Raw genomic sequence first — 110,204 nt, 5'->3', positions numbered from 1 at the left:
TCGCGTTAACAGCAGAAGGTAAATATTCGTATAGCGTGTTCGGTAATTATTGCGCGGGCGGCAAGCCGCCAAAGGTGACGATGCTTTCGCTACCATCGGCCGAAAGGGCTGAAACACCAAAGAAATGATCGTCGATGATGACGCCGGGCAACGTCCGTCCCGCAGCGGCGGCGTCCGCCGGGACGAGCTGGCTGTCGGTCCAGTCGTTGCGGTCGGCACGGCGCCAGTACAAACGATAGGCGACCGCATCCTTGACCGGTGTCCACGACACTTTGGTATCCGAACTCACCGCGCCGTCGATGCTGACGCTGGCGGGTGCGGGCGGCGCGGCAGCAAGCTCGCTGGCCAGCACGACGTTCAGCGCGGTGACGCGGGCCAGATAGGCAAAGTCCATCTCGTCGACGGTGTCGCCATATTTGCGGCCGTTTTCGGTGCGCAAATCCTGATGCTGATGGTCGTAGTCCTCGATCCCGACGCTGAACCGGATCGCCGGATAACCAAGCTCGAGCGACGGCAGATGGTCGCCGCCGCGGCGGAAACGGTCGGGACGCCGCACCGCGAGCACGTCGAGGCCGATCGTGGGACTTTGTTTTCCCGCTCGAATCGCCGCCTTGGCCAGCGCGCGCGACGGGCCGTCATCCTCGCCGCCGATGCCGCGCCGCGCCAGCTGTGCCGCCAGATCTTCCGACGCGCGAATGCCCTCGCTGAACACCCGCACGCGGTTGTCGACGATGGTACCGTCGGTCCCCTTGATGCCGCCGACGATGTCGTTGTTCAGCATCGCGGCGACCGGCCAGTTTTTTTCCTTGGCGTGCCGCGCAAGCAGGCGCCCGCCCCACAATCCCTGTTCCTCGCCCGACAGCAGCGCATAGACGATCGTCGCGCGATGCTTGTGCTTCGATAACAGCCGCGCTGCCTCGATCACCAGCGCGGTGCCCGATGCATCGTCGTTGGCTCCGGGGGCGTCGGCGGTGAAGTTCATCGGGTCGCTGACCCGGCTGTCGATATGCCCCGCGATGATGATGACATGGGCGGGATCGCCGCTGCCCTTCTGGATCGCCAACACATTTTCGACGATCACCCCGTCCGGGGCGCGCGGCCCGTCAAAGCGATCGGCGATCCGCTCGACGGTCAGGCAGCCGCCACAGGCCTTTGAAATACGGGCAAACTCGGCCGCACCCCAATTGCGCGCCGCGCCGATGCCGCGTTTCGGATCGGTCGCCGACGACAGCGTGTGGCGGGTGCCGAACGACACCAGCTTTTCGACATCGGCCTTCAGGCGCGCGGGATCGGCGGCGGGGGTCTGATCCTGTCCATGCGCAGCGGTCGGCGCAATGAGCAGGAGGGCGGCGAGCAGGCTCTGTTTGATCATGCCGCATCATGCGGTGGGTATGGGGGCGAAGCAAGCGCCATCGCCGCCTTCATACCGTTGCCCCGCGGAGGCGGGGCGACGACAAAAAGCCCCTCCCTGTGAGGGGAGGGGCTTTCCGGTTCTTAACGCAGGCCCGAGAAACGGATGTCCTGCACGCGGCCATAGCGGATGTCGCAGGTGAATTTGCCCTGGTCGTAATAGCCGCCACGGCCCCAGCGACCGCCATAACCGTCGCGGACGACGACGCGGCCCTTCACCTTATAGCCGTCGCGCTTGCGATCGATGCTCGTCACCTGAGTGACGTCGGTGTTGCCATAACGACGGCTGCCCCGTTCGACCGCGTTCACGCACTGGTTCACGGCGCTGCGGCTGTTGCCATAGCGGTTATAGTCATAGCCATAGCCGTAGCGCGGATCGTCGTAGCGACCGCGATAGCGGTTGTCGTAACGATCATAGCGGTCGTTGTTGCCGCTCGACAGGATCGCCGCAAGGCCGCCGAGCACGACGGCACCGGCGATCACTTCGCCCGCGCTGATACCGTCGCGATCGTAGCGATCGCGGGCGGCGGCGGGGGCGGCGCTCATCAGCATCGCGCCAGCGGTGGCCGCACCAATTGCGGCCTTGGTCAGGTTGGTCTTGATAGCCATGGTTCGGTCTCCTTCAGGCGCAGGCGGCAGCGTTGCAGCCTGTTGAGGATGTTCTACCGAGTCGGGGGTGACACGATGCTGAACCCGTCGCTTATCTGGCGTTCAGCCTTGGTTTCGCTGGGGTTCAGTTTCAAAGCGAAGGGCCGCGCCACCTTGGAGGTGACGCGGCCGCGCAAAGAAGTTCGTCTTGATTATAAGCGGCGTCCATCACCGTAGCCCTGAGCCTGTCGAAGGGCGCTTCTCGGATATGCGCCCTTCGACAGGCTCAGGGCTACGGTTCAACACATTGGGCTGGTTGCAGCTCAACCAAAACTGACGTCGACGACGCGGCCGTTGCGGTAACTGCAACCGAAACTGCGGACTTCGCCGCCCAGCCGCGATGCGGTGCCGGTGACGTACCAGCCGCCGTTGTTCGCCTCGGTGCCGTCGATCCGGTCGACGCGGGCGTCGTCGCCCATTTCGGCCTCGACCGCCCAGCTGCAAGCGTCGGCGGCGCGGCGCTGGACATCGCCATTGTCATAGGCGGCCGCCCCATCGTCGCCGCGGCGGTCGTCGACCGGCGGCACATAATCGCTGTCGCGCTGCTCGTAACGCTGATCGTCGCGATATGGCGGATCGTAACGATAGTCGGGTGCGCGTTCGCGCTTGTCCTTGCTCGCGGCGCTGGCGATCGCGGCGATGGTGCCGATGATCAGCAGGCCGCCGAGCACGTCACCCGCGCTGACGCGGTCGTGATGGCGATGGCCCCAGCCGCCATGGCGCGACCGCGCTTCGGCGGGGGCGGCGCTGAACCCGACCGAGGTGATGACGACGGCGGCCGCAGCGGCAAGACTGGTGAATTTACGCATCGCGGGAACCTCCCCAAGGGCGGGCAAAGGATGGTCCAGCCCGCAATGCCGCCTTGCTAAGCTCTTGATGCTTTCGCGCCGCTGAACCGTGGTGCTAGTACGACAGCCCGAGCGCCGGAATGGAAAAGGCCCGCCATCGCTTGGATGGCGGGCCTTCTGACCCCAGGTGACCAGACCTGTCGGGCAATCAGCAGACGCAGCGCGGCTTGGGCCGCGGCTTCCACTTTTTCTTGGCCACATAGCGTTTCCGCACGGGCGCCTTTTCATAATAGGTCTTGGTGGTCGTCTCGACCGTTTCGGTCACCACCGGCGCGCCGCCGGTGATGATCGTGGTGACCACCACACCAGGGGTGTAATAGCCGTAACCATAGCCATAGCCGCCATGATGATAGGTCGTGCTGCTGTGATGCGATCCGCGGCTCGCCCACCAGGCTTCGCATTTCTTCTTGTCCGCGGCATCGCCGATCGCGCCGCCCGCGACCGCGCCCAACGCGCCGCCGATGATCGTGCCTTCGGTGCGGTTGCCTCTGCCGGCGATGCGGTTGCCGACGACGCCCCCCACGACTCCGCCGACAACCGCGCCGCCCACCGTGCCCCCCCGGCCACAGCGGCGTTCCATTTCTGCGTCGTGGCGCGGGTCGTACGCGCCGCCATAATAGTGATGCGGCGGGGGCGGGTAACCCGCGCCATGCCCCTCGACCGTGCCTTCATAGCTGCCGTCGTAACGGCGTCCGTCGGGCGCCTCGTAGGTGCCGTTCCACGTCCCGGTCCAGCGCCCCTCGGCATCGTAACCCGACACGCGGCGATATTCGACTTCGCTCGGGATCCGGTCGGCGTGGCCGGTATAAACGCGCACGTCAGCGTCGGCGGGCGCGCCATAATCGAGCGCCGGGCGCGGATCATGATTATAGGACACGCCGCTCACCAGGTCGGTCGCAGCGGTCGCATCGATCGCCGGGGCTTCGGCATGGGCCCGGCCCGCCAGCAACAACGACCCCGCGGCCACCCCCAACAAGACGAACGTACGCATGACTAACTCCCTGTTCCCTCGGCCCGAACCGATTGGTTAACAGCTTGTTAGCAAAATCGGCGGCTTTTCGCGAATCCGTTAACCCTGACGATTGCGTCCCGATTTGGGTCAGCTGAACGCGGTTCGGCTGGACTGATCCTCCCTGTGGCGAAGCCATGGGGAGGGGGACCGTTCGCGAAGCGAATGGTGGAGGGGCGGCGACGGTCGTGCCATGACCCCTCCGTCAGCGCTCCGCGCTGCCACCTCCCCATCGCTGCGCGACAGGGAGGATCGCACAAGCCTGCTCTCACCAAAAACTGTATCGCTGACCTCTGCCTGCGCGGGGGCGACGTTGTTACGCCAGCGCCCCGGCAATCCGCGCCACCAGAGCTTCGGCCCCGGCCTGATCCGCCGCTGAAAACCGCCCCGGCAAAGGGCTGTCGAGGTCGAGCACCCCGACCAGCCGATCATTTGCAATCACCGGGACCACCAGCTCGCTGCGGCTATCGGCGTCGCACGCGATATGGCCCGGAAAGGCGTGGACATCGTCGACGCGCTGCGTCGCGCGGAGCCGTGCCGCGGCGCCGCACACGCCCTTGTCGAGCGGGATGCGGATGCACGCCGCCTTGCCCTGGAACGGGCCGAGGACCAGCTCCTCTCCGTCAAAGCGGTAGAAGCCGGCCCAGTTGAGGTCGGGGATCGCCTGCCAGATCAGCGCCGCGACATTCGCCATATTGGCAATGCCATCGGGTTCGCCCGCGACCAGCGCCGCAGCGGCGTCGCCCGCCTCCGCCCAGCGTTCGGCGGGGTCGATGGCGGAAAAGGCGAGCGCGTAGGACATTATTCGACGGCCAGCCCGGTCCACTTCGCCGCGAACGCATATTTGTCGGCGGCTTCGGCGATGATCTTGTCGGTCGGCTTGCCGCTGCCGTGCCCGGCGCGGGTTTCGACGCGGATCAGATGCGGCTTGTCGCCCGCCTTCGCATGCTGGAGCTGCGCGGTATATTTGAAACTATGCCCAGGTACGACGCGGTCGTCGGTGTCGGCGGTGGTCACAAGCACCGCGGGATAGGCGGCGCCCGCCTTGATATTATGATAGGGGGAATAGCTCAAAAGATTGCGGAAATCGGCCTCTTTCGAGGGATAGCCATAATCGTCGACCCAATAGCGCCCGGCGGTGAAGCGGTCGAAACGCAGCATGTCCATCACCCCGACCGCGGGCAGCGCCGCGGCGAACAGGTCGGGGCGCTGGTTGGTGACCGTGCCGACGAGCAGCCCGCCGTTCGACCCGCCTTCGATCGCGACCTGGCCCTTTCCGGCGATCCCTTCGGCGATCAGATATTCGCCCGCCGCAATGAAGTCGTCGAACACATTTTGCTTGTTGGCGAGCCGACCGGCGTCGTGCCACGCCTTGCCATATTCGCCGCCGCCGCGCAGGTTGGCGATTGCCAGCACCCCGCCCTTGTCGACCCAGGCGAGGCGCGTCGGCGAAAAGCCGGGGGTCATCGATACGTTGAAGCCGCCATAACCATAAAGCAGGGTCGGCGACCCCTTGCTGCGGTCGAGCCCCTTTTTCATCACGACGAATATCGGCACTTCGGTGCCGTCCTTCGACTTGTAGAAACGCTGTTCGACGGTGAAATCATCCGGTTTGAAGGTCAGCTTGGGCTCGGCGAAAATCTCGCTTTTGCCGGTCGCGGTGTCGAGCCGGTAGATGGTTGTCGGGCGTGCATAGCTGGAAAAGGAATAAAAGGTTTCGGGATCGCTCGACTTGCCGCCAAAGCCCGACGCCGATCCGATGTCGGCCAGCTTGATCGCCGCGATCCTTTTGCCGTCGAGTGCGATCATCTCGGCCTGCGATTTCGCATCGCCCAGATAGGAGAGGATGATGCGGTCGCCGACGCGCGACGCGCCGACCAGCGTATTCTCGCTTTCGGCGACCAGTTCGGTCAGTTTGCCGGGCCGCCGGATGTCCATCGACACCAACCGCTCGCGCGGCGCGCCCTTGTTGGTGACGAATGTGAACAGCGGCCCTTCGTTGGTCACATATTCCCAGTTGTTCGCGAAATCATCGACCAGCGTAATCGGCTTGCCCGCTCCGTTTGCGCCGACCGGATAAAGCGTCAGCCCCAGCCGTGCGTCGGTCCCTTCGGACCCGAACACCAGCAGATATTTGCCGTCATCGGTGACGATCGCACTGTTGTTGAGCTTGGGCTTGTCCGGGGTCGCGTGGATCAGCACGTCGGCGCTCTGCGGCGTACCGAGCTTGTGGAAATAGACAGCGTGGTTCTCGTTGAGCGACTGGAAGGCCTCCCCCGCTTCGGGTTCGGGGAAGCGCGAATAATAGAAACCGCTGCCGTCCTTCGCCCAGTCGAGCGCCGAAAATTTCACCCAGCGCACTTCGTCGGCCAGGTCCTGCCCGGTCGCGACATCCTTGACCCGCACGATCCGCCAGTCGGTGCCGCCGTCCTGCACCGAATAGAGCAGATATTTGCCGTCTTCCGAGGGGCTCCATTCGGCGAGCGCGGTGGCGCCGTCCTTCGCCCACAGATTGGGATCGATCAGCACCCGGCCTTCGCCCTTCAGCCCCTCACGGACATAGAGGACCGACTGCGGCTGAAGCCCGTCGTTGCGCGTGTAGAAATAGCGGCCTCCCGCCTTGGTCGGCAGGCCAAAGCGTTCGTAATTATAGAGCTCAGTCATCCGTTTCTTGAACGCGTCGCGGCCGGGCAACGTCGCGAGATAGGCGTCGGTGACCTTGTTCTGCGCCGCGACCCAGTCGGCGACCTTTGGGTTGACGCGGACATCATCCTCCAGCCAGCGATAGGGGTCGGCGACATCGACCCCGAACTGCGGATCGACGGTGTCGCCGCGGGCTGTGTCGGGATAGGTCAGCGCGGGCACGGTGGCCGATGCCGCGGCGGCTTCGGCCGCGTGAAGTGCTGCGGGGGTCATCGACAGGGCAACCAGCGCCAGCGGCGCGAATAGGCTTTTACGGGACATGGCAAGGCGATCCTCATGATCCGGGGGAAATTATCGTGCGCCGATATGTAAGGATGCGAAACCCGGGGGCAAGCGGATTCCGGACCTATTTTAGCCACCAGCCGTTGCCGCGGCGGCTTCAGAATTCGATCAGGATGCGGACCTTGTCGGGGGTGGTGCCGACGACGCGCGCGATATGGGCGCGGCTTTCGGCGAGCATGTCGGGCGAAAATTCGCCGCCGTCGGTGCCCAGCAGCTCCGCGGTCGACACATCGAGCAGCGCGCCCAGCGCCTCGATGCGGCCATGCCGCGGTCGGGTGCGGTCCTTTTCCCACGCCGATATGGCGGGAACGCTGACGCCGAGGTGGGCGGCGAGCTGCTGTTGGCTGAGACGGCGGGTGACGCGCAGGCGGCGCAGGCGGGTGCCAAAGCTTTCGCTGCCCGGCCGCCTATCCTGCTGAACGTCGGTTGCCGACCGAGCACCGGGCACCGGACGGACGTCATTTTCCCTGGCCATCTGGCGGACGTTACACCAACGACCAGCCGATGGGCCGCGCTAAAATGTGCGAGTACACCGGCCGCCTTGCCGACGGTAAGGCGCACGGCGCACACAAAAAGGGCGGCAAACCTTTCGGACGCCGCCCTTGATCTTGTATCGCTCGGATCGAGGCTCAGGCTTCCGCCATATCCTCGTCATACTGGTCGACCGGGCCCGAATCCTGGCCCTTGGCATCGAGGTCGCGATCGACGAGTTCGATGACGGCCATCGGGGCGGCGTCGCTGGCGCGGATACCAGCCTTGATGATGCGCGCGTAGCCGCCGTTGCGGTCCTTGTAACGCTCGGCCAGGACGTCGAACAGCTTGACCAGCTGGGTATCGTCCATCAGGCGGCTCATCGCGAGGCGACGATTGGCCAAACCGCCACGCTTCGCCAGCGTGATCAGCTTTTCGACATAGGGACGCAGTTCCTTCGCCTTGGCGACGGTCGTCGTGATCTGCTCATGCTTGATGAGCGAGGCCGACATGTTGCGGAACATTGCGGTACGATGCGCGCTGGTGCGCTGCAGCTTCCGGCCACCCGATTTATGACGCATAATCCATTCCTTCGTTTGTCAGAGGGGCCGTATAGCGGGTTCCCATCAAAGTATTACTTTGATGGGTTCTGCTGGTACCCCGAGCCAGGTCGATTGCGGGCCGACCCATTCCCGTTTGATCCTCCCCGGAACGGGGAGGGGGACCGCCGCGAAGCGGTGGTGGAGGGGGCTCTCGTTCGAGCGCGGCGCTATGCCGACACCCCCCTCCGTCAGCCCTGCGGGCTGCCACCTCCCCGCAAGCGGGGAGGATTTTAACCCAGCAGCTCCTGTTCGAGCTTCTTGGCCATTTCCTCGATATTTTCCGGCGGCCAGCCGGGGATGTCCATGCCCAGACGCAGACCCATCGACGACAGCACTTCCTTGATTTCGTTCAAGGACTTGCGGCCAAAGTTCGGGGTGCGAAGCATTTCGGCTTCGGTCTTCTGAACGAGGTCACCGATATAGATGATGTTGTCGTTCTTCAGGCAGTTGGCCGAACGGACCGACAGTTCGAGCTCATCGACCTTCTTCAGCAGGAAGCGGTTGAGCTGGTTGACGTCCGATTCATCGGCGGTGGTCGACGGCGCCGCCATGCCGATCATGCCGCTGTCGTTCATCGCTTCTTCGAAGTGGACGAAGACCTGCAGCTGGTCCTGAAGGATGCGCGCGGCATAGGCGACGGCATCTTCGGGGGTGACCGTGCCGTCGGTTTCGACGGTCAGGTTCAGCTTGTCATAGTCCAGTTCCTGACCGATGCGGGCATTGTCGACCTTGTAGGCGACCTGGCGCACGGGCGAGTAGAGCGAGTCGACCGGGATCAGGCCGATCGGCGCGTCGATCGGACGGTTGGCGGTCGCGGGAACATAGCCTTTGCCGGTGTCGGCAACCAGTTCCATGTTCAGCGTCGCGCCATCGTCGAGGTGGCAGATGACGTGGTTCGGGTTCATCACCTTGATGTCGCCTGACACCATGATGTCGCCGGCCTTGACGGTCGCGGGACCGGTCGCCGACAGCTGAAGCCGCTTCGGGCCTTCGCCTTCCATCTTCAGCGCGATCTGCTTGACGTTGAGGACGATGTCGGTGACGTCTTCGCGCACACCGGCCAGGCTCGAGAATTCGTGGAGCACATTCTCGATCTTGATCGACGTGATAGCCGCACCCTGAAGCGACGAGAGCAGCACGCGGCGCAGCGCGTTGCCGAGCGTCAGGCCGAAACCGCGCTCAAGCGGTTCGGCGACGAAGGTCGCCTTGCGCTTGCCGTCGCTGCCAGCCTTGATTTCCAGGTTGCTGGGCTTCTTCAATTCCTGCCAGTTCCGGATATTGACAGTCATGGTCTTCCCTTTGCTTTTGGCGGGACGAATTGGGGGTCGACCAATTTGTCCGGCGTTAGGAGTTTAGCGGATGCCGCCCCGGAATGGGGCGCATCCGAAGCAGGCATCAGACGCGGCGGCGCTTGGCCGGGCGGACGCCATTGTGCGGGATCGGGGTCACGTCGCGGATCGAGGTGATGTGGAAACCGACCGCCTGCAGCGCGCGCAGCGCCGATTCACGACCGGCGCCCGGACCCTTGACTTCGACTTCCAGCGTGCGGACGCCATGTTCAGCGGCCTTCTTGCCGGCGTCTTCGGCGCACACCTGCGCGGCGTACGGGGTCGACTTGCGGCTGCCCTTGAAACCCATCATGCCGGCGCTCGACCAGGCAATCGCATTGCCTTGGGCGTCGGTGATGGTGATCATCGTGTTGTTGAAGGTCGCGTTGACGTGGGCGACACCCGACGAGATGTTCTTGCGTTCGCGCCGACGAAGGCGCTGCGGTTCACGAGCCATGATATATTCCTAACCTAATCCTGAATGGCCGGTGGCGGGCGATGCGCCGCTGCCCCGGCAGGGGAAATAAGGAAGCGCGCCCGGTAGGACGCGCTCGAACCTTATTTCTTCTTACCGGCGATCGCCTTGGCCTTGCCCTTGCGGGTGCGCGCATTGGTGTGCGTGCGCTGGCCGCGGACCGGCAGGCCCTTGCGATGACGCAGGCCGCGATAGCAGGCGAGGTCCATCAGGCGCTTGATGTTCATCGCGGTGTTGCGGCGAAGATCACCCTCGACCGTGTGGTCGGCGTCGAGCGTTTCGCGGATCTGGAGCACTTCGGCGTCCGACAGATCCTGAACGCGGCGGCTGTGGTCGATGCCAAGCTTGTTGGCGATGTCGACGGCGGTCTTGCGGCCGATGCCGTGGATGTAGGTGAGCGCGATGATCACGCGCTTGTTGGTGGGCAGGTTGACGCCCGCGATACGTGCCATTGGTAACTTTCTCCTGCTCCACAGGGCCGCAGGCAAACGACCCCATCTCAAAGCGTCTGATTTCCAACGCAAAAAACGGACCACGAATGCGCGCTGCGCGCTTCGCCGTCCGGTCATGATGTCGGAATGGAGGCGCAAGTAAGGTGAGTCGGCCCGATTGTCAAGCTTGACGCCGGGGATTTCCCTGCGTCGCGGACTATGCCACAGCGGCCCGAACATGGCCAGCGACGACCGCCCTTCGCTTCTGATCGACCGCCTTGCCGACTATGTGCTGGCGCATGGCCTGACCGCGTCCAGCCTGCGGCCGCTGGCGCGCGCGGCGGGGACCAGCGACCGGATGCTGCTCTATTATTTTGCCGACAAGGATGCGGTGATGGCGGCGACGGTCGAGCGGATCGCGGCACGGATGACCGCGCTGCTGGTCGCGGCGGCGCCGCCGCAGCCCTTGCCCTATGCGCTGCTACGAACGGCGCTCGCGGCGCAGCTGCGCGACCCGGCGCTTTGGCCCTATATGCGGCTATGGCTCGACATGGCGGCGCGCGCCGCGCATGGCGATGCGCTTTATGCACGCATCGGCGAAAGCATCGGGCGCGGCTTTCTGGCCTGGGCGGGCGACCAGCTCGCCTGTGCGGCCGCCGACCGCGCCGGACTGGCGGCGCGGCTGCTGACCGAAATCGAGGGGATGGTGCTGCTCACCAGCCTCGGGCTGGACGATGCTGTCGATGCCGCGCTCGGCGTCAGCTTCGGGCCGGAATCCGGTTGAGCCCGCAGCCGAGCGCAATCGCCACCGCGCCGCCCCACAGGATGACCGCGCCCGATGCGGCGGTCTGTTCGATCCCGGCGCCGTAAAGATCGGGGATGACGACCAGCGCGATGCTGTCGCAAGCGATCGCCGCGGCGGTGACGATGGCGCTGCCCAGGGCCACCTGATCGGGCGCCAGCCGCGCGATGCGGCGCACCAGCAGGATCACCGGCAGCGTTCCGGGGACTAGCGCAGCATAGAGCAGCACCCGATTGGCCCCTTCGAACGCACCGATCGCGCCGACCCAGCGGCAGATCAGCGCACCGATGAACCAGAAAGTTACACCGGCGACGGTCAGCGTCGCCATCTGGCCGCTCGAAAAGGGCAGGCGGGTGGTGGCTGCGGACATCGATACTCTCCCTGTAGCAGTTGCTACAGGATGCCTATCAGGTTGTAGCGACTGCTACAAGGCGTGTCACGCTACGCGGCACCTTCGCCAACATCCACCGCTCAGCGTCCGTCGGTGCGCGGCGCGATCTCCGCCGCGCGCGCCGCCAACCGATCGACGACCGCCGCGTGGATACCCGGGGCGCAGGCGATGACGCCAAAGGCCTGCGCGCGCGGCGTGTTGAACTTCAGCGGCGCGCCAAAGGCGTCGGTCACCGCCGCGCCCGCCTCGGTCGCGATCAGCGCCGCTGCGGCGACGTCCCATTCGAATCCCCAGCGCAATGTCGCGACCAGGTCGGCGCGGTCGTCGGCGACCAGCGCCATGCGCAGCGCGATGCTGTTCGGCTTGGTCACGATCACCAGGTCGCTGTCGACCTTGGGCAGGGCGTCGGCGGGAACGCGCGACCCGGCGAATTCGCTGCGGCGACTGGCCCGCAATGTTTCGCCGTTGAGCTGAGCGCCTTGGCCCTTTTTCGCGACCCATAGTTCGTCGAGCGCGGGGGCATAGAGGATGCCGAATTCGGGCGTGCCGTCGATCACCAGCGCGACCGACACGCACCAGCCGGGACGGCCGCGGATGAAATCGCGGGTGCCGTCGATCGGATCGACGCACCACATCGCGCGGCGCGCCAACCGGTCGGCATTGTCGGCGGTTTCTTCGGACAGCCACCCCGCCTCGGGCACCATGGCGCCGAGCACGGCTTTCAGCCGCGCATCGACCGCCAGATCGACGTCGCTGACCGGATTGTCGTGCGATTTGTGCCAGACATTGACCGCTTTGCCTTCGCCGCGCCACCGCGCCATCGCCATGTCGCCGACCTCGCGCGTCGCGGCGATCGCGGCTTCAAGGTTGCGGCCCGGCATCGGCTGCGGAACCTCAGCTCGACGCGACGGTCATGCCGTCGATGCGCAGCGTCGGCGCGTTGATGCCATGGCGGAACTCGAGGTCGTTAGCGGGCACCAGCGCCGCGAACATATCGATCAGATTGCCCGCGATGGTGAATTCGGCGATCGGTCCGGCGATGACGCTGTCCTTGATCAGAAAGCCCGACGCGCCGCGGCTGTAGTCGCCGGTCACCGGGTTGACGCCATGCCCGATCAACTCGGTGATATAGACGCCGTCGGTAATCCCTTCCATCAACGCGGCGGGCGTCATGCTGCCGGCGGCGAGATGCAGGTTGCTCGCGCCCACGCCCGAAGCGCCGCCGCCGCGGCTGGCGTGGCCGGTCGGGGTCAGCCCGAGCTGCTTGGCCGATGCGGTGTCGAGCAACCAGCCGGTGATCTTGCCGTCCGCGACCAGGTCGCGCGCCGCGGTCGGCAGGCCTTCGCCGTCAAAGGCGCGGCTGCGCAGTCCGCGCAGGCGGTGCGGTTCGTCGCGGATGACGATGCTGCGATCGAACAGCTCGCGATCTTCCTTGCCGAGCAGGAAACTCGTGCCGCGTGCGATCGCGGGACCGGCGATCGCGCCGAGCAAATGGCCGACGATGCTGCCGCTGACGCGCGGATCGAGGATGACGGGCAGTTTGCCGGTGGGCGCCTTGCCGGGGTTCAACCGCGCGACAGCACGCGTCCCGGCGCGCGCGCCGATCTCGGCGGCGCTTTCAAGGTCGGACAGATGATGCGCGCTGTGCCAGCCATAATCGCGCTGCATCGCGGCGCCTTCGCCCGCGATGACGCTGGCCGACAGGCTGTGGCCGCTGGAGCCGTAACCCCCGGCAAAGCCGTGGCTGGTGGCGAGGGCAAAGCGGGTGCGGCTGTGGCTCGCGCTGCCGCCTTCGCTATTGGTCACCCCGGCGACGGCGCGCGCGGCTTCCTCGGCCGCGCGCGCGGCTTCGCGCAGCGCGGCGGGATCGGCTTCGCTGCTGTCGTCGAGGTCGAGGTCGGGAACCGGACCCTTGAACAATAATTCTTCGGGTGCGAGCCCTGCATAGGGATCTTCGGGCGCCTCGCGCGCCATCGCGACGCAGCGTTCGACCAATTTGGTCAGCTCGCCCGCATCCATGTCGGCGGTCGACACGCTGGCGCTGCGCTGGCCGACGAAGACGCGCAGCGAAATATCCTGCCCCTCCGACCGCTCGACATCCTCGAGCGCGCCCAGCCGCATCGAGACCGAGGTGGCGGCGTTGCAATAATAAAGTGCGTCGGCGGCATCGGCGCCCGCCTTGGCGGCGGCGTCGCAGAGCATCTGCGCGCGGTCGAGGGCTTCGGAAACGGTCAGCATTGCCGCGCCCTATACGGCGGGCGGCAGGGCGTCAAACCTGGCTGCCGGAGTTTACTTGATGATCGCGGCGATTGCGTCGGTGGCGGCCATCGCGCCGCTGACCCACAAAAAGGGCAGCGTCAGCGCCGCAACCCACAGACGGCGGACGTCGCGGCGAAAGCGCGCGTGCAGCCCCCAGCTTGCGAGCGCCTGGCGGCTGAGGTGATACCAGCGGCGTTCGGTCGAACGCGCGACGGGAACGGCAAGCGCCAGCAAAATGATCAGCGCCGCAAAAATCAGCATCGATGAGGCGCCCGCTGCGATCGCACTCGACACCAGCCAGATCTGCAATGCGGCGAATGCGACCAGCGCGGTCGCGGCGTGCCAAGTCATTCGGCGACCGAGACTTCGCGCTGCCGGCACACTATGTGTCGAGCGCCGCCACAGGCGCGGTCCGAATGCTGATGCCATTTTTCAGCCCCCTTAGGCTGGCGATTCCCAGAAACGCCACGATTTCAGCCCAATATTCCCGAGTCAAGACAGGTTGGCACCGATTCGTTAACAATTCCGCTCGCTTCACCCCGGATTCGCAACCAAATCGCGCCGGATCGCCCAAAATATTGCAATTTTGGTGCAATGGGCCGTGTCGGCACCGATGAGCCGACCGCGAAATACGACTGGCGGTGGTCGAAGGCGGCGGGCCGTTGGTCGAAGCCTTGCATCCGCCCGCGACGCTGATAGCGTCTAGTTCCAGTCGTTCTGCTTTACTGCAACACGGGGAAAATCATCATGCGTTATCTGGCCTTACTCGCCGCCCTGACCCTGCCGGTCGCGTCCGCTGCTGCGGCCGAGGGCGACAAGCCCGCGGTCGAACCCAAGCCTGCGGCGCTGATCGCCGACGGGGTACCCGAAGTCCCTGCCGAACTGGCGGCGGCGACGCGGCCGTACATGGAAAATCGCGGCGCGGGTTTTGTCGGCTGGAACCCCGTCGACAAATCGATGCTGATCGCCACCCGCTTTGGCAACACCGCGCAGCTTCACCGCGTCGCGATGCCGATGGGCGCGCGCAAACAGATTACTTTCGAGGCCGAGCCGGTCGGGTCGGGCAGCTGGGCGCCGCAAAAGGCCGATGTGATGCTGGTGCAAAAGGACATCGGCGGCAATGAATTCTATCAGATCTATGCGATGAAGGACGGGCGGCTCGAGCTGCTGACCGACGGCAAGAGCCGGAACGGGCTCAACGCATGGAGCAGGGACGGCGAGCTCGTCGCCTTCACCTCGACGCTGCGCAACGGCCGCGACAGCGACATTTATGTGATGGACCCGCGCGATCCCAAATCGCGGCGGATGGTGGCGCAGGTCGACGGCGGCGGCTGGCGGCTGGTCGATTTCGCCCCCGACAAAAGTTGGGCCTTGGTGGGCAAATATACCTCGGTCCAGAAATCGGACCTGTTCCGGCTCGACCTGGCCAGTGGCGCGATGAACCCGATCGGCGATCACAGCAAGACCGTGGCGCTTGGCGGCGCGAGTTTTGCGCCGGACGGCACGATATGGATGACCAGCGACGAGGGCAGCGATTTCCAGCGGCTCGGCACGCTCGACCCGGCAACGGGCAAGTTCACCCCGAAAGGCCCGGCGGAGAAATGGGATGTCGATACGTTCGACATCGCCGAAGACGGCAGCTTTATCGCCTATGTCGTGAACGAAGCCGGCACGTCGAAACTGCGGCTGCTCGATCCCGGGACCGGAGCGGTGCGCACCGTCGATGGCCTGCCCGCGGGGATCATCGGCGGCCTCAGGATTGCGCCGTGGGGCGAGATCGGCATCACCTTCACCTCGGCGCGCAGCGCGGCTGATGCGTTCAGCGTCGATCCCAAAACGCTGGCAGTAACGCGCTGGACCGAAAGCGAGACGGGCGGTCTCGACGTGACGAAGAATGTCGAGCCCGAATTGGTGAAGGTCAAAAGCTTCGACGGGCTCGAAGTATCGGGCTTCCTCTATCGCCCCGACGCGGCGAAGTTCCCCGGCAAGCGGCCGCTGATCATGAGCGTCCACGGCGGGCCGGAAGGGCAGTCGCGCCCGGGGTTCATGGGGCGCAGCAATTATCTGCTCAACGAAATGGGTATCGCGCTTTTCTATCCCAACGTCCGCGGCTCGACCGGCTATGGCAAGACCTTCGTCAGCCTCGACAACGGGCCGTTCAAGCGCGAGGACAGCGTCAAGGACATGGGCGCGTTCCTCGATGCGCTGGCGAAAGACAAGACGCTCGATGCGGCGCGCTTCGGCCTGACCGGCGGCAGCTATGGCGGCTATATGTGCTATGCCGCCGCAACCCAATATGCCGCCAAGCTACGCGCCAACCTGTGCGTCGTCGCGATTTCTAACTTCGTCACCTTCCTGGAAAACACCCAAGATTACCGCCGCGACCTCCGCCGCGTCGAATATGGCGACGAACGCGATCCGGTGCAGCGCAAGAAGCTGATGGAAATCTCCCCGCTGACGCGCGTTGCCGATATCAAGAAGCCGCTGTTCGTCGTTACCGGCGCCAACGACCCGCGCGTCCCGGCGTCAGAGGCCGACCAGATCGTCGCGGCGGTGCGCAAGAACGGCGGAACGGCTTGGCATCTCGTTGGGACCAACGAAGGCCATGGCTTCGCCAAGAAGGAAAATGCCGACTATAATTTCTGGACGTCGCTGCTGTTCTGGAAGCAATATTTGCTGAACTGAGTTGGTCCGTCGCCCCCGCGAAGGCGGGGGCCGCTGATGGTCCTGCGGTTGGTCGCGATGTAAACCGACTGCGGCCCCCTTCATCGCGGGGGCGACGTTTAATCAACCCTGCGGCGGAACCGGCAGCGGCTCGGCGTCGGCTTCATCGGGCGCCGTCGGCATCGGCGCCTGACCGCTGGCCTGCCGTTCCAGCTCCTCAGCGGCCTTCTGACGCTCGGCGAGCGCGCGTTCCTCGGCGACCACTGCGGCTTCGACGTCGGCGGCCGCCGAATCGATCCCCGCCAGACGCTTGGCGCGTTCGTCGGCGATCATCGCCTGCCAGTCGGTCTTGTCGGCGGCCTGACGCTCGGCCTTGGCACCCGCGACCAGCGCCTGGGTACAGCCGGTGAAGCCGCCCAGCCCGGTCGGCGAGCAGCTGTCGGTGCCGAAGCGACCGATGCGCTCGACCGCGACGACCTTGTTCGCCCACGCCTCGTTGCGCACGTCGAGCGGGTTGCCGCGCAGCATCTCGGGAACGCGGTAGCGCTCGCCTTCGGGCAATTTTGCGCAGACCAGGATTTCGTCGGGTGCGCCCTTGGGGCATTGATCGTCGCCATAGACAACAACCTGATTGACCTTTTCACCGTCGACCGTCTGCTGCGCCGCGACGGGCACCGACAGCGCGCTACCGGCGATGACCAGGGCGAAAAGGGGGAGGCGGCTCATCGGATTTTCCTTCGTCTGCTCTGGCGTGGCTTGGCACTGCGACCCTGCATCCGCCATGAACGAATGCCGAGCCGCCAATCTATCAGATACGCTTCGACAGCGCGATGGCTGCGCGGCATCCGGCGCGGATCGCGAGGCTCAGCACCGGATAACCCGCGGCGCTTTCGGCGCCCGCGGCCAGCGCGGCTTCCTTATGCTCCAGTTCCTCGGCCCGGAAATCGGCCACCGCAGCGCTGAGCTCGGGATCGCTGTCGCCCAGTTCATCCAGCTGGTCGCGGTAATGGCGATCGATTTCGGTCTCGACCGCGGCGGTGCAGGCCATCGCGGCGCGCGGACCCATCGCGGCGGTGACCGCGCCGAGCGCGAACCCCGCGACGTTCCAGAAGGGCTGGAGCGCGGTCGGGCGCACGCCGCGCCGCGCGATCATGGCATCGAAAAATTTGCGATGCCGCTCTTCCTGTTCGGCCATATGCGCGATTTCGCGCGCCATCGGGTGGCGGTCGCCCATCACCGCAAGCTGTCCGGCATAAATGCGCGTCGCGCCATATTCGCCGGCCTGATCGACGCGGATCATCGATGCATTTTTGTAGGCTTTCGTCATGCCGCCGATGTGGGCCGACGGCGCAGCAAGGTCAAGACGAGCGCCGCCGCGCCCAGCGAAAAGATTGCGTTGAAGCCCGCGAGCGAGATACCGAACAAGGTCCATTGTGCGGTATCGCAGCGGATCAGCGGCGCGTTCATGATCGCGTCGAGTGATACGGGTCCGCCGCTACCAGTGGCGCAGGTGGTGAGGCCTTCCCAAAAGCCATATTCGACCCCGGCGTGGTAGATGCCGATGGCGCCGCTGAGCGCGATCGCAAGCGCGGCGAGCAGCGTCAGGCTACGCATTGCCTTGTCATTGGCTCGCAGCAACAGCGCGAGCAGCGCCAGCACGATTGCCGCCTGATGCGGCCAGCGCTGCCAGTAGCACATTTCACAGGGGTGAAGACCAAAGCCAAATTGCGATACCAGCGCGCCGCCATAAAGCAGCAGCGGCGCGGCGAACGCAACGATCGGCGCAGTGAGGCGCGTTTTCAGCATGCCGACGAACCCTTAGTTGCGGCGGGCAGGTTTGGCGCCGGGTTTCGTCGCCTGTGCCGCCATGCGCGGCGCGGTCGGGCTGATCCGTCCGATCGTCTGCAAGGCATAGTGGAGCTGGAAATCCTCGATTCCCTTGGCCTTCAACTCGGCGGCGGTCGCGGTGAACCGCGGATCGGCCTTTTCGTCCTTTTCGATCAGCCCGTCGTCCACCTTTTTCTCGTTGATCAGGTGGCGGCGTAGATCGCTTTCGCGGAACTTCGGCCGCGACGCATAATCGGGGTCAGAAATCTGCGGCACCCGGATGTCGGGTTCGATGCCGCCCTCCTGCACGCTGCGCCCCGACGGGGTGTAATAGCGCGCGGTGGTCAGCCGCAGCGCGGTCGTGTCGCTCAGCGGCAGCACCGTCTGCACCGACCCCTTGCCAAAGCTGCGTTCGCCCATGACGATCGCGCGGTGCTGATCCTGCAGCGCCCCGGCAACGATTTCGGAGGCCGAGGCCGAGCCCGAGTCGATCAGCACAACAACCGGCGCGCCGCCTGCCAGGTCGCCGGGTTCGGCGAAGAAGCGTTCGATGTCGCCCTTGCGCCGGCCGCGCTGCGACACGATTTCGCCGCGTTCGAGGAACAGGTCGCTGATGCCGACCGCTTCGTCGAGCAATCCGCCGGGGTTCGAGCGCAGGTCGACGATCCAGCCGCGAGGTTTCTTGCCCAGCGATTTTTCGACCGCCATCATCGCCGCGCGCATGTCGGTGGTCGCGTCGGCGGAGAAGCTGGTGACGGTCAGCACGCCAACGTCGCCGCTGACTTCCCATTTGACGGGTTTCAGGTCGATGATCTCGCGCGTCAGCGACATTTCGATCGGCTTGTCCTGGCCCTCGCGGACGATCGTGACGTCGATCTTGGTTCCCGGACGTCCGCGCATCTGATCGACCGCCTCGTCGAGCGTCAGGCCAAAGATCAGTTCCTTGTTGATGTGGGTGATATAGTCGCCCGACTTGATCCCCGCCTTGTCGGCGGGGGTGTCGGCGGTCGGTGCAATGACCTTCACGACGCCGTCTTCCATCGTCACCGACAGGCCCAGCCCGCCATATTCGCCGTCGGTCTGGGTGCGCAGGTTCGAAAAGCCGCGTGCGTCGAGATAGCCCGAATGCGGATCGAGGCTCGCGAGCATGCCGTTGATCGCGCCCTCGATCAGTTTGGAATCGTCGACCGGTTCGACATAGTTGGATTTGACTTCCAGATAGACGTCCATGAAGCGCGAGATTTCTTCCTGCGTCTTGCTGTCGACGCTCGCCATCGCGCCGGTCGCGAGCGGTACCAGCGCCAGCGTCGAGAGCGCGGCGGCGCCCTGCCACAAGGCGAAGCGGCGCTTCGAGGATGCGGGCTTCTTCGTCGAGTCGGTCATGTGCGTCTTTCACTCAGGCGGGATCTTCCGCCATATATACCCCGGCTCGCCATCCTCCTACGCATTTGCGCAGGCGTCAAGCGGTGCATCCCGATAGGGGACAGCGCCGGAACGGGGGATTAACCGGCCCAAATCCGGGCAAGCGACGTCACCCGATCATCGCCACAATATCCACCGGGCGCCCGCCGCGGCGCAGTTCGACGGTGATGCGGCTGTCGTCCGACCCGGCACGACCGATCGGGGCGCCGCTATCCAGCGTGTCGCCGACCGCAACCGATAATCCGATCATGCCGGTCAGCAGCGAGACCCAGCCGCCGCCATGGTCGATGATCACGATCTTGCCATAGCCGCGATAATCGCCGGCAAAGCTGACCCGGCCGGGGGCGGGCGCAACGACTTGTCCGCCGGGCCGCGCCGCGATCGTCACGCCGCGCGAGCGGACCCCGCTGTCGTTGACCTCGCCCAGCCCGGCGACGATCCGACCGACGACGGGCAGCCGATAGGCGCCTTGCGTGAGCTCGGCTTCGGCCGGCGCGGGCGGCGCGGCGCTGGCCAGGCTGCTGGCGGGGTTACGCGGACGCGGCAGCGGACCGGCAAGCTGCGCCAGTTCGGCGCGCACCGCGCTGTCGGCCTCCAGCGAATCCATGAGTTCGACGATATCGCGCGCCTTTTCGCCCAGCCCGAGCGCGCGATCGGCCTCCAGTTGGGCACTGCTCATCAGCTCGCGCGAGCGCAGCCGCCCTTCATTCTCCAGCCTGGTCAAGGCGCTGCGCCGCTCGGACAGCTGGGCCTTGCTCGCCGCCAGCGCCCTCAATGCGACCGCCTGCTGACGGCGGGTGATCTGCAGCTGCGCCAGTTCCTGCCGTACCCCGGCGGTGCGTTGTTCGATCACCGGCATCGCGGCGTCGATCACGGCGCGCGCGTGGACCATGTCGGTGAGCGATCCCGGCTGTGCCAGCACGCTGACCGGCGGCTGGCGGGAGAGCTGCTGGAGCGATGCGGCGAGTTCGAGCAGCGGCTGTTGCTGCTCTGCCAGCGCCGCGCGCTGCGCTGCCAGGCGGCTACTGACCAGCGCGACGCGCGCTTCGCCGGCGCTGATGTCGGCCTCGGCCGACTGGATGCGCGCGGCCAGCGCGGCGCTGCGTTTCTTCAGCCGGTCGGCCTCGTTGCTGGCCGCCGCCGCCTGCGCCTCCAGCCGCGTGCTGCGCGCCATGGCCTCGGCGGACTGCTGCTTGGCACCCAGCAATTGTTCACGCTCGCGTGCGGCAATCGCGGCGGGATCGAAGATGTCGCTTTGCGCCAGCGCCAGCGCGCCGCGCGTCACGATGGCGAACAGCGCCAGCGCTGCGAACATGCGTCTCATTGGCGCCCCTCGCGGTGATAGGGATGGTTCGCGATGATGCTGGTCGCGCGCCACAATTGCTCGGCAAGCATCGCGCGCGCCATCAGGTGCGGCCAGGTCGCGCGGCCAAAGGCGATGACCTTGTCGGCACCTTCGCGCTCGTCGGGTGTAAACCCATCGGCGGCGCCAAGGCAGAAGCGCGCCTCGCGCACCCCGCCGTCGCGCCATTTTTCCAGCAGTTTCGCAAATTCGAGCGACGACATCTGGTCGCCGCCCTCGTCCAGCAGCACGGTGCGGCTGTTGTCTGCCGCGACAGGCATCCGCCCGCCGGTATCGGGAAGCTCGGAAATCTTCTGCGCCCAGGTCACGCGCTTCATATAGCGCTCGACCAGCTCGGCCTCGGGAGAGCGCCCGATGCGCCCGCGCGCGATGATGTGCAGCAGCATGGGTTTTTGTTCACCTTCGGTGAAAGCGGGCTGGTGCCGCCTCTGTCGGCCTTTAGGCCGAACAGATCAAAAACGTCAATTTGCCAGCGTGACCGGCGGCGCGTCGCCGAACGACCACATGCGCTCGAGATTGTAGAAGCTACGAACCTCGGGACGGAACAGGTGGACGATGACGTCGCCCGCATCGAGCAGCACCCAATCGGCATTGGGCAGTCCTTCGACACGAACGCTGCGGCCCGCTTCCTGCTTGATCCGCTGCGCCAGTTTTTCGGCGATCGCCGAGACATGGCGCGTCGACCGGCCGCTCGCGATCACCATATGATCGGCGATGCTGCTCTTGCCGGCAAGCGGGATGGAAATGGTTTCCTGGGCCTGGTCCTCGTCCAGCTGGTGGAGGATCAGCGCGTGGAGCGCTTCCACGCTGTCATTTGCGGGTGCGGCGCCGGTGGCGGCCCCCTGGGTGGCGGAGATCAAATGCGTCCTTTCTTGGTCGGTTCCACCAGCCATGAACGCGTGATCGGGTCGCGCAGCGCGCGGCCTTCATAGCGTTCGAACCAGCGGGGGTTGGCCTGCCGTATCGCAGTTGCGGATCGCACATCGGGCGAAAATCGCAGGAACACGAGGGCGGGCGGTCTCCAGTCTGTCCAATGCTTCTTCTGGTCTGCGGGCCGGACAAAGCGCCGCAGCCATCCCATCGCACGTCTTGCATGGGCGCGGTCGTTATAGCCCGGACGCGCGATTACCGCAATCGGCATCAAACGGGCTATTTCCCGCCAGTCGCGCCATTGGGGCAGCTGGACCAGATTGTCGGCGCCCATGATCCAGATGAACTGGCGATTGGGGTACAGGCGGACGAGCTTCTTGAGCGTGTCGATCGTGTAGCGCGTGCCGAGTTCGGCCTCGATCGCGGTCGCGCGGATCGGCGAGCGGCGCGCCATGCGCTGTGCCGATCCGAGCCGCGCGGGGAGCGACGCCATGCCCGCCTTGGGCTTGAGCGGATTGCCCGGCGACACCAGCCACCAGAGTTCGTCGAGACCCAGCGCCTCGATCGCATTGAGGCTGATCGCGCGATGCCCGCCGTGCGCGGGATTGAAGCTGCCACCGAGGAGGCCGGTGGGGATCACAGGAGCGACTGCCAGTCGCTGCGGTTGTGGACGAGGCGCAGGATCAGAAGGCGACTATCCGCCACTTCGTACAAGAGCACAAATGGCTGTCCTTTGATCAGAAGCTTGCGCATACCGGCATAAATGGGCGAGCCAACCGCAGGGAATCGGTCAAGATTAGCGACCTGATCGCGAATCGCCCGGATGGATTCGGCTGCCTCCCGCGGCTGCCGATATTCGGTAAGCCAATCGTTCAGCGCGACCAGATCGGCAACGGCCTTTTCCGACCAGATTATTCGGGTCATCGGGCCTCGTGAACGGCGATCATGTCATCCATCATCTTCAGGACGTCGGCATGGTCCACCACCCGACTGGCGGCGATGTCGTCGCGGCCTTCCTGGATGAAGGCGGCAAAGCGTGCTTCCTGTTCGGCGGCGTGCCGGACTGCTTGCGCTACAAACCATGCCCGGCTGCGCCCTTGCTCGGCGACGATTTTGTCCACCAGTTCGAGCGTTTCAGCATCGATACGCGCGGAAATGACAGAATGCTTGCTCATGAGCGCGTTGTATCATTTGTATACAAACGATTCAAGGCCGGACCTGTCCCGTGCCGCGCACCAGCCACTTATAGGTGGTGAGCCCTTCGAGTGCGACCGGGCCGCGCGCGTGCAGCCGCCCCGTCGCGATGCCGATTTCGGCGCCAAGGCCGAATTCGCCGCCGTCGGCGAACTGGGTCGAGGCGTTGTGCATGACGATGGCGCTGTCCACCCCGCTCAGGAAGCGTTCGGCGGTGGCAGCGTCTTCGGTGACGATCGCGTCGGTGTGGCGGCTCGAATGCGCGTCGATATGTGTGAGTGCTCCTGTCAGGCCGTCAACCATCGCGATCGAGACGATCGCGTCGAGATATTCGGTGTCCCAGTCGCCGGTCGATGCGGGCTCGACATGCGGGCTCAGCGCCGCGACGCCCTTGTCGCCGCGCACTTCGCAGCCCGCCTTGACCAGCGCATCGACGATGGCGAGCGGCGCTGCATAGGCGCGGTCGATCAGGATCGTCTCGGTCGCGCCGCAGACGCCGGTGCGGCGCATCTTGGCATTGACCGCGAGTTCGACGGCCTTTGCTGGATCGGCCGCGCCGTCGATATAGAGATGGTTGATCCCGTCGAGATGCGCGAGCACCGGCACCCGTGCTTCGTCCTGCACGCGGGCGACAAGGCCTTTGCCGCCGCGCGGGATGATGATGTCGATCAGCCCCTGCGCGCGCAGCATTGCACCGACCGCGGCGCGGTCCTGCGTCGGCACCAGTTGCACTGCGTCGGCGGGCAGGCCCGCTTCGACGAGGCCCGCGGCAAAAGCCGCATGGATCGCACGGTTCGAATGCACCGCCTCGCTGCCGCCGCGCAGGATCACGGCATTGCCCGACATCAGCCCGAGCGCCGCGGCGTCGGCGGTCACATTGGGGCGGCTTTCATAGATGATCCCGACGACGCCCAGCGGCACGCGCACGCGGCTGAGCACCAGGCCATTGGGGCGCGTCACGCGGTCGATCTCGGCGCCCGCAGGATCGGGCAGCGCCGCGACGGCGTCGATCGCGTCGGCGATCCCGGCGAGCCTTGCTTCGTCGAGGCGCAGTCGGTCGAGCATCGCGCTCGACAGGCCATTGGCCTGTCCCGCGGCCATATCTTCGGCGTTGGCGGCGAGGATCTCGCGCGAACGGGCGCGGATCGCCGCCGCTGCGGCGACCAGCGCCGCGGATTTTTCCGCGGTCGGGGTCAGCGCCAGCCGTTTCGCCGCGACGCGCGCGCGCGCGCCCATGTCGGCGATCAGGGCGGCGGCGTCGCTGGGCAGGGGCGGGGCAGAGAGAGCTTCGGCGTTCATCGCGCTGCCACTATCATGTTTTGCGTGGCGCCCGAAAGTCCCGTTGCGCCCAGCCTCGCCCGCCTTTAGGCAAGACGGCATGAGCGGGGATATCGAAGGTATCGGGGCGGCGGTGACCGCGGGGCTGGCGGGCCGCGCGGTCGAACCCCAGCATGGCGGTACGGGCGAATCGCCGGGCAGCGTGCGCTGCCTGAATTGCGGCACCAGCCTGACGGGTTCGCACTGCCATCATTGCGGCCAGCGCGCCGACGTCCACCGCAGCTTTGGCGCGATCGGGCATGATCTGGTCCATGCGATCTTCCATTTCGAGGGCAAGATCTGGAACACGCTGCCGCTCCTCGCCTGGCGTCCCGGCGACCTGACGCGCCGCTATATCCATGGCGAGCGCGCGCGCTTCATCTCGCCGCTCGCCTTGTTCCTGTTCGCGGTGTTCCTGACCTATGCGGTGCTCGCGATGGTCGGCAGCGGCGATTTCGGAAGGGGCTTGAACGACGGCATGGGCTTTGACGAGGCCGTCGCCGAACAGACGCGGACGACCGCGATCAAGGACAGCATTCAGCGCGAGGTCGACCGGATCGACACCGAGCTGGCGAAAAAGGACATTGCGACCGCCAGCCGTCAGGAGCTGGAGAGCGAACGCGAGATATTGCAGAAGAGCGCCGAATATCTTGGCGTCGCACGGGCGCGCAGCAAGAGCGAGCGGTCGGCCGATCGCGCCGCGGGCCCCCCGGTGCTCGACGATCCGGTCAAGCAGGTGGCAACGAGCGCCGATTTCATCTCGCGCAACAAGGTCGACACGGGCGTGCCCTTCATCGACCGCGGACTCGAAAAGGCGTTCGCGAACCCGGCGCTCGTGCTCTACAAGGTGCAGGCAAACGCGTATAAATTCGCCTGGGCGCTGATCCCGCTGTCGCTCCCTTTCATGTGGCTGCTCTATCCGTTCAGTCGGCGCTTCCACACCTACGACCATTTCGTCTTCGTCACCTATTCGATCTCGTCCATATTGCTGCTGTTCGTCGTGGTGCGGCTGCTCAACCTGACGATCTTCGGCGAACTCGCGACTTTCTTCGCGCTGCTTTACGTGCCGTTCCACATGTATCGTCAGCTGCGTGGCGCCTATCGTTCGTCGCGGTTCGGGGCGTTTGTCCGCACCAATTTGCTGCTGTTTTTCAGCCTGTTCTCGGTGATGATGTTCATGTTCCTGCTGCTCGCGCTCGGCGTGATGGGGTAACCCTAAAGCTGGCGGCGCCGAATCGTAACAAAGGCCGGGCAAAGAACCCGCCGATCGAGGAGGAGATTTGCGATGCATCACCAATGGGGCGAAATGGATCGGCGCCAGCTGATTGCGCTCGGCACCGCGGGGCTCGCGGCATTGTCGCTGCCCGGCGCGGCGGCGGCGATGATGGCGCAGGGCTTTACGCATGGCGTCGCGAGCGGCGAGCCGGGGCCGAATTCGGTGCTGCTATGGACGCGCTACGCCGCCGCCAGCGATACGATGCTGACCGCCGAATTGTCCGAAACGTCGGATTTCGCCAAGATTTCGGGTGGCGGCAGCGTCACCGCGATGGGCGACCGCGGCCATACCGCCAAGCTGGTCGTTACGGGTCTCGAACCCGGCCGCTGGTATTATTACCGCTTCGTCGCCCCCGACGGCACCAAATCGCTGACCGGCCGCACCCGCACCTTGCCCGCTGGGCCGACCAGCGCCTTCACTCTCGCGCTCTTTTCCTGTTCGAACCTGCCGTTCGGCTGGTTCAACGCCTATGCCCATGCTGCGGCGCGGCAGGACATCGATCTGGTCGTCCATGCGGGCGACTATCTCTATGAATATCCGGTCGGCGATTATCCTTCGCTCAAACAGGCGGTGCCGGGGCGAGAGATCCAGCCGGCGCACGAGATGGTGGCGCTCGCCGATTACCGCCTCCGCTACGCCGCCTATCGCAGCGATCCCGACCTCGCACGGTTGCACGCGCTGTTTCCGATGATCGCGCAATGGGACGATCATGAAATCACCAACGACAGCTGGAAGGGCGGGGCAGAAAATCACAATGCGGGCGAGGGCGGCTGGCCCGACCGCGTGGCTGCTGCCGAGCGCGCCTATCGCGAATGGATGCCGGTCGCCGATACGCGCTGGCGCGACTATCAAGTCGGCGACCTCGCGACGATCTTCCTGCCCGAAACGCGCGTGACGGGGCGCGACAAGCCGTTCGAGATCGACGAGATCGTGGCGGGCGGCGGCGACACGGCCGCCAGGCTGCGGCAGTTCGCCGAAACCGCCTATCGCGATCCGGCGCGCCAGATGATCGGCGCCGAGCAGGAAAAGTGGCTGTTCGACGGCTTCGCCGCTTCGACCAAAGCGGGCACGCGCTGGCAGGTCTGCGCGCAGCAGGTGGTGATGGGCAGCCTGTTCACGCCGCCCGAATCAAAGGATTGGTTCGGCGCCACCATGGCCGACGTTGTCCGCCGCCGCGTCGAAACGGCGCAGCTTGCAGCCAAAGCGGGGCTGCCGTTCAACTTCGACGCGTGGGACGGCTATCCGGCGGCGCGTTCGCGGTTGCTCGCCGCGGCCCAGCGCGCCGATGCCGACCTGGTCACCCTGACCGGCGATACGCACAACGCCTGGGCGTTCGACCTCAGTGAGGGCGGCCGTGCGGCCGGGATCGAGATCGCCGGGCAGAGCGTCACCTCGCCCGGCTACGAAGGCTATACGCGCGGCATTTCCGACGACGCGCGGGTGTCGGCGCTGCGCGCCGCGTCGCCGCAGCTCAAATGGGCGAACACCCAGGATCGCGGCTATGTGACGGTGCAACTGACGCGTGATCGCGTAACGGCAAACTGGCACAGCGTCGAAACGATCCGCACCCATAGCCCGGTGCTGAAAGGCACCCACAGCATGACCGTGGCGCGCGGACGGCGGAAATATGACGCGGCCTAGCTATAAGGTGGCGTATCCTCGAATTCGGCGAACCAGGGATAGTCGTTTGCGACACTGACGGTGAAGTTCGCGGGACGCTTTTCGAGGAAGCTCGACACGCCTTCGGCCGCGTCGGCACTGCGACCGCGGGCAAAGATCGCGCGGCTGTCCCAGCGGTGAGCGCTCATCGGGTGCGGCGCCCCGAGCATCCGCCACAGCATATGGCGCGTGAGCGCGACCGATACCGGCGCGCTGTGCTCGGTCAGCTCGCGCGCCTTCGCGATCGCCGCGTCGATCAGCTCGCCCGGCGCGTGGACCGACTGGACGAGGCCTTTTTCATGCGCTTCGGCGGCGTCGATCAGCCGTCCCGAATAGCACCAGTCGACGGCGTTCTGGATGCCGACCAGCCGCGGCAGGAACCAGCTCGACGCCGCTTCGGGTACGATACCGCGCCGCGCAAAGACAAAGCCATAGCGCGCGGTCTCGCTCGCGAGGCGCGCGTCCATCGACAGTGTCATCGTCGCGCCGATCCCGACCGCGGCGCCGTTGATCGCGCCGAGCACGGGTTTCTTGCAGTCGAAAATGCGCATCGACACGCGCCCGCCCGAATCGCGGATCAGCGGGTGCGACCAGTCGATCGTGCCATCCTCTGCCACCGGGCTCGCCGACATGCCGTCCGGCAGGATCGCCTGCTTGTCGGTGCGCTTGTCATAATCGAAGGTCGCGGCGCCTTGGCCGAGGTCGGCGCCGGCGCAATAGGCGCGGTCGCCCGATCCGGTGAAGATCACCGCGCGGACGCCGTCGTCGGCGTCGCATTCATCGAGTGCGGCAACGATCTCGAGCATCATTTCGGTGGTGAAGGCGTTCATCCGGTCGGGCCGATGCAGCGTAAGCAGCGCGATGCCCTCGTGGCGGTCGAGGCGAATCTGGTCGAAGCTCATCCATCTCTCTCCTTGGCTTTGCAGCATCGTCGCAAGCGCCGGGAACTAAGGCAAGCTCTAGTTGACGTAAACGTAAGGGGAAATCCTCCCTGTGCCGAAGCCATGGGGAGGGGGACCGCCGCGAAGCGGTGGTGGAGGGGCAAGCGCGGGTGGCGCCATCGCCCCTCCGTCAGCGCTTCGCGCTGCCACCTCCCCATCGCTCCGCGACAGGGAGGATCGAGCGCCACGCCGGGGATGACGCGCCCTTGCTTTGACGCTATAGGCCGCCCGACCGCCCCGGCGCCGCCTCTTCCTGAGTCGCTTGCCGGGGCCATTCATTTGGTTCCGACAGAAAGTTGACCGCCATGGCCCGTCGCCGCCAGATCTACGAAGGCAAAGCCAAGATCCTCTATGAAGGTCCCGAACCCGGTACGCTGATCCAGTATTTCAAGGATGATGCGACCGCGTTCAATGCGCAGAAACGCGGGACGATCAACGGCAAGGGCGTGCTCAACAACCGGATTTCGGAGCATGTCTTTACATTGCTCGGCAATATCGGCGTCCCGACGCACTTCATCCGCCGCCTCAACATGCGCGAACAATTGATCCGGCAGGTCGAGATCGTGCCGATCGAAGTGATCGTGCGCAACGTCGCCGCGGGGACGCTATCGAAACGCCTCGGGATCGAGGAGGGGACGCAGCTTCCGCGCACGCTCATCGAATATTGCTACAAGGACGACGCGCTCGGCGATCCGCTCGTCGCCGAGGAGCATATCGCCTGCTTCAACTGGTGCAGCCAGGACGAGCTTCACGATATTCAGGACATGGCGATCCGCATCAACGACTTCATGTCTGGCATGTTCGCCGCGGTCGGCATCCGGCTCGTCGACTTCAAGCTGGAGTTCGGGCGGCTTTACGAAGGCGACTTCAGCCGCATCATCCTGGCCGACGAAATCAGCCCTGACGGATGCCGTCTATGGGACATGACGACGAACGAAAAGCTCGACAAGGACCGCTTCCGCCGCGACCTCGGCGGCGAAGTCGAAGCCTATCAGGAAGTCGCGCGTCGTTTGGGGCTGATGCCCGAGGGCGGCGAGAATGCCGTGCTCGACCTTGAAAGCCACCGGAAGAAAAAGGGCAGCTGACCAGCGCGTCGCCCCCGCGAAGGCGGGGGCCGCTGGCGGCTTAGCGCAGCAGCGCCGCGTAGACCGACTGCGGCCCCCGCCTTCGCGGGGGCGACAGTTTGATCAAATATTGATGCTCGTCGGAATCAGGCTCGGCTGCAGATAAGGATAGGGCTGCATCCGCTCGGCATTGCGCGCGACGATCTCGGCCTCGACGCCTGTCAGCGCCGCCTGGAACCACGCCAGCGGCCCTTCGGCGCCCGTGACGCGCGGATCCTGAAACCATGTCGGGTAGGGAAAGGCGTTGCTGCGATAATCGCCAAGCGGGCGGTAATGCACCGATCCCAGCAGCTCGAGTACGTTCAATTGTTCGAGCGCCAGTGCCATCGGCGGCATCATCGCGAGCCAGCCCGGCTTGTCATGCCCGCGCTGGCCGCTCGGCGCCGCCTGCCAGCCCGCACCGGTGACTGCCGGCGCGAATGCCATGATGTCCTTTTGCGGGAAGTTGACCGCGGCGTGCTGCGCGCTCGCGGTGAACATCACCATCGTACAGATTTCGGCGAGCTGCTTGCGGCTGACGATCGGGCCGAAACCCTTGATCTTCGCTTCGCCTGCAAGGCACATCGCCCATCGCGCGAGCTCGGTGTCGCCGGTGACATCGGCGTCGCTCGCATAATAGAGGTCGACATATTGCCGTGCCCATTCGTGGATCGTGTTCCACACGAGCAGCGCGTCGTCGCGATACGGATAATCTGCGAGCGCTGAATCGACCCCAACGCCGCGTTCGGCGAGGTCCGCGGGTAGCATCTTGGCATAGAAATCGAACGCCAGCCGGGCATCGACCGCGGCGAGCTGGCTCGACGTGATGGTGCCCGCGAAAATATGGTCGATCGGCCCGCCCGCCGCGATCAGCGAGGTTGCGGCCTGATCGTTGATGAACAAGGTCCCCTCGAAATGCGGCACCAGCAGCGCCCAGATGGGGTGTACCTCGGCGAGGTGGCGGTGGGTGGCGACCGCGAACGCCTCGATCACCAGATGCGTGCGCGCGAGATGCGCGAACAGCTCGTGATAATTTCCGTCGGCAACATGCACGACGAACTTCGCCATTTCCCAGCCCCATAGCTTGTCGGCGGCGGGGGAGGGGGTGAAGATCGGCCAGTCGGCGGGGTCCTGCCCGCACTGGATCGCGACCGGTACCAGCGATGACCCACCCGGCGGCACCGCGAACAGCGCCATCGGCTGCCAGGCATATTTGGCGAGGCTGCCATAGGTGCCGGGATCGAGGATCTCGAGCGGCTTGTAGTCGAGGATGAACAATCGGCCGTCGGCGAGCGCTGCGGCCAGCGTGTCGCCATTGACGACCGCGGCATATTGCGCCGCGCTCAACCCGAAATTGGCGGGCAGGGCGTCGCCGACCGCGGCAATCAGCATGCAGTTCGGACCTTGCACGCGCAGGCGGGCGAATTCGCTGTCGTCCTGGAACATGTAACTGATCCCCGGCACGGGCAGCGTCGCGAACAGCGCGCGATACGCTTCGATGCTGCGCGGGGTCCGGCTGCCGAGCCCCATCGCCTCATCGATCTTCATCAGCGCCTCGATCCGCTCCTTATAGCCTGTCAGCAGCGCGATATGCGCGTCGCGTTCGGCGGCTGCGACGGCATTTTCGACATCGCCGACGATCCGTTCGAAGATATTGCCGCCGTTGTGGACGCCATGGTCGGCCGCGATCTTGGCGGTCGACGCCTCGATCGCGTCGCATTCGGCGAGCGCGGCTTCATATTCGGCGCGCGGGCTGTCGAGCTCCCCCTTGTCGACGCCGCCAAGCTTCACGGCCAGCGCGTTGCGGACGATGCCCAGCCCGACCCCGATCAGGATCACGAACCATGCGATTGTCGGCTCGTCATTCTTCGGCACCGCGGTGGCGAGCGGCACGCCGGGCAGGGTCGGGACGTCGGTCGTCCACTGATAGACCGCCTGCGTCGCGGTCAGCTGCGCCGCGCGCGCCGCTTGTTCGGCAGGGGTGTCCTGCTGCGGCAGCGTCGGGGTGGCGGGCGGCATCGGTGTCGTCGGCGTGGTAGTGGCGGGGGTCAGCGGCGGCATCGGATAGGACATGGTGTGGCTCCTGTCGGGCGCGTGAAATCGGTCGCCGCTTGTCGCCGGACATGGTTAATATTTCGCAAGCCATTGGCCCGCTGCGACCCCCTAGGCCTGTGATAAGACGTGGTTTCGATCCTTAACCGATGCTTTACCCCTGCTTGTTATCCGAAGGGGATGACGGGGGTCTTTAACAGATTGATCACGCGGATTTTTCCGCCGGTGCCGGACGCGATCCGCGACGATGTCGCGATTTTGCGCGCCAATCGCATCGAAACGCTGACCCCGATGCTGTTCCTGATGCTGGCGGCGACGACGCCGACCGCGATCTACGCCGGGGTGGCAACGGTCCACCCGATCATTCGCATCGGCTTTCCGGTGACCCTGGCGATCGTCGGTATTCTGGGTTTCCTGTTCCTCATGCACAATCGCGGCCGACGAATGAGTCCGCGCCGCGCCAGACGCATGATCCGCGAGGCGAGCTGGGTGTCGGGTACCACCGGCCTGATGTGCAGCGTCTGGACGGTGACCAACTGGCTCGCCGCGCCCGCCGCCACGCACAGCTATTATGCGATGATCATGGCGATGGGATCGCTTGCGACCGCCTATTGCCTGTCGTCGATCCGCTTTGCCACCATCGTCAATCTCGGCATCGGCCTCGCTCCGGTGGCGCTGTTGATGCTGACGTCGGGCAACCCGCCCGAAATCGCAGCGGGGACCAGCCTCGTCATCGCGACACTGTTCCTGCTCCGCATGGTGGTCCAGCAGCATGGGCAGGTCATCGACCTGCTCGAACTCCAGCGGCAGATGCGCGAGCTTGCGCACACCGATCCGCTCACCGGTCTTGCCAATCGCCGCGAATTCGACCTGCGGATCGAGGAAGAGATTGCCAAGGCCGACGAAAGCAGGCCGTTCGCGATCGCGCTGCTCGATCTCAACGGGTTCAAGCCGGTCAATGACCAGCACGGTCACGCGGTCGGCGATCTGTTGCTGTGCGAAATTGCCGAACGCCTGCGCCGCGCCTGCGGCGCCCACGCGATGGTGGCGCGCCAGGGCGGCGACGAATTTGCCATATTGGCGCCCGCCGGATCGCCGCTGCTTTCGACCTCGCTTGCCGACCATATCCTCGCGGCGTTGGCGGCGCCCTATCGCATCGACGGTCGCCCGATCCGCGTCGGCGCGAGTGTCGGTACGGCCCGCTGGCCCGACCATGGTCATACGGTGCGCCAATTGTGCGAAGTCGCCGACGGCGCGCTCTATGCTGCCAAGGCTGCCGGCCGCGGTCACGCGGCGACGGGCGAACCCGGCGGGCGCCGGTTCGGCACCAATCCGGGCGGCGACGTCCAGGCTTATTCCTAATCCGTCGGACGCGGGCGGTCCCTGCCGCAGGCTTGTCCGAACGCCCGATATTGATCGCGCCGCGATCGATGAAATCTTCGCCAGAATGTCCGCATTTCGGCGCGTTCTGACCCCGATCTTATCGGTTTGGTAACCATCTCTCCCTAACGCATCGTCAAATAGCGTGGGGATTTCAGCATGGACGTTTCAAAGGTTACTGCGGCGGACCAAACGCGGTCGATCAACTGGGATCTGCTGGAAAAAATTGTCGTCACCTTGCTGCTCGGTGCGCTCGCGACGCGGATGATCCCCGCGGCGGTCGAGAGCGGAGCCTGGCAGAACTGGATCATCCTGCTCGCCGAGGGCTGCGTGGCCTTTTTCGTGCTCATTCGGCGGCCCACGACGGTGATCACGCGGCGTCCGCGCGATTGGGTGCTGGGTTTCGGCGGAACCTTCGCCGCGATGCTCGCGGTGCCGTCGAGCGATGTACCGCTGGTTCCGCTCCAGATCTGTCTGTTCCTGATGCTGGCGGGGCTGTTTATCCAGCTCTATGCCAAATTCGTCCTGCGCCGCAGCTTCGGCGTCGTTGCTGCCAATCGCGGCGTCAAGATCGGCGGGCCGTATCGCTTTGTGCGGCACCCGATGTATGCCGGCTATGCGCTGACGCATATCGGCTTCCTGCTCAGCGGTCCCACGGTCTGGAACTTTGCCGTTTATGCGCTGGCGCTGGGGTTGAATATCGCGCGGCTGGTCGCCGAAGAGCGGGTGTTGATGGACGATCCGGCCTATCGCGAGATGGCGGCGCGGGTTCGGTATCGGCTGTTCCCCGGTATCTTCTGACCCGACAATGGATATGGACTGGCTGCTCGGCTTTATCGACGTCAAGGCGATCCTGATCGTCCTCCTGATCTTCGGGCCGCTGGAACGCATGTTGCCGGCCCGCCCGCAACAGCCAGCGCTGCGACGGGCATGGACCACCGATGCCGTTCATTGTGTGGTCAATCGTATCCCGATCGGAATCGGGCTCGGGCTGGTCGCGGCCTTGTCGATATGGCTGGGCGATGCCGCCGTACCGGCGTCCTTTCGCGCCAGCGTCGCCGCGCAGCCGCTCTGGCTCCAGACGATCATATTGATGCTGCTCGCCGATCTGATCTTCTACGCAATGCACCGGCTGTTTCATACCGTTCCGGCGCTCTGGCGCATTCACGCCATTCATCACAGCATCTCGGATCTCGACTGGCTCGCCGCCTATCGCATCCATCCGCTCGACCAGATATTGACCAAGGGTGCCTCGCTGATCCCCGCCTTTGCGCTGGGTTTTTCCGATGCGGCGTTGGCGATCTTCTTCGTCGTCTTCCAATGGCATACCTTGCTGCTGCACAGCAATGTGCGGATCGGTTTCGGACCGTTCAGCTGGCTCGTTGCTTCGCCTTGTTTCCATCATTGGCACCATGCCAATGACCCGGCGCACTGGAACCGCAACTTTGCGGCGCAGTTCCCGCTATGGGATATATTGTTCGGTACCGCGCAGATGCGGCGCGATGCGATGCCGGACCGTTATGGCATCGAGGATCCGGTGCCGCCGGGCTACGGACGCCAGATGGTCTATCCGTTTCAGCGGGAATCCAAGGACGCGGCTTGAACCATATTTGGCCATGATGCTGTCGTCGGTCGAAAACCACCGCCCGGGCGGATAAGCATCGCTTGACCGCTTGCGGAGCGGTGGCCACATCGGTGCGATGACCAAATCGCTTGTCCGGCGCGCCTCGACCGCGCTCTCGCCCCTCGTCCTGCTGATCGCGACCGCCGTACCGGCCCATGCCCGGGATGCCGCGCCGCCGACCGCGGCGGCGGCGATCAACCCGCAAACCGACGCAGCCAAGGCGTGGAACTTCGCCGCCAGCGATGTGCCGGTCGATCCCAACATCGTCTTCGGCGTCCTGCCCAACGGCATGAAATATGCGCTGCTGCAAAATAGCACGCCCAAGGACAGCGTCGTCCTGCGCATGCGTTTCGATGTCGGCAGCTTTGCCGAGGCCGACGACCAGCGCGGCCTCGCCCATTTCCTTGAGCATATGGCGTTCAACGGTTCGACGAACGTACCCGAGGGCGAGATGATCAAGCTGCTCGAGCGCAAGGGGCTGGCGTTCGGCGCCGACACCAACGCCTCGACCGGGTTTGACGAGACGGTGTACAAGCTCGACCTGCCTAATGCCTCCGACGATTTGATCGACACCGGGCTGATGCTGATGCGCGAAACCGCCAGCGAGCTCACGATCGACCCCGCCGCAGTCGACCGCGAACGCGGCATCATCCTGTCCGAACGGCGCGCGCGCGATACTTATCAGCTCCGCAATCTGATCGACCAGCTCGATTTCCAGATGCAGGGCATGAAGGTCGCAAGCCGCATTCCCGTCGGTACCGAGGAGGTGATCAAGACCGCCCCCGCCGCCCGCCTGCGTGACCTCTACGACCGCTATTACCGCCCCGAGCGCGCGACCTTGGTGATGGTCGGCGACTTCGATCCGGCAGCGGTGGAAGCCAAGATCAAGACGCGCTTTGGCGACTGGCGCGGACGCGGTCCGACCGGGCCCGATCCCGACATCGGTACTGTCGATTATCGCCGCGCCGCAGCGGCCGATGACTTCATCGACCCCGCGATCCAGGACATGGTGACGATCGCTGCGTTCAAACCCTGGGTCGAAGAAGCCGATACCAAGGCGAAGCGTGCCCGCACCTTGGCGGAAGATGTCGGCGAAGCGATCGTGAGCCGCCGACTGGCCAAGATCGCGTTGCGCGAAGATTCACCGATCCTCGCCGGCTATTTCGCTGAAGCCGGGGGCTGGAAAGTTTTCGATCAGGTCACCTTCGGCGCTGTCGCCAAGGAAGGCGCGTGGAAAGAGGCGCTGGAGCTGATCGAACAGGAACAGCGCCGTGCCATCCAGCATGGCTTTACACAGGCCGAAGTCGACGAGCAGCTCGCGAACCGCCGCACCGCGTTCAAGAACGCCGTCGCCGGGGTGACGACGCGGCGTAGCGACGCGCTCGCCGACACGCTGGTCGCCGCGGCCAAGGGCGATTTTGTGTTCGTGCGCCCCGAAACCTCGCAAGCCTTGTTCGAGGCGACCGCGCCATCGCTCAGCGCCGCCGCGGTGACCGCGGCGTTCCGCAACCGGATGGACGGCCTCAGCGCTCCGCTGGCGCGGGTTTCGGCGAAAAAGCCGATCGAGGGCGGCGCAGATGCCATCCTCGCCGCGCTCCGCGCCTCGGCGCAGGTTGCCGTTGCCGCCCCGACGCAGGCCGCGAACGCTGCCTTCGCCTATGACAATTTCGGCACCCCCGGCAAAATCGTCAGCGACAACCGCGTCGAGGATCTTGGTATCCGCCGCACCCGCTTTGCCAACAATGTGATGCTCAACATCAAGAAAACCGATTTTCAGAAGGAAACCGTCTATCTGTCGGTGCGCGTCGATGGCGGCAATCTGCTCGCGACCCGCGACGACCCGACCCGTGTCGCGCTGGCGGGGTCGATGGTGCTGGGCGGGCTGGAGGCGCACAGCGTCGACGATCTGCGATCGATCCTCGCGGGCCGCACGGTCAGCCCCAATTTTGGCAGCGGGGCCGACTTCTTCGGCGGCACCGCAACCAGCTCGCCGGGCGATTTTGCGCTCCAGGCCAAGTTGATGGCGGCGTTCCTGACCCATCCCGGCTACCGCGCCGACGGCCTGGCGCTAATCCGCCGCGTGCTGCCGCAGCAATATGCCGCGAACGATGCCACCCCGGCGGCGGTGATCGGCCGCGACGCGGGCGGCATCCTTGCGAATGACGATCCGCGCTCGCAAACCCCGCCGCTCGAAAAGTTGATGACGCTCGACTGGGCGCAGCTGAAACCGGTGGTGGCTGACAGCTTTGCCAAGGGTGCGATCGAGATCGGCGTCGTCGGCGACATCGACGAACAGGCGGCGATCGACGCCATCGCCGCGACCTTCGGCGCATTGCCCGAACGCCGCGCCGCGTTCGACCCGCGTGCCGACGCGCGCGTGCGCGAATATTCCCGCGACCGCAGCGAACGGACGCTGATCCACAAGGGGCCGGCTGAACAGGCGGAACTGCGCGTCTATTGGCCCGCGCGCGACGACAATGACCTTGCCGAAGCGATGCGGCTCAATCTGCTGGTGCGCGTCATGCAATTGAAGCTGACCGAAGAATTGCGCGAAAGGCTCGGCGAAAGCTACAGTCCCGGCGCCGCCGCCAGCCTGTCGGACGAGTTTCCGGGCTATGGCCACCTGTTCGCCGCCAGCAATGTCGATCACAAGGATCTGGCGACCACCCGCGCCGCGATCTTCGCGATCGCCAGGGAACTCCGCGACGCGCCCGTCGACCAAGACCTGCTCGACCGCGCCCGCAAACCATTGGTCGAGGCGATGACCAAGTCGCGCCGAGAAAACGCCTATTGGCTGAACTATGTCGCCGAAGCCACCAGCCAGGCCGACCGCCTCGACCGCAGCCGCAAGGGCATCGGTGAAGTCGAAGCCGCAACCCCCGCCGACCTACAGACGCTGGCGCGCCGCTATCTGGTCGATGACAAGGCGCTGGTGATCAAGGCGGTGAGCGACAAGGCGGGGAAGTAGCAAGCCCTTTTTGGCGGGGCGGAATGGCAGCTAGCGACCGATAGCGGACATGTCTTCTCCACTCCCTTTTAGGGAGAGGCTGGGGGTGGGTAGCCGCCGAAGGCGGCATTCCGCCTCGGCTCGCTTCGCTCGCACCCACCCCTAACCCCTCCCTGGAAGGGAGGGGAATGGCTTAAAACCACCCCAAAGCCGACGTTGCGTGCGTCGATCTCCGGCGCCGGAACCTAAACCCTCCCCGGCGCCCGCGCGCGGATGAAATTTTCCAGCGCGACAAAGATCATCTCGCGCGCGTCGCTGCCCAGCATTTCGGCGGTCAGCACGTCGAAGGCGACGCGGTCGCCATGCGCGGCGGCGGTGACCATGTCCGCCAGCAACGCTTCGTCGAAACTGGCGCGGGGGCAGCATGGCGGGGCAACCGCAAAGGGGTCGGGCCAGCTGTGACCGATCGCCTCGACCACCAGCTGGTAACGCCGGGCGGCGAGGACGTTGCCCCAGCGTCGTTCGAGCTCGGGCATCGGATCACGGCCGGCGCGGCGGCACACGATGCAATAGCGCAGCGCAAGCACCGCCTGCGCCGCCTCGACCGAAAGGTCGCGGATCAGCGGTTGCGTCGTCAGTTGCCGGATCAGGGTGCTGCTGTGCATGGCTCTATCGTCTCCCGGCGGTTGCCGTCCTCCGTCCCCGCTTTCGAAAAAGATGCCGGCCGCCGCGAGGCAGCGACCGGCAGGAGGGGACTGCCTAACCCTGCTATTGAGAATTAATCGCAAACACAAGCAAAAAAAGAGGCGCCTGAGAGCGCCCTCAAAATGACGGTTTATCGTCGCGCCCGCGCAGGGCGACCAGAGTCACGCGCCTCTGGTCGCCCTGCGCGGGCGCGACGTTTCCGTATTCAATCGTCGTGGGCGGGCTTCGACTGCAGCTGGATATAATTGGCGATGCCCATCCGCTCGATCATCTCGAACTGCTTTTCCAGCTCATCGACATGATGTTCCTCGCTTTCGAGGATGTCGGCGAACAGGTCGCGGCTCACATAGTCGCGGACGCTTTCGGCGTGCGCGATCGCATCTTTCAGCAACGGGATCGCTTCTTCCTCGAGCGCCAGGTCGGCCTTCAAAATCTCTTCGACCGTTTCGCCGACGCGCAGGCGGCCCAGCATCTGGAAATTGGGCAGCCCGCCCAGGAACAGGATACGGTCCGCCAACTTGTCGGCGTGCTTCATTTCGTCGATCGATTCCTCGCGTTCGAAATGCGCCAGCTTCGCGACGCCCCAATTGTCGAGCATCCGGTAATGCAGCCAATATTGGTTGATTGCGGTCAGCTCGTTCTTCAACGCCTCGTTGAGGAAATCGATGACCTTTTCGTCGCCCTTCATGCTGTCTGTCCTGTCATATGTTCCTGGAATGGGATGCGCGCATTATACGCGCCCCGGCCCCATCAGGCCAAGGTCAAAAACGGCAGAAAACCAAGAAAAATCAGGCGGTCGCGGCGACGTCGCTGATGATATTGCGAGCGAAAGGCAGGCATTGGCCGCATTTGGGTTTGCGACCCAATTGCGCATAAGCCGCCTTGGCACAGCGCAACTGGCCATCGCGCGCGACATCGCGCAGCTGGCTTTCCCTTATTGCGTTGCAGACACAGACGACCATGTGCGAATCCTTCTCAACAATGCCCATGTAGGGCTAGTGCGAGAGATTCGCAACAGGAAAGATGCGACTGGTTCGCAATCCGAACAGCCACTTTTTTCCCGGTTCCGGCCCTTGCCCGAAAAGTGATTCGCGGGCATAGGCGCGCCCATCTTCCCCGCACTCCTTCGCAAAGGCCTGCCCCATGAAAGTGAATGTCTATGTGACGCTGAAGCCGGGGGTCCTCGACCCGCAGGGCAAGGCGATCCATCATGCACTCGAAGGGCTGGGATTTGGCGGCGTCGCCGATGTGCGCGCGGGCCGCTTCATCGAACTCGACGTCGCTGACGGCACGAGCGATGCCGATCTCGACGCGATGTGCGCAAAACTGCTCGCCAACACGGTGATCGAAAACTACCGCATCGAACGTCCGTAACGGGAGCGAAGCCCATGAAGACCGCCGTCATCGTCTTTCCCGGCTCGAACTGCGATCGCGACATGGCGGTCGCGCTGGAGCAGGTGACAGGCCGTGCTCCCGCGATGGTGTGGCACCGCGACACCGACCTGCCCGACGGCACCGATTTCATCGCGCTGCCCGGCGGTTTCTCCTACGGCGACTACCTTCGCTCGGGCGCGATGGCGGCGCGGTCGCCGATCCTGCGTAGCGTCGCCGATGCCGCGGCGGGCGGCGTCCCGGTGCTCGGCGTGTGCAACGGGTTCCAGGTGCTGACCGAAGCGCAGCTGCTGCCCGGCGCCCTGATGCGCAATGCGGGCCTCAACTTCGTGTGCCGCACCGTGCCGCTCAAGGTCGAAAACAGCCAGTCGCTGTTCACCGCGAGCTACAATGCGGGCGAGGAAATCAATATTCCGGTCGCCCACCATGACGGCAATTATTTTGCCGATGCCGCAACGCTCGACCGGATCGAGGGCGAAGGGCGCGTTGCGTTCCGTTATGCCGACAGCGTCAACGGGTCGGCGCGCGACATCGCGGGCGTGCTCAATGATGCGGGCAATGTGCTCGGCATGATGCCGCACCCCGAACGCGCGATCGACCGCGCCCACGGCGGCACCGACGGGCTACGCCTGTTCGAGGCGGCGCTCGGTGTCCTCGCCTGACATTTCGCTCGCCATAACCGCCGCATCCTTTGTGCGCGGTTGTAACCAGCGTCCGACGAGCAGCAGCACCGTCGGCCAGAAGATCGTGTTCCAGATGTCGTGCCAATGCGCCGCGTCGGGCTGGATGGTCGCATCACCCATCTCGCGCGTCATGTCGAGCCATTCGCCCCCGATCGCCATCACCAGAACCGCCAGCCACGCAACCAGCCAGCCGCCGCGCCAGCGCCAGAACAGGCGAATGATCAGGAACAGCGACAGCCCGAAATAGATGTGCAGCGCGTCCTTGTCCAACCCGCTCAATTCGACCAGCGAGGCCTTCCGCTCGCCAAACAGCGAGGCAATTTCAATCAGCGTCATCGATCAGACCTTGGCCGCGAACGGGGTAAAATTGGTGCCTTCGTCGAATACGTCGACACCTTCGCGGCGTTTCAACGCCCCCACCACCACATAGGTTGCGGGGGTCAGCGCGGCTTCCCAGGCGACCTTCATCGCCCAGTTCGTCACCATCACCAGCAGCACCTGTTCGGTTTCCCAGATGCCGAGGAAGGCGATCGGGTAAAAGATCAGGCTGTCGATCCCCTGGCCGACGATCGTCGACCCGATCGTGCGCATCCACAAAAAGCGCCCGCCGGTCGCGATCTTCATCCGCGCCAGGACATAGGAATTCACAAACTCGCCCGCCCAAAAGGCCGCGATCGACGCCAGCACGATCCGCCACGCGCTGCCGAACACGCTTTCATACGTCGCCTGGCACACCGCGCCGCTGCCGCTCGCCTCGCCCGATTTCAAGGTCAGGCTTTCGGTGCCGCTGCACCACCAATCCTGCGCCGGGGGCATCGCCAGCACGACCCAGCTCATCACCGCCATAAAGATAAGCGCCCCGAAACCCGTCCAGATCACGCGCCGCGCGTGCGCATAGCCATAGACTTCGGTCAGCACGTCGCCGATGACATAACCAATCGGGAAAAACAGGATCCCGGCGCCAAAGGTCAGCCCGCCGAGCGTCGACAGCTTCGACGCGCCGATGATGTTGGACAGCAGCAGCACCGTGACGAACGCCGCCATGACCAGGTCATAATAGCGAAAGTGGCGAACGCTGGACGCGCTGACGGCTGCGGGTCGGTTGGGGAAAGCGGCGGGCTCGGTCATCGGGACGCTGCTTAACCTGCTTTGCAGCCCGCGCAAACCACGCTATTCGCGCGAACCAAGCGCCCGTAGCTCAGCTGGATAGAGCACCCGCCTTCTAAGCGGGTGGTCGCAGGTTCGAATCCTGCCGGGCGCACCACTTCGGAACAAAGCTGGGCACTGCGCCCGGCTTTGTTTCGGCGGCCCCCGCGATCAGCGCTTGCAGCAGATTGCTTTTCGAGCCGAGAATCCGAACCTCTCCAACATCGACTTCAACCCGCTGCGCAAGCGCGCGGACATGATCGCGGCGATAGCCGCCACCCTCAATTCTCATTCTTTGGCGCGCGGCGCTCGCGAACTTCGCCAGCATTTCGGGCTGGACCGCCTTTTGGCCCGCAGCACCGAGCGAGGCGGTCACGCGCTCCGCGTCGGCCTTAGCCTGATCGCGCGTCGCCTTGAGCGTTGCGATGCGCTCTTTGAGGTCAGAATCGTTCACATCGGCAATGCCGTTCTCGATTGCGTCGAAGAGCCGCTTTAGCCGCAGGTCGGCCTCTGTGGCTCGCTTGTTGAGATCGGCCACATGGGCGCGCTTGCGGGTCGCCTGTTCTTGCCGCCGATCCAGAACGGCTGACAGAATGACTTCCAGCCGGTCGGGTTGAAGAAGCCGGTCCTCCAAATGTTTTGCAACCAGATCGTCCAGCTTCGCCATTGGCACCGTCATGCCAGCGCAGGCGGTCGCTCCCTGCCGCGCCTTGGTCGAACAGGCGTAATAGCGATAGCGGCCACCTTTGCCGGTGCGTATGGTCATGGCCCCGCTACACTTCGCGCAATGAATGAGGCCGGTAAGGAGCGTGGGGCCGCTCACGACGCGAGGCGGCATCTTCTTGGGGTTGCGGGCCTGCAAGTGTGCCTGCACCGCCTCATAGATCTCCAGATCGATGATCGGGGGCACATCGACCACTACCGCCTCTGACTTCGGTTTAAGCTTCCTATCCTTGCCCCGGCGGTTGAACTCGTGGCGCCCGGTATAGGTCGAGCGGGTCAGTATCTGGTGGACGGCTCCGAGACCCCAGCGCCCGCCGTCGCGAGTGCGAATGGACCTCTCGTTGAGCCACGCGGCGATTGCCTTGACCCCCATCGGACCCGATACACCGTCGCCCGCTAGGGCAAGCCGAAATATCGAGCGCACGGTCTCGGCATGGAAGGGGTCTATCTCCAACCGCTTCTTGACCTTCGCGCCGCGCTGCTCGGCAGCAACGACGCGGTAGCCGATCGGCGGAAGCGATCCATTCCAGAAGCCTTGCCGCGCATTCTCGCGCATCGCGCGCAGGACGTGTTTAGCAGTCTCCTTCGACTGATACTCGTCGAACAGCGCCATAATCTGGCGCATCATAACGTGCATGGGATCGTCGCCCATTTCCTGCGTAATGGAGACGAGCTTCACCCCATTCTTGGCGAGTTTGCGGATATAGAACTCCAGCTCGAAATGATCGCGGAAGAAGCGGGAGAAGCTGTGGACCACCACAAGGTCGAACGGCGCCGGTTTTGATGTCCCGGCCTCAATTAGTCTTTGGAACTCCGGGCGGCGATCATTGGTCGCCGAGGCGCCGGACTCGATATAGGTGTCCACGACCTTGAGCCCGCGCGATGCGCACCAGCCTTCGCCCTGCCGCCGCTGATCGGGGATCGACACATCATGCTCGGCTTGCCGCGCGGTCGAGACGCGAAGATAGAGGGCAGCGCGCGCCCCCGTAATGGTCTGCGGCGCGGTCATGGCAGTCTCCAAAAGGTCGGCTCAAAAGGGCGGGGAAAACAGTTCGTCGAAAAGATCGCCGAACCAGCGCTCGAACACTTCGATTTCCGCCAAACTGACCGGAACGGGATCGGGCCAATCATCGGTGACGCGCCATGTCGAGAGGTCATGCTTGGGAGGGCGACCCGGAATGGGCCACGGCTTGCCGAGCAGCGCTTCAAGCTGCTCCGATGCGCTGGGCGCTCGCTTGGGGGAGGGGCGGGCCACGCTGCAACGGTCGCGCAGTAACTCGCGCAATGGAACAACAATCCGCACTTCCTCGGCGCGTATCCATTAATGGAGAAGAAAAAGAACCTACAGGAAAGATCGGATTCCGGCGCTGGTGCGCTTTTGCCGCGTCCGTCCCGCGTCGCACCGCGAATCGCCACCCTAGCGTCCGTTGTCAGCCAGCTACTTGGAAAGCTCGCGGGCATGTTCTTCCCTCGCCTTCCGAATGGCGCGCAGCACCCTAGCTATTTCCCGCTCGACCGCCCTTTCGCTGATGCCCAGCCGATGCGCGATGCGGTCGTAGGGAAGATCGTCGAAGCGGTGCATCAAAAACACATCGCGGGTTCGCTTTGGCAGGCGGGCAATGGCCCACTCAATCCGGCTAATCTCCGGGTCGACATTTTCATCGAAGCTGGGAACGACCGGCGGTGGGGCAAGGAGGTCTCGGATTGTGCGCGCGAAGCGGGCGGCGAGGTTGTCGTCAGCCATGAGCTTTCCTCCGCCGTGGACGCGTGTGTCCCGTCACCGCTCGCACATGATCGAGCAATTCCCGGAGCAGGGCTGGAATGTCCGGCAGCGACTTGGGGATGGGGGGCCGCGATCCATCGATGTCAGGGTTGCGCCAGACATTGTAGGGCGAAAGCACCGGGGCCACCTTCACCGGTCGTTAGCGTGTCAGGGAGACGAGATCGCTCGATCCACGCTCCTGCAATGGGCGGCGGGAAAGAAAGCGCCCTCCTCAGTTGCTAGCATGATTATCTTAGCCCGGATCGAACGGCGCTATCGCCTTCCATCGGGCTATTTCAGGGCCAAGCTGTTCAATAATGTGCGTGCGCCAACGGGGCATAAGGGTTTGAAGGGTGTTTCCCCATCTGAACGCAGGCGCTTGGCATGGCATTTGCCGGACGATTTTGATCGTCGGCCCGCCAAAGAGCGCGAGGAAATTCTCAATTGGGTTCGAACCGTCGTCATTTCAGGCTCGACCGAATATCGTCGCTATCAAGCAGAAGCCGTGAAACAGCGATTTGGCATCCGTTTTCCTGATCTGACCGATCGCAGGCCGATTGGGGAAATAGATTTGGAAGATGACGAGGATATTCAGTTTCTCGCCGACGTCGAAATGGACCTCACGGCTGCTGCCGTGGATGCGCCGCCCCGGCTGGCAGATGAAATGGCCGATTTGCTTCGGTTTAAAACCGCGACTCTTACCGAAATCGGTTTCCAACGAAACGGCGTTTGGAACTCCGTCACAGGTGCGCAAAAAATCGAGCACCTTGGCTTACTATTTGGAGCATTAGCCGCCTCGCCTCGGAGCGAGATCAAAGGGTTCGGGGTTCCCCACAGAAACTTGGCTTTCGGTATGCTTGTCTTCCCGGCCGTGTGGGATTGGTATGTCCAGTGGCGCGAACGCAGACGTGGCTTCTACACGAGCTGGGAAGTGAACATGATCCAACTCGGCCTATCCCTCACGCGCATCGAAACCGGCTGGCTGAGGCAAAATCCGCAACTGAGCGCACGCCTTCGAATAATCCCTGGGCTAATATCGTCTGCCGATATTGAGGCTGCGCGCGCCGATTGGGAGGGCACCTGCGAGCGCTTCTACAAGCATGGGCTCGCACGAGCAAAAGAGATACAGCGCGTGGCGCGCGTTCATCGCGATCCGTTCGAACCGATCTTGCCGGTGTTGGAAGCCGATAGCCCTGTCGCTGAGTATCGCCGGATCACAGAAGAGATATTGCGGCTCATGCCCGATGCCCGGCGATATCCGCGCCAAGCGGCTGAATCTGTCCGGTCGTTTTTAATGGTTCGGCTAGCTCTCCATCTTGGGCTTCGTCAGAAAAACTTGCGAGAACTTCTCTTCTGCCCGCGCGGTCGCCCCCCGACGGCGGAGCGGATTTTGGAATCACGCCGCCGAGGTGAGTTGCGATGGAGTGAGCGCGATCAAGGTTGGGAGGTGCTGATTCCCGCGTGCGCTTTCAAAAACTCCACTTCCTCCTTTTTCGGAAACAAGCCATTCCGGTTGGTGTTGCCGGATCTTGGCGGACTCTACCGTTACATCGAGTCCTACATCAACGGGCAGCGGGCATTGCTGATCAATGGTGCGCCGGATCCGGGCACATTCTTGGTGAAGACGGTGAAGGCCACCAGCCGCGATGCCGCCTACAACCAAAATACGTTCTACGAAGCATGGCGGCTGATTACCCAGCGTTACGGCATCCAAAACCCGTACACCGGCCGGGGAGCAATTAAAGGGCTGCTGCCGCACGGGCCGCACAACGTGCGCGACGTATTGGCGACGCATATTCTCAAGCAGACTGGTTCCTATGAACAGGCGAGCTATGCAATTCAGGATACGCCGGAGACCGTGGCGAAGCACTACGGCCGCTTTCTGCCGCAAGATAAGGCTGCGCTCGCGGCGCTGATTTTGAACCGAGTGTGGGAGGCGGCCTGATATGCTGGAAGGCGTCGCCGACAGGGTCCTCTCGTCCAAGCGATACGAACTAAGGCCGCCTTTCTTACGATCAGAATATTCTAGCGCACGATCTCCAAGACGTATTGCTCATCTTCGCCGAGCGTGGCGCGCCATTTCCTGCGCAGGCGATACCGGCGCGACAGGCGCGCCTCGGCGTGACATCCCTCGCTTTCATTCGGGGCGTCAAGCCGCCGTTTCAACCCGCGTCGGCCTCGGCATAGCTCACGACTTCATATTCGATGCCGTCGGGGTCGAGGAAATAGAAGCGGCGGCCGGGTGCGTAATCGCCGTGGTTGAAAGGGACCAGTCCGGCCGCCTTGACCCGCGCCTCGACCATGTCGAGGTCATCGACCTCGATGCCAAGATGATTGAGCGGTTCGCCCTTTGGATAGCGCGCGTCGGCGTGCTGACCGTCGGGGCCGGTGTAAAGCGCGACATAGGCGGCATCGCTGCCGAGGTGGATCGTCCGCCCGCCGTCGCGGGCCGGGCCGCGCCAGCGTTCGTGCCAGCCGAAGATGGCGGACAGCAGGGTAGCGGTGCGGTCGGGGTCGCTGACCGTCACATTGACATGCTCGATAAAGGAATGCGTCACGCGGTTGCTCCTGATTCGGGTTGACGCGGCGGGTATTGCAAGCTCAACTGAGGTTTAGGTCAAGCCCATTTGCCGGAGGAGCCACGATGCACCGCACCGACCTGATACCGATCGGCGACCTTGCCGCGCGCACCGGGGTCGCGGTGTCGGCGATCCGTTTCTACGAAGCGAGGGGGCTGCTCGCGGCGCTGCGCACGCGCGGCGGTCAGCGCCGCTTCCTGCGCGCCGACATTCGCCGTGTGTCGTTCATCCTGATCGCGCAGCAATTGGGATTGAGCCTCGAAGAGATCGCAGCCGAACTGGCGCGCCTGCCTGCGGGCCGCACGCCCAACGCCGCCGACTGGGCACGGATCAGCGCCGGCTTGCACGCGCGGATCGCCGAGCAGATTGCGGCGCTCGAACGCACGCAGGAGCTTTTGGGCAATTGCATCGGTTGCGGCTGCCTGAGCCTGAAGAAATGCGGGCTGTACAACCGCGCCGACAAGGCCGCGCAGCGCGGGGCGGGGCCGCGTTATGTGCTGGGGGATCGCGCGGGAGAGATTGCCGAGGTCGGGTGAGGTCGGGTGAGGTCGGGTGAGGTCGGGTGAGGTCGGGTGAGGTCGGCTTGGGGGGTGGGGAGCTGACGGTCAATTTTTATCGTCACCCCGGCGAAGGCCGCGGTCTCGCCCGATCAGACTACCGCAGCGGCGAGATCGTGTTTCAGAGTCACGCGCCTCTCAACGCCCTTCGCCGGGATGACGATGCTACAGATCCTCCCTGTGGCGAAGCCATGGGGGAGTCGCAGACGGCGCGCAGCGCCAACGGGATCGTTCGCGAAGCGAATGGTGGAGGGGCGGCGACGGTAGTGCCATGGCCCCTCCGTCAGCGCTCCGCGCTGCCACCTCCCCATCGCTACGCGACAGGGAGGATCGATGACCGCAATCGCTCGTATCCCGTCACGCCATCCGGCTCTTACGCAGCGCTCAGCTTTTCGATCTCCGGCGCCCCCGCCAAGCACGGCCCCAGCTTCGCGCCCAGGCTGCGGAAATGGTCCGACGCGCGGTGGGCTTCGACCGCCGCTTCGTCGTCATAACATTCCAGCACCTTGTACACGCCCGCCTCGCCCGTGCGGAACAATCGGTAGTAGCTGTTTCCGGGCTCGTTCGCGGCGACCGCGGGCGCCAGTTCGGCGAACACGCCCTCGAATTCTGCTTCCTTGCCGGGCTGCACGCGCAGCGTGGCGATGATGCCGATGGCCATGTTTCTCTCTCCTTGTTCTATTTGCGAAGATCGGGATCGACCTCCCAGCCGTCCTCGACCTGGATACCGAAGCTGTTCAGGATCATCGAAACCTGCGTGTACTGGCCGACGGTCATCACCAGGTCCATGCGCCCCTTGTCGCCGAGCGGCGCGAGCGCCGTCCAGGTCGCATCGGTGACGAAATGGTCGCTGGTCAGCTCGTCGGTTGCGCGCAGCATCGCTTGGTCGATCGCGCTCCAGCCATCCGCATCCGGCCCCGCTTTGATCCGCGCGATCTCGTCCGCGGTCAGCCCGCAGTCGAGTCCGATCCGCTTGTGCTGCGTCCATTCATAGCCCGAACGGCAATTATAGCCGGTGCGCAGGATCACGAGCTCGCGGTCGCGCGGGCTCAGTGCGTTGCGCTTCGACAGGATATAATTGCCCCAGCCGAGGAAGGCGGTGAGCGCCTTCGGCGCATGGGCGAGGGTACGGAAGATGTTGAGAATCTTGCCGCCCCCGACCTTGCCCCCGTCGGAGGCAAGGAAGGGTTCGAGCGCGGCGCGCTGGTCGGCATCGAGCCGGTCCAAGTTGACCGGCTCGATACGCGGAGCGTTCAGGCGCAAATCAGAAGACCTCGAACAGGCCCGCTGCGCCCTGGCCGCCGCCGATGCACATCGTGACGACGGCATATTTGACGCCGCGGCGCTTGCCTTCGAGTAGCGCGTGGCCGACGCAGCGCGCGCCGGTCATGCCGAACGGGTGGCCGATCGAGATCGAGCCGCCGTTGACGTTGAGCAGCTCGTTCGGAATGCCGAGCTTGTCGCGGCAATAGAGCACCTGCACCGCGAACGCTTCGTTGAGTTCCCAGAGGCCAATGTCGTCCATCTTGAGCTCGAAGCGTTCGAGCAGCTTGGGGATCGCGAAGACGGGGCCGATGCCCATTTCGTCGGGTTCGGTGCCCGCAACCGCCATGCCGACATAGCGCCCCAACGGCTGGAGCCCGCGCTTTTCGGCAACCTTGGCTTCCATGACGACGCACGCCGACGATCCGTCGGCGAGCTGGCTGGCGTTGCCCGCGGTGATCATGTGGCCTTCGCCCATCACCGGCTTCAGGCTCGACAGGCCTTCGAGCGTGGTATCGGCGCGGTTGCACTCGTCCTTGTCGGCGGTGACTTCTTTGAACGAGACTTCCTTGGTTTCCTTGTCCATCACCGCCATCGTCGCCTTGCAAGCGATGATTTCATCGGCATAGAGGCCCGCGGCCTGCGCCGCGGCGGTGCGCTGCTGCGACTGGAGCGAATATTCGTCCTGCGCTTCGCGGCTGATGTTGTAACGCTTGGCGACGACCTCGGCGGTGCCGATCATCGGCATATAGGTGTCCTTGTGCATCGCGATCAGCTCGGCGTCGGTTTCGATGAAGACCTTGCCGCTGCCGCTGACTTTCGAGATGCTTTCGATGCCGCCGGCGACGCAAATGTCTTGGCGATCGACGATGATCTGCTTCGCGGCCGTCGCGATCGTCATCAGGCCCGACGAGCACTGGCGGTCGATCGACATGCCGGGGACGGTGACGGGCAGGCCCGAACGCAGCGCGATCAGGCGCGCGACGTTCATCGTCTGCGACCCCTGCTGCATTGCGGCGCCGAACACGACATCGTCGATCTCGCCGCCTTCCAGGCCCGCGCGCTCGACCGCGGCCTTGACCGAGAAGGAGCCGAGCGTCGGCGCCAGCGTGTTGTTGAACGAACCGCGACCCGCTTTGGTCAGCGGGGTGCGGGCGGTGGAAACGATGACGGCGTCACGCATGATAATTTTCCTCTTCGAAGAGTTTGGCTGAATCTTTGCCGGGGAGGGCTATGCTCAAACGAAAAACTGGCTGATCCATTCGGCGATCAGGGCGGGTTTTTCCTCGCCTTCGATCTCGACGGTCACTTCATTGGTCTGTTGCCACTGGCCGGGGCGCTTTTCCTCCAGCTCGAGCAGCTTGATGTGGCTGCGCACGCGCTTGCCCGAGCGGACGGGCGACAGGAAGCGGACTTTGTTGCAGCCGTAATTGACGCCCATCTTGACGCCGCCAACCTTCGGGCCGTCGGTGCTCTGGCCGAGCATCGGCATCAGCGACAGGGTCAAAAAGCCGTGCGCGATGGTGCCGCCGAACGGCGTGAGCTTCGCCTTTTCCTCGTCAATATGGATGAACTGGTGGTCGCCGGTCGCGTCGGCGAACTTGTTGATCATCTCTTGATCGACCAGCACCCAATCCGACGTGCCCAGATGCTCACCGACCTTGGTCTGCAATTCCTGCGGCGTGATTGTGGCCATGGCTTATCCCCTCGATCATTGGTTCGGGGCGCGTTCTAGGCCTGTCGGGACGCGTTGCACAAGGGCCATGCGGTCATCCCAAGGCGCCGTAGCGTCAGCTTGGCTTGGCCGCCTTTGCCGCCGCCGCCTTGGGTTTCGGGGACTCGGCATAGGGCATGATCATCGTCCCGTCGGGCGCCGCGGTAAAGGTCGTCTGGGTCGGATAGGCGAATTCATACCCCGCCTTCGCCATTGCGTCGAACACCCGGATTCCGACCTCGGTTCGCGCCGCGGTCACGACGTCGAAATCCTCGCTGTACACGTCGAACAGCAGTTCGAAATCCAGGCTCGACGGCCCGAAGGTGACGAAGCTCGACCGGATGAACTCATGCCCCGCCGCGCGCACCTGTTCCTCCAGCAACGCGGGCAGCTCGCGCAGCATCGCGGGGCTGGTCTGGTAGATGACCCCGATCGCAAAGGTCACACGGCGGCGGTGCAGATGGGCAAAGTTGGTAATCTCTTTCGCCAGCAAATTGGTGTTCGAGACGACGAGCAGCTCACCGTTGATCGAGCGCAGCCGCGTGCTTTTCAGCCCGATGCGTTCGACCGTCGCGGTGCTCGTGTCATATTTGATCGTCTCGCCGACGCGGAAAGGGCGGTCGAAAATGATCGACAGCGACGCGAAGAGGTCGGAGAAGATACCCTGCGCGGCCAAGCCGATCGCGATGCCGCCGATGCCAAGCCCGGCGACCAGCCCAGTGACATTGACCCCCATATTGTCGAGGATGACGATCGCCGCGATCGCAAACAGCGCGACGCTGATCAACAGGCGGATGATTCCCATCGCATTCGCCAGTGTCTCGTTATGCCCGTCCGACGCGCGGCGCTGGATCAGCCCCAATATGACCTCGCGCGCCCAGATCGCGACCTGCAGCACGACGGCGACGGTGAACACCAGCTGGATGATCTGCATGATCACCGCGGGCGGCTGCGCATAACCGGCGACCAGCCGCACCGCGACGATTGCCAGCACGAACGACTTGGTCTTGTGGATCACCCGCCCGACGATGTGGGTCAGGGTGAACTCGCCCGGCGTCGCCTGCGCGCGCTTCAGCGCAAAGCCGCGCAGCATTGACAGCAGGAAATAGATGGCGAGCCCGGCGGCGATCGCGATGCCGATCTGCAGCCAGTGGCTGTTCACCCACGCGATGCTGCTGTCCCACCACAGGCGGATGTCCTCGATCGGGTTGGTCGCGGCGGCGGGGCGGGTCGATGCGGGCTTGGCGGCGGCGGTGGCGGCCGCAAGGATTGAAAAGGTCAAATCGGTCCTCTTGCGTGTGAATCAGGCGGAACGAAGCAGCGCCGCGGCATCGGGCGCCCGCTCCAGATAGGTCAAAAACCCGCGCTCGTAACGCGAAAGATATTTGGTCGCACGGGGCAGCGCGCCCGTCGCGCCAGCAAAATCGCCGCGCGCCTGCGCCGCCGCGATCATCGCGGGGTGGACATAGGATTTACGCGCGATCGCCGGGGTGTTGCCCAGCCGGTCGGCGACATGTTCGACCATCGCTTTCAGGGTCGGCGGCTCGGGCGCGTCGAACAGATAGGCGTAGGCCTCGACGCTCGCGGTCCAGGTGCGGAAATGCTTGGCGCTGAAGTCGCCGCCCATCGCCTCGCGGATATAGGCGTTGACGTCGTCCGACGCGACCGCGCAGACGCCGCTGTCGTCGCGATATTGGAACAGATGCTGCCCCGGCAGGTCCTGCAATCGCCGCACCAGCGTCGTGATATTGCGGTCGCTGATCGCCACCTCGCGCTGCGCACCGCCCTTGGCGCGGTAGCTCAGGCGCAGCGTCTGACCGGTCAGTTTGGCGTGGCGGCGGCGCAGTGTGGTTGCGCCGAAACTCTTGTTCGCCGCGACATATTGTTCGTTGCCGACGCGCAGCGCGGCGAGATCGAGCAAGCGGACGACCGCGCCGACGACGCGCTCCTGGCACAGCGTCCGCCGCGCCAGATCGCTTTCGAGCCGGGCGCGGAGCAGCGGCAGCGCATGGCCGAACGCGGCGCAGCGGTCATATTTGTCGGCTTCCTGCGCCAGCCGGAAATCGGGGTGATAGCGATATTGCTTGCGCCCGCGCGCGTCATAACCGGTCGCCAGGATATGACCGTTGGCGGCGGGGCAATACCAGGCGTCTTCATACGCCGGGGGCAGGGCGATCGCGTTCAGCCGGGCGATTTCCTCGCGATCGCGGATGATCTGGCCCTTCGCATCGCGGTACCGCCAACCCTCGCCAACGCGCTCGCGCGAGATACCGGGCAGGCCGTCGTCGACATGGATCAGGCGCGGGGAGGGCATGGCGCAATAGCGCGCCGCCTTGCCCTTTGGTTCCGCTTCAGCGCGCCCCGTTGGTCAGATGCCGCGCCGGCACTTCGGCCGGGCGGGCCATCAGTGGGCGCCATCCGGCCTCCTGCTCGCGGCGGCGGCAATAAGTCGACAGCCCGATTTCCAGCGCCAGCATCATGTAAATAAATGGCTGAAACGCGATGCCGACGAACAGCGACCCGACCATATAGATGATATGGCCGTGCTGGAGCGCGGTCGCCAGCGGCGCAATCCATTGCTCCTCGCCGCGCCGCGTCTTCAGATAGCGCCGCCTCAGCCGCTCCATCTGCGCGATCCCGACGATGTGCAGCAACAGCCACAGCGCCAGCCCCGGATAGCCTTGCTCACCCAGCATCTCGAAATAGCTCGAATGATAAGCGCGCCCCGCATCTTCGTGCACCATCGGACCGCCGGGTTGCGCGCGGTCGGGGTCATAATCCGATCCCGCCGTCTCGACGCGCAGGCGGTTCTGGATATAGGCGTTGAAGCCGCCGCCGAACGGGTTTTCCTTGGCGTAATCCCATGTCCACGCCCACACCGCGACGCGCGTCGATGCCGACTGGTCGGACTTGTAACCCTGGATCGTTTCCATCCGCTCGGTAAAGCTTTGCGGCAGGAAGGGCACCGCCGCGATCGCCAGCAACCCGGCGCCTGCCATATAGAGCAGGCGATGTTTGACCGCGCGCAGCGACAGCACCGCCAGCACGGCAAGACAGACGAGCCCGGTGCGGGCCTGCGTCCCCACCGGCAGCAGCATGCAGGCAAAGCATAGCGCGAAACAGAATAGCGAAACCCGCCAGTCGGGCGGGAAAATCGTGCCATGGCGGCGATACCACAGGATCAACGGGATGATCGCGATGCCGACGGTCGACATGATCGACCCTTCGTACAGCCCGAAATTCTCGTTGAGCAGCAATTGCAGCGATCCGTACCCACCACCGCCTGCCGCGGTCTTGAGCCCGCCCGCAATCGCGATCGACGCCGCCGAAAGCAGCATGATCAGCGCCAGCGATTCGATCCTGAGCTTGGTGCGCAGCGTCAGCGGCAGGAAAATCGCCCACACCAGCGCCTTCCACACCCAGCTCCATTTGTCGGCAGCCTCGACCGGGAAATCGGCCGACATCGTCGTCATCCCGCAATAGGCGAGCAACACGACCAGCAACGTCTGCCGCCCCGACCAGCGCGTGTCGCGCTTGTCGTCGATTGTCAGCCAGCCCACGATCGCCAGCCCGAACACGATCAGCGAGATCGGGATCGAATTGATCAGGAAATAGCTCAGCCGCTGCGGCGCGACGATGTCGATGTAGCAAAAGCACAGCACGAACAGGAACGGCTTGCGGAACCCGATCCCGATGAACGCGAACAGAAAGGCGACGAACGCAATGTCACGCATCGGCGCGGTCGTCCGTTTCGGCGTCGCGGCGCTGCTGCCACTGCAGGCGGGGGCTGACCTCGCGGTCGAGATCGTCGCGGTGCAGCAGGCGCCATAACGCGATCGCCATCAAGACGTGCGTCAACCCGATGGAAAAATTGTCGACCATGTCCGCTCCCGCTACGCGATCGGGGTTGACGCTGCGTTAAGGCTAGTATGTCAAAGCGCTAGCCCATGACCCGCATCCTTCACGTCCTCGATCATAGCCTGCCCACGCACAGCGGCTACACCTTTCGCACCCGCGCCTTGATGAAGGCGCAGGTTGCAAAGGGGTGGGAGGTTGCAGGGGTGACCGGGGTGCGGCACCCCGAACCCGGCCCGGATGGCGAGACCGTCGATGGTTTGACCTTTTACCGCACCGCGCCGATCGCGCCCGGAATGCCAGTCATCAACGAATGGCGCGAAATCGGCGCGCTGGCGCGGCGGGTCGAGGCGCTGGCGCAGACATGGAAACCTGACGTACTCCACGCGCATTCGCCGGTGCTGGACGGGCTCGCGGCACTGCGCGTCGGCAAACAGCTCGGCATCCCCGTCATCTATGAAATCCGCGCCTTTTGGGAGGATGCCTCGGTCGGCAATGGCACCGGGCGCGAAGGCAGCTTGCGCTATCGGCTGACCAAGATGCTCGAAACCTACGCGGTGAAGGCCGCGGACGCCGTTGCGGTGATCTGCGAAGGCTTGCGCGGCGACCTGGTCGCGCGCGGGATCGATCCTGCCAAGATCACCGTGTCCCCGAACGGCGTCGATTTGGACCTGTTCGGCGACCCGCCGCCGCGCGACGATGCGCTGGCGGACACGCTGGGGATCGCCGCGGACGATGCCGTCATCGGCTACATTGGCAGCTTTTACGACTATGAAGGGATCGACGATCTGATCGCCGCGATGCCCGCGCTGGTTGCGGTGCAGCCCCGCGCGCGCTTGCTGCTCGTCGGCGGCGGTCCGATGGAGGCGGCGCTGAAGGCACAGGCCGCGGCGTCGTCAGCGGCGGCGCAAATCCATTTCGTCGGCCGCGTCCCGCACGATGAGGTCGAGCGCTATTATTCGCTCATCGATATCCTCGCCTATCCGCGCAAGAAAATGCGGCTCACCGACCTCGTCACCCCGCTCAAGCCATTGGAAGCCATGGCGCAGGGCAAGCTGGTCGCCGCGTCCGATGTCGGCGGCCACCGCGAACTGATCGAGGATGGCGTCACCGGCACGCTGTTCGCGCCCGACGACCCCAAAGCGATCGCCGATGCGCTTGCGAAGCTGCTCGAAAATCAGGCCATTTGGGCGGAACGCCGACGGATTGCGCGTATTTTTGTCGAAACCCATCGTAACTGGTCATCAAACATTTTACGTTACGAGCCGGTTTACCAGCGATTGCTGCGCGGCGGCGCTTGAGCGCGTCGCCAGGCAAGACGAGATTTGGGCCCCAGCGGCCGCACGGAATTGGACGATATGGACGATAGCAGCGACAACCCCGTTCCGGGCAAATCAGATGCGCTCCTCCGCGCGCTGCGTCCCGCGCTTCCGGCGGCGATCGGCGCTGCCGCGCTGACCTTCCTGTTCGCTGCCGTGATGCCGATGTCGTGGGTCGCCGCAATCAGCTGGAACCTCTATCTTGATCGCCTGTCGGACTATTTTGTTCCGCCGGTCGGCAATGCTGCTCGGCTGATCCTGGCACTCGGCATGGCGGCGATCGCGTCGCTGATCGCCGGGCTGGTCGCGCTGCTGATCGCGCAGCCCGAAGCGGCGGGATTGACCTCGCTGCGCGGCCGCTTCCGCCGCGCGCCCGCGGCGGACGCCGACGAGGATGGCGACGCCTTTTGGACCCGCCGCCGCCGCGTCGATCTCCACCCCGACGATTCGCTGCGCCCGCCGATCCGCGCCGGCCGCGATCTGCCCGCGGGCGGGCTGGGACCGTTGACCGCCGACCGCGATGCCGCCGACCGCAGCGCCGAAGCCGACCTGTGGCTCGGCGAATTTGCCGAACAAAATGCCGACGAGCTGGTGCTCGCCGATCTCGCGCCGACCGAGGACGAGCCCACGGGCGACGAGCCCTGGCTGCAACCCGCCGATATGAAGGCGCCGCCGCTGCCGGCGCCCACCGACAATTCGCTCGGCGCCATGGTCGCGCGGCTCGAGGCGGGGCTGGCGCGCCGCCGCGAACCGACCGCGGCCGCCGCGGTCGATGCGCCCGATGAACCGGCACTTGCGGTCGAGCCCGAGGTCGATTTCGCCCTCGAAGCCGCGCTCAGCACCCTGCAACGAATGACCCGCCAGTCGGTGGGTTAGGGACATTGCTCCGCTCCGGTTGAACCGTAGCCCTGAGCCTGTCGAAGGGCGCTTCTCGGAATAGACGTCCCCTTTGACTGCCTTGCAGGCGCTCAGGACAGGCTTCGGCAAGGTCGGGGCAAATCTGGAGAAAATCCGGGCGCGCGCCGCTCCATCGCCCACCCCTCAATCCTCCACCGTCAAGATCTCGATCCGCAACGCGTCCGGCGCGGCCCCGCATTCGACCGCGACATCGGCGATGACATGGCCCGGCAGCGCCCATTCAGTCGCGCTCAACGCCCCCTGCAACGCGGCGCTGACCGCCGCGACTTCACCCGCCGCCAGGTCGCACGGAAACAGGTGACGCGCGCCGACGAAATTTGCGCTCGCCCATGGCCGGAACGTCGACGCACCGATCGTCAGCCCCGGCGGCAGGGCTTCGCCCAACAGGTGGCGCAACCGGCGGTGCGGACAGCCGGGACGGCGCGCCTGCACGGGAGACCAGCGCGTCATGCCTCGGCTCCCTTCGCCACCCGGCGATAGCCCCGCGTCCGCCGGTCGCCCTGCGGCGCGACACGTCCCGCATGGCGCTCGGCACGCCATATGTTCATGAAATGTTCCACGCGGCAGATCAGCTGGCGGCCGGGCTCGCGCCCCTCGCGCAAATCGCTGACCAGCCGCGGATCGCGCACCGCCGCGCGCCCGAACACGGTCGGCGGCATCGCCGATTCCTTCAGAAACGCGTCGATCCGTTGCAACAATGTGCGCTCCATAGCTTCCTCCCTGACCGCGTCGACAACCGGGCGACTCACCCGATAGGATAAATCCTATTTGAACGTCGTTTTCCTACTTGTCTAGGAAAAATCCGCTTGCTAGAGACGAAATAGGAAGGACTAGTCCATGAGCGACCATGTTGCCGATCCGCGCGCTGCGCTGGACCGCCTGTTGACCGACAAGGGCATCGATTACGCGCGCCTGTCGCAGGTGATCGGGCGCAACCCCGCCTATATCCAGCAATATATCAAACGCGGTTCGCCGCGGCGGCTCGCCGAACAGGACCGGGCCCGGATCGCGGCTTATCTGGGGGTATCCGAAGCGTTGCTCGGCGGTCCGGTGCAACGCGTCGCGACCCCGGCGCGGATGCGCGGTCCCGGCATGATCCTCGTCCCCAAATTGGCGATCGGCGCCTCCGCGGGCGCGGGCGCCAGCGTCGAGGGCGAAGCGATCGAGGGCGAGGTCGCGTTCGATCCCAAATGGCTGCGCGACCTCGGCGCCGACCCCCGCGCGCTCAGCATAATCCGGGTCGAGGGCGATTCGATGGCGCCGACGCTGAACGACGGCGACGACATATTGGTCGATGGCGGCGATGCGGCGGCGCGGCTGCGCGACGGCATCTATGTGCTGCGCATGGACGATGTGCTGATGGTCAAACGCGTCGCGCGCGCGCCGGGACCGGGCCGGATTTCGGTGATCAGCGACAATCCGCATTACCGCAGCTGGGACGACCTGCCGATGGCGTCGGTCCGGCTGGTCGGCCGCGTCGTGTGGACGGGGCGCCGGGTGCGGTAGGGGCGCGTTGGGGCGGACCCCCTATTCCCGTTCGTGTCGAGCGAAGTCGAGACACCCTTCGGGCCAGGCACGGCGTCGAAAGGTGTCTCGACTTCGCTCGACACGAACGGAATTTACGGAGTGGCTGAGAGCCACGGCTACCTTCAAATCAACGAGGCTCCGCCATCACCGCTTCGATTTCATGGTCTAGTACTTCAGCGCGCTCACACTGCTCGGCCTTGCCGTCGCGGCATTTCTCCGCCGCCTTGTCGCGCTCGCGCGCCAGCTTGCCCAGCTGCTCCTCGCGTTTGCGCATCTCGCGGCCGCGGTTGCGGTCGGCCTCGTCCTGGCTGGTCGTCGTCCAGTCGGCGACCTGCCCGACCGCTTTGACCGGCGCGGTCACCACGGTTTTTACGGCGCTGACACAGCCGGTGAGCAGCGGCAGCGCCGCAACGACGATGATGATGGCACGCATGATCTTCTCCTCGCCCCGCTACTCGGTCGCTCGCCGCCTCATCGCATAGCGGGCGTGATCTGAACAGGATATTGCGATGGATCGCCGCCATCGTGCGGCCCTGTGTCACACCATTGAAACAAATGGTTAAAGTCGTGTTTACCAACGCCCCTTAGGTCGAGCCGTGAAGCGATAGCCGCAGCGCGAAGAGAGACCACGCCCGTCATGGACACCATTTTGTCACCCTCATCGGGCCACGCCGCCGCGGTCGCCGTCGATGCCCATATGTCCGACGTGATCGACCTGTTTCGCGCCGATTCCGAACTGCGCGCCGTTGCGGTTCTCGACGCCAACGCGCGCCCGGTCGGGGTCATCCGCGAACAGCGGGTGCGCGAGCTGCTGTTTTGCCCCTTCTGGTTCTCGCTGATGCAGAACCCGACGATCGGCGGCTCGATCGCGTCGATGATCGATCCTTGCCCGGTCGCCGATATTGCGAAACCGACCACCGACCTGCTCCGCATCGCGGCATCGGGGCGCGGCAAGGGCGAGTTGATCCTCGTCGACCGCGGGCGCTTTGTCGAAACGCTCGACAGCGGCCAGCTCGCGCGGCTGGCGATGCTGCGCGATGTCGAACTGGCGCAGGAACGCGTCGAACGGGCGACGCGCGTCGACGAAGCCGGGCAGGCGTTTCAACAGGACATCGCGGCGCTGACTACGGCGCTGGCGGATATGGCGCGGACGGTCGAAACCGTCGCGGACGGCCTCTCCGATCGCGCGCGGCGTACCGGACACGACGCAGTGACCGTTGCGGGCGCGACGGCGCAGACCTTGGCGGGGCTCGATGAACTCGGCCATCGCGGCCATGCGCTGGCGGCGACGATGGCAAAGATCGTCGATGATGGTTCGCGCGCCCGCGCCATTCGCGGCGAGGCGCATCGCAAGGTCCAGCAGGCGGGCGAACGCGCCGCGGCGCTCAAGGCGGCCAGCCAGTCGATCGAACAGATGCTGGCGCTGATCATCGACATGGCGAGCCGCACCAACATGCTCGCGCTCAACGCCGGGATCGAGGCCGCGCACGCGGGAGAAGCCGGGCGCGGCTTTGCCGTGGTCGCCGCCGAAGTGAAAACGCTCGCCGGCCAGACCCGCTCGGCGGCGGGCGACATCGCCCAATATGTCGACCGGATCCGCGATATCGTCGGCCAGGTCGCCGCGGGCTTTGCCGAGGTGGAACGGGCGATCGACGCCAACAACGGCTTCTCCGACGCGATCGACCGCGCCGTCGACGGCCAGAGCGCGACGACGCTGATGATTGCGAGCTATGTCGAACAGGCGGTGTCGGCGGGCCGCGAGATCGACCATCGCGTCCAGCAAATCGGCCATGGCGCGAGTGCGGTCGGCGACGGCGCGCAGGCGTTGGGCCAATTGTCGGCCGGCCTCACCGCGGCGGCCCGATCGCTCGACCAACGCGCGCGCCATTTTGTCGAAACCGTCGCCGCCGCCTGAAATTCGGCGCCCCCGCAAAGACTTGCTCGCCCGCCCAGCCCTGATAGGATGGTGCGGCGCCGGGGGCGTCGATGGCCGCCGGTGGGGAGGAGGGTCACATGACGAATATGCAAAAGGGCTTGGCCGAGCTGATCGGCACATTCTGGCTTGTCTTCGGCGGCTGCGGCAGCGCGGTGCTGGCGGCGGCATTCCCCGATGTCGGCATCGGCCTGCTCGGCGTATCGCTGGCGTTCGGTCTGACGGTCGTCACCATGGCCTATGCGATCGGCCATATCTCGGGCTGCCATCTCAACCCTGCGGTCACCGTCGGCCTGTGGGCGGGCGGGCGCTTCGACGCGCGCGACATCCCGCTCTATGTCGGGGCGCAGGTGGTCGGCGCGGTCATCGCGGCGTTCCTGCTGTTCTACATCGCCAGCGGCAGTCCGGCCTATGACCTTGCGACCAACGGGCTCGCCGCCAATGGCTTCGACACGGGTTCGCCGGGCGGCTACGACATCTGGTCGGCGTTCCTGATCGAAATTGTGCTGACCGCCTTCTTCCTGTGGATCATCATGGGATCGACCGACGGCCGCGCGCCGGCAGGCTTCGCGCCGCTCGCGATCGGCCTCGCGCTGGTGCTCATCCACCTGATCTCGATCCCGGTCACCAACACCTCGGTCAATCCGGCGCGCAGCACCGGCCCGGCGCTCGTCGTCGGCGGGCTTGCGATCCAGCAACTCTGGCTGTTCTGGATCGCGCCCTTGATCGGCGGCGCCGTGGGCGGCCTGCTCTACAAGACGCTGGGCGCCGACACCTTCCCGAAACCGAATATCGAGGGCGAATAAGCATTGATCCGGCGGGGGCGGGGCGCCTCCGCCGGCCTTACTTCAACAGGTCAATCGCAAAGGCGCGCACTTCGTCGGCCATGTCGGGGCGTTCCAGCGCGACCGCCAGATTGGCCTGGATATAGCCCGCCTTCGACCCGCAGTCGTAACGCGCGCCATCGAAGGTGACGGCGTGGAACGGCTGGCTGCCGATCATCGATGCCATCGCGTCGGTCAACTGGATCTCGCCGCCCGCGCCCTTCTCCTGCCCCTCGAGCACCCGCATCACTTCGGGTTGGAGGATATAGCGGCCAGAGATGATCAGGTTCGACGGCGCATCCGCGACCTTGGGCTTTTCGACAAGACCTCTGACCTCGGTCAGCGCCCCGTCGCGCGCGCCGGGGGCGATCACGCCATAGGAGGAGACCTGCTCGCGCGGCACTTCGAGCACCGAGATCAGATTGCCGCCAACCATGTGATAGGCATCGACCATCTGTTTCATGCAGCCGGGCGAGCCGTGCATGAACTCGTCGGGCAGGAAGATGGCAAAGGGCTCGTCGCCGACGATGTCGCGCGCGCACCAGATGGCGTGGCCCAGCCCCATCGGCTCCTGCTGGCGGACATAGGCGCAGGCGCCGGGGCCCAGCCGCGTCGCCTCGAGCACCGACAAATCCTTGCCGCGTTCGGACATCGTCTTTTCCAGCTCGAACGCGATGTCGAAATGATCCTCGATCGCGCTCTTGCCGCGCCCGGTGACAAAGATCATCTGCTCGATCCCCGCCTCGCGCGCCTCGTCCACCGCATATTGGATCAGCGGCCGATCGACGACCGGTAGCATCTCCTTCGGGATCGCCTTGGTCGCGGGCAGAAAGCGCGTGCCGAGACCGGCGACGGGAAAAACAGCTTTGCGGATCGGTTTCATGGGCGGGGGCTTAGCGGCGATAGCGGAACAAGAAAAGGCGGGTCGGTCATGGTCCGCCCGATTATTGCGGCGTCACGATCACCACCACCCGGCGATTGTCCTGGCGACCCTCGTCGGTATCGTTGCTCGACATCGGCACGGCTTCGCCGCGTCCGATGATCTGGTCAGGCGAAAGCTGCATGCCCGCCGTCTGCATCGGTGCCGCGACCGCGGCCGCGCGTGCCTGCGACAGCGTCAGATTATAGGCTGCGGTTCCCACCGAATCGGTATGTCCCTCGACGCGTGCCGTCGTAATACCCACCCCGACGAGACGCGAGGCGATGCGGGCGATCTGCGCCTGCTGCTCGGCCGAGATCGCGCTCTCGTTGGTCTCGAACAAGAGCCGTTCGGGCATGCTGAGCGACCAGTCGAAACCCTGGTCGACAAAGCCTTCGGCCTTCAGCACGGCGACCTGCTCGGGCGTGAAGCCGGTCGGCGACGGTACGCTCTGGCATGCGGCCAGCAGCGCGGCGCAGACGATGAGAAGCACGCTTCGGATCGATTGGGGGATAGTCTGGGTCACGGCGATACTCCGATGGTCATACACGGGAACGGTTGCGCAATTTGTCGGCATACATTGCGGCATCGGCGGTGGTGAGCAGCGCGGTCGCGTCCCGCCCGCCGTCGGGGTAAACCGCCACACCGACGCTGACCGACACATGGTAGCTCTCGCCGCCGGGCAGCTTGACGGGCTGGGCAACGCAGGCCCGAATGCTGTTGGCGAGGTCGGCGGGGACGGTGTCGGCGTCGAGCGGGTCGACGATGACGATGAACTCGTCGCCGCCGATGCGCGCCGCGAAATCGCCCTTGCGCAGCGTGTCCTTGATACAGGCCGACAGCGCGACCAGCACCGCGTCGCCCGCGGCATGGCCAAAGCTGTCATTCGCCGCCTTGAAATTGTCGGCGTCGATGAACAGCAACGCAAAGCGGTCGCCGCGCGCATCGGCCGATGCGATGCGCTGCGCCAGTTGCTCGTCGAACGCGTGGCGGTTCGGCATGGCGGTCAGCGTGTCGTGCGAGGCGCGGTGGGCGAGCATGGCGCGCTCGCTTTCCATATGCCCCTGCCAGCCCTGAAGTTCGTCGAGCAAATTGTTGATATCGCCGCCCAGCCGGTCGAGCTCGGCAATGCCCAGCGGTTTGACGCGCTTGTCGAACCGGCGATGCAGGCGCACGTCATGCGTGACCGTCGCAATCTCGTTGAGCGGCTTGACCAGTTCATATTCGAACCGCCGCGCCAGGAAGATCGTGCCGAACGCGGTAATCAGCAAACAGCCGAGACCGGCGAGCAGGCCGATGCGGACATAATCGATCAAGGTGGAGCTATCGCCCCAGACCTCGATCGTTCCGATCGCCGATCCGTTGCGCTCGATCGGCACCGCAAAGGGTCGCGGGAAAAACATCCGGGTCAACAGCGGCGCCGGGTCGGCCATCGGCGACGACCATTGGGTGAGCGGCTGGCCGCGATCGTTCAGTACGCGCAGCCGGGCGATCCCGGGAATGCGGGTCAGCGGCTCCAGCCCTTCGCGCGCCGCCTGCGGGTCATTGAATACCAGCGCTGGTTCAACACCATAGGCACCAAGCTGCGCCGCCAGTTCCATGTTGCGATCGGCATAGCCGCGCAGCGCCGACACCCCGGCAAGCAGGATGGTCAGCCCCGACAGCGCGACCGCGAACAGGGTGATGCCGAAATGGAAGCGCGACAACAGCTTTTGCAGCGTCGTGCGGGCGCCGATCCGTTCGGGGGTCTGGCCCGTCATGGCGGGCCTCCGGCGCTGCGTCCGATGCTCAGCACCCGCGGGTCGATGCGCAGCGGCCCGCGCCCGATCGCGTCAAGATTGACCGAAAAGCTGAGGCTCGCCGTGCGATTGCTCAGGCAGAACATCGCGCCATAAATGCACGCGGCATCGTCGTCGGTGATGGTCAGGATCGGGCGGCCCCGGACCCAGGCGATCAGTTGTCGTCGATCGGCGATCGCCATGCGGCCCAGGAACAGGATGTCGCAATCCGACCGGCCCGCCACGGTCCCGGCGCTCAACCGGCGTACCGTGACCGACCCGGTGCCAGGCACGTCGGGCGCCATGCGATTGGTCAGCCGCGGGGTTCCGATCACGCACATCACGCGCGGAGTGTCCGCCGTTCCGTCGGGCCAGCGCGCATAGCTGACGATGCCGCCGACCATGCGGTTGACCGCCCGGCTCATGCCGCCGTCGCTGTCCTCGACAATCGTCTGGCTTGCGGCCTGAACCGACATCTGTGGCGTCGTCAGCGACGCGCCAATCAGAAACAGCGATGCCAACACCTTGCAGCGACCCCCAACTGCGCTCGACCCCAGTCTGCCCCAGCGCGGGGGCGTCCGCTAGTCAAAAGGATTGGAAAGTCAATGAAAAGTGACGTCATGCGGCCATTTGGCAACAGTGCGCCGGACCCGAATGGCGAGCGATCATGCCCATATCTCGTCATCCCGGCGAAGGCCGGGATCTCGCCGGTGCAACATGATGCCACGTTGAGATCGCGGCCTTCGCCGGGATGACGACCTGATAACTTAGGCGCGCAGCCGGTCGGCAAACCCCTTGCGCAATTTCGCGAGCTTGGGAGGAATGACCGCCATGCAATAGGGATTGCGCTGGCCTTCGCCGTCCCAATAGGACTGATGATAATCCTCGGCCGGATACCAGTCGGCGGCAGGCTCGATGGTGGTAACGATTGGTGAGGGCCAATCGGCTGCGGCGCGTTCGATGCCCGCGCGCGCCGCGTCGCCCTGCGCGGCGTCGAGCGGGAACAATGCGCTGCGATACTGCGTGCCGACATCATTGCCCTGGCGGTTCAGCGTCGTCGGATCATGCGTCGCGAAATGGACGTCGAGCAGATCGTCATAGCTAATGACCGCGGGGTCAAAGGTGATGCGGATCGCCTCGGCATGGCCCGTATCGCCGCCGCACACCTGCTTGTAGGTCGGGTTCGCGACATGCCCGCCGATATAGCCGCTTTCGACCGTCTCGACCCCGGCGAGCGACTGGAACACGGCTTCAGTACACCAAAAGCAGCCTCCGGCAAAAATGGCGGTCTCATGCGTCATCGGATCGGTCCTTGGTCGGGGGAGGGAGAGTTGCCCAGATAGGGAGCGGCGGCGGCTATTCCAAGGGCGGCGGTGCGTCGATCAACGGCGGGCGCAGCGGCCGGCCTGCCGCCCGCGCCGCGGCGATCAGCGCGGCCTCGGCCTCAAGCGACGCGACGCGGTCGCGCCAAGGCGGATGCGTTCCCGCCTGGATCAGCGGGCGCCCCTTGCGCTGGCCGAAGCGCGTCCAGAACCGCGCTGCCGCCGCCGGATCATATCCGGCCCCGGCGAGCAGCCACACCGACAGCCGGTCGGCCTCGATCTCGGTCTGCTTGAACAGCCGGGCGCTGCGGCCAAACTGCTTGCCGAGCCCGCGATCGACCCCGGCGGCGTCGAGCCGGGCGCGGTGGCGGAGGATGTTATGCGCCAGCTCGTGCGCGATCGCCGCGGCGAGCTCGTCATCATCGGCGGCAAATTGCGCCAGCCCCTGGTTGACCAGCACCATCCGGCCGTCGGCGACGGCGCCCGCCTTTTCGCTCGCCTCAACGCGGAAATCGCTGACACATCCCGCAACGGGGGTCAGCGTCAGCGGCCCCGCATTTCCCGCGTCGAGTGCGAGCGGTGCGGTGGGCGGCAGCGCCGCGAGCCATGTTTCGATCGCGGTGATCCGCGCAAAGGGATGCGCGTCGGCGCCATCGGGGACCGCGCTGCCCTGTATCCCGGTGATCGCCGCGCCGACGCGCAGGCCCACGGCGGTCGCAGGCGACGAGGGCGCGATCGCCGCAACAAAGGGCGCGTCGCGTTCGGCTGCATCATAGACCGCAAGCGCCTCGGCCCGCCGATCCGCATCATAGAGCCGCGGATCGCCCCAGATCCAACCGAACTGCGGCTGCTGCACCGGGCACCAGGCGGCATTGGCAGTGGTCAGCCGAAAACCGATCGCCGCGACGCGCGCCTCGATCGCGGCCAGCGCCGCATAGGGCGACGGATCGGCGGGCGCTGCGGCACCCGCGGGCACGGCGGCGAGCAGCGACAGGGCGACGACAAGGGCGGAGGCACGATGCGGCATCGGCCCCGCTTATCAACGCGCGCCTGTCGCGGCCATGAATTTCCCCGTCCACGCCGCTGCCCACCTCTTGCCTATCGCCCGACAAGCGCCGATAGGGCGGGGCGATGACGAACGCCGCCTCCCTGTCTTCGCCCGCCGCTCGCCAACCCCGCCCCGCCGCGCTCGCGCGCTGGCTGTGGGCGGTCGCGTTGCTGGTGGTTATCGTGGTCGGTGTCGGCGGAATTACGCGCCTCACCGAATCGGGGCTGTCGATCACCGAATGGCGGCCGGTATCGGGCGTGCTGCCGCCGCTGAACGAGGCCGATTGGGTCAAGGAATTCGAGAAATATAAGCAGATCCCGGAATATAAGGAAATCAACCGCGGCATGTCGCTGGCCGGGTTCAAGGCGATCTTTTTCTGGGAATGGCTGCACCGCATTCTGGGCCGCGTCGTCGGCATGGCGATGATCCTGCCGCTGGCCTGGTACGCATGGCGCCGCGCGATCCCGGCGGGTTATGCCGGGCGCCTGCTTGCGCTGACATCGCTCGTCGGGCTGCAGGGCGCGCTCGGCTGGTGGATGGTCGCATCGGGGCTCGAATATCGTACCGACGTCAGCCATTTCCGGCTCGCCGCGCATTTGCTGACCGCATTGTTGTTGCTCGCAGGCCTCGTCTGGACGGCGCGCGATCTCGATGCGTTGGCACGCGATCCGTCGGCACGGCCCGCGCGGCTGACCGGCGGCGGCATCGCGGTGATCGCGATCCTGTTCGTCCAGCTGCTGCTCGGCGCATGGGTCGCCGGACTGAACGCCGGCTTCGTCGCCAACACCTGGCCGCTGATGAACGACCATCTCGTGCCGGAGGGGATCGATTGGGCGGGCGGAGCTTGGCTCGCGCTCACCAATGATCCGTTTCTGATCCATTTCCTGCATCGCTGGTGGTCATGGATCGCGGCGCTGGCCCTGCTGCTGCTTGCACGCAATCTGGCGCAGCGCGGCGCGGGGCGCGAGGCGCGGCTGCTGGTCGCGGTCGTCGCGGTGCAGATGCTGCTCGGCATCTGGACCGTCATATCGGGGGTGTCGATGTGGGTTGCGGTCGCGCATCAGGTGGTCGGGGCGATCCTCGTCGCCATCGCCGCCGCCGCCTTGCACCGGCAGGGCCGCGCGGCGGCATGAGCTTGCTCGCCGGCCTGGGCAGCGCGCTGCTGCTGGTCGCTCAGCCCGTGCCCCCGCCGGCCGGTGTGTCGGTCGCGGCCGCCCCGGCGTTCCAATTTGCCCCGCCCGTCGATCGCCCGATGACCTATCGCGTGACCACGCGTCGCATCGGGCGCGACGGCTCGTTGATCAGTTTTTCGCTGGTCTATGCTTTGCAATGGCAACGAATGGGGCGCGGCTATCAGTTGCGATCGGTGCTGCAACGCATCGATTCCGATGCGCCGCCCGCGGTCACGCGCGCGCTGACCTTGATGCTTCAGCCGCTGGTCGGTGAAGAACTGGCCTATCTGGTAGCGCCTGACGGCAGCCGCGTCGAACTGGTCGATCCCGACGGCCTGTGGGACCGCGCGACCGCGCGGGTCGAGGCTGCGGCAGCCGAGGGTGACCGCGCCGAGGCCAGGCGGCTGGCGCAGTTGATCGCGGCACTTCCCGCGGCCGAACGCGACCGGCTGGCGACCGCCGACGCGCGCGCTCTTGTTGCGGCGGCCAATGATGCGATCACCACCGCCGCAACGACCGAGGGTGCAAGCATCTCGACGCGGCATGGCGGAACGCTGCGGACGATCGCGACCGCCGACACCGCCGTCGTCGGCGGCACGGGTGGGGCGCCGTTGCACATCGACCAGTTGTGGACCGTCGATACCGCCACGGGATTGGTGATGGAGGAACGTCGCCAGAGCTGGATCGTCGAACCGGACGGCGCGGCACGGACGCTGGTCGAGGAACGGGTGAGGGCGGTCGAGCCTGCCTCGTGAATCGCAAGGTATCATGATACCTGTCAGCAAAGCCGCTCCCTGCTTGACTTTTTAGCTGCATACAGCCATTGGCCCGCTCCGAAGCGCCGCTGCGTCCGCCCTGGACACGCGGCGCAACTGTTTCGGGGCGCTGTTGCTCCGGTCCATATCTGTCAAGGAGCGTGCCATGAAGGCGCTGACCAAGACGACCGTTTCGGCGAATGCCGCCACGGTCGAAAAGAAATGGGTGCTGATCGACGCCGAAGGTCTCGTCGTGGGCCGCGTTGCCTCGATCATCGCCAACATCCTGCGCGGCAAGCACAAGCCGTCGTTCACCCCGCACGTCGATTGCGGTGACAATGTCATCGTCATCAACGCCGAAAAGGTGGCGTTCACCGGCAACAAGCTGCAGGACAAGCGGTACTACAAGCACACCGGCTATGCCGGCGGCATCAAGGAAACCAGCCCCGCGAAGATCCTCGAAGGCCGTTTCCCCGAGCGCGTGCTCGAAAAGGCCGTCGAACGTATGATCCCGCGCGGCCCGCTCGGCCGCCAGCAGATGCGCAACCTGCGTATCTTCGCCGGCAGCGAACATCCGCATGACGGGCAGAACCCCGAAGTGATCGACGTTGCGTCGATGAACCGCAAGAACAAGGTGGGTGCATAATGGCTGACGAACAGACCATGACCGATCTCAAGGATCTCGCCGGCGCCGTCGAAGGCACCGCGACCCCGGCCGCTCCGGCCGCTCCGCTTCGTGAAAAGATCGTCGACAAGCAGGGCCGCGCTTATGCGACCGGCCGCCGCAAGGACGCCGTCGCCCGCGTGTGGCTGAAGCCCGGCACGGGCAAGATCACGATCAACGGCCGCGACCAGGAAGTTTATTTCGCACGTCCGACGCTGCGCCTCGTCATCAACCAGCCGTTCGGCCTGACCGATCGCGTTGGCAGCTATGACATTGTCGCGACCGTCAAGGGCGGCGGCCTTTCGGGCCAGGCGGGCGCCGTGCTGCACGGCATCGCGCAGGCGCTGACCCGTTTCGAACCGGCGCTGCGCAGCCCGGTCAAGGCGGCCGGCTTCCTGACCCGCGACAGCCGCGCGGTCGAGCGTAAGAAGTATGGCAAGGCGAAGGCCCGCCGCAGCTTCCAGTTCTCGAAGCGCTAAGTTTCCTCCGCCGACGGGTGGAGAAAGGAAGGGCGGTCCGGCAACGGGCCGCCCTTTCTCGTTCGGGCGGCAACGCGATGAACAGAGTTAAGCGACGGTAAATAGGCCATTGTCTATTGGCCGCGCGCAGCTAAGCTACCCCTATGCGCCGACTCTCTGACCCGGAGGAGGTGTACACTTATACTTTGGGGGTAGTTTATGAATTTTTGTTTTGATTCGCGGCGCATGCGCCGCGGAGCGTTGCTCACGTCGGTCTGCGTCGCGGGCCTGCTGCAGGCGGCACCCGCGCTCGCCGAGGCTGATGCGGGCATCGCGCCGACTGGCGGCGAAGGCCATATCACGGTCACGATACCCGAACCGCAGGCCAATCTGGTCCCGGTAACCCCTGGGCCGACGATCCAGCAGATCACCCCCGAACCCGAAATCCTGATCGCCAATCCCGGGACCCCGACGACGGCGCGTGACCCGGTGAACATCACCGGCGTCGGCCAGATGATCATCGACAATGGCGGCGGCTTTGTCGGCCTGTGCACCGGCACGCTGATCAATCCGCGCACCGTGCTGCTGGCGGCGCATTGCGTGAACACCCGCGCCGCGACGGCTTATGGCGCCAATTCGGGCGGAACCGCGATCGGCTTCGGTTTTGAAACCAACACCCGCGCGAACGCGGCGGGGCAGACCGACGAACTGGTGCGCTGGCTGCTCGGCGGCGCCGGTGGTGCCGGCAAATATCAGACCAACACCGCGCAGGCGTTCTACAATTCGAACTGGCTGGCCTATAACCCGCTGTCGCTCGAACCCGCGGCGCGCAGCTTCCTTTACGGTGACGTCGCGGTCGCTTCGCTGGATACCCCGGCGGCGAATATCCCGACATGGGCGCTGCTGTTCTCGCCGCTCACCAACACCGGCACCATCGGTGCTTCGGGGACCGGCTATGACGTCGGCATCGTCGGTTATGGCAACAATGGCACCGGCACCAGCGGCGCCTCGGGCAGCGACTTCCGCCGCCGCGCGGCCGAAAATATCCTCGGCGCACTGACCGACTTGCAGACCTTCGAAGGCTTTCTGTTCGGCGGCGCGCCCAACGGTCTGACCCAGAATCTCTATTTCCTCGACTTCGATGATCCGCGGCGCGGGATGACCGGCGCGAGCCCCTTCGATTTCAACGCGTTCCGCGACAACGCGCGCACCAATCCGAACGGTGCCTCGCTGGAGGGTATCACGTCGCAGGGCGATTCGGGTGGACCGCTGATCCTGCAGAACGCCTTTGCACGCCAGGTCGTCATCGGGGTGCTTTCGGGCGGCTATACCCGCTTCTTCACCGGACAGCCGGCCAATGGTTATGGCACGGTGTCCTTTTACCAGCCGCTCTATCTCTATTGGGACTGGATCGCAGCGAACAATCCCTATCATTATGTGTCGGCGAAGGCGGGCAACGGGTCGTGGACCGACCCCAATCATTGGGTGTCGACGATCGACCCGTCGTACATGATCGAATCGGGCGGGCAGCTCGTCAACGGCATCCCGGCGCTGACCGGCGAACAGAAGACCGGCACCAGCGGCGATTTCGGCCAAATCTGTTTCCAGAGCGGCGGGGTCAGCGATTGCCTCGACACCCGCACCGGGGTTGAGGTCGTCGAAAACCGGCCGATCGGTACCTCGGGCGACAACGCCGGTTCGGCCTCGATCGCCGACATTACGGGCGGCGCGACCGCCTCGCGCGATGCGTTGATGCCCGGTGCGCAGCCGGAGGCACAGGCAGCGGCGACCCCGTTGCCCGCCGCGACGCTCGCCAATGGTCTGCCCGGCGCCACCAACTTTGTTCCGAACAATGTCGAACCGGTCCGCACCACGGGGACGCCGCCGCGCTATTTCGACGTGACGCTCAGCGCGACCGGGCTCACGACGCTGTCGGGCGCGAATATCACGATCGACCGGCTGACGATCGGCACCGCCGGCGCGGCGCTGCAGATCGACTCGGGCGCATCGCTGTCGTCGCTGATCAACGTCAACCAGCTCGCGGGGATGGTGACGGTCAACGGCACGCTGAGCTCGGTCGGTGACTATAGCCTGTTCGGTGGCGGCCTGATGGGGTCGGGCCGGATCAACGCGCCCTTCCTGACCAGCGTCCTCGGCCAGATCGCACCGGGCACCCCGACGACGATCGGCACGTTGACCGTGGGCGGCAATCTGGTGCTGTCCTCGGGCAGCAACCTATTCATCAACTTTGGCCCCAACGGCACGTCGGACGTGCTCGCGGTCGTCGCGAACGGCACGTCGGCCGGATCGGCGACGCTGGGCGGCGCGGTGAGCTTCTCGCCGGTGGCGGGGACGCAGGTCACGGCAGGCAATCGCTACACCTTCCTGACCGCCGCGGGCGGGGTGACGGGCACCTTCAGTTCGGCCAATGCGCTGTCGGCGATCCTGACCCCGCGTCTGACCTATGGTCCGAACAGCGTGTCGGTCGAAATCCAGGCCGGTCTCTACCGCGACGTCGTCGCCGCCACCGCTGTGCAGGGCGCCTATGCTCAGCTGCTCGACCAGTCGCGCGGCACCGCCGGGCTTGCCAGCGTCTATGGTCCGCTCGACCTCCAGAACGCCGCGACGATCCGCGCGACACTCGAAAGCTGGGCACCGCGCACCGAAACGCTGCGCGGTTCGCTCGCGACGGTGGCGGTCGACAATATGTCGCGCTTCACTCGCGATCGCCTGCTCCAGCTCGACGACGGCGACATGGGCGGTACCCTGTCGATGATCGGCCGTCCGGTGCAACTCGCGCAGCTCAACATGACCGCAGTCGGCGCCGACACGATGGCGGTGCGGTCGGACAGCGATGCGGTGACGGTGCAGCAGGGCCGCTTGCCCGACGACACCAGCGCCTTCCTGGCTGGCGGCTATCTCGACGGCGACAGCCGCCCGATGGCGAGCGCGCTGCCGGGCGGGGGCCGCGACCAGTTCGACGGCTTCTACCTGGCGGGCGGCATCGAAAAGGCGCTTGATGAAGGTAGCGTGATCGGCTTCGCACTCAGCTACACCGACGTCGACGGCACCACCCCGATTGCGGGCCAAAAGGCCAGCGGTAGCCTGTACCAGGGTACGCTTTACGGCAAGGCGATGCTGGGCGGCGGGCTCGAACTCGCGACGCAGGTTAGCGCCGGTGCGTTCGATTCGCGTACGACGCGGGTCGCCGATCTGGTTGGCACGCCCTATACGCTGACTGGCGAAGACAGCGCGCTGGTCTTCACCGGCGAAGTCAGCCTGGCCAAGAATTTTGACCTGGGTTCGGTCGAATTCGGGCCGCGGGCTGCGCTGCGGGCGAGCCATATCGGCTTTTCCGACATCAAGGAAAATGGCGGCGGGCCCGCGCTACAGCTCGACCGGTCGAGCTTCAACAGCCTGCAGGCACGCCTCGGCCTCGCGCTGTCGGGCAAGCGCGGCAGCAGCTTCCAGCCGCACCTCAGCGCCGACTATGTCCATGAATTCGAAGACGCCCCGGCATCGTTCGGTGCGACATTCGTCGGTGGCCCCGGACCCAATGCGATCTTCGGCCTCGCCGGGACCGACAAGGACTGGTTCGAAGTCGGCGGCGGCGTCACGTTCAAGACGGGCAATGTCGACCTGTCGATCGGCGCCGACACGACGATCGGACGCAAGGATGTGTCGAACCAGAGCTATCGCGGTTCGGTGACCTTCCACTTCTGATCGAACCCTGACCAAAAAGGGGGAAGGGCGGTCCGGAAACGGGCCGCCCTTTTTCGTCAGGGCGCCGGGTCACGGCGTTGACATCGCGCGACGGACATGGCGATGTGCAGCCTCCTCCTATCGAAAGCCCCTCATGACCCATGCAACGCTGATCCGGTGGCATATGCTGACCGCGGCATTTCTGTTTCCCGCCATTCTGCTCTTTCTGGCGACGGGTGCGCTGTACACCTGGGGGATCAAGGGCGACTACGCGTCGGCCGAATATGATGTGGTGCTCGCCGCGCCCCTGACCAAAGACAAGGATGCGTTGCAGGCCGTCGCCGCCGCCGAACTGAAGCGCCGCCAGATCGACCTGCCGTCCGGCGCCGCATCGGTGAAGTCGATGGGCGATGCCTTTCAGCTGGAGTGGACGGGTACGCGCCGCGACGTGCTGCTCGACCCCACCGACGAAGCCCTGACCGCGAAGCTGACCGTGAAGGATACCGGCTGGCACCGCTGGCTGGTCCAGATGCACAAGGCGAAGGGCGGCATCGCGTTCAAAATCTATGCGGTGGTGCTGGCGCTGGGGTTGCTGTTTCTGGTGGTGTCGGGCCTGTTGATGGCGTGGCGCGTCCGCGCCATGAAGCGCCCCGCAATTCTGGCCTCCGCAGCCGGATTGGCGGCCTTTATCGGCATCGCGCTGATTTCCTGAAGTCGCCGGCTACAGCAGCTCCAGGCTCCCCAGCGCCAATGCCTGACGCGCCGGGCGTTCGGCCATCACCGCGAACATTTCGTCGCCGCGATCGGTGCGCTCGACGTTCATCGAGGCAAAGACGGCCATGAAATATCCGCTAAGCGCCCCGACCCGGTAATCGTCCCACAGGGGCGTCGGGTCGGGATCGACCCCGTGTCGGCGCAGCGCCGCGATCCAGTGGTCGAACGCCGGGCGATCAGCGGCGGCGCGCTCGAAGGGGTCGGCGATGCTGGTACCGACCAGATAGGCAAGGTCGGCGGCACCGCTCCCGCCCCCCAGCGTCTGCCAGTCGACCAGCCAGCACGCATCTCCGTCGGGCGCGAACAGGATATTGTCGATGCGCAGGTCGCCATGGACCAGCGTCCGCGCCGCGGGTTCGCGCGCCAGATAAACGTCGAGCTTGGCGACGATCCCCGCGCCGATGTCGAGGATTTCGGGGGCTAGGCGCGCGGCGTAGCGCTCGCGAAATCCCAGATAGAGCTGAGGGAACAGCGCGCGGACCAGTTCGCCATTGTCGCGCGCGAGCCAGGGCATTTGCGCCAGCTGCGGATCGTCCCACAGATGGGCATGAAGGCTGGCCGCCGCCGCGATGCACGGCACCAGCCCCGCAAGGCCGAGCCCGGCAAGCTGGTCGCCCTGCCGCGCCGGGGCAAGGTCGGACAGGATGAGGATGAAATCGACCTCGTCATCGGCGATGGCGTGATGGTGGCAATGCGGTGCGGGAACGCCGCTCGCGGCGGCAAGTTCGCGGTACCAGCTGACTTCCTTGACATAGGTGCCGGTGAGCTTGGCGATGTTACGGCTCGCCGCGTCGTGGCTGGGGCATTTGGCGATGACGGTTGGGGGCGCGTCGGTGTCGCCCTGCCAGTCGAGCGTCAGGCGATAGCTGTCGCACATCTGCCCGGTGCCGACCTTGGCCGCGGCAAATGCCTTGAGTTTACCCGGCTGCCCCAGCACGGCGCCGAGCCATTCGGCAGTCATCGCCTCGGGCGAGGTCGGAAAGCTCATGCAGCGGGGTCCATCAACCCGGTCAGGCCGGTGGGCGCGTGCGGGCCGACGAACAATTGTTCGAGCACGCCGACGCCATGATGCACCGCGTCGCCATCGACGAGTTCGGCGCGAACCAGCGCCTGCACATGCATCGCCAGTGGATTGCCCCACGCCCGCTCGGCTGCGGACAGGCTGTCGTGCGCGACCTCCAGATCGCCATGGTCGAAGCCATGACCCCAAATAGGATGGGTGTACCCAAGCCCGCTCATCGCGAACAAAGGGCCGTCGGGGGTGAGCGTTAGGCGCGTGCTGCGGTCGAAATCGGCGGTCAACTTGGTCAGTCGCCGCGTACCCTGCTGCCATTCGGCGGCGAAGGCCGGATCGGCGAAATGGCGCTCACCGCCGTTTCCGCCCACCAGCACTGCGCGGCGGTTCCATGGTGCACCTTCGCCATCGTCGTTGCTGTGGAAAAACAGCGAGCGATCGGCGAAATTGCACGGCGTCCACAGCCAGAAGAATTGGTGAAAATTGCCTTGCGGCGGCGGTTGCGGTTCGGCGGCGCCGACCGGGCGAATGCCCCAGCTGCGGTCCCGCGTCCCGGCCCAGTCAGCGCCGATCTCGACCCGCGCCCCATCGACCGCCAGCCATCCTGACCAGTGGCCGTTCTGGGTCATGCGGGTATAATCCATGAACAGGCGGGTGCCGTTGCGGCGGGTAAAGCGCGGCTCTTCGATCGGAAAATGGCGCGCCGTGAAATGCAGCTCTCCCGCCAGCGGCCCGTCGTTGGCGGCAATCGTCAGCGTCAGCCGCTCCAGCGGCTCGTCGATGCGGATAGCGATCGGCCCGACCGCCAGATCGAGCCGCTCGCCCGCCGAGCGGCGGCTGGCGCGCAGATTATGCTGCACCCCGCCGACCAGCACACAGAACGCCGCATCGACGATGCCGAGCTGCGGATAAAATCCCATCGCGGCGGCAAAGAAGACCGAGCCGTCGGGGGCGTAGCCGTTGAAGAAATAGCGGTCGTAAAAATTGCGGTCGGTACCCGCGAACGCGATCGGCTCGGCGCTCTGGTGCAGCGGGAAATCGTCGCCCTTGGTCAGCATCGCTTTTCCTCATCCCGTTTTTTCTTGCAACCTAACGCGATGCGGCGCGGCGTCAATGCACCGGTGGATCGACCGGAGGGACGGCGTGGATCGGTGCCACCGGCTCGCCCGGTGCGCGCGGGGGCAGGGCGTCGGGCGGGATCGCGTCGATGAGCATGTCGGGGGTCGGCACCGCGGCGCTGTTGCGGACCCGAACCGCGACTTCGCCATCCCGGATGCGGAGCTCGTTGAAGCTGGGCGGGGTCGACCGGATACGTTGCGACAGGGTCCCCGCGCCGATCATGCGGATTGGTCCCGCGGCGGTCGGGGTAACCAGATCGAATGCGTCATGGACATGGCCGGTCAGCACCGCCGCGACGCCGCGCGCTGCGAGTGCTTCGAGCGCGCGCGCGCCGCCGCGGGTGAGCGCGCGGCCTTTCGTCCCGGCTTCGACGAGGGGATGATGCGCGGTGACCAGCGCGGTGGTGCCGCCCGGCAGTGCGTCGATCGCCGCCAGCGTCTTGGCGAGCGCATCGCGCGTCACCCAGCCTTTCGACCAGTCGAGCCGCCACTGCGCGCGCGCGGTGGTTTTGAGCGGCACGACGGCGACCCTAGCGAGGTTCAGCTCGCGCTCGACCAGTCGCTCGATCCGCCGGATCCGGCGATAGGGCCAGAAGAAGCGCGCGAGCGGATTGAAATAGGGCAGGTCATGGTTGCCGACCTCAACCGTCACCGGCACATCAAGCGCCTCGATCCAGTCGCATGCGGCGGCAAATTCATGGCTCCGCGCGCGCATCGTGAGGTCGCCGGTAATCAGCACCGCATCGGGCTGTTCGCGGCGCACACAATCGCGGAACCAGTCGAGCGCGGTGCGATCCTCCAGCCCGAAATGCAGGTCGCTGATATGGAACAGTCGCGTCATGCCGTGGCGATGAAATCGACCGCGCTGGTGCCAAGGCGGAAGATTGCTGGGGATGCTACCTCATTCAGCTCGCCGTCAAACTCCAGACTGATCGGCTTGTCGCTTTCCAGCACGATCGTATCGCAGGTTGCGATCGGTTCGCTCGGCCCCTCGCGAAAGTCGCCGCCCAGCCATGCGAGGCCGTGGCGCAGCACGTCGCCGGTGCCATCGGTCAATATGCCATCGGCGCGGATCCCCGCGGTGGTCGGGGTCAGGATGACGGCGGGATAGGTTTTGCCATCGGCGCCGATCCGCACGCCCGGCGCATTCATCATCTCGTCGAGCGCGTCGGGAGCAGCGCGGCTTGCTTCGATCAAGCCATCCTGCCGCATCGTCTCGCGCACCTCGGCCCAGCGCGTCGCGGGTCCGGCGATGATAGTGATGAAAGCAGTCCGGGCGTCCGACACCACCGTCGGGATCGCGCTGCGCCGGACCTCGCCTTTCAAAGCGTCGGCCAGAATGTCGGCTACCGGGCGATCACCGTGCAATTCCTTGGACAGCAGGTTGAGTGTCCCGCCGGGTAGCACCAGGACCGCGCCGTCCCATCCGGTTGCCTTGGTCGCCGCGGCGTTGATCGTGCCGTCGCCGGTCCACACCAGCAGCAGGTCGATGCCTTGCGCCTTCAGCGCGGCGGCATCGGGAATGTCGCCGTCGGGCAACGCAAAGGTCGCCACCAGCGGCGCGCCATGCGTGCGGCACAGTTCGGCGATCTGGTCGCGGACAGCCTCGTCATGGCTGCCGCTTTGGGTGTTGCAGATCAGGGCGGGGCGAGTGAAGGGACTGGTCATCGCGCTGTCCTACGCATGAGGACGAAAAAGGTGGCCACTGAATTTCGTCCTCCCGGCGCCTCCCTGATCACAGATGCGCGGTTCGTCCGCCGCTTGTTCCCCGCTTCGCCGCGCGATAGGGCGTGACGATGGCAGCACCGATTTCCAAAGGACGGCGATTGATCAAATATCTGTTGGTGGCCGTGCTGGTGGTGCTGTTGTTCGGCGGCGCGGCGCGGGTGATCGTCGCGGGCGGGGCAAAGTCGCTCAACCTCGGCGACCGGCTGCTGGGCGACGGTGACGGCGCGACGTTGCAGGTGGCGGGGCAGCCCTATGGCGCAGGCGCGCGCAACAAGCTCAATATCTGGGTGCCGACGGGAACCAAAAAGACCGACAGGCTGCCGGTCCTCATCTTCCTCTATGGCGGCGGCTGGTACAGCGGCGCGCGCGATGACTATGGTTTTGCCGGTCGCGCCTTTGCCAAACGGGGCTTTGTCGTTGTCATCCCCGATTACCGCATCGTCCCCGAGGGGCATTGGCCCGACTTCCTGCACGACAGCGCCGCCGCGGTGGCGTGGACCGACGCGCATATCGGCAATTATGGCGGCGATCCCGATCGCATCGCACTGGCGGGCCATTCGGCGGGCGCCTATAATGCCGTGATGCTGGCGCTCGACCCGCAATGGCTGCGCGCGGCGGGCAGCGATACGTCGGTGATCCGCGGCGTCGCGGCGCTCGCCGGCCCCTATGATTTTGCGCCTTTCGAAAAGGGTGGCCGGGCCGATGTGGCGATGGGCGACATTCGCCCCATCGAACGGACGCAGCCGATCCGTTTCGTGCGCGGCGACGCGCCGCCGCTGTGGCTGGGGCACGGCACCGCCGACACGATGGTGCGGGTGCGCAACAGCCAGCGACTGGCTGCCGCGATGCACAAGGTCGGCGGTTCGGCGAAGCTGCGCGAATATGACGGGCTCAGTCACAACGACCTCGTCATGGCGCTGACCAAACCGCTGGCGTACAAGGGGCCGGTCCTGCCCGATATGACCGATTTCCTGCGCGGTGCGACGGCGCGTCGCATCGCTCCGGCGCCGCTCGCGCAATGATCCCCGCGATCATCCTCGCGGGCAGCCGTCCCGGTCCCGACCCGCTGCTGACCGGGAGCGGCGTATCGACCAAGGCATTGTTGCCGATCACGGGCGACGCGATGCTGGTCCATGTCGTGCGCGCGCTGCGCGCGTCTCCGCTGGTCGGGCCGATCACGATCCTGGCGCAGAACAGCGCCGAACTGGCGGCCGAGCCAGAATTGACAGGCTTCGCCGACCTGCATTTTGCGGACTCGGGGCAGGGGATCAGCAGCTCGCTCGCCGCGGCGCTCCCCGCCGGTGAAGAACCGCTGCTGGTGACGACCGCCGACAATGTGTTGCTGACGCCGACGATGATCGCCGAATTCCTGCGCGGCGCCGAGGATAGCGATGTTGCAGTGGCGATGGTCGAACGCGCGGTGCTGCTCGCGCGCTACCCGGAATCGAAACGCACCTGGCTGAAGTTTCGTGGCGGCTGGTGGTCAGGCGCGAACCTATTCTACCTGCGCGGGCGGCGGGTGCTGCCGCTGCTCGATTTCTGGGGACGGATCGAACGCGACCGCAAAAAGGGACTGAAGATCATCGCGGCGTTCGGCCCGTGGCTGCTGATCGGCGCGTTGCTGCGGCTGTTCACCATCCAGCAGGGGGTCGCGCGCGCCGGACGGCGCTTCGGGCTCAAGGCCAGGATCGTGCCGATGTCCGAGGCTGAGGCGTGCATCGATGCAGACAAGCCTGCCGATATTGTGCTGATCGAGCGAATCTTTGCCGCGCGGCGGCAAGCCGCTATAGGGCAGCCGCTATGACCATCGAAAAAGCCATCATCCTGTCGGCCGGGCAGGGTTCGCGCCTGTTGCCGCTGACCCGCGACATTCCCAAATGCCTGATCGACCTCAACGGTCGCACGCTGATCGGGTGGCAGGTCGCGGCGCTGGCCGCGAACGGGATCAAGGACATCGTCGTCGTCACGGGCTTTCGTACCGAGCGTGTCGAGGATCATGCATTGCAGCTGTACCGCGACACCGGGGTACGCATCCGCACCCTGTTCAACCCCTTCTTTCAGGTTGCCGACAATCTTGGCACCTGCTGGATCGCGCGCGAGGAGATGGACCGCGATTTCATCATCCTCAACGGCGACACCATCGTTTCGGAAGAGATCGTCGCCAAACTTATCGCGGGCGCGCACGAGCCGATCACCGTCACCGTCGACGTCAAGGCCGACTATGACGACGACGATATGAAGGTGAACCGCGACGCCGACGGCCGCCTACACCATATCGGCAAGCGGCTGCTGCCCCCCGATACCAATGCCGAATCGATCGGCATGCTGGCATTCGTCGGCGACGGGCCGTCAATTTTCCGCAGCCAGATCGACCAGATGATGCGCACCCCCGAAGGCGTCGAGCGCTGGTATCTGCGCGCGATCGACGTGATCGCCAAGGGCAACCGCGTCGGCACCGTGTCGATCGAGGGGCTGGACTGGCAGGAAGTCGACTTCCCGCAGGACGTCGAAGCCGCCGATGCGCTTACCGCGAAATGGGCCGCGGAAGGCCGTTACGCGAAATAGGGTTTGAGCCAGCCGGTGAGCGCGGCGATCTGTGCATCGCCCAGCTTGACCGCCTGCGCCAGATCGGGCGGCCCCGGCCAACCGGTATCGGTGACCGCAAGGCCCGCGCCCATCCGTTCGCCGTCATAGCGCGGCAGGACGTGGAAATGGACGTGCGGATCGACCATCATCAGCATCAGATAATTGATCCGGGTATAGCCGACCGCCTGACTCAGCGCGGCCTCGATCGCCGACGTCGCGACCTTGAGTTCTGCGTGCGCCGCCGCGGGCAAATCGCCGAACGCCGTCGCATCCGACTTCGCGGCGAGCACCAGCGCGCCGAGGGTCGGTTGGGCGGGGCGCAGTAATACGACCCAATGGTCATATTCAGCGATCAGCGTCGCGGGGTGGCCGAATTTCGCGATGGTGTCGTTCATGCTTCCTCCATCCAGCTGACAATCGGGCGCCCCGCGCGCCGCTGGGCATAGGCCTGCGCCAGTTGCACAGCATGAACGATCAGCGAGATGACCGTCCACCAGGCGACGGCGATCAGCCCGATGTCGGGGCGCCCGGCAAGCGTGGCGAAGAACAGGATCGCGATATTCGGGTTGCGCCGCGCGGTGATCAGGCGGAACTGGCTGTCGAACCGGCGCCAGACATGGACGTCCATCCCAAAGTCCTTGATGAACATCCCCTCGATCACGCGTTGCAGCACATAGCCCGCGACGAGTGCGATCATCACCAGCAGGAAGGTCTGGTCGGACAGCGCGAGCCCCCAGGCGCCAAGCCCGACGCCCCAGAAATACCACCAGAAGGGCGGGTGGATCAGATCGACGCCATGATCGGCAACATTGCCCCATTTCGACGAGGTGATCGTGCAGCGCGCCAGCTTGCCATCGACGGTGTCGAGTACCATGAAGATGAAAGCGGCGAGCATCCCGGTCCAATATTGGCCATGGGCAAACAAATAGGTCGCATAAACGCACAGCGCCGCACCGATCGCGGTGACCATATTCGGCGTCATGCCGATGCTGGCGGCGATCCGCGTCAGCCACAGCGCGAGTTCGGGCCAGAGATATTTGGTCAGCGCGTCGGTGACGCCCTTATAGGCTCCGAAATAGCTTTTGCGCTCGATTTCGCGCCGCGTTTCGGGGGTCAGCCGCTGGATGAACGGCGTATCGAGCTTGCGCAGCTGGCGGTTGTAGATTTGCGGATTGTCGCGGTAATCGATGATCGTGAGCGCATCCCGATGCGCCGCGATGTCATCGGGACCGAGGCCGCCGGTAAGGTGCGCCATCACCAGCGCGTCGCCGTCCATCACGACGGTGCCGGGCAGCGTCACGATATGCCGCAGCCACACCGGGTCGAACACATAGTCGAGGTTGACGAACAGCCGCGCCCCCGACGCAGGCGGCGTGTCGAGCAATCCTTCGGCACGCGCCATCCGGCGCAGCCGCTCGGCGTTGGTCATTCCCCACAGCAGGGTCGAATTGTCGCCGATCAGTGCCAGCGCGGGCAGGGTCGTTGGTTCGCTCATCCGCCGCTCTTATCCTGTGCAGCATCCTTTGCAAGGAAGCGCGCAATGGCTTCGGCCCCACGCCGCGCCGCGCCCGCCGGATCGCCGCCGATCGATTCGGCCAGCCGCTCGCGCTGCGCGTCGATATAGCGCGAATGACGCGCGCCCGCCTGATCGAGCGCATTGGGAAGGTCTGCCACATCGTCGATGACGTCGCCCAGCGTCCAGAACAGATAGTCGGGATCACCGACCCATTGGGCGTCATGGGCGTTGAGAAACAGGCAAGGGCGCGGGGTTGCCAGAAATTCGTAAACCTGGCTGCTGACATCGCCCAGATAGAGGTCGGAGCCGCTGGTGTAGCTCATGTCGAACAGCCGGTCGGAATCCAGATCGATCAGAATCTTGCCCGGAATAGCCAGCGTCTTGATCGCCGCGCGATCGCCATCGCTGGCCTCGGCAAACAGGCGGATGTGCGGCGCAACGACCAGGTTATACCGGTTCTGCGCCGCGAACCAGTCGATGATGTCGCGCCCGAAGCGATCCCACGACGACAGCCCGCGATGGAAATGCGGCGCATAGAGAACGGTCGGGCGATCATTGTCGAACAGCCGCGCGCGCGTCTTGTCCAGACGCGTCATCAGGTCGAGCTTCACATAACCGTTGAGTGCGTAATGGCCCGGTCGGATCGTTCCGGCATCGAGCAGGCGCTGTTCGCTCTTTTCGCCCGCGACCAGCACAAAATCGAAATGGCGGTCGCGCGGGTCGAGCATGATCGCGCGGTCGCCCGCGCCGTGCGGGGTAAAGATCAGCCGGGTGCGGCGGGGCAAAAAATGGCGGATCGCGGTCGTCGTCCGTTCGGGTACGACGATCGCGTCGAACTGGCGCAAAAAGCGCAGCGCGCCGAACAGGATCGGCAGGCGCGGATGGCGAATGATCGCGCGCGCGCGCAGCCAGTGGCTGATCCCGCGCTGCCCGAGCAGCCTGATCCGGGGCGAAAAGCCGGGATAGGCCGCCATCACCTGTTCGACCACCGGCAGATGTCCGGCGCTGGCGACCGCGACCTCGACATCGCTGCCCGCCGCCGCCATTTCGGCGGCGATCGGCAGCGCGTGGAAAATCTGGTGCGGTTCGCCGATGAACAGGAACAGGGTGCGCATTACCGCACCTTGGCAGCGGCGCCCGCCGCCTCGTCTTCAAAGTCGGCTACCTGCCAGCCGTGCCGCGCCGCCCGCCGGACAAATTTTTCGCCGCGCCCGACCAGCCACGCTTCGTTCGCGAGGGCAAAGGTCGGCGCGTCGCTGACATGGTCGGAATAGGCGCGAATATGCGTTGCGCCAGCCGCATGGGCTTCGATCCATTCGGCGACCCGCCGCGCCTTTTCGGCGCCGTAGCAATTGGGGCCGTCGAGTGCGGGCAGCCAGTTGCCGTCGGCGTCGCGCTGGTGGCGCGAGGCGACGATCGCGTCGAAGTTCAGCGCGTCGGCAATCGCGCCCGCGTAAAATTCGGGCGCCGCGGTCGCCATCAGCAGTTGGTAGCCCTCGGCCCGATCGCGCGCGATGCAGGCTCGGGCACCCGGCGGCACATCGCGCGGAACGCGCCAGGTGGCAAAACGGGTAGCAAGCCGCGCTGCGCGCGCGGGTGTCAAATGCGATCCGAGCATCAGGTGGATGGCGGCGGGCTTGAACCGGTCGCGACCGTAAAGGCGCAGCGCGTAACCGATCATCAGCGCGGCGAGCAGCGGGAGCAGCAACAGGCGCCACGGCGCCTCGCGCGCCGCCGCCCACAAGAGGAACAGGGTGAAGGTCGGCTTGCGCAGCACGGTGCGGTCAAGATCGTAAATGGCGATGCGCGCGGGGGAGCCGGTCATGGGGTCTCATCCTCGATCAGCCGCAATTTCCGTCCCGCTTTGCCGAGCGAGGCGCGGTCGGCATAGGGCAGCGCGAAACGGATCGCGGCCCATATCGATCCCAGCGCGATGATCACGATCAGCGGCAGCGCAACCGGATCGGGCAATCGGTCGGCGAGCAGCGCCGCGGCGCCCGCGACCAAGGTCAGCGCCATGCCGCGCATCGCAACGACCGGGAACTGATGGTCGAACGGGTGCAGCTTTTCGTTCATGGCCAGTTGCAGGGTCGGAATACCCGCCATCACCACCAAACCGATCGACGTGGCGAGCGTGACCCCGGTCAGCGCATCCATATGATCGACGATCAGCCACCCGGCGCCGATCGCGACGCCGACGCCAAAGATGCTCGCGGTCAGTTGGTGGCGAAAGGCCGAGACCACCTGCAACACCGGCGACGAAATGCCGAGCACCGCTTCGGCGGCGCGTGCGAACAGCAGGATGACCAGTGCGGCCTGTGCCGACTGGGCTTGCGCGCCGAACAGGCTGAGCAGCGACGCGCTGCCCGCTGCGAGGACGGCGGCGAGCGGCAGCGCGATCGCCGAGATCAGCCGGGTCGCATAGGCGTAAATATCAGCGACTTGCGCCCGATCCCGGCGCTCGGCGCTGGCCGCGAGCGGCGCCATCACATAGACGAAGGCGATGCGAACGAGCTGGACGACGCTCGACAGCTTGCGCGCGATGGTGAACAGCCCCGCCGCCGCGGCGCCCGCCGCGCCCGGCAGCAACAGGTTCAGGATCAGTGCAGGGGCGTCCCCGAACAGGCGCGCGATGATGTTCGACGGCAGGATCGACAGCCCGGCCCAAAAGGTATTGCGCGCGGTTTCGGTGCCGCGGGGGCCGCGCCAGAACCCCTTCAGGTCGTAATGTCGGGAAAGCAGCCGCACGCACAGGATCGCTGTGATCGCCAGCGAGCAGAGGTGCGCGATGAACAAACCTTTCAGCCCGAGCCCGCCCGCAAAAAACATCCCGGCAAACACCAGTCGCAGCACCTGTTCCCAAACGATCCGCAGCCGGATTTCGGCGCCGAACACCATCCGCGCGCGCAGCGCCGACGTCGCAATCTCGACAAAGGCCCAGAGCGGCAGCGCCCAGACGAAAATCTGGATCGCCGGGGTGACGAGTTCGCGGTCCTTTGCGGCAACATTGAGCAACGGTCCAAGGTCGGCGGCGAAGACCGCAATCAGCGCCGCGACCACAATGCATGGCCCTACGCCAAAGATCATCGCAGTGCGCAGCGCTGCGGCCGCTTCGGCGTCGCTCGCCGATTGTGGCACCGTGCGCTGCATCGCGCTGGTCATCCCTAGGTCGAAGATGTTTTCGAGCAGGTTGATCGCCGCCCAGAGCACCGCATACAGGCCATAGCCCGCGAGCCCGAACATCAGCACATACAGCGGCTGTGCGACGATCTCGACGACTGCGCCTAGCCGCGCGAGCACCGTGGTACCCAGCCCGCGCGCGACGCTGCGGCTGGTGACGGCGGGTTGGGCGGCGCTTTCGCTCATCGCTGCGCACGTAGCGTTTGTTGGCTGACGAATAAAGCAATCTTCCCTCCCCCTTGATGGGGGGGCAGCGAGACTTGCCAGCTTGCTGGCTTAGTCGCAGCGGACGGGGTGCGTTTTCGGCCTGGAATGGCAGTGCATGGACGCACCGTCACCCCCATCCAACTTCGCCTAGCCGCTTTGCGGCAAGGCTGCGTATCCTTCGCCCATCAAGGGGGAAGGCAATTTCAGGGCGATTTCACCCTATCCAACCCCTTGTCGTCCCTGCCAATCGGGTCTAGTCAGCCCGCAATTGCACAGGGAGCCCGCGACATGGCCGAATTCCGTCTGCCCAAGAACAGCCGCCCGCAAAAGACGGGCAAGGTCCACAAGGCCGAAGGCGCGGCCGCGGTCAAAAAATTCAAGGTGTATCGCTACGACCCCGACAGCGGCCAGAATCCCCGGTTCGATACGTTCGAGATCGATACCCAGAAATGCGGCCCGATGGTGCTTGATGCGCTGATCAAGATGAAAAGCGAGCAGGACAGTTCGCTGACCTTCCGCCGCTCCTGCCGCGAGGGGATTTGCGGCAGCTGTTCGATGAACATGAACGGCAAGAACGGCCTCGCCTGCACCACCGCAATCGAGGATCTGAAGGGCGACATCACGATCACGCCGCTGCCCGCGATGGATGTGATCAAGGACCTCGTTCCCGACTTCACCCATTTCTATGCGCAATATGCGTCGATCGAACCTTGGCTAAAGACCAAGACGACAACGCCGAGCGGCAAGGAACGGCTGCAATCGCCCGCCGAACGCGAAAAGCTCGACGGGCTTTATGAGTGCATCCTGTGCGCCTGTTGCTCGACCAGCTGTCCCAGCTATTGGTGGAACAGCGACAAATTCCTGGGCCCCGCGATCCTGCTTCAGGCGTATCGCTGGCTCGCAGACAGCCGCGACGAAATGACCGGCGAGCGGCTCGACGAACTCGAGGATCCGTTCCGCCTCTATCGCTGCCATACGATCATGAACTGCTCAAACGCCTGCCCCAAGGGACTGAGCCCCGCGCGCGCGATCGCCGAGATCAAGAAAATGGAAGCCGAGCGGCAGGTGTGAACGACGGCATCGAGGAACCGAAGCGGCGTGACCATTTCAGCGCCGAGGCACTCGACGACGGCTGGCTGAGCTGGGACCTCAAGGACGCAAGCCGTTTCAACAGCTTTATCGAGCCGCTGACGGTGCGGGTCGAACCACCGACGTCCGACGGTCGCCCTTGCGCGCGGGTGCGCATGATCCCGGAGCGTAAGCACAGCAATCTGGGCGATAATGTCCATGGCGCAGTCACGCTGGCGCTGGTCGACATCGCGCTGTTTGCGGCGGCGCATCAGTTCGGAGCGCTCAACGCAGGCCATTCGGTGACGCTCGACCTGTCGACCCAGTTCGTCGGCGCGGGTCGGCTCGGCGAGCCATTGGACGCGGTCGTCGAGCTGGTCCGCGAGACCGGTCGCCTGATCTTCCTGCGCGGACTGGTGGTGCAGGGCGACAGCGACAGTCATATCGTGCTCAGCTTTTCGGGCACCATTCGCAAGGCGAGCAAGGATCGCGGTTGATGTCGGTGCTCGCGGCCTATGACGCGCTCGTCGCCGGCGGCGAACTCCGCCCCGATCCCGAACAGCGCGCCGCCGCTGAGCGGCTGAACCTGTTGCAGTCGGAACTCGAGGCGGTGCCGCCGCGTGGCAGCCTGCTCTGGAGGCTGACCGGGCGCAAGCCCGAAAGCCCGCGCGGCGTCTATCTGTGGGGCGCGGTCGGGCGCGGCAAATCGATGCTGATGGACCTGTTTTACGACCAGCTGCACATCCAGCGCAAACACCGCGTCCATTTCCACGCCTTCATGCTGGACGTCCATGCGCGGATGCGCGAGGTGCGGAAAAGCGAGGCGGGCGACCCGATCCCGCTCGTGGCTGACGCGCTGGTCGAAAATGTCCGCTGCCTGGCGTTCGATGAGATGGTGGTGAACAACAGCGCCGATGCGATGATCCTGTCGCGGCTGTTCACCGCGCTGATCGATCGCGGGGTGACGGTGGTCGCGACTTCGAACCGCCCGCCGTCGGACCTGTACAAGGACGGGCTGAACCGCGAGCATTTCCTGCCCTTCATCGCGCTGATCGAGGCGAAACTCGACGTGATGGGATTGAACGGGCCGACCGATTACCGCCGCGACCGGCTGGGCGATGGTGCGCGCTGGTTCGTCCCCGCCGACGAGGCGGCGAGCGCCGCGCTGTCGGCGGCCTTCTTTCGCCTCACCGACTATCCGCCGGAGGATCGCGCGCATGTCCCGACGCTCGATCTCGACCTTGGCGGTGGGCGGACGCTGCACGTGCCAAAGGCGCTGAAGGGCGTCGCGGTCTTCTCGTTCAAGCGGCTGTGCGCCGAGGCGCGCGGCGCATCGGACTATCTGGCGGTCGCGCGGCATTTTCATACCGTCATCATCGTCGGCATTCCGCGCATGGGGCCGGAAAATCGCAACGAGGCGGCGCGCTTCGTGACGCTGGTCGATGCGATGTACGAATATAAGGTCAAGTTGCTGGCGAGCGCCGCGGCGATGCCCGATGATCTGTATGTCGCGGGCGACGGCGCGTTCGAATTCGAACGCACCGCGAGCCGCCTGTCCGAAATGCAGTCGGACGACTACCTCGCGCTAGGCCATGGCGAGCAGGACGCCACCGTTTAGCATATTGCTCCGGCCAATCTGAGCCGTAGCCCTGAGCCTGTCGAAGGGCGCTTCTCGGACAAGCGCCCTTCGACAGGCTCAGGGCTACGGTTAGAGTCGGCCCGCCCGAAGTAGGCTCAAGCCATGGCGAGCAGGACGCCGGTGGCAATTTTGCCCCAGCGTGACGAATTGATCGTCACCGCGATGACGTCGCGGACATAGCGCACTTCATGCGCGAGGTGGCCCACCCCTTGCTGAACGACCCGGCGCAGCGTGCGAAACGGGCGCGGCGCGGGAACGTGGATACGGCGGGGACGCGCGGGCGGTGCGGGCAGGGTGGTCAGCCCGCCGCTGGTCACGCGGGCATCGTCGGCAACGGCGCGGCACAGCGCCTCCATCCGCGAAATCGCCAGCCGGTTGGCGACCTTGCGGTCGCGGCTCAGCAATTCGAAGCTATGGCTGAACGCGGAAAACTGGATCGCGCCGCTGGCGGCGTTGTGATCGAGCGCGTCGTGCATTTCCTCTTCGGACATCGCGCACAGCTGCGCCGGGCGAAAACGGTTGGCGCGGTCCATCAGCCCGCTGACCGGTACCTCGATCACGCCATGATGCTCGCGCATGCCCTGGTTTCCCGCATCAAGCGAGATGGCGCAGCCATGCCCCAGATAGGCGGCGTTGAAACTGCTGTCGAAACGAAAGCCCAGCGCGGCGAGCGCGCGCAGCGTATCGTCGTTGGCGCCGAAATTTCCGGCCCGAAACGCGGTCGGTCGGGGCGCCCCCGCGCCGACCAAAATGTCGCGCGCGAGCGCGATGAGCTTTTTCTGTGCCGCCAGCGGAAAGTCGCCGATGTTCCGTCCGGTCAATCGCCCAACCGGGTTGAAACGGGCGAAGGCGAGCCATTCGGTGTGGATATGGACCTGCACCTCGTGCCCACGGTCCAGCACCGGGCGGACGATCGCATCGATGACTTCGGGGCCGTAAACCAGCGCCGGCATCGGGTCGATAAAGAACACCCCGGTCAGGCCGTGGCGTTCGAGCATGTCCATCTGGAAATGGATGCCGAAATCGCCTTCGCGGCAGCGCCCCAGGATCGAGCTTTCGAAATTGGCGCGCGCATCGACGCCGCGCTGGTATAGCCCGGCGGACAGCTCGGTATCGAAACTGATGATTGCCCGCGTCATCCGCTCGCGCCTATCACCCCAGCGATAAAGGAGGGTTAACTTCGCCGGGTGGCCGTTCCCCGACGTCAATCAGCCTGTCACGCTATCGCACTATTGTCCATGCAATCCCGCGCAACATCGGTTGCATCGCCGCTTGTTGTTATTGCGAACTATTTGCATAAAAAGGCGGAATTTCGCGCTTTTCGCGGTTGTTTCGTTAACGGAATCGGCGTAGGGGCGACCCAAGTCTTGGGATCGGCACGGCACTTTGGCCCGTGTGCCGCCGGTCTGTGAAGCATTGCCGGGCTTGCCAGGAAGGGAGTGCCGCGCGCCATGGGACGCAAGAAGATCGCATTGATCGGAGCCGGGAATATCGGTGGAACGCTGGCGCTGCTCGCCGCGCAGAAGGAACTGGGCGACGTCGTCCTGTTCGACGTCGTCGAAGGCGTGCCGCAGGGCAAGGCGCTCGACCTGTCGCAGGTCGGCCCGATCGCGGGCTTCGATGCAAAGATCACCGGCTCGAACGACTATAAGGATATCGCCGGCGCCGACGTCATCATCGTCACCGCCGGTGTCGCCCGCAAGCCGGGCATGAGCCGCGACGATCTGCTCGGCATCAATCTGAAAGTGATGAAGGCCGTCGGCGAAGGCATCAAGGCGAATGCCCCCGACGCGTTCGTCATCTGCATCACCAACCCCTTGGATGCCATGGTCTGGGCGCTGCGCGAATTCTCGGGCCTCCCGCACAACAAGGTCGTCGGCATGGCCGGCGTGCTCGACTCGGCGCGCTTCAGCCACTTCATCGCCGACGAATTCGACGTGTCGGTGAAGGATGTGAACACCTTCGTCCTCGGCGGCCACGGCGACACGATGGTCCCCGTCGTCCGCTATTCGACGGTCAACGGCATCCCCGTTCCCGACCTCGTCAAGATGGGCTTGTCGTCGCAGGACAAGATCGACGCGATCGTCAAGCGCACCCGCGGCGGCGGCGGCGAGATCGTCGCGCTGCTCGGCACCGGATCGGCTTTCTACGCGCCCGCTGCTTCGGGCATCGCGATGGCCGAAGCCTATCTGGGTGACCAGAAGCGCATCCTGCCCTGCGCCGCCTATGTCGACGGCCAGTACGGCCTCGACGGCCTTTATGTGGGCGTTCCGGTGCTGATCGGCGCCGGCGGCGTCGAGAAGATCGTCGAGATCGAACTCGACGATGCCGACAAGGCCGGCCTGCAGGTCTCGGTCGACGCGGTCAAGGAACTGCTCGACGCGTGCAAGGCGCTGGATCCGTCGCTGGCTTAAGCCGGATATGGTCGCCATCCTCTTCCTGCTTTCTTCCCCTGCCGTTTTTGCTGCTGGGGTATTTCGGGAAATGGAAGGTGACGGCGGCTATCGTCGGGTTGCTGGGCTTGTGGCTGGTATACATCTTATACCTCCATTGGACTGGCGACCCGAACGATCCATCGTTGAATGAATATGGCGCCCAGATTTTCCCTTATTTCTTGGGCGTGCTGATCGCAGGAATGTCTTTGGCCCACTGTATCGGTTGGAGCGTTCGCTATTTGAAGACTCGGTTCGATGACAATCGCGCTAGGTCAAAACTCGGAGAGACTTTCGAATGAGCATCCTCATCGACAAGAACACCAAGGTCATCACGCAAGGGATGACCGGTGCCACCGGCACCTTCCACACCGAACAGGCGCTCGCCTATGGCACGCAGATGGTCGGCGGCGTGACGCCGGGCAAGGGCGGCACGACCCACATCGGCCTGCCGATGTTCGACACCGTCGCCGAAGCCAAGGATGTGACCGGCGCGACCGCGAGCTGCATCTATGTGCCGCCGCCGTTCGCCGCGGACTCGATCCTCGAGGCGATCGACGCCGAAATCCCGCTGATCGTCTGCATCACCGAGGGCATTCCGGTGCTCGACATGGTCAAGGTGAAGCGCGCCCTCAGCGGCTCGAAATCGCGCCTGATCGGCCCGAACTGCCCCGGCGTGCTGACCCCGGGCGAATGCAAGATCGGCATCATGCCCGGCAGCATCTTTTCGAAGGGCAGCGTCGGCGTCGTCTCGCGTTCGGGCACGCTGACCTATGAAGCCGTGTTCCAGACGAGCAATGCGGGCCTCGGTCAGACGACCGCGGTCGGCATCGGCGGCGATCCGGTCAACGGCACCAATTTCATCGACGTGCTCGAGCTGTTCCTCGCCGACGAAGCGACCAAGTCGATCATCATGATCGGCGAAATCGGCGGCGACGCCGAGGAACAGGCCGCGCAATTCCTGATCGACGAAGCCAAGCGCGGCCGCAAAAAGCCGATGGCCGGCTTCATCGCGGGCCGCACCGCCCCTCCGGGCCGCCGCATGGGCCACGCCGGCGCGATCGTGTCGGGCGGCAAGGGTGACGCCGAAAGCAAGATCGCGGCGATGGAAGCCGCAGGCATCACCATGTCGGCGAGCCCGTCCGAACTCGGCACCACGCTGGTCGAAGTGCTGAAAGAACGCGTTTGATTTAAGCGCCCGCTGTCAACAGCCGTTGTCAGCGGGCGTCGCTCCCATATCCTCCCCGGAGCCATTTCTCTTTCGAGAATGGAAAAGACAATGAACCTCGAACGACAAAGCTTTGACATCGATGAGCCGCAGGCCGGTCCCAGCTGGGCGCCGAAGAATTGGCCCCAGATCGACAGCGACGACCTGACCGCCGCGCTCGATCCGCAGCAGATGCAGGTCGCGGTCAAGGCCGCCGCAGCCAAGGCGGGTGCGCCGCTGTCGAATGCCGAAGTCGAGCGCGCCGCGAATGATTCGATCCGCGCGATGATGCTGATCCGCACCTATCGCGTGCGCGGGCATCTGGCCGCCAATCTCGATCCGCTGGGGCTCAGCACGCGCGAGCTGCCAGCCGACCTGACCCCCGAATATCATGGTTTCGTCGGCGCCGATCAGGACCGCCCCGTCTATATCGGCGGGACGCTGGGTCTTGAAAAAGCGACGATCCGCGAGATCGTGGCGATCCTGCGCGCCAATTATTGCGGCAATGTCGGCCTTGAATATATGCACATCGCCGACCTCAAGGAACGCCAGTTCCTGCAGGAGCGGATGGAAGGCGCCGACAAGATCATCGAATTTTCGGTCGAGGGCAAACGCGCCATCCTGAACAAGGTGATCGAGGCCGAGGAATGGGAGAAATTCCTCGCCAAGAAATATGTCGGGACCAAGCGTTTCGGCCTCGACGGCGGCGAGAGCATGATCCCCGCGATGGAAGCCATCATCAAATATGGCGGCCAGTACGGCGTGAAGGAAATCGTCTATGGCATGGCGCATCGCGGGCGCCTCAACATGCTCGCCAACGTCATGGCGAAGCCGTACAAGATCATCTTCCACGAATTTGCCGGCGGATCGGCGAACCCCGACGACATCGGCGGTTCGGGTGACGTCAAATATCACCTCGGCACCTCGACCGACCGCGAGTTCGGCGGCGCGTCGGTGCATATGTCGCTGGTTCCCAACCCTTCGCACCTCGAAGCGGTCGACCCGGTCGTGCTCGGCAAGGTGCGCGCGCAGCAGGTGGTGCGCGACGACCTCGCCAAGCATGAGCAGGTGCTGCCGGTGCTGATCCATGGCGACGCGGCGTTCGCGGGACAGGGGATCGTGTGGGAATGCCTCGGCTTCTCGGGCATCCGCGGCTACAACACCGGCGGCTGCATCCACTTCATCGTCAACAACCAGATCGGTTTTACAACCAGCCCGCAATATGCGCGCTCGTCGCCCTATCCGTCGGACGTGGCGAAGGGCGTGATGGCGCCGATCCTGCACGTCAACGGCGACGATCCCGAAGCCGTGACCTTTGCGTGCAAGCTTGCGATCGATTTTCGCCAGCAGTTCAAACGCGACGTGGTCATCGACATGTGGTGCTATCGCCGCTTCGGTCATAACGAGGGCGACGAACCTTCGTTCACCCAGCCTTTGATGTACGAGCGCATCCGCAAGCACCCGCCGGTGTCGCAGCTCTGCGCCGCCAAGCTGGAAAGCGAAGGCGTGATCGACGCCGGTTGGGCCGACGCCCGCCGCGCCGAGTTCATCGCGCGGCTCGAAGACGATTTCGAGGGCGCCAAAAGCTACAAGCCGAACAAGGCCGACTGGTTTGCCGGGCGCTGGTCGGGGCTGCACGCTCCCGCCGATCCCGAAAACGCGCGCCGCAATATCTCGACCGGGGTCAGCGACAAATTGTTCGATTCGATCGGGCGCGTCCTGACGACCGTCCCCGCCGACGTCGAAGTGCACAAGACGCTGCGCCGCGTCATCGACGCACGCGGCGCAATGTTTGCCGACAAGAGCGACAAGGAAGTGTTCGACTGGGCGACCGCCGAAAGCCTCGCCTTCGGCACCTTGCTCAGCGAAGGCTATCAGGTCCGCCTGTCAGGGCAGGATTCGGGCCGCGGTACCTTCAGCCAGCGTCACGCCGTCTGGGTCGATCAAAAGACCGAGGCGAAATATGTGCCGCTGACGACCGTGCCGCACGGCCGGTTCGAGGTGCTCGACAGCCCGCTCTCCGAATATGGCGTGCTCGGCTTTGAATATGGCTATGCGATGGCCGATCCGAAATCGCTGGTATTGTGGGAAGCGCAGTTCGGCGATTTCGCCAACGGCGCGCAGATCATGATCGACCAGTTCATCGCGTCGGGCGAAGCCAAATGGCTGCGCGCCAACGGGCTCGTGATGCTGCTCCCGCACGGTTATGAAGGACAGGGGCCGGAGCATAGCTCGGCGCGTCTCGAACGCTTCCTGCAGCTGTGCGCGGGTGACAATATCCAGGTGTGCAATATTTCGACCCCGTCGAACTATTTCCACGTCCTGCGCCGCCAGATGCTGCGCCCGTTCCGCAAGCCGCTGATCATCATGACGCCGAAATCGCTGCTCCGGCACAAGCTGGCGGTGTCGCAGCGCAGCGATTTCATCGGCGACGCGCATTTCCGCCGCATCATGTCCGACCGCACCCCGCCCGCCGACGCTGACATCAAGCGCGTCGTACTGTGTTCGGGCAAGGTCGGTTACGACCTGATGGAAGCGCGCGATGCCGCGGGGCTGACCGACACGACGGTGATCCGGATCGAACAGCTCTATCCGTTCCCGGGCGATCCGCTCGCCGTCCGTCTGAAGCGGATGCCGAAGCTAGAGGAGGTCGTCTGGGCGCAGGAAGAACCGCGCAACAACGGCAGCTGGTTCTTCGTCGAGCCTTTCATCGAAGAGGCGCTGAACGAAGCCGGCCACAAGGGCATGCGCCCGCGCTACGCGGGCCGCGCCGCCGCGGCTTCGCCCGCGACGGGGCTGATGAGCCGCCACCAGACCGAGCAGTCGGCGCTGGTCGCCGACGCACTGGGCCTCAGCGTCCGTGCCGAAATTCGCCGCAGCAAGAATAAAGCCTGAGCCAGGCACAAGACCCCCAAGGAACTGCACCTATGAGCACCGAAGTCAAAGTCCCCACGCTGGGCGAAAGCGTCACCGAAGCGACGATCGGCGAGTGGCTGAAACAGCCGGGCGAAGCCGTTGCACTCGACGAGCCCATCGCGAGCCTTGAAACCGACAAGGTCGCGGTCGAAGTGCCTTCGCCGGTCGCGGGCGTGATGGGCCAGCAGGTTGTCGCGGTTGGCGATACCGTCAATGTCGGCGCGGTGATCGCGACGATCGAAGCCGGTAGCGCCGCTGCTGCTGCGCCCGCCACGGCGCCAAAGGCTGAAGCCGCCGCGCCGCCCCCCGCCGCGACCGCTCCGGCGGGCGAAGGCGTTGACACGGTCACGACCATGTCGCCCGCGGTGCGCCGCCTCGTGCTCGAACATGGCCTCGATCCGACGAAGATCCAAGGCAGCGGCAAGGACGGCCGTCTGACCAAGGAAGACGTACTCGCCGCCGCGAGCGCTGCGCCCGCAGCCGCCCCGGCTCCGGCTGCCGCGCCCGCCCCCGCTTCCGCCGCCAGCGGTGCATCGGGCCGCCGCGAAGAACGCGTCAAGATGACGCGGATGCGCCAGACGATCGCCAAGCGGCTCAAGTCGGCCCAGGACACTGCGGCGATGCTGACGACGTTCAACGACGTCGACATGTCGGCGGTGATTGCGACGCGCGACAAATATCGCGAGAGCTTTGAAAAGAAGCATGGCGTGCGCCTCGGCTTCATGAGCTTCTTCACCAAGGCGGTGGCGCTCGCCGCGCACGACATCCCGGCGGTCAACGCGCGCATCGACGGCGACGAGATCGTTTATCACGACTATCTCGACGTCTCGGTCGCGGTCAGCGCGCCGAACGGCCTGGTCGTCCCCGTCGTTCGCAACGCCGACAGCCTGTCGTTCGCCGACATCGAAAAGGCGATCGCCGACCTTGGCAAGCGCGCCAAGGACGGCACGCTGACAATGGACGACATGACCGGCGGCACCTTCACGATTTCGAACGGCGGTGTGTTCGGCGGCCTGATGTCGACCCCGATCATCAACCCGCCGCAGTCGGCGGTGCTCGGCCTCCATCGCATCGAGGATCGCCCGGTCGTGCGGGGCGGCGAGATCGTCATCCGTCCGATGATGTATCTGGCGCTCAGCTATGACCACCGTCTGATCGACGGCCGCGAAGCGGTGACGTTCCTCAAGACGATCAAGGAAGCGATCGAGGATCCGACGCGGTTGTTGATCGATTTGTAAGAGTTTGTGCTCCTGCGAACGCAGGAGGTATTTAGCTGTTCTCCTGCGAACGCAGGAGTCCAGGGTGGAATGAAATGATGGTGCAATCTCACCCTGGTTTCTGCATTCGCAGGAAAACGGAAGATAGAATGGCCCGACCCGGCTATCTCTATCTGATGGCAAGCGGGCGAAACGGCACATTGTATCTTGGCGTCACCAGCGATCTGCTGGCACGAGTGTGGCAGCATCGCAATGAGGTGGTGGAAAGTTTCACCAAGAAATATGGGTGCCACAGGCTGGTCTGGTACGAAGCGTTTGATGACATTCAGCAGGCTCGGCATCGCGAGCTGCAAATGAAGAAATGGAAACGGGCGTGGAAGGTTGAACTGATCGAACGGGAGAATCCACAATGGCTGGATTTGTTCGACAGGCTTTCGCCTTGACGCCTTGGGTTCCTGCGTTCGCAGGAACACAAACGGAGTGAGTTATGGCTGATTACGACTACGACGTCCTTGTCATCGGTGCCGGCCCCGGCGGTTATGTCGCGGCGATCCGCGCGGCGCAGTTGGGGCTGAAGACCGCCTGCGCCGACGGGCGCGAGACGCTGGGCGGGACCTGCCTCAACGTCGGTTGTATTCCGTCGAAGGCGATGCTGCATGCGTCGGAATATTTTGACGCAGCCGCCAACGGCGCGATGGCCAAGATGGGGATCGATGTGTCCCCCAAGCTGAACCTGCCCGCGATGCACGCGCAGCGCGTCGATGCGGTGAAGGGGCTGACCGCAGGGATCGAATTCCTGTTCAAGAAGAACAAGGTCGACTGGCTGAAGGGCTATGCCGCCTTCACCGGCAAGGACAGCGTCGAGGTTGCGGGCAAGACCTATCGCGCGAAGAATATCATCATCGCCACCGGATCGTCGGTCACTCCGCTGCCCGGCGTCGATGTCGACAATGACAAGCAGGTCATCGTCGATTCGACCGGCGCGCTCGAACTCGCCAAGGTGCCGGGCCATATGGTCGTCATCGGCGGCGGCGTGATCGGGCTTGAGCTGGGCAGCGTATGGCGCCGCCTGGGCGCCAAGGTCACCTGCGTCGAGTTTCTCGACCAGATCCTGCCCGGCATGGACGCCGACATTCGCAAGGATGCGAACCGCATCTTCAAGAAACAGGGCATCGAGTTCAAGCTGAAGACCAAGGTTACCGGCGCGGTGGTAAAGGGCAAGAAGGCCGTCCTGACACTCGAACCCGCGGCAGGTGGCGAAGCGGAGACGCTGGAAGCCGATGTGGTGCTGGTGTCGATCGGGCGGCGCCCGAATACCGACGGGCTGGCGCTCGACAAGGCGGGCCTTGCCGTCAATGCGCGCGGCCAGATCGAAACCGACCATGATTTTTCGACGCAGGTTCCCGGCATCTGGGCGATCGGCGACGTCATCCCCGGTCCGATGCTGGCGCACAAGGCCGAGGACGAGGGCATCGCCTGTGCCGAGAATATCGCGGGCCAGACGGGCATCGTGAACCATGATGTCATCCCGTCGGTCGTGTACACTTGGCCCGAAATCGCCGGGGTCGGCCTGACCGAAGAACAGGCGAAGGAAAAGGGCGAGGTCAAGGTCGGCAAATTCCCGATGGCGGGCAACAGCCGCGCCAAGACCAACCACGAACCCGACGGTTTCGTGAAGATCATCGCCGACGCCAAGACCGACCGTGTGCTCGGCGTGTGGTGCATCGCCAGCGTCGCGGGCACGATGATCGCGCAGGCGGCGCAGGCGATGGAGTTCGGCGCGACGTCGGAAGACATCGCCTACACCTGCCACGCACATCCGACGCACAGCGAAGCGGTGAAGGAAGCCGCGATGGCTGTGACGGGCAAACCGATCCACGTCTGACACGAATATCGAGGGGGAGAGAATTATGGCGAAGCATTGGCTCGGGGTAGCGGCTTCGCTGTCTCTCTCCCTCACCGCAACGAGCGCGCAGGCGGCCCCCGACCTCAATGCCGCCAATGCCCGGCTGACTGCGCTGCTCGATAAAAATTACCCGGCGCTCGATGCGCTGTATCGCGATCTGCACCAGAACCCCGAACTCGGGATGCAGGAGGTCCGCACCGCGGGCATCCTCGCGCAGCATCTGCGCAAGGCGGGCTTCGCCGTCACCGAAAAGGTCGGTGGCACCGGCGTCGTCGGCGTGCTGAAGAATGGTGACGGTCCGACCATCCTGATCCGCGCCGACATGGACGCGCTGCCGATGGAGGAAAAGACCGGGCTCGCCTGGGCGAGCAAGGCGCGCGCGACATACGAAGGCAAGGATGTGCCCGTGATGCACGCCTGCGGCCACGACACCCACGTCGCCTATCTGGTCGGGGTTGCGCAGGCGCTCGCCGCGATGCGCGACAGCTGGTCGGGTACGGTCGTCCTGATCGGCCAGCCCGCCGAGGAGATATTGAAGGGCGCAAAAGCGATGCTCGACGACGGGCTGCTGACGCGCTTTCCCAAGCCCGACTATGGTTTCGCGGCGCATGTGCTGAACGGCCCGACGGGGACGGTGGGGATCAAGGCGGGGACCGCTTTCTCGGCCTCCGACAGCTATTCGATTACCTTCCACGGCCGCGGCGGCCATGGCTCGATGCCGTCGGCGACGCTCGACCCGATCCCGATCGCGGCGCGCTTTGTGACCGATGTCCAGACGGTGATCAGCCGCGAAAAGGATCCCTACGCGTTCGGCGTGCTGACGATCGGCGCGATCAACGCGGGGAGCGCGCCCAACATCATCCCCGACAGCGCCGAGGTAAAGGTCAACATCCGCTCGCTCACCCCCGAGGTGCGCCAACTGCTGCGCTCGGGCGCCGAGCGTTCGGCGAAGGCGGCGGCGATGATGGGCAACGCGCCCGAACCGACGATCACCTATCTGACCGGCACCGCGAGTCTGGTGAACAATGAGTCGATGGCCGCCAACGGCTTTGAAATCCTGAAACCGGTGTTCGGCGACAAATTGCTGTTCGCCCCCGCCAGCGCGGCGCCGGTATCGGCGAGCGAGGATTATTCGGAATTTGTCGATGCCGGAATTCCGTCGCTCTATTTTGCGATCGGCGGTTACGATCCCGCGGTCCTCGCCGACCTGAAGGCCAAGGGCCAGCCGATCCCGACCAATCACTCGCCCTTCTTTGCGCCTAAGGCCGAGCCGGTGATCCGCGGCGCGGTCTCGGCGATCGTCCTGTCGGTCATCGGCGGGGTGCGGCCGGGCGCGAAATAGGCGCCGATGTTCGATTTCGACAATGCGCTGATCGTTCGGCTGCTCGACCTGGCGGGGATTGGCGTGTTTGCTTTATCGGGCGCGCTGATGGCGGTGCGGCTGCGCCAGACGTTGGTGACCGCCGCCTTCTTTGCGCTGGTCACCGGGGTTGGTGGCGGCAGCGTGCGCGACCTGCTGATCGGCGCGCCGGTGTTCTGGGTGCAGGATGGCGCGATTTCGGCGGTGTGCATCGCCATTGCGTTGATCGTGTGGATCACCCCCGAACGCTGGTGGCAGGGGCAATTGCTCGAATGGGCCGATGCCGTCGGGCTCGCCGCCTACGCGGTGTTCGGTACCGCCAAGGCGCTGGCGTGGGGCGTGCCGCCCGCTCCGGCGCTGCTGATGGGCGTCATCACCGGCTGCGTCGGCGGCACGATCCGTGACATCTTGGCGGGGGTGCCGTCGATCATCGTGCGCCCTGAAATCTACGTTACCGCGGCGGCGCTTGCGTCGGGACTGTTCCTGCTCTTGCTGTGGCTCGGCGCCGGGACGCCGGTTGCCGCCGTGATTGGCGCGGTGGCCGGGTTCATCCTGCGCGGCGCAGCGATCCGCTGGTCGCTTGCTTTGCCAGCGTATCGCGATCCCAAAACCGGGGCGTAGGGCGCTGACCACCTCCCCGCTCGACACGAACGGACGAGAGGCGGCGCGTAGGTTCTGGATGCCCGACTTGACGTTCGCGTCAACTGCGCCATGCTAAGGAAAACCGGCCGAAGGATTTCCGCAGCATGACCACCGCGCAGACGACCGCCAATGGCATAACGATTACCTATGAAGACAAGGGGCCGAAGGACGCACCCGCGATCCTGCTCGTCATGGGGTTGGGCGGCCAGCTGACCTTGTGGCCCGACGAGTTCGTCGATGCGCTGAACGGCCACGGATTCCGCACCATCCGTTACGACAATCGCGACGTCGGCCTGTCGACGCGCTTCGATGCGGCGGGGGTGCCGAACGTCAAGTGGATGGTCGTGAAATCGATGTTGGGGCTTCCGGTCCGTTCGGCCTACACGCTCGCCGATATGGCCGCCGACGGCGTCGCGCTGCTCGATCATCTGGCGATCGAGCGCGCGCATATCGTCGGTGCGTCGATGGGCGGAATGATTTCGCAGCATATCGCCGCGCGCTACCCCGATCGCACCCTGTCGTTGACCTCGATCATGTCGAGCAGCGGCAACCGCCGCCTGCCGCGGGCGCGCAAGGAAGCGATGCAGGCGCTGGCGAACCGGCCGATGAGCGGCGATGCCGAGGATCTGATCGCCTATTCGGTGCGCACCGCGCGGGTGATCGGCAGCCCGGCCTATCCGGCCGCGGAGGAGAGGCTGCAGCGCCGCGTTCGCGCCGATTTCGAACGCGGCTGGTATCCGCAGGGGGTCGCGCGCCAGATGGCGGCGATCGTCGCCGACGGCGACCGGCGCCCCTTGCTGAAGACGATCACCGCGCCGACGCTGGTTGTGCATGGCGAGGATGACCCGCTAGTGCCGCTGGCTGCGGGGCGCGACACCGCCGACAATATCGCGGGCGCGCGACTGCTGACGATCCCCGGAATGGGGCATGACCTGCCGCTGGCCTTGGTCGATACGCTGGCGGGTGCCATTGCCGACCATGCCAAGGGGGTCGCCGTGGCGGCGTAAATCCTTCTCCCCTCCCGCTTGCGGGAGGGGTCGGGGGTGGGCCAGCAGCGGATCAGTTGCCCACCCCGCTGCGACTAGCGAACAAGTTCGCAAGTCTCGCTGCCCCTCCCGCGAGCGGGAGGGGGATTATTTGAGCAGCAGCGCCATCGTCGCCAAGAACCCCTTCGCCTCCGCACCGCCCGACCGCGGCACGGCGGGCAGATAGCCGCGGCAGTCGAGGCACGCCGCCTGTACCGATCCCGTCTGCGTCAGCAGCGCCATATCCTGCATCAGCCGGCGTTCGGTCAGCTGGCGGTTCATCGCCGCGATGCCGAACCAGCCGCGCGGCGCGGCGGCGACTTCCTCTTCGCTCTTGCCCCAATTGGCCAGCATCTTGGCGAATTCGCTCGGTTCGTCCTCATAATATTGCGCGTGAAAATCGCCCTCGACCTTGGCGAGTTTCGCCGCCGCGGCCAGCGCGTCGGGCAGACCGCCGAACTGGTCGACCAGCCCCAGCTGCCGCGCGGTGCCCCCGGCCCAGACGCGCCCTTCGGCAATCGCCTGCACCTTTTCGAGTGGCTGCTTGCGACTTTTCGCGACGAGCCCAGTAAAGCGCGCATAGACGTCCTCGACGCTCGCCTGCGCCAGCGCGTTGAACTCGTCGTTGACGCCGCCGACCACGTCGGGCTGACCCGACAACGGCGTCGTCGCGATGCCGTCGGCGGTGACCCCGATCTTGGCGAGCGCCTGCTCGAAGCTCGGCAGGATGCCGAACACCCCGATCGATCCGGTGATCGTTTCGGGTTCGGCAAAGATGCGGTCGGCGGGGGTCGAAATCCAGTATCCGCCCGATGCCGCGACATTCGCCATCGATACGACGATCGGCAGCTTTTTCGCCTTGGCGACGAGCAAAGCCTGACGGATCTCTTCGGACGCCAGCACCGATCCGCCGGGCGAATCGACGCGAAGCACGATCGCCTTCGTGCTGTCGTCGGCCGCGGCGTCGAGGATATGCTGCGCGACGGTGGTGCCGCCTGCGACCCCGGTCGGCGCCTCGCCATCGACGATCTCGCCGACGACGGGAACGACCGCGATGGCGCTGCCCTTCGTTGCGGGCGGGTTGGCCGCGACCCAGTTTTCGAGCGGGATCGCATTATATTCCCACGGCTTGCTGTCGTCATAGGCGCCGCTGATTTCGGCAACGCGGGTGTTGAACGCCATGCGGCTGCCGAGCTTGTCGACCAGCCCCGCGTCGAGCGATGCCTTGGACAGATCGTTGCCCGCGGCGCGCACCGCGCCCGCGGTGTCGGCGATATAGGCGTCGATCTTGGCCGCCGGACGCGCCTTTTTGACGTCGGCCAGCCAATTGTCCCACAGCACGCTGGCATAGGCGAGATTGGCCTCTTTCGCTTCGGGCGACTGGTCGCTGCGCAGGAAGGGTTCGACCGCGCTCTTGAACGTGCCGACGCGGTAGATGTTCGCGGTGATGCCAAGGCGGTCCATCAACCCCTTGTAATAAAGGCGCGACCCGCCCGGCCCCGCGATGGCGACGCCGCCAACGCTGTCGGCCCAGATTTCACTGGCGTGCGAGGCGATCTGATAGCTGTCGGTGGTGTAGGCGGTGGCAAAGGCCAGTACGGGCTTTTTCTTGGCGCGCACCTTGTCGACCGCAGCGCCGATTTCGGCGAGCGACACCTGGCCGCCGCCCAGAAAACGGTCGAGGTCCAGCACGACCGAGGTCACGCGCTTGTCGTCGGCGGCGGTTTCCAGCGCATGGACGACGTCGCGGACGCGGATTTCCTGCAGCTGGTCGCCGCCCGACAGCGCGGTGACGGTGTCGACCTCGGCGGGCTGTTCGCTAACTACCCCATCGAGTTCGATCAGCAGCGCGCCCTCGCTGACCGGCAGGCCGGCGTTGGGGCGGCCCGCGAGCAGGCCGAAAATCGCGACGAAGAACAGCAGCAGGAAAATCAGCGCGAGCCCGTCCTTGATGGCGACGAGCAGCCGCCAAACTTTGCGCGGAAAGCTGGTTCCCGATTTCGGCTTGTCGTCGCCGGGTAGCGGGCGGCGTACCGGAATGGCCCAGGGGCCGGCGGGATCGTTCGGGGTGTTGGCGGTGGTGTCGGTCATGGCTGCAAACCTAGGGATGCGGCTGGCCGTTGGCAATGCACGCTTCGACGGGTGGGGAACCCAGTCCTATGGACGACTACGTCCCCAAGTCCCCGTTCGCATCGAGCGAAGTCGAGATGCCTATCGGCTGTGCGCGTCTTTGCGGTGTCTCGACTTCGCTCGACACGAACGGAACCAGGGTTAGAGCCAGCCGGCACGCAGGTACCAGCGCACCGTTTCGGCGAGCGCGTCGTCGGTCGCCCATTCGGGTTGCCACAGCGCGGCGGGGGGCTGGGCGCCGTGTGCCGCGACCCAGTCGGGATGCGCAATATAGCGCGCGCGGTCGGGGGTCAGCTTGGCGCCGCCGCGGCGCACCAGCTTGTCGATCCGACCTCCGGCCTTCAGCACCGCGCCAGGAACCGCCAGCGTTGCGATCCGGCGGCGCCCCACCGCGCGTCCGATCGCGTGGGCAAAGCCCCGGTGCGACCATCCGCCCGCCTGGCCGTCGTCGGGTTCGTAGATCGCGCCGATGCTCGCGCTGCGATCGGCGGCGAGCGCGACGAGCAGCCGCGCCAGATCATCGACATAGATCGCCGACATGCGTCCCTTGGGCGGCAGCAGCGCGATGCCGCGACGCGCCATGCGGAACAGGTCGAGCATTTCGGTATCGCCGGGGCCGAACACTGCGGGTGGGCGGACGATCGTCCAGTCGAGCCCGCTTGCGGTCACGGCGGCCTCGGCGCGTTCTTTCGACCAGCCATAATCTGACAGGCCGGGCTCGCGCGCCGAGAGCGACGAGACATGGACGAAGCGCGTCACCCCGGCGCCGCGCGCCGCCGCGACGACGTTGGCGGTCGCTGTGGCATTGCCTGCCTCGAACGCCGCGCGCGTCGGGACATTGACCACCCCGGCGATGTGCATGACGACGTCGCTACCCGCGGCTATTTCGTTGAGGCTGTCCGTGTCGTCGAGCGCGCCCGCGATCCAGGTCACGCCCTCGCGGTCGGGTTGCGGGCGGCGGGTGAGGGCGCGGACATGCCACCCTGCGTCGATCGCCTGCCGCATCGTGGCGCCGCCGACAAAGCCGGTCGCGCCGGTCATCGCCAGCACGCGCCGCGTCACAGCAGCACCATATGGTCGCGGTGAACCATCGCGCTGCGCGGTGAATAGCCGAGCGCAGCCTCCTGCGCGTCGCGGCCAAGGCCGACGATCGCCGCGGCGTCGGCGCCGGGATATTCGGACAGGCCGCGCGCCATCACCGTGCCATCGGGGCCGACAATGTCGAGCACGTCGCCGCGGGCAAAGCTGCCCGTGACGCCGCTGACTCCCGCTGCGAGCAGGCTCGCGCCGCTTCGCAGCGCCTTTGCTGCTCCGGCGTCGATGGTCAGCCGTCCTTTGGCGGTCAGCCCGCCCGCCAGCCATGCCTTGCGAGCGCTGGCGCCCTTTTCGGCGACGAACAGGCTGTGCCGCGCCGCGGTCGACAGCGGCCGGTCGATCCTTCCCGAGGCGATGGCGAGGTGCGCGCCCGCGGCATTGGCGATGCGCGCCGCGGCGATTTTCGACACCATGCCGCCCGATCCCATGCCCGATGCCGACCCGGTATCGGCCATCGCCTCGACGCCCGCGTCGATGCGCTCGATGCGCGCGATATGGGTGGCGCCGGGCAGCGCCGGATTACGGTCGTACAGCCCGTCGATGTCGGACAGCAATATGACCCCGCCCGCGCCCGCCGCCTGTGCGACGCGCGCGGCGAGGCGGTCGTTGTCGCCAAAGCGGATTTCCTCGGTCGCGACGCTGTCATTCTCGTTGATGATCGGAACCACGCCCAGCGTGAGCAAGCGGTCGAGCGTCGCGGCGGCGTTCAGATAGCGCCGCCGGTCTTCCAGATCGTCGAGCGTCACGAGCATCTGCGCCGCGGTCAGCCCTTCGGCGGCCAGCACCTCGGCCCATACTTGGCTCAATGCGATTTGTCCGGTGGCCGCGGCGGCCTGCGCATCCTCCAGCGTCCCGCGCCCACCCTTCGCCAGCCCGAGCCGCCGCGCCCCGAGCGCGATCGCGCCCGACGAGACGACCGCGACCTGCTGCCCCGCGCGCGTCCGCTCCGCGATGTCGGCGGCGATCCCGACCAGCCAATCGCGGCGCACCGCGCCCGCGGGATCGACGAGCAACGCCGACCCGATCTTGACGATCAGGCGGTGACAGGCGGCGGGCGGAAACAGGCTCATCGCGCCGCCGATAGCGCGATGCAAGGTCGTCGCCAATGCTATTACGTCAGCGATCGCCCCCGAAGGTATAACTCAGCGCAACCCCCACCGACGGCTGGCTGCGGCTGCCAAGCTCACGCGTGATCGGGGAGTCGGCGGCGTCGCCGACCAGCCGGTCGTAGCGGCCATAGACCGCCACGCCCCAGCGGCGGCCGAGCATCCGGTGATAGCCTGCGGTCACCCCGACCGATTGGATGCCGCCATCGACGTCATAGGCGGGAAGACCGGAGGTCGCGGCGGCGGCGGGGGTGACGCCGAAATAGGCGTTTTTATATTTGGCGTCACCCAGCGTCACGCGCGGGCCGATCGAGAACAGCCAGTCGTCGCCCTGGCGCGCACATAGTCGGCGCTGACTTCACCCGCCCAGCCCTTGTGGCCGCTCACCGCCTTGCGGCCTTCGACGCGGACGCGGAGTGCCGGGGTCAGGTTGACCTGCGCGAACCCGCCGACCTCGAACGAAAAGCCGACTTTGGGGAGGTCCGCGCCGATGTCGGCGGCGGTGCGCTTGCCGATGAAGCCCAGCGACGGTCCGAAAGCAAAGTCTCCCGTCTGGATAAGCGGCCCGCCAAAGCTTTCGTCGGCGGCCTCGAAGGTGAATTCGGTGCCGACGCCTTCGCGCGAAACGTCGATATAGGGGCCGACCGACAGCTCCTTCGAACCCGGCCAGGATGGCGACAGTTGCGGGCCCAAAATGATGCGGGTGCGCTTTTCGCCGCTGTCGCCGTCATTCTGGGCGTGGGCGGGGCCGGCAAGCGCGGTGGCGACGACGAGGCAAAGTGCGGCAAGGGGAGCGTGTCGGGTCATGCGAAATCCTTGTTGTTCCGCACGAAATTCTTCAGCGGCGGGTTCGTTCCTAAACCGGCGACCAGTCGGTCGATTCTTCGCCGTCGTCGTTCTGCCCGACCGCCCGCTTTTCGGGGCCGATGATTTCGAGCAGCCTGTCGAGCACTGCGGGGACGCCCGCGCCGCTCGCGCCCGACAGCGCCATCACCGGGTGACCGCTTTCGGCTTCGAGTTCGGCCGACAGCGCGGCGATGAGCTCGTCGTCGAGTGTGTCGATCTTGTTCAGCGCGACGATCACCGGCTTGTCGATCAGATCGGCGCCATAGGCTTCGAGCTCGTCGCGGACGATGCGGTAGCTGGTCGCGACATCTTCGTCGTTGGCATCGACGAGGTGGAGTAGCACGCGGCAGCGCTCGATATGGCCGAGGAAGCGGTCGCCGACCCCGGCACCTTCGGCGGCGCCCGCGATCAGTCCCGGGATGTCGGCGACGACGAACTCATGCCCCTTGTGGCTGACCACGCCGAGCTGGGGGCGAAGCGTGGTGAAGGCATAGGCGCCGACCTTGGCCTGCGCATTGGTCACCGCGTTGATGAAGGTCGATTTGCCCGCGTTGGGCAGGCCGACAAGACCCGCGTCGGCGAGCAGCTTCAGCCGCAGCCACACCCACATCTCCTCGCCCGGCCAGCCGGGGCCGTGCTGGCGCGGGGCGCGGTTGGTCGAGGTCTTATAGCTGGCATTGCCGCGCCCGCCGTCGCCGCCGCGAAGGAAGACAAGGCGTTCACCCTCCTTGGTCAGGTCGGCGAGCAGGCTGCGGTCCTCGTCGTCGTCCAATATCTGCGTGCCGATCGGCACCTGGATGACGAGGTCGGGGCCGCCCGCGCCGGTGCGGTCGCGGCCTGCGCCGGGGGTGCCGCGCTTCGCCTTGAAATGCTGGGTGTAGCGAAAGTCGATCAGCGTGTTGAGCCCGGCGACGGCTTCAAAGATGATGTCGCCGCCCTTGCCGCCATTGCCGCCGTCGGGGCCGCCATATTCGACATATTTCTCGCGGCGAAAGCTGACCGCGCCGGGGCCGCCGTCGCCCGACTTGATGAAAATCTTGGCTTGATCGAGGAAATGCATGGGAAACCTTTGGAGCGGAAACACCGCCTTGGGAGCGCTGGGAGCGATGCAGGCGACGGTCCCTGTTCATGCCGCGGCGTCACCTTGGGCGACGTCGCTCGGGACGAACGATGTGATCGGATTGGCTCCCCTTAGTCGCAGTGCGCCGAAATGGCCAGTTTTGTGATGCATCGACGCCATGATCGATAAAATGCGCTGACCCAGCGCCACGCCGACGCAACTTTACCCGCTGGCGCTCGTTGAGTGAACAAGCCGCTGCGCAGCGCTTGCTCTTAATTTCCCGAAAGGATTTCAAATGTTTGACAACAAGAATGTGAGCACGCTCAATTCGCTGATCGCAACGACGCTCGACAGCGTCGATGGTTATCGCAAGGCCGCGGAAGAGGCCAACGCAGCCCGATTCCGCGAAATTTTTCTGAGCCGCGCCAACGAGCGCCAGAGCATCGTGTCTGCGTTCCAGACGAAGGTCCGCGAACTTGGCGGTAATCCCGAGGACGATGGCACCGTGCTGGCGTCGGCACACCGCGCATTCCTGGGTCTGCGCGATGCGCTGACCGGCGATCGCGACGATTCGGCGGTGGTCGCCGAGGTCGAGCGCGGCGAGGATCATATCAAGGCGAAGTTCGAAAGCGCGCTGAAGGACGGCGATCTCGACCCGGCGGTGCAGCTGCTGATCCAGACCAGCTTTGCCTCGGTTCGCGATGGTCATGACCAGATGTCGGCGCTCAAGCATCAGCTGAACGCCAGCTAAGACCTTCTCCCGCCCTCCCGGAGAAGAATGGAGACGGCGGTTCCGAAGCGTCGGAGCCGCCGTTTTTATCGGGCGTTCTGCTCGGCCCAGAAGCGGGCGATGCGGCCGGTGATCAGCTCACATGCCAGCACGCGCGACGTATCGCGGGGCAGGTCGAGCGCCTCGGCCATCGGGCCGCCCATCTGCGCGTCGCCGAGCGCCATCAGCACCAGCGCCAGCGTGTCTTCGTGCATCAGCCGCTTTTCATGCGCATCGGGCGCCATGCCGTCGATCAGGCGGTGGATCGCTTCCACGATCGGATCGAGCGCATCCTCGTTACCGGTCGCCGCCATCCACGTTGCCAGCGCCCCGGCGCCGCCGCTGTTGAAGGCGTCGAACGCAAGATCGACGATCTCGCGGACATTGCGTTCGCCCGGCGGAGATTCGGCCATTTTTCGCCCGATCGTCGTGCACACGGTTTCGGCAAGATAGGCGGCGAGCGCCTTTTGCAGCCCCGCCGCGCTGCCGAAATGGTGCAGCAGATTGGCGTGGGTGCGGTCGATGCGCGCCGCCACCGCCTTCAATGTCACCGCCGCGGGCCCGGTTTCGATCAAAATCTCCCGCGCCGCGTGCAGCGCTGCGGACCGGCTTTCCTCAGGACTCAGGCGCTTCTTCACTATTGACATATATGTAAGTAAACCCTATTCAACCACCCCATCGCCCCTTTTCGACGGTATGAACCATATGTCCAGCCTTTCCCTCTCCCCGACCCCCGCCGACCTGTCGATCAGCCCGCGCGACATGCGCTTTGGCCGCGACGACAAACAGGGGCGCTGGTGGCTGAACGGCGACCCGATCGCATCGGCATTCCACACCGCGCTGTCAGTGACCTTCCCGCGCGGTGAAGCGATGTTCATCGAGGCGGTGAAGGCGCATCGCGACGGGGTTCCGGAGAAGCTGGCGCGCGAAATCCGCGCGTTTACGCAGCAGGAAGTGATCCACAGCCGCGAACATGTCGTGTTCAACAAGAAAGCTGCGGAGGCGGGCTATGATCTTTCCGAGCTGGAAGCCGACGTCAATCAGGTGCTCGACCTGATCAAGACGCGCCCGCAGATCGTCAACCTGATGGCGACGATCGCGCTGGAACATTACACCGCGATGATGGCGGCCGTGATGCTGCGCGACGAGAGCATGTATGCGGGCGCCGAACCCGAATGGGCGGCGTTGTGGAAATGGCATGCGATCGAGGAGATCGAGCATAAGGGCGTCGCATACGATACCTGGCTGCACGCGACGAAGGACTGGAGCCGGTTCAAGCGCTGGCGCGCCAAGTCGATCATGATGCTGCTCGTCACCAGCCGCTTCTGGCCGAAGCGGATCAAGGGCATGAAAAATCTGCTGAAACAGGACGGGCTGACCGGGTGGCGCGTCACGCTACGCATCTGGTGGTACCTGCTCGGCAAGCCTGGCGTGCTGCGCAAGAGCTTCCTGCCGTGGCTTAGCTATTTCCTGCCGGGCTTTCACCCGTGGAACCATGACGATCGCGCGCTGATCAAGCTGTATGAGAGCGATTATGCCGATGCGGTGATGCCCGCCCAGGCGTCGGTGGCGGATCGGGTCGCGGCGGCCGCCTGATTTGGACCGCTACCCGCCATTTCGTTCGCATCATATTCTACCGTAGCCCTGAGCTTGTCGAAGGGCGCTTCTCGGTGAGGCGCCCTTCGACAAGCTCAGGGCTACGGTGACGGGCGACCCGGATGACAGGACCGCCCTAGACGCCGCGCCCCGCGTCCCATATCCCCTTGCCAGTGGAGGGGACCATGCAACCACAGATGACGGCGGCCGAGGTCACACAGTTCGAGCTGCAACTGGCGGGGCTGTCGTCGCTGCTCGAATTCGGCTGCGGCGGCAGCACATTGATCGCGGCGCGGCAGGTGCGGCGGATCGTCAGCGTCGACAGCGATGCGGCCTGGCTGGCGAAGGTGCAGGCCGATCTTGCGGGCGCCGCGGTCGAATTCACGCCCATACATATCGACATCGGCCCGGTCGGCGACTGGGGTTATCCGACCGATGAAGGCCGCCTCCGCGACTGGCCTCGCTATCACAGCCAGATCTGGCGCGGGATGGGGGGCAGCCCCGATGCGGTGCTGATCGACGGGCGTTTTCGCGTCGCGTGCCTGTTGCAGGCGATCATCCACTGCAAGCCCGAATGCGTCTTTCTGTTCCACGATTTCACCGACCGTCCGCATTATCATGTGGTGCAAAAACATGTCGATGTGCTGACCCGCGTCGACACGCTCGCGGTGATGCGCGCCAAGCAGCAGGTCGATGGCAAGGCGGTGCTGCACGACCTGTTCGATCATTATCTGATCCCCGATTGACCCGCCGCGTGCGCTTCGGCACACCCCGGCGCATGTTCCATATCGCCCCCGTCATCGAAACCGACCGCCTGCGCCTGCGCCCCGGCCGACTGTCCGACAAGGACGTCCATATCACGATGTGGGCCGACGACCGCGTGACGCGCTTCATCGGCGGCGAACCGCGCGCGCCCGACGTCAGCTGGGGAAAATTCCTGAGCTCGGCGGGGCTGTGGCCGGTGATGGGGTTCGGCTACTGGGTATTCGCCGACAAGGCGAGCGACGCGCTCGTCGGCATGGGGGGGCTAAGCTATTTCGGCCGCGGCATTCCCGAGCTGGAAGGGCTGCCCGAGGCGGGCTGGGCGTTCGACGCCGACCATTGGGGCGCGGGATATGCGACCGAGGCAATGCGCGCGGCGCTCGGCTGGGCCGACGCCAATCTCGATGCCGCCGAAGTGCGCTGCATCATCGATCCGGGCAACGACGCATCCGAGCGGGTCGCGGCGAAGCTGGGGTTCCGGCGGATCGGGGAGAGCGATGCGCTGGGGCATGTGGTGGCGATTTATGGGCGGCCAAAGGGCGGCTAACCCAAACTATCGTCATCCCGGCGAACGCCGGGATGACGAAGAAAAATGAAGCTTAAGCCGCTTCGACCACCAGCACCCCGCCGTCTGCGCTGATCACCCGGACCCTTGTCCCTTCGGCGGCATCCGGCCCGCGCACGGGCCATTCGCCGTCGCCGACCTTGGCGCGGCCGCGGCCGTTTTCGATCGCGGTCACCAAGGTCAGCACTTCGCCGACTAGCCGCCCCCCGCGCTGGTTGAGCAGCGGGTCGGTCGACACGATCGGGTTGTTCTTGAGCCAGCGCCGCGCGCTGTAGAGCGCGATGAAGGCGAGCACGGCAAAGATGCCGAGCTGCATCGGCACCCCGACCGGCAGCAGAAAGGCGAGGACGCCGGTGGCGATCGCGGCGACGCCCAGCCAGACGAGGAAGAATCCCGGCGCGACGATTTCGGCGGCGCACAGCAGCACGCCGATCGTCAGCCATGCCCAATGCGGTGACATATTGTTCAGCCAATCGGGCATGTCAGGCTCCCGTCTTGCGTTCGATCGCGTCGCGCGCCAGCTCGCCGATGCCGCCCAGCGTGCCGATCAGCTGCGTCGCTTCGACCGGGAACAGGATCGTCTTGCTGTTCGGGCTGGTCGCGAACTGGCTGACCGCCTCGACATATTTTTGCGCGATGAAGTAATTAATCGCCTGCGCGTTGCCGCCGGCGATCGCGTCGGACACCATCATCGTCGCCTTGGCCTCGGCCTCGGCTTCGCGT

At 65.3% G+C, this 110,204-nt stretch carries 116 protein-coding genes, 1 tRNA gene and 1 pseudogene (1 of these 118 cut by a window edge); 45 read left to right on the top strand and 73 right to left on the bottom strand.

The window, feature by feature from the left end:
• Positions 1-46 precede the first annotated feature (46 nt).
• The 11 genes from FFS18_RS06230 to rpsM form a co-directional block, all read right to left on the bottom strand.
• Complete coding sequence (locus FFS18_RS06230; protein ID WP_137870198.1) at positions 47-1,372, bottom strand: M28 family peptidase; 1,326 nt, start codon at positions 1,370-1,372, stop codon at positions 47-49.
• Positions 1,373-1,494: 122 nt separating this feature from the next.
• Positions 1,495-2,019, bottom strand: coding sequence for a hypothetical protein (locus FFS18_RS06225; RefSeq protein ID WP_137870197.1), 525 nt, complete (start codon positions 2,017-2,019; stop codon positions 1,495-1,497).
• 302 nt (positions 2,020-2,321) lie between these two features.
• The gene (locus tag FFS18_RS06220; RefSeq protein ID WP_137870196.1) at positions 2,322-2,867 is read right to left on the bottom strand and encodes a hypothetical protein; all 546 of its coding nucleotides are present in this window, start codon (positions 2,865-2,867) and stop codon (positions 2,322-2,324) included.
• Positions 2,868-3,054: 187 nt separating this feature from the next.
• Positions 3,055-3,897, bottom strand: coding sequence for a glycine zipper 2TM domain-containing protein (locus FFS18_RS06215; RefSeq protein ID WP_137870195.1), 843 nt, complete (start codon positions 3,895-3,897; stop codon positions 3,055-3,057).
• A 334-nt stretch (positions 3,898-4,231) separates the two neighbouring features.
• A complete protein-coding gene (gene msrC / locus FFS18_RS06210) occupies positions 4,232-4,717 on the bottom strand; it encodes a free L-methionine (R)-S-oxide reductase MsrC (protein WP_137870194.1) in 486 nt (161 codons plus the stop codon).
• Positions 4,717-6,879: a prolyl oligopeptidase family serine peptidase gene (locus tag FFS18_RS06205; RefSeq protein WP_137870193.1), complete on the bottom strand. Its 2,163-nt coding sequence runs from the start codon at positions 6,877-6,879 to the stop codon at positions 4,717-4,719. The genes msrC and FFS18_RS06205 overlap by 1 nt, the downstream gene beginning before the upstream one ends.
• 118 nt (positions 6,880-6,997) lie before the next feature.
• Positions 6,998-7,375 carry a helix-turn-helix domain-containing protein gene (locus FFS18_RS06200; protein ID WP_137870192.1) on the bottom strand — a complete coding sequence of 126 codons (378 nt, stop codon included), beginning with the start codon at positions 7,373-7,375 and terminating at the stop codon, positions 6,998-7,000.
• A gap of 154 nt (positions 7,376-7,529) precedes the next feature.
• The gene (gene rplQ, locus FFS18_RS06195; RefSeq protein WP_137870191.1) at positions 7,530-7,952 is read right to left on the bottom strand and encodes a 50S ribosomal protein L17; all 423 of its coding nucleotides are present in this window, start codon (positions 7,950-7,952) and stop codon (positions 7,530-7,532) included.
• Between the two features lie 251 nt (positions 7,953-8,203).
• The gene (locus FFS18_RS06190; RefSeq protein ID WP_093510552.1) at positions 8,204-9,262 is read right to left on the bottom strand and encodes a DNA-directed RNA polymerase subunit alpha; all 1,059 of its coding nucleotides are present in this window, start codon (positions 9,260-9,262) and stop codon (positions 8,204-8,206) included.
• Between the two features lie 106 nt (positions 9,263-9,368).
• Entirely contained in the window at positions 9,369-9,758 is a 390-nt protein-coding gene (gene rpsK / locus FFS18_RS06185) for a 30S ribosomal protein S11 (RefSeq protein ID WP_003040416.1), read from the bottom strand.
• 101 nt (positions 9,759-9,859) lie between these two features.
• Entirely contained in the window at positions 9,860-10,228 is a 369-nt protein-coding gene (gene rpsM / locus FFS18_RS06180; protein WP_120215360.1) for a 30S ribosomal protein S13, read from the bottom strand.
• Positions 10,229-10,445: 217 nt separating this feature from the next.
• Here rpsM and FFS18_RS06175 point away from each other — a divergent pair, with 217 nt between their 5' ends.
• Entirely contained in the window at positions 10,446-10,991 is a 546-nt protein-coding gene (locus FFS18_RS06175; RefSeq protein WP_137870190.1) for a TetR/AcrR family transcriptional regulator, read from the top strand.
• On the opposite strand, the gene FFS18_RS06170 is transcribed toward FFS18_RS06175, so the two are convergent.
• The 4 genes from FFS18_RS06170 to FFS18_RS06155 form a co-directional block, all read right to left on the bottom strand.
• A complete protein-coding gene (locus tag FFS18_RS06170; RefSeq protein ID WP_137870189.1) occupies positions 10,966-11,379 on the bottom strand; it encodes a hypothetical protein in 414 nt (137 codons plus the stop codon). The two genes, FFS18_RS06175 and FFS18_RS06170, sit on opposite strands and share 26 nt — an antisense overlap.
• Positions 11,380-11,480: 101 nt before the next feature.
• Positions 11,481-12,281, bottom strand: coding sequence for an inositol monophosphatase family protein (locus FFS18_RS06165; protein ID WP_137870188.1), 801 nt, complete (start codon positions 12,279-12,281; stop codon positions 11,481-11,483).
• Between the two features lie 13 nt (positions 12,282-12,294).
• Complete coding sequence (locus tag FFS18_RS06160) at positions 12,295-13,638, bottom strand: TldD/PmbA family protein (protein ID WP_137870187.1); 1,344 nt, start codon at positions 13,636-13,638, stop codon at positions 12,295-12,297.
• 51 nt (positions 13,639-13,689) lie between these two features.
• Positions 13,690-14,010 (bottom strand): hypothetical protein, encoded by a 321-nt coding sequence (locus tag FFS18_RS06155; RefSeq protein ID WP_232014792.1) that lies wholly within the window; start codon positions 14,008-14,010, stop codon positions 13,690-13,692.
• 396 nt (positions 14,011-14,406) lie between these two features.
• Here FFS18_RS06155 and FFS18_RS06150 point away from each other — a divergent pair, with 396 nt between their 5' ends.
• Positions 14,407-16,344 (top strand): S9 family peptidase, encoded by a 1,938-nt coding sequence (locus tag FFS18_RS06150; RefSeq protein WP_137870186.1) that lies wholly within the window; start codon positions 14,407-14,409, stop codon positions 16,342-16,344.
• Positions 16,345-16,446: 102 nt separating this feature from the next.
• Here FFS18_RS06150 and FFS18_RS06145 read toward each other — a convergent pair whose 3' ends face one another.
• From FFS18_RS06145 to FFS18_RS06095, 11 genes are all read right to left on the bottom strand, one after another.
• Complete coding sequence (locus tag FFS18_RS06145) at positions 16,447-17,049, bottom strand: hypothetical protein (protein ID WP_120218042.1); 603 nt, start codon at positions 17,047-17,049, stop codon at positions 16,447-16,449.
• A gap of 82 nt (positions 17,050-17,131) precedes the next feature.
• Entirely contained in the window at positions 17,132-17,650 is a 519-nt protein-coding gene (locus tag FFS18_RS06140; protein WP_137870185.1) for a demethoxyubiquinone hydroxylase family protein, read from the bottom strand.
• Positions 17,647-18,129, bottom strand: a complete 483-nt coding sequence (locus tag FFS18_RS06135) for a disulfide bond formation protein B (RefSeq protein WP_137870184.1) — start codon at positions 18,127-18,129, stop codon at positions 17,647-17,649. The genes FFS18_RS06140 and FFS18_RS06135 overlap by 4 nt, the downstream gene beginning before the upstream one ends.
• Before the next feature lie 12 nt (positions 18,130-18,141).
• Positions 18,142-19,533: a S41 family peptidase gene (locus tag FFS18_RS06130; RefSeq protein ID WP_120215369.1), complete on the bottom strand. Its 1,392-nt coding sequence runs from the start codon at positions 19,531-19,533 to the stop codon at positions 18,142-18,144.
• A 148-nt stretch (positions 19,534-19,681) separates the two neighbouring features.
• Complete coding sequence (locus FFS18_RS06125) at positions 19,682-20,896, bottom strand: murein hydrolase activator EnvC family protein (RefSeq protein ID WP_137870183.1); 1,215 nt, start codon at positions 20,894-20,896, stop codon at positions 19,682-19,684.
• Entirely contained in the window at positions 20,893-21,321 is a 429-nt protein-coding gene (locus FFS18_RS06120; RefSeq protein ID WP_120215371.1) for a 23S rRNA (pseudouridine(1915)-N(3))-methyltransferase RlmH, read from the bottom strand. Before FFS18_RS06120 ends, FFS18_RS06125 begins: the two co-directional genes overlap by 4 nt.
• Positions 21,322-21,396: 75 nt before the next feature.
• The gene (gene rsfS / locus FFS18_RS06115) at positions 21,397-21,828 is read right to left on the bottom strand and encodes a ribosome silencing factor (protein WP_443029457.1); all 432 of its coding nucleotides are present in this window, start codon (positions 21,826-21,828) and stop codon (positions 21,397-21,399) included.
• On the bottom strand, positions 21,792-22,445 hold the full coding sequence (locus FFS18_RS06110; RefSeq protein WP_137870182.1) for a nicotinate-nucleotide adenylyltransferase: 654 nt from the start codon (positions 22,443-22,445) through the stop codon (positions 21,792-21,794). Before FFS18_RS06110 ends, rsfS begins: the two co-directional genes overlap by 37 nt.
• Positions 22,442-22,729, bottom strand: coding sequence for a type II toxin-antitoxin system RelE/ParE family toxin (locus FFS18_RS06105; RefSeq protein WP_137870181.1), 288 nt, complete (start codon positions 22,727-22,729; stop codon positions 22,442-22,444). Before FFS18_RS06105 ends, FFS18_RS06110 begins: the two co-directional genes overlap by 4 nt.
• Positions 22,726-22,980: a CopG family ribbon-helix-helix protein gene (locus tag FFS18_RS06100; protein WP_137870180.1), complete on the bottom strand. Its 255-nt coding sequence runs from the start codon at positions 22,978-22,980 to the stop codon at positions 22,726-22,728. The genes FFS18_RS06105 and FFS18_RS06100 overlap by 4 nt, the downstream gene beginning before the upstream one ends.
• A gap of 31 nt (positions 22,981-23,011) precedes the next feature.
• Positions 23,012-24,298: a glutamate-5-semialdehyde dehydrogenase gene (locus tag FFS18_RS06095; protein WP_137870179.1), complete on the bottom strand. Its 1,287-nt coding sequence runs from the start codon at positions 24,296-24,298 to the stop codon at positions 23,012-23,014.
• A gap of 79 nt (positions 24,299-24,377) precedes the next feature.
• Here FFS18_RS06095 and FFS18_RS06090 point away from each other — a divergent pair, with 79 nt between their 5' ends.
• Together FFS18_RS06090 and FFS18_RS06085 are read left to right on the top strand one after the other, a co-directional pair.
• Positions 24,378-25,529 carry a DUF3667 domain-containing protein gene (locus FFS18_RS06090; RefSeq protein WP_137870178.1) on the top strand — a complete coding sequence of 384 codons (1,152 nt, stop codon included), beginning with the start codon at positions 24,378-24,380 and terminating at the stop codon, positions 25,527-25,529.
• A gap of 72 nt (positions 25,530-25,601) precedes the next feature.
• Positions 25,602-27,233 (top strand): alkaline phosphatase D family protein, encoded by a 1,632-nt coding sequence (locus FFS18_RS06085; RefSeq protein WP_137870177.1) that lies wholly within the window; start codon positions 25,602-25,604, stop codon positions 27,231-27,233.
• On the opposite strand, the gene FFS18_RS06080 is transcribed toward FFS18_RS06085, so the two are convergent.
• Positions 27,230-28,153 (bottom strand): crotonase/enoyl-CoA hydratase family protein, encoded by a 924-nt coding sequence (locus FFS18_RS06080; protein WP_120215380.1) that lies wholly within the window; start codon positions 28,151-28,153, stop codon positions 27,230-27,232. The genes FFS18_RS06085 and FFS18_RS06080 overlap by 4 nt on opposite strands.
• A 344-nt stretch (positions 28,154-28,497) precedes the next feature.
• On the opposite strand from FFS18_RS06080, the gene purC reads away from it, so the two are divergent.
• Positions 28,498-29,277: a phosphoribosylaminoimidazolesuccinocarboxamide synthase gene (purC, locus tag FFS18_RS06075; protein ID WP_037553641.1), complete on the top strand. Its 780-nt coding sequence runs from the start codon at positions 28,498-28,500 to the stop codon at positions 29,275-29,277.
• 102 nt (positions 29,278-29,379) lie between these two features.
• Here the strand turns inward: purC and FFS18_RS06070 are convergent, their stop codons facing one another.
• A complete protein-coding gene (locus tag FFS18_RS06070) occupies positions 29,380-31,368 on the bottom strand; it encodes a lipoxygenase family protein (protein WP_137870176.1) in 1,989 nt (662 codons plus the stop codon).
• A gap of 180 nt (positions 31,369-31,548) precedes the next feature.
• Here FFS18_RS06070 and FFS18_RS06065 point away from each other — a divergent pair, with 180 nt between their 5' ends.
• The 4 genes from FFS18_RS06065 to FFS18_RS06050 all read left to right on the top strand — a co-directional run bounded on the left by FFS18_RS06065 (position 31,549) and on the right by FFS18_RS06050 (position 37,319).
• The gene (locus tag FFS18_RS06065; protein WP_137870175.1) at positions 31,549-32,709 is read left to right on the top strand and encodes a GGDEF domain-containing protein; all 1,161 of its coding nucleotides are present in this window, start codon (positions 31,549-31,551) and stop codon (positions 32,707-32,709) included.
• 177 nt (positions 32,710-32,886) lie between these two features.
• The gene (locus FFS18_RS06060; RefSeq protein WP_137870174.1) at positions 32,887-33,528 is read left to right on the top strand and encodes a methyltransferase family protein; all 642 of its coding nucleotides are present in this window, start codon (positions 32,887-32,889) and stop codon (positions 33,526-33,528) included.
• Between the two features lie 7 nt (positions 33,529-33,535).
• Positions 33,536-34,330, top strand: coding sequence for a sterol desaturase family protein (locus tag FFS18_RS06055; RefSeq protein ID WP_212743027.1), 795 nt, complete (start codon positions 33,536-33,538; stop codon positions 34,328-34,330).
• 97 nt (positions 34,331-34,427) lie between these two features.
• A complete protein-coding gene (locus FFS18_RS06050) occupies positions 34,428-37,319 on the top strand; it encodes a M16 family metallopeptidase (protein ID WP_137870173.1) in 2,892 nt (963 codons plus the stop codon).
• Positions 37,320-37,543: 224 nt separating this feature from the next.
• On the opposite strand, the gene FFS18_RS06045 is transcribed toward FFS18_RS06050, so the two are convergent.
• From FFS18_RS06045 to FFS18_RS06035, 3 genes are all read right to left on the bottom strand, one after another.
• Positions 37,544-37,963: an addiction module antidote protein gene (locus FFS18_RS06045; RefSeq protein WP_137870172.1), complete on the bottom strand. Its 420-nt coding sequence runs from the start codon at positions 37,961-37,963 to the stop codon at positions 37,544-37,546.
• 245 nt (positions 37,964-38,208) lie between these two features.
• Complete coding sequence (gene bfr, locus FFS18_RS06040) at positions 38,209-38,691, bottom strand: bacterioferritin (RefSeq protein ID WP_120215392.1); 483 nt, start codon at positions 38,689-38,691, stop codon at positions 38,209-38,211.
• A 100-nt stretch (positions 38,692-38,791) separates the two neighbouring features.
• Positions 38,792-38,965, bottom strand: a complete 174-nt coding sequence (locus tag FFS18_RS06035) for a (2Fe-2S)-binding protein (protein ID WP_037513974.1) — start codon at positions 38,963-38,965, stop codon at positions 38,792-38,794.
• 181 nt (positions 38,966-39,146) lie between these two features.
• Here FFS18_RS06035 and purS point away from each other — a divergent pair, with 181 nt between their 5' ends.
• Positions 39,147-39,377, top strand: a complete 231-nt coding sequence (gene purS, locus FFS18_RS06030; protein ID WP_037513977.1) for a phosphoribosylformylglycinamidine synthase subunit PurS — start codon at positions 39,147-39,149, stop codon at positions 39,375-39,377.
• Between the two features lie 14 nt (positions 39,378-39,391).
• Positions 39,392-40,057, top strand: coding sequence for a phosphoribosylformylglycinamidine synthase subunit PurQ (gene purQ, locus FFS18_RS06025; RefSeq protein ID WP_137870171.1), 666 nt, complete (start codon positions 39,392-39,394; stop codon positions 40,055-40,057).
• Here the strand turns inward: purQ and FFS18_RS06020 are convergent.
• Together FFS18_RS06020 and FFS18_RS06015 are read right to left on the bottom strand one after the other, a co-directional pair.
• A complete protein-coding gene (locus tag FFS18_RS06020) occupies positions 40,019-40,414 on the bottom strand; it encodes a hypothetical protein (RefSeq protein ID WP_120215390.1) in 396 nt (131 codons plus the stop codon). The two genes, purQ and FFS18_RS06020, sit on opposite strands and share 39 nt — an antisense overlap.
• A 3-nt stretch (positions 40,415-40,417) precedes the next feature.
• Positions 40,418-41,206, bottom strand: coding sequence for a queuosine precursor transporter (locus tag FFS18_RS06015; protein ID WP_137870170.1), 789 nt, complete (start codon positions 41,204-41,206; stop codon positions 40,418-40,420).
• Between the two features lie 59 nt (positions 41,207-41,265).
• Here FFS18_RS06015 and FFS18_RS06010 point away from each other — a divergent pair.
• Both FFS18_RS06010 and FFS18_RS17695 read left to right on the top strand, forming a co-directional pair.
• Positions 41,266-41,342, top strand: a tRNA-Arg gene (locus FFS18_RS06010).
• Positions 41,343-41,402: 60 nt separating this feature from the next.
• A complete protein-coding gene (locus tag FFS18_RS17695) occupies positions 41,403-41,720 on the top strand; it encodes a hypothetical protein (protein ID WP_249340325.1) in 318 nt (105 codons plus the stop codon).
• A gap of 147 nt (positions 41,721-41,867) precedes the next feature.
• On the opposite strand, the pseudogene FFS18_RS17690 reads toward FFS18_RS17695, so the two are convergent.
• The 3 genes and pseudogenes from FFS18_RS17690 to FFS18_RS05995 form a co-directional block, all read right to left on the bottom strand.
• Positions 41,868-42,956, bottom strand: a pseudogene (locus FFS18_RS17690) (recombinase family protein); the annotation flags it as partial.
• A gap of 21 nt (positions 42,957-42,977) precedes the next feature.
• Positions 42,978-43,202 (bottom strand): hypothetical protein, encoded by a 225-nt coding sequence (locus FFS18_RS06000; protein ID WP_171005239.1) that lies wholly within the window; start codon positions 43,200-43,202, stop codon positions 42,978-42,980.
• 183 nt (positions 43,203-43,385) lie between these two features.
• On the bottom strand, positions 43,386-43,691 hold the full coding sequence (locus tag FFS18_RS05995) for a sigma factor-like helix-turn-helix DNA-binding protein (protein ID WP_137870169.1): 306 nt from the start codon (positions 43,689-43,691) through the stop codon (positions 43,386-43,388).
• Between the two features lie 262 nt (positions 43,692-43,953).
• Between FFS18_RS05995 and FFS18_RS05990 the strand changes: the two genes are divergently transcribed.
• A complete protein-coding gene (locus FFS18_RS05990; protein ID WP_249340324.1) occupies positions 43,954-45,654 on the top strand; it encodes a hypothetical protein in 1,701 nt (566 codons plus the stop codon).
• A 217-nt stretch (positions 45,655-45,871) separates the two neighbouring features.
• Here FFS18_RS05990 and FFS18_RS05985 read toward each other — a convergent pair whose 3' ends face one another.
• Positions 45,872-46,267 carry a VOC family protein gene (locus tag FFS18_RS05985; protein ID WP_137870168.1) on the bottom strand — a complete coding sequence of 132 codons (396 nt, stop codon included), beginning with the start codon at positions 46,265-46,267 and terminating at the stop codon, positions 45,872-45,874.
• Positions 46,268-46,353: 86 nt separating this feature from the next.
• On the opposite strand from FFS18_RS05985, the gene soxR reads away from it, so the two are divergent.
• Positions 46,354-46,824, top strand: coding sequence for a redox-sensitive transcriptional activator SoxR (gene soxR / locus FFS18_RS05980; protein ID WP_137870167.1), 471 nt, complete (start codon positions 46,354-46,356; stop codon positions 46,822-46,824).
• Between the two features lie 394 nt (positions 46,825-47,218).
• Here the strand turns inward: soxR and FFS18_RS05975 are convergent, their stop codons facing one another.
• The 8 genes from FFS18_RS05975 to FFS18_RS17405 form a co-directional block, all read right to left on the bottom strand.
• Complete coding sequence (locus tag FFS18_RS05975; protein WP_137870166.1) at positions 47,219-47,506, bottom strand: putative quinol monooxygenase; 288 nt, start codon at positions 47,504-47,506, stop codon at positions 47,219-47,221.
• A gap of 17 nt (positions 47,507-47,523) precedes the next feature.
• Positions 47,524-48,072 (bottom strand): carboxymuconolactone decarboxylase family protein, encoded by a 549-nt coding sequence (locus tag FFS18_RS05970; protein ID WP_249340323.1) that lies wholly within the window; start codon positions 48,070-48,072, stop codon positions 47,524-47,526.
• 37 nt (positions 48,073-48,109) lie between these two features.
• Positions 48,110-49,291 (bottom strand): acetyl-CoA C-acyltransferase, encoded by a 1,182-nt coding sequence (locus tag FFS18_RS05965; protein ID WP_137870164.1) that lies wholly within the window; start codon positions 49,289-49,291, stop codon positions 48,110-48,112.
• A gap of 54 nt (positions 49,292-49,345) precedes the next feature.
• The gene (locus FFS18_RS05960) at positions 49,346-49,804 is read right to left on the bottom strand and encodes a MaoC family dehydratase (protein WP_137753976.1); all 459 of its coding nucleotides are present in this window, start codon (positions 49,802-49,804) and stop codon (positions 49,346-49,348) included.
• 94 nt (positions 49,805-49,898) lie between these two features.
• Complete coding sequence (locus FFS18_RS05955; protein WP_137870163.1) at positions 49,899-51,104, bottom strand: mechanosensitive ion channel family protein; 1,206 nt, start codon at positions 51,102-51,104, stop codon at positions 49,899-49,901.
• Between the two features lie 21 nt (positions 51,105-51,125).
• Positions 51,126-52,136 (bottom strand): DNA topoisomerase IB, encoded by a 1,011-nt coding sequence (locus FFS18_RS05950; protein ID WP_137870162.1) that lies wholly within the window; start codon positions 52,134-52,136, stop codon positions 51,126-51,128.
• Between the two features lie 37 nt (positions 52,137-52,173).
• Entirely contained in the window at positions 52,174-53,556 is a 1,383-nt protein-coding gene (locus FFS18_RS05945; RefSeq protein ID WP_137870161.1) for a putative O-glycosylation ligase, exosortase A system-associated, read from the bottom strand.
• Positions 53,549-53,704 (bottom strand): hypothetical protein, encoded by a 156-nt coding sequence (locus FFS18_RS17405; RefSeq protein WP_168453685.1) that lies wholly within the window; start codon positions 53,702-53,704, stop codon positions 53,549-53,551. The genes FFS18_RS05945 and FFS18_RS17405 overlap by 8 nt, the downstream gene beginning before the upstream one ends.
• A gap of 65 nt (positions 53,705-53,769) precedes the next feature.
• Between FFS18_RS17405 and FFS18_RS05940 the strand changes: the two genes are divergently transcribed.
• Together FFS18_RS05940 and FFS18_RS05935 are read left to right on the top strand one after the other, a co-directional pair.
• The gene (locus FFS18_RS05940; protein WP_137870160.1) at positions 53,770-54,978 is read left to right on the top strand and encodes a TIGR04063 family PEP-CTERM/XrtA system glycosyltransferase; all 1,209 of its coding nucleotides are present in this window, start codon (positions 53,770-53,772) and stop codon (positions 54,976-54,978) included.
• Between the two features lie 57 nt (positions 54,979-55,035).
• Entirely contained in the window at positions 55,036-55,872 is an 837-nt protein-coding gene (locus FFS18_RS05935; RefSeq protein ID WP_137870159.1) for a hypothetical protein, read from the top strand.
• A gap of 165 nt (positions 55,873-56,037) precedes the next feature.
• Here the strand turns inward: FFS18_RS05935 and FFS18_RS05930 are convergent, their stop codons facing one another.
• Both FFS18_RS05930 and FFS18_RS05925 read right to left on the bottom strand, forming a co-directional pair.
• Entirely contained in the window at positions 56,038-56,364 is a 327-nt protein-coding gene (locus FFS18_RS05930) for a hypothetical protein (RefSeq protein WP_249340322.1), read from the bottom strand.
• On the bottom strand, positions 56,361-56,624 hold the full coding sequence (locus FFS18_RS05925; RefSeq protein ID WP_120215404.1) for a hypothetical protein: 264 nt from the start codon (positions 56,622-56,624) through the stop codon (positions 56,361-56,363). Before FFS18_RS05925 ends, FFS18_RS05930 begins: the two co-directional genes overlap by 4 nt.
• 127 nt (positions 56,625-56,751) lie before the next feature.
• Between FFS18_RS05925 and FFS18_RS05920 the strand changes: the two genes are divergently transcribed.
• Positions 56,752-57,420 (top strand): S24 family peptidase, encoded by a 669-nt coding sequence (locus FFS18_RS05920; protein WP_137870158.1) that lies wholly within the window; start codon positions 56,752-56,754, stop codon positions 57,418-57,420.
• A 148-nt stretch (positions 57,421-57,568) separates the two neighbouring features.
• Here the strand turns inward: FFS18_RS05920 and FFS18_RS05910 are convergent, their stop codons facing one another.
• Positions 57,569-57,874, bottom strand: coding sequence for a hypothetical protein (locus FFS18_RS05910; protein ID WP_120215406.1), 306 nt, complete (start codon positions 57,872-57,874; stop codon positions 57,569-57,571).
• Positions 57,875-58,078: 204 nt separating this feature from the next.
• Between FFS18_RS05910 and FFS18_RS05905 the strand changes: the two genes are divergently transcribed.
• Together FFS18_RS05905 and aqpZ are read left to right on the top strand one after the other, a co-directional pair.
• A complete protein-coding gene (locus tag FFS18_RS05905) occupies positions 58,079-59,356 on the top strand; it encodes a methyl-accepting chemotaxis protein (RefSeq protein WP_249340321.1) in 1,278 nt (425 codons plus the stop codon).
• Between the two features lie 98 nt (positions 59,357-59,454).
• Entirely contained in the window at positions 59,455-60,180 is a 726-nt protein-coding gene (gene aqpZ / locus FFS18_RS05900) for an aquaporin Z (RefSeq protein ID WP_137870157.1), read from the top strand.
• A 37-nt stretch (positions 60,181-60,217) separates the two neighbouring features.
• Here aqpZ and galU read toward each other — a convergent pair whose 3' ends face one another.
• From galU to FFS18_RS05870, 6 genes are all read right to left on the bottom strand, one after another.
• Entirely contained in the window at positions 60,218-61,081 is an 864-nt protein-coding gene (gene galU / locus FFS18_RS05895) for a UTP--glucose-1-phosphate uridylyltransferase GalU (RefSeq protein ID WP_137870156.1), read from the bottom strand.
• Between the two features lie 61 nt (positions 61,082-61,142).
• Positions 61,143-61,643, bottom strand: coding sequence for an outer membrane lipoprotein YfiB (gene yfiB / locus FFS18_RS05890; protein ID WP_249340320.1), 501 nt, complete (start codon positions 61,641-61,643; stop codon positions 61,143-61,145).
• Between the two features lie 16 nt (positions 61,644-61,659).
• Positions 61,660-62,877: a diguanylate cyclase DgcN/YfiN gene (gene dgcN / locus FFS18_RS05885; RefSeq protein ID WP_137870154.1), complete on the bottom strand. Its 1,218-nt coding sequence runs from the start codon at positions 62,875-62,877 to the stop codon at positions 61,660-61,662.
• A complete protein-coding gene (gene yfiR, locus FFS18_RS05880; protein WP_137870153.1) occupies positions 62,874-63,419 on the bottom strand; it encodes a regulatory sequestration protein YfiR in 546 nt (181 codons plus the stop codon). Before yfiR ends, dgcN begins: the two co-directional genes overlap by 4 nt.
• A gap of 243 nt (positions 63,420-63,662) precedes the next feature.
• On the bottom strand, positions 63,663-64,196 hold the full coding sequence (gene msrA, locus FFS18_RS05875) for a peptide-methionine (S)-S-oxide reductase MsrA (RefSeq protein ID WP_137870152.1): 534 nt from the start codon (positions 64,194-64,196) through the stop codon (positions 63,663-63,665).
• Positions 64,197-64,251: 55 nt separating this feature from the next.
• On the bottom strand, positions 64,252-65,244 hold the full coding sequence (locus FFS18_RS05870) for a M48 family metallopeptidase (protein ID WP_137870151.1): 993 nt from the start codon (positions 65,242-65,244) through the stop codon (positions 64,252-64,254).
• 104 nt (positions 65,245-65,348) lie between these two features.
• Here FFS18_RS05870 and FFS18_RS05865 point away from each other — a divergent pair, with 104 nt between their 5' ends.
• The 6 genes from FFS18_RS05865 (at position 65,349) to FFS18_RS05840 (ending at position 72,728) form a co-directional block, all read left to right on the top strand.
• The gene (locus FFS18_RS05865; protein ID WP_120215414.1) at positions 65,349-66,398 is read left to right on the top strand and encodes a COX15/CtaA family protein; all 1,050 of its coding nucleotides are present in this window, start codon (positions 65,349-65,351) and stop codon (positions 66,396-66,398) included.
• The gene (locus FFS18_RS05860) at positions 66,395-67,192 is read left to right on the top strand and encodes a hypothetical protein (protein ID WP_120215415.1); all 798 of its coding nucleotides are present in this window, start codon (positions 66,395-66,397) and stop codon (positions 67,190-67,192) included. The genes FFS18_RS05865 and FFS18_RS05860 overlap by 4 nt, the downstream gene beginning before the upstream one ends.
• A gap of 166 nt (positions 67,193-67,358) precedes the next feature.
• Positions 67,359-67,838, top strand: coding sequence for a 50S ribosomal protein L13 (gene rplM, locus FFS18_RS05855; protein WP_120215416.1), 480 nt, complete (start codon positions 67,359-67,361; stop codon positions 67,836-67,838).
• The gene (rpsI, locus tag FFS18_RS05850; RefSeq protein WP_120215417.1) at positions 67,838-68,335 is read left to right on the top strand and encodes a 30S ribosomal protein S9; all 498 of its coding nucleotides are present in this window, start codon (positions 67,838-67,840) and stop codon (positions 68,333-68,335) included. The genes rplM and rpsI overlap by 1 nt, the downstream gene beginning before the upstream one ends.
• Before the next feature lie 225 nt (positions 68,336-68,560).
• A complete protein-coding gene (locus FFS18_RS05845; protein WP_249340319.1) occupies positions 68,561-72,037 on the top strand; it encodes an autotransporter domain-containing protein in 3,477 nt (1,158 codons plus the stop codon).
• A 7-nt stretch (positions 72,038-72,044) separates the two neighbouring features.
• Positions 72,045-72,728 (top strand): PepSY domain-containing protein, encoded by a 684-nt coding sequence (locus FFS18_RS05840; protein ID WP_349304041.1) that lies wholly within the window; start codon positions 72,045-72,047, stop codon positions 72,726-72,728.
• A gap of 9 nt (positions 72,729-72,737) precedes the next feature.
• Here the strand turns inward: FFS18_RS05840 and FFS18_RS05835 are convergent, their stop codons facing one another.
• From FFS18_RS05835 to FFS18_RS05820, 4 genes are read right to left on the bottom strand one after another with little or no spacing between them, the layout of a single operon-like run.
• On the bottom strand, positions 72,738-73,778 hold the full coding sequence (locus FFS18_RS05835; RefSeq protein WP_137870149.1) for a phosphotransferase: 1,041 nt from the start codon (positions 73,776-73,778) through the stop codon (positions 72,738-72,740).
• Positions 73,775-74,863 carry an Rv3169 family protein gene (locus tag FFS18_RS05830; protein ID WP_137870148.1) on the bottom strand — a complete coding sequence of 363 codons (1,089 nt, stop codon included), beginning with the start codon at positions 74,861-74,863 and terminating at the stop codon, positions 73,775-73,777. Before FFS18_RS05830 ends, FFS18_RS05835 begins: the two co-directional genes overlap by 4 nt.
• 52 nt (positions 74,864-74,915) lie before the next feature.
• A complete protein-coding gene (locus FFS18_RS05825) occupies positions 74,916-75,764 on the bottom strand; it encodes a metallophosphoesterase family protein (protein WP_137870147.1) in 849 nt (282 codons plus the stop codon).
• On the bottom strand, positions 75,761-76,591 hold the full coding sequence (locus FFS18_RS05820; RefSeq protein WP_137870146.1) for a diacylglycerol/lipid kinase family protein: 831 nt from the start codon (positions 76,589-76,591) through the stop codon (positions 75,761-75,763). The genes FFS18_RS05825 and FFS18_RS05820 overlap by 4 nt, the downstream gene beginning before the upstream one ends.
• 128 nt (positions 76,592-76,719) lie before the next feature.
• On the opposite strand from FFS18_RS05820, the gene FFS18_RS05815 reads away from it, so the two are divergent.
• From FFS18_RS05815 to FFS18_RS05805, 3 genes are read left to right on the top strand one after another with little or no spacing between them, the layout of a single operon-like run.
• A complete protein-coding gene (locus tag FFS18_RS05815) occupies positions 76,720-77,673 on the top strand; it encodes an alpha/beta hydrolase (protein WP_137870145.1) in 954 nt (317 codons plus the stop codon).
• Complete coding sequence (locus FFS18_RS05810) at positions 77,670-78,455, top strand: nucleotidyltransferase family protein (RefSeq protein ID WP_137870144.1); 786 nt, start codon at positions 77,670-77,672, stop codon at positions 78,453-78,455. Before FFS18_RS05815 ends, FFS18_RS05810 begins: the two co-directional genes overlap by 4 nt.
• A complete protein-coding gene (locus FFS18_RS05805) occupies positions 78,452-79,216 on the top strand; it encodes a phosphocholine cytidylyltransferase family protein (protein WP_137870143.1) in 765 nt (254 codons plus the stop codon). Before FFS18_RS05810 ends, FFS18_RS05805 begins: the two co-directional genes overlap by 4 nt.
• Here the strand turns inward: FFS18_RS05805 and FFS18_RS05800 are convergent.
• From FFS18_RS05800 to FFS18_RS05780, 5 genes are read right to left on the bottom strand one after another with little or no spacing between them, the layout of a single operon-like run.
• Positions 79,204-79,632 (bottom strand): HIT family protein, encoded by a 429-nt coding sequence (locus FFS18_RS05800; RefSeq protein ID WP_137870142.1) that lies wholly within the window; start codon positions 79,630-79,632, stop codon positions 79,204-79,206. The two genes, FFS18_RS05805 and FFS18_RS05800, sit on opposite strands and share 13 nt — an antisense overlap.
• On the bottom strand, positions 79,629-80,732 hold the full coding sequence (locus FFS18_RS05795; RefSeq protein ID WP_137870141.1) for a CDP-alcohol phosphatidyltransferase family protein: 1,104 nt from the start codon (positions 80,730-80,732) through the stop codon (positions 79,629-79,631). The genes FFS18_RS05800 and FFS18_RS05795 overlap by 4 nt, the downstream gene beginning before the upstream one ends.
• The gene (locus FFS18_RS05790; protein ID WP_137870140.1) at positions 80,729-81,868 is read right to left on the bottom strand and encodes a CDP-glycerol glycerophosphotransferase family protein; all 1,140 of its coding nucleotides are present in this window, start codon (positions 81,866-81,868) and stop codon (positions 80,729-80,731) included. Before FFS18_RS05790 ends, FFS18_RS05795 begins: the two co-directional genes overlap by 4 nt.
• Positions 81,868-82,578: an HAD family hydrolase gene (locus tag FFS18_RS05785; RefSeq protein WP_137870139.1), complete on the bottom strand. Its 711-nt coding sequence runs from the start codon at positions 82,576-82,578 to the stop codon at positions 81,868-81,870. Before FFS18_RS05785 ends, FFS18_RS05790 begins: the two co-directional genes overlap by 1 nt.
• Positions 82,575-84,119, bottom strand: coding sequence for a lipopolysaccharide biosynthesis protein (locus FFS18_RS05780; protein WP_137870138.1), 1,545 nt, complete (start codon positions 84,117-84,119; stop codon positions 82,575-82,577). Before FFS18_RS05780 ends, FFS18_RS05785 begins: the two co-directional genes overlap by 4 nt.
• A 309-nt stretch (positions 84,120-84,428) precedes the next feature.
• On the opposite strand from FFS18_RS05780, the gene FFS18_RS05775 reads away from it, so the two are divergent.
• The 3 genes from FFS18_RS05775 to zapE are packed head-to-tail and all read left to right on the top strand — an operon-like array spanning position 84,429 to position 86,826.
• Complete coding sequence (locus tag FFS18_RS05775; RefSeq protein ID WP_137870137.1) at positions 84,429-85,211, top strand: succinate dehydrogenase iron-sulfur subunit; 783 nt, start codon at positions 84,429-84,431, stop codon at positions 85,209-85,211.
• Positions 85,208-85,705, top strand: a complete 498-nt coding sequence (locus FFS18_RS05770) for a PaaI family thioesterase (protein ID WP_171005245.1) — start codon at positions 85,208-85,210, stop codon at positions 85,703-85,705. The genes FFS18_RS05775 and FFS18_RS05770 overlap by 4 nt, the downstream gene beginning before the upstream one ends.
• Positions 85,702-86,826, top strand: coding sequence for a cell division protein ZapE (gene zapE / locus FFS18_RS05765; protein WP_137870136.1), 1,125 nt, complete (start codon positions 85,702-85,704; stop codon positions 86,824-86,826). The genes FFS18_RS05770 and zapE overlap by 4 nt, the downstream gene beginning before the upstream one ends.
• 116 nt (positions 86,827-86,942) lie before the next feature.
• Here zapE and FFS18_RS05760 read toward each other — a convergent pair whose 3' ends face one another.
• A complete protein-coding gene (locus tag FFS18_RS05760) occupies positions 86,943-87,986 on the bottom strand; it encodes a polysaccharide deacetylase family protein (RefSeq protein WP_137870135.1) in 1,044 nt (347 codons plus the stop codon).
• Between the two features lie 312 nt (positions 87,987-88,298).
• Between FFS18_RS05760 and mdh the strand changes: the two genes are divergently transcribed.
• The 9 genes from mdh (at position 88,299) to FFS18_RS05715 (ending at position 99,534) form a co-directional block, all read left to right on the top strand.
• Entirely contained in the window at positions 88,299-89,261 is a 963-nt protein-coding gene (gene mdh, locus FFS18_RS05755; protein ID WP_137870134.1) for a malate dehydrogenase, read from the top strand.
• A 316-nt stretch (positions 89,262-89,577) separates the two neighbouring features.
• Positions 89,578-90,468: a succinate--CoA ligase subunit alpha gene (gene sucD / locus FFS18_RS05750; RefSeq protein WP_120215437.1), complete on the top strand. Its 891-nt coding sequence runs from the start codon at positions 89,578-89,580 to the stop codon at positions 90,466-90,468.
• Between the two features lie 90 nt (positions 90,469-90,558).
• A complete protein-coding gene (locus FFS18_RS05745) occupies positions 90,559-93,381 on the top strand; it encodes a 2-oxoglutarate dehydrogenase E1 component (protein ID WP_137870133.1) in 2,823 nt (940 codons plus the stop codon).
• A 32-nt stretch (positions 93,382-93,413) separates the two neighbouring features.
• A complete protein-coding gene (gene odhB, locus FFS18_RS05740; protein ID WP_120215438.1) occupies positions 93,414-94,640 on the top strand; it encodes a 2-oxoglutarate dehydrogenase complex dihydrolipoyllysine-residue succinyltransferase in 1,227 nt (408 codons plus the stop codon).
• A 128-nt stretch (positions 94,641-94,768) separates the two neighbouring features.
• Positions 94,769-95,062, top strand: coding sequence for a GIY-YIG nuclease family protein (locus FFS18_RS05735; protein ID WP_137870132.1), 294 nt, complete (start codon positions 94,769-94,771; stop codon positions 95,060-95,062).
• 44 nt (positions 95,063-95,106) lie between these two features.
• Positions 95,107-96,504 carry a dihydrolipoyl dehydrogenase gene (gene lpdA / locus FFS18_RS05730; RefSeq protein ID WP_137870131.1) on the top strand — a complete coding sequence of 466 codons (1,398 nt, stop codon included), beginning with the start codon at positions 95,107-95,109 and terminating at the stop codon, positions 96,502-96,504.
• 25 nt (positions 96,505-96,529) lie between these two features.
• Entirely contained in the window at positions 96,530-97,867 is a 1,338-nt protein-coding gene (locus FFS18_RS05725) for an amidohydrolase (protein ID WP_137870130.1), read from the top strand.
• 6 nt (positions 97,868-97,873) lie between these two features.
• Positions 97,874-98,506, top strand: coding sequence for a trimeric intracellular cation channel family protein (locus FFS18_RS05720; RefSeq protein ID WP_120215441.1), 633 nt, complete (start codon positions 97,874-97,876; stop codon positions 98,504-98,506).
• 125 nt (positions 98,507-98,631) lie between these two features.
• Positions 98,632-99,534, top strand: coding sequence for an alpha/beta fold hydrolase (locus FFS18_RS05715; protein WP_137870129.1), 903 nt, complete (start codon positions 98,632-98,634; stop codon positions 99,532-99,534).
• A gap of 126 nt (positions 99,535-99,660) precedes the next feature.
• Here the strand turns inward: FFS18_RS05715 and sppA are convergent, their stop codons facing one another.
• The 6 genes from sppA to obgE all read right to left on the bottom strand — a co-directional run bounded on the left by sppA (position 99,661) and on the right by obgE (position 105,789).
• Positions 99,661-101,643, bottom strand: coding sequence for a signal peptide peptidase SppA (gene sppA, locus FFS18_RS05710; RefSeq protein WP_137870128.1), 1,983 nt, complete (start codon positions 101,641-101,643; stop codon positions 99,661-99,663).
• Positions 101,644-101,823: 180 nt separating this feature from the next.
• Positions 101,824-102,723: an SDR family oxidoreductase gene (locus tag FFS18_RS05705; protein WP_137870207.1), complete on the bottom strand. Its 900-nt coding sequence runs from the start codon at positions 102,721-102,723 to the stop codon at positions 101,824-101,826.
• A gap of 17 nt (positions 102,724-102,740) precedes the next feature.
• Complete coding sequence (gene proB, locus FFS18_RS05700; protein ID WP_137870127.1) at positions 102,741-103,847, bottom strand: glutamate 5-kinase; 1,107 nt, start codon at positions 103,845-103,847, stop codon at positions 102,741-102,743.
• A gap of 46 nt (positions 103,848-103,893) precedes the next feature.
• Positions 103,894-104,181: a MipA/OmpV family protein gene (locus FFS18_RS17820; protein ID WP_171005244.1), complete on the bottom strand. Its 288-nt coding sequence runs from the start codon at positions 104,179-104,181 to the stop codon at positions 103,894-103,896.
• The gene (locus FFS18_RS17815) at positions 104,178-104,690 is read right to left on the bottom strand and encodes a MipA/OmpV family protein (RefSeq protein ID WP_137870125.1); all 513 of its coding nucleotides are present in this window, start codon (positions 104,688-104,690) and stop codon (positions 104,178-104,180) included. Before FFS18_RS17815 ends, FFS18_RS17820 begins: the two co-directional genes overlap by 4 nt.
• Positions 104,691-104,739: 49 nt before the next feature.
• Entirely contained in the window at positions 104,740-105,789 is a 1,050-nt protein-coding gene (gene obgE / locus FFS18_RS05685; RefSeq protein ID WP_137870124.1) for a GTPase ObgE, read from the bottom strand.
• 295 nt (positions 105,790-106,084) lie between these two features.
• Here obgE and FFS18_RS05680 point away from each other — a divergent pair, with 295 nt between their 5' ends.
• The gene (locus FFS18_RS05680) at positions 106,085-106,540 is read left to right on the top strand and encodes a PA2169 family four-helix-bundle protein (protein ID WP_137870123.1); all 456 of its coding nucleotides are present in this window, start codon (positions 106,085-106,087) and stop codon (positions 106,538-106,540) included.
• Positions 106,541-106,605: 65 nt separating this feature from the next.
• Here the strand turns inward: FFS18_RS05680 and FFS18_RS05675 are convergent, their stop codons facing one another.
• On the bottom strand, positions 106,606-107,205 hold the full coding sequence (locus FFS18_RS05675) for a TetR/AcrR family transcriptional regulator (RefSeq protein ID WP_137870122.1): 600 nt from the start codon (positions 107,203-107,205) through the stop codon (positions 106,606-106,608).
• 58 nt (positions 107,206-107,263) lie between these two features.
• On the opposite strand from FFS18_RS05675, the gene FFS18_RS05670 reads away from it, so the two are divergent.
• From FFS18_RS05670 to FFS18_RS05660, 3 genes are all read left to right on the top strand, one after another.
• On the top strand, positions 107,264-108,154 hold the full coding sequence (locus FFS18_RS05670) for a metal-dependent hydrolase (protein WP_137870121.1): 891 nt from the start codon (positions 107,264-107,266) through the stop codon (positions 108,152-108,154).
• 185 nt (positions 108,155-108,339) lie between these two features.
• On the top strand, positions 108,340-108,900 hold the full coding sequence (locus FFS18_RS05665; protein WP_249340318.1) for a hypothetical protein: 561 nt from the start codon (positions 108,340-108,342) through the stop codon (positions 108,898-108,900).
• A 32-nt stretch (positions 108,901-108,932) separates the two neighbouring features.
• A complete protein-coding gene (locus tag FFS18_RS05660; RefSeq protein ID WP_137870119.1) occupies positions 108,933-109,463 on the top strand; it encodes a GNAT family N-acetyltransferase in 531 nt (176 codons plus the stop codon).
• A gap of 52 nt (positions 109,464-109,515) precedes the next feature.
• Here FFS18_RS05660 and FFS18_RS05655 read toward each other — a convergent pair whose 3' ends face one another.
• Entirely contained in the window at positions 109,516-109,962 is a 447-nt protein-coding gene (locus tag FFS18_RS05655; RefSeq protein ID WP_137870118.1) for an NfeD family protein, read from the bottom strand.
• Position 109,963: 1 nt separating this feature from the next.
• Positions 109,964-110,204, bottom strand: the 3' end of a protein-coding gene (locus tag FFS18_RS05650; protein ID WP_120215452.1) for an SPFH domain-containing protein. The gene runs 680 nt beyond the window's last position; 241 of the gene's 921 nt are visible here — the last part of the coding sequence; the start codon falls outside the window, past its right edge; its stop codon occupies positions 109,964-109,966.

It is taken from the genome of Sphingopyxis sp. 2PD (assembly GCF_005503695.1).
Lineage (GTDB): Bacteria > Pseudomonadota > Alphaproteobacteria > Sphingomonadales > Sphingomonadaceae > Sphingopyxis.
The sequence above is the reverse complement of the archived record's forward strand: the minus strand, read 5'-3'. Positions and strand labels throughout refer to the sequence as shown.

Excerpts from the sequence above, each read along its gene's own strand:
- FFS18_RS05950 (WP_137870162.1), bottom strand. The coding sequence starts at position 52,136 with ATGCCCTCCCCGCGCCTGATCCATGTCGACGACGGCCTGCCCGGTATC.
- FFS18_RS06140 (WP_137870185.1), bottom strand. The coding sequence starts at position 17,650 with ATGACGAAAGCCTACAAAAATGCATCGATGATCCGCGTCGATCAGGCC.
- FFS18_RS06095 (WP_137870179.1), bottom strand. The coding sequence starts at position 24,298 with ATGAACGCCGAAGCTCTCTCTGCCCCGCCCCTGCCCAGCGACGCCGCC.
- FFS18_RS06230 (WP_137870198.1), bottom strand. The coding sequence starts at position 1,372 with ATGATCAAACAGAGCCTGCTCGCCGCCCTCCTGCTCATTGCGCCGACC.
- FFS18_RS06035 (WP_037513974.1), bottom strand. The coding sequence starts at position 38,965 with ATGGTCGTCTGTGTCTGCAACGCAATAAGGGAAAGCCAGCTGCGCGAT.
- proB (WP_137870127.1), bottom strand. The coding sequence starts at position 103,847 with ATGAGCCTGTTTCCGCCCGCCGCCTGTCACCGCCTGATCGTCAAGATC.
- FFS18_RS06100 (WP_137870180.1), bottom strand. The coding sequence starts at position 22,980 with ATGAGCAAGCATTCTGTCATTTCCGCGCGTATCGATGCTGAAACGCTC.
- FFS18_RS05935 (WP_137870159.1), top strand. The coding sequence starts at position 55,036 with ATGGACGATAGCAGCGACAACCCCGTTCCGGGCAAATCAGATGCGCTC.
- FFS18_RS06175 (WP_137870190.1), top strand. The coding sequence starts at position 10,446 with ATGGCCAGCGACGACCGCCCTTCGCTTCTGATCGACCGCCTTGCCGAC.
- FFS18_RS05715 (WP_137870129.1), top strand. The coding sequence starts at position 98,632 with ATGACCACCGCGCAGACGACCGCCAATGGCATAACGATTACCTATGAA.
- FFS18_RS05975 (WP_137870166.1), bottom strand. The coding sequence starts at position 47,506 with ATGGCCATCGGCATCATCGCCACGCTGCGCGTGCAGCCCGGCAAGGAA.
- FFS18_RS05805 (WP_137870143.1), top strand. The coding sequence starts at position 78,452 with ATGACCATCGAAAAAGCCATCATCCTGTCGGCCGGGCAGGGTTCGCGC.
- FFS18_RS05670 (WP_137870121.1), top strand. The coding sequence starts at position 107,264 with ATGTCCAGCCTTTCCCTCTCCCCGACCCCCGCCGACCTGTCGATCAGC.
- dgcN (WP_137870154.1), bottom strand. The coding sequence starts at position 62,877 with ATGACGGGCCAGACCCCCGAACGGATCGGCGCCCGCACGACGCTGCAA.
- FFS18_RS05910 (WP_120215406.1), bottom strand. The coding sequence starts at position 57,874 with ATGCGTGCCATCATCATCGTCGTTGCGGCGCTGCCGCTGCTCACCGGC.
- FFS18_RS06190 (WP_093510552.1), bottom strand. The coding sequence starts at position 9,262 with ATGACTGTCAATATCCGGAACTGGCAGGAATTGAAGAAGCCCAGCAAC.
- rplQ (WP_137870191.1), bottom strand. The coding sequence starts at position 7,952 with ATGCGTCATAAATCGGGTGGCCGGAAGCTGCAGCGCACCAGCGCGCAT.
- FFS18_RS05865 (WP_120215414.1), top strand. The coding sequence starts at position 65,349 with ATGACGAACGCCGCCTCCCTGTCTTCGCCCGCCGCTCGCCAACCCCGC.
- purC (WP_037553641.1), top strand. The coding sequence starts at position 28,498 with ATGGCCCGTCGCCGCCAGATCTACGAAGGCAAAGCCAAGATCCTCTAT.
- FFS18_RS06215 (WP_137870195.1), bottom strand. The coding sequence starts at position 3,897 with ATGCGTACGTTCGTCTTGTTGGGGGTGGCCGCGGGGTCGTTGTTGCTG.
- FFS18_RS05655 (WP_137870118.1), bottom strand. The coding sequence starts at position 109,962 with ATGCCCGATTGGCTGAACAATATGTCACCGCATTGGGCATGGCTGACG.
- FFS18_RS06085 (WP_137870177.1), top strand. The coding sequence starts at position 25,602 with ATGCATCACCAATGGGGCGAAATGGATCGGCGCCAGCTGATTGCGCTC.
- FFS18_RS05920 (WP_137870158.1), top strand. The coding sequence starts at position 56,752 with ATGAGCGACCATGTTGCCGATCCGCGCGCTGCGCTGGACCGCCTGTTG.
- FFS18_RS06045 (WP_137870172.1), bottom strand. The coding sequence starts at position 37,963 with ATGCACAGCAGCACCCTGATCCGGCAACTGACGACGCAACCGCTGATC.
- FFS18_RS06120 (WP_120215371.1), bottom strand. The coding sequence starts at position 21,321 with ATGCTGCTGCACATCATCGCGCGCGGGCGCATCGGGCGCTCTCCCGAG.
- FFS18_RS05680 (WP_137870123.1), top strand. The coding sequence starts at position 106,085 with ATGTTTGACAACAAGAATGTGAGCACGCTCAATTCGCTGATCGCAACG.
- obgE (WP_137870124.1), bottom strand. The coding sequence starts at position 105,789 with ATGCATTTCCTCGATCAAGCCAAGATTTTCATCAAGTCGGGCGACGGC.
- FFS18_RS06015 (WP_137870170.1), bottom strand. The coding sequence starts at position 41,206 with ATGACCGAGCCCGCCGCTTTCCCCAACCGACCCGCAGCCGTCAGCGCG.
- FFS18_RS06170 (WP_137870189.1), bottom strand. The coding sequence starts at position 11,379 with ATGTCCGCAGCCACCACCCGCCTGCCCTTTTCGAGCGGCCAGATGGCG.
- FFS18_RS05675 (WP_137870122.1), bottom strand. The coding sequence starts at position 107,205 with ATGTCAATAGTGAAGAAGCGCCTGAGTCCTGAGGAAAGCCGGTCCGCA.
- FFS18_RS05795 (WP_137870141.1), bottom strand. The coding sequence starts at position 80,732 with ATGAGCGAACCAACGACCCTGCCCGCGCTGGCACTGATCGGCGACAAT.
- FFS18_RS05775 (WP_137870137.1), top strand. The coding sequence starts at position 84,429 with ATGGCCGAATTCCGTCTGCCCAAGAACAGCCGCCCGCAAAAGACGGGC.
- FFS18_RS05760 (WP_137870135.1), bottom strand. The coding sequence starts at position 87,986 with ATGACGCGGGCAATCATCAGTTTCGATACCGAGCTGTCCGCCGGGCTA.
- FFS18_RS05725 (WP_137870130.1), top strand. The coding sequence starts at position 96,530 with ATGGCGAAGCATTGGCTCGGGGTAGCGGCTTCGCTGTCTCTCTCCCTC.
- FFS18_RS05745 (WP_137870133.1), top strand. The coding sequence starts at position 90,559 with ATGAACCTCGAACGACAAAGCTTTGACATCGATGAGCCGCAGGCCGGT.
- FFS18_RS06220 (WP_137870196.1), bottom strand. The coding sequence starts at position 2,867 with ATGCGTAAATTCACCAGTCTTGCCGCTGCGGCCGCCGTCGTCATCACC.
- FFS18_RS05735 (WP_137870132.1), top strand. The coding sequence starts at position 94,769 with ATGGCCCGACCCGGCTATCTCTATCTGATGGCAAGCGGGCGAAACGGC.
- purS (WP_037513977.1), top strand. The coding sequence starts at position 39,147 with ATGAAAGTGAATGTCTATGTGACGCTGAAGCCGGGGGTCCTCGACCCG.
- odhB (WP_120215438.1), top strand. The coding sequence starts at position 93,414 with ATGAGCACCGAAGTCAAAGTCCCCACGCTGGGCGAAAGCGTCACCGAA.
- FFS18_RS05995 (WP_137870169.1), bottom strand. The coding sequence starts at position 43,691 with ATGGCTGACGACAACCTCGCCGCCCGCTTCGCGCGCACAATCCGAGAC.
- FFS18_RS05800 (WP_137870142.1), bottom strand. The coding sequence starts at position 79,632 with ATGAACGACACCATCGCGAAATTCGGCCACCCCGCGACGCTGATCGCT.
- FFS18_RS05870 (WP_137870151.1), bottom strand. The coding sequence starts at position 65,244 with ATGCCGCATCGTGCCTCCGCCCTTGTCGTCGCCCTGTCGCTGCTCGCC.
- FFS18_RS06165 (WP_137870188.1), bottom strand. The coding sequence starts at position 12,281 with ATGCCGGGCCGCAACCTTGAAGCCGCGATCGCCGCGACGCGCGAGGTC.
- bfr (WP_120215392.1), bottom strand. The coding sequence starts at position 38,691 with ATGAAGGGCGACGAAAAGGTCATCGATTTCCTCAACGAGGCGTTGAAG.
- purQ (WP_137870171.1), top strand. The coding sequence starts at position 39,392 with ATGAAGACCGCCGTCATCGTCTTTCCCGGCTCGAACTGCGATCGCGAC.
- aqpZ (WP_137870157.1), top strand. The coding sequence starts at position 59,455 with ATGACGAATATGCAAAAGGGCTTGGCCGAGCTGATCGGCACATTCTGG.
- FFS18_RS06125 (WP_137870183.1), bottom strand. The coding sequence starts at position 20,896 with ATGAGACGCATGTTCGCAGCGCTGGCGCTGTTCGCCATCGTGACGCGC.
- rsfS (WP_443029457.1), bottom strand. The coding sequence starts at position 21,828 with ATGGCTGGTGGAACCGACCAAGAAAGGACGCATTTGATCTCCGCCACC.
- FFS18_RS06105 (WP_137870181.1), bottom strand. The coding sequence starts at position 22,729 with ATGACCCGAATAATCTGGTCGGAAAAGGCCGTTGCCGATCTGGTCGCG.
- sppA (WP_137870128.1), bottom strand. The coding sequence starts at position 101,643 with ATGACCGACACCACCGCCAACACCCCGAACGATCCCGCCGGCCCCTGG.
- FFS18_RS05990 (WP_249340324.1), top strand. The coding sequence starts at position 43,954 with ATGATTATCTTAGCCCGGATCGAACGGCGCTATCGCCTTCCATCGGGC.
- FFS18_RS05815 (WP_137870145.1), top strand. The coding sequence starts at position 76,720 with ATGGCAGCACCGATTTCCAAAGGACGGCGATTGATCAAATATCTGTTG.
- soxR (WP_137870167.1), top strand. The coding sequence starts at position 46,354 with ATGCACCGCACCGACCTGATACCGATCGGCGACCTTGCCGCGCGCACC.
- FFS18_RS06020 (WP_120215390.1), bottom strand. The coding sequence starts at position 40,414 with ATGACGCTGATTGAAATTGCCTCGCTGTTTGGCGAGCGGAAGGCCTCG.
- lpdA (WP_137870131.1), top strand. The coding sequence starts at position 95,107 with ATGGCTGATTACGACTACGACGTCCTTGTCATCGGTGCCGGCCCCGGC.
- FFS18_RS05930 (WP_249340322.1), bottom strand. The coding sequence starts at position 56,364 with ATGACGCGCTGGTCTCCCGTGCAGGCGCGCCGTCCCGGCTGTCCGCAC.
- FFS18_RS06225 (WP_137870197.1), bottom strand. The coding sequence starts at position 2,019 with ATGGCTATCAAGACCAACCTGACCAAGGCCGCAATTGGTGCGGCCACC.
- rpsK (WP_003040416.1), bottom strand. The coding sequence starts at position 9,758 with ATGGCTCGTGAACCGCAGCGCCTTCGTCGGCGCGAACGCAAGAACATC.
- FFS18_RS05925 (WP_120215404.1), bottom strand. The coding sequence starts at position 56,624 with ATGGAGCGCACATTGTTGCAACGGATCGACGCGTTTCTGAAGGAATCG.
- FFS18_RS05835 (WP_137870149.1), bottom strand. The coding sequence starts at position 73,778 with ATGAGCTTTCCGACCTCGCCCGAGGCGATGACTGCCGAATGGCTCGGC.
- FFS18_RS06205 (WP_137870193.1), bottom strand. The coding sequence starts at position 6,879 with ATGTCCCGTAAAAGCCTATTCGCGCCGCTGGCGCTGGTTGCCCTGTCG.
- FFS18_RS06135 (WP_137870184.1), bottom strand. The coding sequence starts at position 18,129 with ATGCTGAAAACGCGCCTCACTGCGCCGATCGTTGCGTTCGCCGCGCCG.
- sucD (WP_120215437.1), top strand. The coding sequence starts at position 89,578 with ATGAGCATCCTCATCGACAAGAACACCAAGGTCATCACGCAAGGGATG.
- FFS18_RS05820 (WP_137870146.1), bottom strand. The coding sequence starts at position 76,591 with ATGACCAGTCCCTTCACTCGCCCCGCCCTGATCTGCAACACCCAAAGC.
- FFS18_RS05845 (WP_249340319.1), top strand. The coding sequence starts at position 68,561 with ATGCGCCGCGGAGCGTTGCTCACGTCGGTCTGCGTCGCGGGCCTGCTG.
- FFS18_RS06200 (WP_137870192.1), bottom strand. The coding sequence starts at position 7,375 with ATGGCCAGGGAAAATGACGTCCGTCCGGTGCCCGGTGCTCGGTCGGCA.
- FFS18_RS06090 (WP_137870178.1), top strand. The coding sequence starts at position 24,378 with ATGAGCGGGGATATCGAAGGTATCGGGGCGGCGGTGACCGCGGGGCTG.
- mdh (WP_137870134.1), top strand. The coding sequence starts at position 88,299 with ATGGGACGCAAGAAGATCGCATTGATCGGAGCCGGGAATATCGGTGGA.
- FFS18_RS05830 (WP_137870148.1), bottom strand. The coding sequence starts at position 74,863 with ATGCTGACCAAGGGCGACGATTTCCCGCTGCACCAGAGCGCCGAGCCG.
- FFS18_RS06055 (WP_212743027.1), top strand. The coding sequence starts at position 33,536 with ATGGATATGGACTGGCTGCTCGGCTTTATCGACGTCAAGGCGATCCTG.
- FFS18_RS06070 (WP_137870176.1), bottom strand. The coding sequence starts at position 31,368 with ATGTCCTATCCGATGCCGCCGCTGACCCCCGCCACTACCACGCCGACG.
- FFS18_RS05780 (WP_137870138.1), bottom strand. The coding sequence starts at position 84,119 with ATGAGCGAAAGCGCCGCCCAACCCGCCGTCACCAGCCGCAGCGTCGCG.
- FFS18_RS05905 (WP_249340321.1), top strand. The coding sequence starts at position 58,079 with ATGGACACCATTTTGTCACCCTCATCGGGCCACGCCGCCGCGGTCGCC.
- rpsM (WP_120215360.1), bottom strand. The coding sequence starts at position 10,228 with ATGGCACGTATCGCGGGCGTCAACCTGCCCACCAACAAGCGCGTGATC.
- FFS18_RS06150 (WP_137870186.1), top strand. The coding sequence starts at position 14,407 with ATGCGTTATCTGGCCTTACTCGCCGCCCTGACCCTGCCGGTCGCGTCC.
- FFS18_RS06145 (WP_120218042.1), bottom strand. The coding sequence starts at position 17,049 with ATGAGCCGCCTCCCCCTTTTCGCCCTGGTCATCGCCGGTAGCGCGCTG.
- FFS18_RS06080 (WP_120215380.1), bottom strand. The coding sequence starts at position 28,153 with ATGAGCTTCGACCAGATTCGCCTCGACCGCCACGAGGGCATCGCGCTG.
- FFS18_RS05705 (WP_137870207.1), bottom strand. The coding sequence starts at position 102,723 with ATGACCGGCGCGACCGGCTTTGTCGGCGGCGCCACGATGCGGCAGGCG.
- FFS18_RS05825 (WP_137870147.1), bottom strand. The coding sequence starts at position 75,764 with ATGACGCGACTGTTCCATATCAGCGACCTGCATTTCGGGCTGGAGGAT.
- FFS18_RS05940 (WP_137870160.1), top strand. The coding sequence starts at position 53,770 with ATGACCCGCATCCTTCACGTCCTCGATCATAGCCTGCCCACGCACAGC.
- rpsI (WP_120215417.1), top strand. The coding sequence starts at position 67,838 with ATGGCTGACGAACAGACCATGACCGATCTCAAGGATCTCGCCGGCGCC.
- FFS18_RS06155 (WP_232014792.1), bottom strand. The coding sequence starts at position 14,010 with ATGACTTGGCACGCCGCGACCGCGCTGGTCGCATTCGCCGCATTGCAG.
- FFS18_RS05720 (WP_120215441.1), top strand. The coding sequence starts at position 97,874 with ATGTTCGATTTCGACAATGCGCTGATCGTTCGGCTGCTCGACCTGGCG.
- FFS18_RS05660 (WP_137870119.1), top strand. The coding sequence starts at position 108,933 with ATGTTCCATATCGCCCCCGTCATCGAAACCGACCGCCTGCGCCTGCGC.
- FFS18_RS05810 (WP_137870144.1), top strand. The coding sequence starts at position 77,670 with ATGATCCCCGCGATCATCCTCGCGGGCAGCCGTCCCGGTCCCGACCCG.
- FFS18_RS06130 (WP_120215369.1), bottom strand. The coding sequence starts at position 19,533 with ATGACCGACTCGACGAAGAAGCCCGCATCCTCGAAGCGCCGCTTCGCC.
- FFS18_RS05790 (WP_137870140.1), bottom strand. The coding sequence starts at position 81,868 with ATGCGCACCCTGTTCCTGTTCATCGGCGAACCGCACCAGATTTTCCAC.
- FFS18_RS06050 (WP_137870173.1), top strand. The coding sequence starts at position 34,428 with ATGACCAAATCGCTTGTCCGGCGCGCCTCGACCGCGCTCTCGCCCCTC.
- FFS18_RS05960 (WP_137753976.1), bottom strand. The coding sequence starts at position 49,804 with ATGGCCACAATCACGCCGCAGGAATTGCAGACCAAGGTCGGTGAGCAT.
- rplM (WP_120215416.1), top strand. The coding sequence starts at position 67,359 with ATGAAGGCGCTGACCAAGACGACCGTTTCGGCGAATGCCGCCACGGTC.
- msrA (WP_137870152.1), bottom strand. The coding sequence starts at position 64,196 with ATGACGCATGAGACCGCCATTTTTGCCGGAGGCTGCTTTTGGTGTACT.
- FFS18_RS05945 (WP_137870161.1), bottom strand. The coding sequence starts at position 53,556 with ATGCGTGACATTGCGTTCGTCGCCTTTCTGTTCGCGTTCATCGGGATC.
- FFS18_RS05965 (WP_137870164.1), bottom strand. The coding sequence starts at position 49,291 with ATGCGTGACGCCGTCATCGTTTCCACCGCCCGCACCCCGCTGACCAAA.
- FFS18_RS05785 (WP_137870139.1), bottom strand. The coding sequence starts at position 82,578 with ATGACCGGCTCCCCCGCGCGCATCGCCATTTACGATCTTGACCGCACC.
- FFS18_RS17405 (WP_168453685.1), bottom strand. The coding sequence starts at position 53,704 with ATGGTCGACAATTTTTCCATCGGGTTGACGCACGTCTTGATGGCGATC.
- FFS18_RS06160 (WP_137870187.1), bottom strand. The coding sequence starts at position 13,638 with ATGCTGACCGTTTCCGAAGCCCTCGACCGCGCGCAGATGCTCTGCGAC.
- FFS18_RS05860 (WP_120215415.1), top strand. The coding sequence starts at position 66,395 with ATGAGCTTGCTCGCCGGCCTGGGCAGCGCGCTGCTGCTGGTCGCTCAG.
- FFS18_RS05665 (WP_249340318.1), top strand. The coding sequence starts at position 108,340 with ATGCAACCACAGATGACGGCGGCCGAGGTCACACAGTTCGAGCTGCAA.
- FFS18_RS17815 (WP_137870125.1), bottom strand. The coding sequence starts at position 104,690 with ATGACCCGACACGCTCCCCTTGCCGCACTTTGCCTCGTCGTCGCCACC.
- msrC (WP_137870194.1), bottom strand. The coding sequence starts at position 4,717 with ATGTCCTACGCGCTCGCCTTTTCCGCCATCGACCCCGCCGAACGCTGG.
- galU (WP_137870156.1), bottom strand. The coding sequence starts at position 61,081 with ATGAAACCGATCCGCAAAGCTGTTTTTCCCGTCGCCGGTCTCGGCACG.
- FFS18_RS06060 (WP_137870174.1), top strand. The coding sequence starts at position 32,887 with ATGGACGTTTCAAAGGTTACTGCGGCGGACCAAACGCGGTCGATCAAC.